Source organism: Streptomyces sp. NPDC059080 (genome assembly GCF_042739975.1).
Classification (GTDB): Bacteria; Actinomycetota; Actinomycetes; order Streptomycetales; family Streptomycetaceae; genus Streptomyces; species Streptomyces benahoarensis.
In genome coordinates, this window is record NZ_JBHYGX010000016.1 from 3,333 (window position 1) to 106,663 (window position 103,331).

The following is a 103,331-nucleotide window of genomic DNA, read 5'->3' on the forward strand; positions in this document are numbered from 1 at the left end:
ACGGGGGGGGGGGGCCGTGCGCCCGGGCCGGGCGCTCCTGGCCCCCGCCACCCCCCCCGGCCCGGGCATTGCCGCGGGGGCGGCGCATCCGTCCTTCCGGATGCGCCGCCCCCAGGGCCGACCGGTCGTCAGCGGGTGCCGACCGCCGCCCGTACCGCCCGCCGGGCCATCTGGGCGTCGTCGTGCAGCCGTCGCAGCAACAGCCGCTGTTCCTCGCCCGCGGACAGGGCGCCGGGCACTCCCCCGGCCGGAGTGCCCTCCGGCACCGGCTCCCGCATCGTGCGCTGCACCGCGCTCTCGTACCGCTGGATCTCCCGCGTCAGAACCAGCATCAGATTGACCAGGAACGCGTCCCGCGCCGCCGGGCCCGACGCCTGGGCCAGCTGACTGATCTGACGGCGCGCCGCCGGAGCCTCACCGAGCTGCGCCCACAGCGTCGCCAGGTCGTAGCCCGGCAGGTACCACCCGGCGCTGTCCCAGTCGAGCAGCACCGGGCCCATCGGCGACAGCAGGACATTGTTCAACAGCGCGTCGCCGTGCGAGAACTGGCCCCGGACGTGCGGGACACCGCGCAGCAGCTTCCGCAGATCGCCCATGTCCCGGTCGGTCAGCAGCCCCAGTTCGTGGTAGCGCGCGATCCGGCGGCCGTAGTCCAGCGGCGCGTCGAAGAGCCCGGGCGGCGGCCGCCAGAGATTGATCCGGCAGATCGCGCCGAGCGCCGCCCGCACGTCCCCGCGCGCCGGAGCCTCGGAGGGGTGGCGCTGGAGGGCGGCGACGCGGCCCGGCATGCGCTCCACCACCAGCGTGCAGTTGTCGGGGTCGGCGGCCACCAGCCGCGGCACCCGCACCGGGGGACGGTGCCGGACGAACGCCCGGTACGCCACTATTTCCTGCCGGAACCGCTCGACCCAGGCGGGGGAGTGGTCCAGTAAACACTTCGCGACCGCCGTGGTCCGTCCCGTCGTGCCCACCAGGAGGACGGACCGGCCGCCGCGCCGCAGCACCTGGACCGGATGGAACTCCGGACAGATGCGGTGCACGGAGGCGACGGCGGCGCGCAGCGGGGCGCCCTGGGGGCCGGACAGATCGAGCCGCCCGCTCAGCGGCTGGGCGGCCATGCCCGTCCGCCGGCCCCGGCCGTCCGCAAGCCCGGGCACCGTCCCCGCGCCGGCAGCCGGGTCGGGGTACGGTCGGCCGCCCGCGGGCTGGTGACGGTACGTCCGGGTGGGGGAGGTCACGGCGGACGATGCTGCGTACATGGGTGAGACAGATCCCTTCGTGCGCCGACGGGTGGTGCGCTCCCGGCCCGGTGGCGGGAGCCCGCCGGACGGGCCTCGTGCAGAAGGCCGGTTCGGCGTGCCCCTGGAGCAGGGCGCGCACCCTGGGGAATGCGGTCCCGCCACCGGGCTGGGGGCGGCACGTCTACACAACACACGGGCGCGGGTGGCAGACCATGTGGCGCACCCTGGCGAACCCCTGGCGAATGCTCGCGGCCCATGTCAACGACGGTTACTGTCAACGCAGTCGAGGAACCTGGGGGCTTGACGTGGGCAGGGAGCCGAACACCCGTCTCGCGGACCTTTTCGGACTGGCCGGATGGTCCAAGGGCGAACTGGCGAGACTGGTCAACCGGCAGGCGGCGGCCATGGGCCATCCGCAGTTGGCGACCGACACCTCGCGGGTGCGGCGCTGGATCGACATGGGGGAGACCCCCAGAGATCCGGTGCCGAAGGTGCTGGCCTCGCTGTTCACCGAGCGCCTCGGCCGTGTCGTAACCACCGAGGACCTCGGGTTCGCCCGGAGCGGCCGTACGGGGAGACGGCAGTCCGACGACGGCCTGCCGTGGGCTCCCGAGCGGACCGCCGCGGTCCTCACGGAATTCACGGGAATGGACCTCATGCTCAACCGACGCGGTCTGGTGGGCGCGGGCGCGGCGCTCGCCGCGGGCTCCGCGCTGACCGGCGCCATGGACAACTGGCTGCACACCGACCCGGCACCGCGCTCCGGTGCCGCGGCACACCCCGATCCGCTCACCGCCTCCGGCTTCGAATCGTCGCACCGCTACGACCAGATCGGCCTTGACCGCTACGAGGCGGCGCCCGTCGGCTCCCAGGAGATCGACGCGCTGGAACGCTCCGTGGAGGTCTTCCGCGCCTGGGACGCCGCCCGCGGCGGCGGGCTCCAGCGCAAGGCCGTGGTCGGCCAGCTCAACGAGGTCGGCGGCATGCTCGCCTACCGCCACCCCGACCACCTCCAGCGCAGGCTCTGGGGGGTGGCGGCCAACCTCGCCGTGCTGGCCGGGTGGATGTCCCACGACGTCGGGCTGGAGCCCACGGCGCAGAAGTACTTCGTCATCGCCGCACACGCCGCGCGGGAAGGCGGCGACCGGCCGCGCGCCGGTGAGGCACTGTCCCGCGCCGCCCGCCAGATGGTCCACCTGGGCCGCCCGGACGACGCGCTCGACCTGATGCAGCTGGCCTCCTCCGGCTCCGGCGAACAGGCGCTGCCCCGCACCCGCGCCATGCTGCGCACCATCGAGGCATGGGCCCACGCGGCCAAGGGCAACGGCAACGCCGTCCGCCGCACCCTGGGCGAGGCCGAGGAGCTGTTCGTCTCCGACAGGGGCGATGTGCCGCCGCCCGGTTGGATGCAGATGTTCGACGAGGCCGATCTGCACGGCATGGAGGCGCTGGCCTACCGCACCCTCGCCGAACACGACCCGTCGGCCGCCGGTCTCGCGCAGAGCCACGCCAAACAGGCCCTCCGGCTACGGGAGAGCAGCCGCCGCCGGTCGCAGATCTTCGACTACCTCTCGATGGCGTCGGCCTGCTTCATCGGCGACGACCCCGAACAGGCCGACCGCTACGCCCGGTTGGCGCTGGCCGCCATCGGAGAGAACTCCTCGCACCGCACCCGGGACCGGCTGCGCGAGATGTACCGCCTCACCGGGCAGTACTCCGGCAACGACCGGATCAAGGAGTTGCGCGCGGAGATCGACCAGGTGATGCCGAAGCCGCGCAGTAAGGCGAAGGTGCCCGCCCCGGCGACGGCGCTCGACACCCGGCTCGGCACCACCTTCCCGGTCTGAGCCGATGCCGTACGACGACGCCGGTGTCACCGGGCCGGAGCACCGGAGCAGACCGACGGCCGGGAGGGCGGCGTGACCGGGCCGCCGGATCCGGTCACCGTACGCCCGCCCTCCCGGCCGGTCGTTCACCGTCGTCTCAGCTGACCCGCGCGATCAGCAGACACGCATCGTCCTCGCGGACGGCGCCGTCGAACTCCTCGACGGCGAGCCGGACGCACTCCTGGGCGTCACGCGCCGCCGTGAAGCGCGGCGCCAGGCCGAGCAGCCGCTCGGCCGCCTCGTGGGCCGCGTCCGGGCCGTGCGTACGGCGCGACAGCAGACCGTCGGTGTGCAGCACCAGGAGATCGCCGGGGGTCAGCCGCTCGGTGCGCTGACCGTACGTGGCGTTCGGGGTCGCCCCGAGGAGGACGCCTTCCGGCGGGTCCAGCGCGCGCCCCGTGCCGCCGCGGAACAGCAGCGGCGCGGGGTGCCCGGCCTGGGCCCACTCCAGCTCCCGGGTGGCCGGGTCGAACCGGCAGCAGACGGCGCTGCCCAGCGCGGGCTGCGCGGCGGAGTCCAGCAGCTGGTTGAGGAAGCCCATCAGCGGCCCCGGGCGGTGACCGGCCACCGCCATCCCGCGCAGCGCGCCCAGCACCATCGCCATCCCGGACGTCGCGCTGGCGCCATGCCCCGTCAGGTCGCCGACGCTCAACAGCGTGGTGGTGTCGGGGAGGGGGAGGGCGTCGAACCAGTCGCCGCCGATCAGGGCGCTGGTGGCGGCGGGGAGGTAGTGCCCGGCCAGATCGAGGGCGACCGGGCCGCCCTGCGGGAAGCGGAGCGGACCGCGCCACGGCGGCAGCACCGCCTCCTGCAGCTCGACCGCGAGCCGGTGCTCCGTCCGTGCCGCATGCCGCCTGCGCTGTAGCGAATCGCGGCTCTCGCGCACCGCCCGCTCGCTGCGCCGCAGCTCGCTGACGTCCCGCAGCACCGTCCACATGCACGCCGTCGAGCCGTCCGCGTCGAGCACCGGCTCGCCGGTCATGTGCACCGTCCGCACCCGGGCGTCGGGGCGTACGACGCGGAACTCGCCGTCGATGGGGCGGCCGTCCACCAGGCAGTCGGTGACCATCGTGGCCAGATGCTGCTGGTCCTCGGCGAAGACCAGGGACGGCAGCTCGTCGAGGGTCAGCGGGCCGTCGGACGGCTCCCGGCCGAGGATGGTGAACAGCTCCCCGGACCAGCTGACCTCGTCGGTGAGGAGGTTCCACTCCGCGCTGCCCACCCGGCTCAGCAGCGAACCGCGCGGCGGCTCCTCCTCCGCGGGCGGCGCGAGCGGCCCGGCGTACGCGGCGCCGTCGGTCTCCTCCGGGGGCAGGCCCTCTCTGAGCTGGTCGAGATGGCCGCCGACGTCGTCGAGGTGGTGGACGGCGAGGTCGCACAGCGCGCGCTGCCAGCGCAGCTGCGGATCGATGGTCGCATCGTCGTTCGCCGACGACTCGCGTACGGCGTCGAGGCCGCCGCGCAGCCGACGGGCCTGGGTGATCAGGGCCTCGACCGTGTCGCGCGCGGGCGGCTGGGCGGACGGGTGGTCCGCGAAGAGGGGGGACGGCATCGATTCTCCGAGATATGGCGGCGCCGGCCACGGCGGTCCTGTCCTGGCCGACAGAGCGCGCCCGGGGGCTGGTATGAGGGCCGGGTGACGACTCTTGCACAGGCTGCGACGGTCTGTAAGGGATTTGGCATGACCCGACACGGCGTTGCGATCGGCATATGCCCCCGGCCTCCGTGGGGCGCCACCGGCCGAATCGGCGGAATGACAGATTCCAAGCTAGGCTGCGCCCGCCGTCGCGCTGCCGTGCCCACCGATCCATGCTGGGAACGACGCATACGGTCCGCGGTCACCGGCAAGAATGCCGGTCGGCGGAAATCCCGTTGCCAGCCAGTCCCCCGCACCGGATGCTGACCTCATGTTCGATCCAGACATAGCGCCCAGTGGCACCCTGCTCGGCCTCCTCCAGCGAGGCCGCGGCGACGGGACCCTGCACGCCCTCGCGGCGCCGCGGGCCGAGGCGCTCGCGGTGCTCGACGACTGCGTGCTGCGCGATGCCCGCCGCGACTGGCAGGTGGAGAACCGCTCCCTCTACTACGCGCGCCTCTACATGCAACTCGACGGCGGACTCGACGCGATCGAACGGCACCTCTTCCATCCGGACGACGGCGTCGACACCGCCGAGGAGCGCACCGGCCTCGCCCTTTCCGTCCTCGGCCACCTCGCCGCCTACGGCCGGGACGCCGCCCGCCTGCTGCTGCGCGGATACGCCGCGAGCGGCAGCAACTGGCGGTGGGCCCTGGACGAGCTGGCGCTGCGCGACGACGACGCGGGCCTGGCCGCCCTCGCCCCCGCCGTGCTCGCCCGCTTCCCCGCCACCGCCGAGGGCGACGCCGAGCTGGCCGCCGCCGTCCGCGACGCCTTCGAACCCCGCCCCTGGCGGCTGTGGGCCGAGGACCCGCGCTACGCGGAGCGCCTGGCCGCCGCCGGGGAGCAGGGCTCCTTCGACCGCTGGCAGCGGCAGCTGCGCCCGCGCGGGCCGCGGCCCGGCTGGAGCGTCGCCGATGTGCTGCGCTGGGCCGAGGAGGGCGCGCCGGGCGCGGGGGAGCAGCGGTATCTCGCCGCCGCCCGCTGCCTGGGCGCCGTCGCCGGGCCCGAGGACCGTCCCGCGCTGCTGAGCGCCGCCCGGGTCGGCCCGGACGCGGCCCGCGCCGCCGTCCTGCACCACCTCGCCGAACGCGGCGATCCGGACGCCCTCGACCTCATCGAGGCGACCGCCGGTGACCCCGCCGCGGGCGAGGTGCCCACCGCCGCCGCGCTCGCCGCCTTCGCCCGGATGCGGTCCACCGACGCCGTCCTCGGCCGCGCCCGCGGCTGGGCCCGCCGTGGCGACGAGCTGGGTGCCGCGGCCGCCGCCGTCCTCGCCCGCCGCGGCGACGCCCGCGACGCCGGGGTGGTGCTCGCCGCGCTGCGCCGTACGGTCCGCGTCGACGGCCCCGACGCCGGTGCGCTGTGGGAGCTGGTCGACGGCGTCGGGCGGCTCGGCGTCGGCTGCGCGGCGCCGGTGCTGCGCCACGTCTACCGCGAGACCGCCTCCTCCGAGCTGCGCGGACGGACCGCCGCCGCGCTCGCCGTGACCGATCCCGGGTTCGCCGCCGGGTTCGCCGTGGAATGCCTCTGGGACTGCGAGGAGAGCACCCGGGAGCTGGCCGCCCGGCACGCCGCGACCGGCGACGACCGGGTCGTCGAACAGCTCCGCAGACTCGCCGCCGATCCGGCCGAGGAGGCCGAGGTGCAGACCGCCGTCCGCAGCCGGTTCGGGCCGGACGCCTCCGCGGCCTGAGCGGACGGGCGGCCCGGGCGGGGGACCGGCGGAAGCCGCACCCTGAGGCCGGGCCGCACCCTGAGGCCGGGCCGCACCCTGAGGCCGGGGGCCGCACCCCGAGGCCGGGCCGGGCGGCTGTGCCCGGACCGGCAAACGGCCCCGGTGCATCCGGCCCCGGCACCCACCGGCCCCGGCACCCACCGGCCCCGGCACCCACCGGCCCCGTACTCGTGGCCGGGCCCCGCCGCCACGTCCACGACGCCCTCTGGCGCGCCCCGCGTCCGCTGCCACAATGGCCGGATGACCGGACGCTGGGAGTTCTGGATCGATCGCGGGGGCACCTTCACGGACGTCATCGGCCGGCGGCCGGACGGCCGTCTGGTCACCGCGAAACTGCTCTCGCACCACCCCGAGCGGTACCGCGACGCGGCCGTCGAGGGCATCCGGCGGATGCTGGGCCTCACGCCGGGGCAGCCGGTGCCCGCCGAGCGGGTCGCCGTCGTCAAGATGGGCACCACCGTCGCCACCAACGCCCTCCTGGAGCGCACCGGTGAGCCGGCCGTCCTCCTCGTCACGGAGGGGTTCCGCGATGCCCTGCGCATCGCCTACCAGAACCGCCCCCGGATCTTCGACCGGCACATCGTGCTGCCCGAGCCGCTGTACGACCGGGTGATCGAGGTGCCCGAGCGGCTGGACGCGCACGGCCGGGTGGTGCGGCCGCTGGACACCGCGGCGCTCCGCGGTGAGCTGGCCCGGGCCCGCGCCGACGGGCTGCGCGCCGCCGCCGTCGTCCTGCTGCACGGCTACCGCCACACCGCCCACGAGAAGGCCGTCGCCGCGCTCGCCGCCGACGCCGGGTTCGCGCAGATCAGCTGCTCGCACGAGGTCAGCCCGCTGATGAAGCTGGTGCCGCGCGGCGACACCACCGTCGTCGACGCGTATCTCTCGCCGGTGCTGCGCCGCTACGTCGACGAGGTGGCCGCGCAACTCCCGGGCGTCCGGCTGATGTTCATGCAGTCCAACGGCGGCCTGCGGCGGGCCGTGCACTTCCGGGGGAAGGACGCGGTGCTGTCCGGTCCGGCCGGTGGGGTCGTCGGCATGGTCCGCTCCGCCGCCGAGGCGGGGCCCGGCCACGACCGCGTCATCGGCTTCGACATGGGCGGCACCTCCACCGATGTGTCGCACTACGCGGGCGAGTTCGAGCGGGTCCTCGGCAGCGAGGTGGCCGGGGTGCGGATGCGTGCGCCGATGATGAACATCCACACCGTCGCCGCCGGTGGCGGCTCCGTCCTCCACTTCGACGGGCGCCGCTACCGCGTCGGCCCCGACTCCGCGGGCGCCGACCCCGGGCCCGCCTGCTACCGCCGCGGCGGCCCGCTCACCGTCACCGACGCCAACGTCATGCTCGGCCGGATCCAGCCCGGCCACTTCCCGGCGGTTTTCGGCCAGCACGGCGACCGGCCGCTCGACGCGGACGTGGTCCGCACCCGCTTCGCCGATCTGGCCGCGCGGGCCGCCCGGGAGACCGGCGACGACCGCGGGCCGGAGGAGGTTGCCGCCGGATTCCTCGACATCGCCGTCCTCAACATGGCCAACGCCGTCAAGAAGATCTCCGTCCAGCGCGGCCACGACCTCACCCGCTACGCCCTGACCAGCTTCGGTGGCGCCGGTGGCCAGCACGCCTGCGCCGTCGCCGACGCCCTCGGCATCGACATGGTGCTGATCCCGCCGCTCGCCGGGGTGCTCTCCGCGTACGGCATCGGCGTCGCGGACGCCACCGCGATGCGCGAACGCGCCGTCGAGACCGAGCTGGACGGCGAGGCGGCCGCCGACCGGGTACGGGCCGTCTGCGACGAACTGGCCGCGCACGCCCGGCGTGAACTCGTCGACGAGGGCGTGCCCGCCGGGAGCGTCACCACCCGCGCCCGGGTGCTGATCCGCTACGCCGGGACCGACACCACGCTCGGCGTCCCGCTCGCCACCACGGACGAGATGGCCGCCGCCTTCACCCGCCTGCATCGCGCCCGCTACGCCTTCACCATGGACAAACCGCTGGTCGCCGAGGCGGTGACGGTCGAGGCGACGGGCGCCGCGGGCGGGGCCGGCTCCGGCGCCGAGCCGCCCGGTCCCCGTGCGGGCGCGATGCCGCCCGCCGCCACCGTCCGGATGTACGCGGGCGGCGCCTGGCGGGACACCCCGCTCCATGCGCGCACCGGGCTGCGGCCCGGGGAGACCGTCACCGGGCCCGCGCTCGTCACCGAGGAGGATGCGACCACGGTCGTCGCCCCGGGCTGGCGGGCGACGGTCGGCGACGCCGGGCATCTGGTGCTGCGCCGGGCGGAGCCCCGTCCGGAGCGGGCGGCCGTCGGCACCGCGGCGGATCCGGTGATGCTGGAGGTGTTCAACAGCCTCTTCATGGCCATCGCCGAGCAGATGGGCGTCCGGCTGGAACACACCGCGCACTCCGTCAACATCAAGGAACGCCTCGACTTCTCCTGCGCGCTCTTCGACGCGGACGGCAACCTCATCGCCAACGCCCCGCACATCCCCGTACATCTGGGCTCGATGGGCGAGTCGATCAAGGAGGTGTTGCGGCGGCGCGGAGCCACCATGCGGCCGGGCGATGTCTACGCGGTCAACGACCCGTACCACGGCGGCACCCATCTGCCGGACGTCACCGTCGTCACGCCGGTCTTCGACGACGCCGGGGACGCACTGCTCTTCCTGGTGGCCTCACGCGGCCACCACGCGGAGATCGGCGGGATCACGCCCGGTTCGATGCCCGCGTTCAGCCGCACCGTCGACGAGGAGGGTGTCCTCTTCGACAACTGGCTGCTGGTCCGCGACGGGCGGCTGCGGGAGGACGAGACCCGCGCGCTGCTGACGTCCGGCCCGTACCCCTCGCGGGCGCCGGACGCCAACCTCGCCGATCTGCGCGCCCAGATCGCCGCCAACGAGAAGGGCATCACCGAACTCCGCCGGATGACCGAGCAGTTCGGCCTGGACGTGGTCCGCGCCTACATGGGGCATGTCCAGGACAATGCCGAGGAGTCGGTCCGCCGGATCATCCCCCGTCTCGCCGACGGCGACTGCGACTACGTCACCGACAGCGGTGCGCACATCAAGGTGGCGTTGACCGTCGACCGGGCCGCCCGTACCGCGGTGCTGGACTTCACCGGTACCTCACCGCAGCAGCCGGGCAACGACAACGCCCCGCGCTCGGTGGTGATGGCCGCGGTGCTCTACGTCTTCCGCACCCTGGTCGCCGACGACATCCCGCTCAACAGTGGCTGCCTGAAACCCGTCGAGGTGCGCGTACCGGACGGCTGCATGCTGGCGCCGTCCCACCCGGCGGCGACGGTCGCCGGGAACGTCGAGACCTCCCAGGCCGTCACGGGTGCTCTCTACGCCGCGCTGGGCGTCCAGGCGGAGGGCTCGGGCACGATGAACAACCTGACCTTCGGCAACGACCGGGTGCAGTACTACGAGACGGTCGCCTCCGGCTCCGGCGCGGGCCCGGACTTCGACGGCACCGACGCCGTCCAGACCCATATGACCAACTCCCGGCTCACCGACCCCGAGGTGCTGGAGTGGCGCTACCCGGTGCGCGTCGACGCCTTCGCGGTACGGTCCGGCAGCGGCGGCGCCGGGGCGCACCGCGGCGGCGACGGCGTTGAGCGGCGGCTGCGGTTCCTCGAACCGATGACCGTCGCCCTCCTCACCGGCCACCGCCGCGTCCCGCCGTACGGCATGGCGGGCGGCGCCCCGGGCGCACTCGGCGAGAACGTCCTGCTGCGCGCCGACGGCACCACCGAGGAGCTGCGCGGCCGCGACACCGCCGAGGTGGGACCGGACGACGTCCTGGTGGTGCGGACGCCGGGCGGGGGCGGGTACGGCGAGCCGGAGGGCCCGGACGGCCCGGACGACTCGGGTGGACCGGGTGGACCGGACGACCCGGGTGGACCGGACGACCCGGGTGGACCGGACGGCCCGGGTGGACCGGACGGCCCGGCCGGGGCGTGAGCGCCCGGGGCGCACGCCGGTCCGGCCGCCCGGGGAACGCCGGTCGGACCGCCCGCCCTCACGCCCCGCGCAGCGGCAGGAAGCGGATCGGGGTGCCCGGTACGGCCTGCGCGGCGGCCGCCAGATGGCGGGCGGGGACCACGCCGATCACCGGGTAACCGCCGGTCGTCGGATGGTCGTGGAGGAAGAGGACCGGCAGCCCGTCCGGCGGCACCTGGAGGGCGCCCAACGGCATGCCTTCACTGGGGAGTTCGCCGTTCTTCGCGCGTTCCAGGGGCGGGCCCTCGGTGCGCAGCCCGATGCGGTTGCTCGCCGCCGAGACGCGGAAGCGCCCGGTGGCCAGGGTGCGGTGGCCGTGCGCGGTGAACCAGTCGTCGCGGGGCCCGGGCCGGTAGGGCAGCAGCAGTTCGGCGGGCGGGCCCGGGTGCGGGACCGCGTCCGCCCAGGCCGGGGCCGGGGGCGCGGCGCCGAGCGGCAGTACCGCGCCGTCGGTGAGCGGGTCGCCGCCCAGACCGGAGAGCAGATCGGTGGCGCGGCTGCCGAGCACCGGCTCGGTCGCGACGCCGCCGCCGAACGCCACGTACGAGCGCAGCCCCCGGGCGGCGGGTCCGGCGTCGAGGACGGCACCGGCCGGGACGCGGACCGGGGCGCCCCAGGGCGCGGGCCGCCCGTCGACGGTCACCGGGCAGGGCGCGCCGGTCACCGCGACGGTGGTGGCGCGGCGCATCCGTACGGCGCACCCGGTGAGCGTGGTCTCCAGGGTGGCCGCCGGCTCCGGGTTGCCGACGAGGCGGTTGGCGAGGCGGTGCGCCGGGGCGTCGAGGGCGCCGGAGAGCGGTACGCCCAGGTGTGCGCGGCCGGGACGGCCGAGGTCCTGGACGGTGGTGAGGGCACCGGCCCGCACCACGAGGCAGGCGTGATCGGTCATCGGGCGGTCTCCGTGTCGCGGGCCCCGTCCCGGGGCACGAAGTGCACCCGGGTACCGGGTGTGAGCAGGGCGGCGTTCTCCCGCCGCGGGTCCCACAGCACCGCGTCGGTCCGGCCGATCAGCTGCCAGCCGCCGGGGGAGGAGCGCGGATAGACGCCGGTGTACGGCCCGGCGAGGGCGACCGCGCCGACCGGGACGCGGGTGCGCGGGGTGGCCCGGCGCGGCACGTGCCACTCCTCGGGCAGCCCGGTGAGATAGCCGAAGCCGGGGGCGAACCCGCAGAACGCCACATGGAAGGTGGTGGCGGCGTGGCGGCGCACCACCTCGTCGGGGGTGGTGCCCCACAGCGCGGCCACATCGGCGAGGTCCGGGCCGTCGTAGACCACCGGTATCTCCACGCCCGGCCGGTCGGCGGCGGTGAGCTGCGGGATGACCCAGGTCTCCAGGTCGGCGGCGAAGCAGCGGGGGGCGTCGAGGCCGTCGAGGAAGACGGTGCGGGCGGCGGGCACGATCTCGGTGACAGGCGGCAGGGTTCCGGCTGCGGCGCGCCGCAACAGCTCCGCGTGGAGCGCGCCGACCTCGTCGGCGGTGTCCAGTTCGAGGAGGAGTCCGTGCGCGCCGACGGGCAGCGCTCTCATACGAAGCTCCGCACCACCACACCGGCGGAGCCGAGTTCGGCCTTCACCCGGCGGGCGAGCGCGGCGGCGCCGGGGGTGTCGCCGTGCAGGCACAGCGACCGGGCGCGGACCGTGACCGGCTGTCCGTCGTGGGAGCGGACGGTGGCGTCGCGGGCGATGCCGAGCGCGCGCCGGACAACCTCCTCGGGGTCCTGGACGACCGCGCCCGGCTCACTCCGTGGGACGAGGGTGGCCCCGGCGGTGTAGGCGCGGTCGGCGAACGCCTCGTCGACGGTGGGGAGCCGGGCCTCGCGCGCCGCCTCGTGCAGCCGGGAGCCGGGCAGGCCCAGAACCGGCAGCGCCCCGCCCGCGGCGCGGATCCCGGCGACGACCGCGGCGGCCTGTTCGGCGTCGTGGACGCAGCGGTTGTAGAGCGCGCCGTGCGGTTTGACGTAGCCGACGCGGGCCCCGGCGGCGCGGGCGAAGACCTCCAACGCGCCTATCTGGTACGAGATTTCGTCGGCCAGCTCGTCCGCGGGGACATCCATGGCGCGGCGGCCGAAACCGGCCAGGTCACGATAGGAGACCTGGGCGCCGATGACGACGTCACCGGCGGCGGCGCGCTCGCAGACCCGGCGCATCGTGCCGGGGTCCCCGGCGTGGAAGCCGCAGGCGACGTTGGCGCTGGTCACGACGGACAGCAGGGCGTCGTCGTCGGTGAGCCGCCAGCGTCCGAACCCCTCGCCGAGGTCGGCGTTGAGATCGATGACGGCGGGCTGGACGGCGAGGTCGCTCATGGGTGTCCGCTCCAGGGCTCGGTGGCAGGGGGCGCGGCGGCTGCGGGGAGCGGGCGCCCGGGGCGGACCGGTGGGGCCCGGGGCCGGGGCGCACGGGCCGACCGGCGTCGGCGCCCAAGGTATCGATCGTTGAACGATCCGACAAGAGGTGTGTTGTTCCGATCCGGCTTCTGGGATTGACTTCCGACGAGAGAACGATCGAGACGGCGCCCGGCACGGGCCGGCGCCACGGCGGAAGCGGGGTGGGCCGATGGCCGGCGGGGTGGCGAAGGCGGAGCGGCGGCGGCCGGTCGACGTCGAGGGGCTGGCGGACGACCGGGCGCTGCTCGGCCGCGCCGGGACCGCCGAGCGGGTCGCGGACATCCTCCGCGACCGCATCACCGAGGGCTACTTCCCGCCCGGCGCCCGGCTCTCCGAGGAGAGCATCGGCGGCGCCCTCGGCGTCTCCCGCAACACCCTGCGCGAGGCGTTCCGGCTGCTCACCCACGAACGGCTGCTGGTCCACCGCCTCAACCGCGGCGTCTTCGTCCGCGTCGTCACCGTCGAGGACCTGGCCGACATCTACCGGGTCCGCCTGCTCGTCGAGTGCGCCGCCGTCCGCGGCCTGGGTCAGGGGCCGTACGACGAGGGGGCGCGGGCGGCGATCGGGGCGATCGAGGCGGCGGTGCGCTCCGGCGAGACGGCGGTGCGCGAGCGCGCCTGGCAGGAGCTGTCCACCGCCAACATCCGCTTCCACCAGGGCGTCGCGGCGCTGGCGGGCAGCCCCCGCACCGACGAGCTGATGCGCGGCGTGCTCGCCGAACTCCGCCTGGTCTTCCACGTCATGGACGACCCGCGCCGCTTCCACGCGCCGTACCTCACCCGCAACCGGCAGATCGTCGAGGCGCTGGAGGACGGCGACGCCGCCGCGGCCGAGCAGCTGCTCCGCTCGTATCTGGAGGACTCGCTCGCCCAGCTCTCCGGGGCGTACGCGCGGCTGATCGCCGAGGGGTAGCGGCGCGGGCGGCAGGTGGCGGCACTGGGGCGGGGCGCGTCCGGTGCCGGGCCGCGGCGGCGCGGGGCCGACGGTGCGCCGCCGGAAAGTTCCCGCCCGTAGACCCTTGTCGGATCGTTGAACAATCGCCTAACCTCCGCTGCAATCCATTCATCGATCCTCACGGTCCGCGTGGGGTCCTGTACGCGGAAGGCGGGCCCATGATCGTGCTCCTCGGCGTGCTCGTGGTCGTCATCGGCTTCGCCACGAAACGCCACCCCCTGCTGGTCGTCGGCGCCGCGGGCATCGTCGCCGGACTCCTCGGCGGACTTGCCCCCCAGGAGGTGCTGGCCGCCTTCGGCAAGGGCTTCGCCGACAGCAGGTCGGTGACGATCTTCGCCATCACCCTCCCGGTCATCGGCCTCCTGGAGCGCTACGGCCTCCAGGAACAGGCCCGCAACCTGATCGCCCGCTTCGCCAAGCTCACCACCGGGCGGTTCCTCGCCCTCTACCTGGGCATGCGGCAGATCGGCGCCGCCCTGGGCCTCACCGACGTCTTCGGCCACGCCCAGACCGTCCGCCCGCTGGCCGCCCCGATGGCCGAGGGCGCCGCCGAACGCCGCCACGGCACGCTCACCGACGCCGCCCGCGAACGCATCCGCTCCTGCGCCGCCGCCGCGGACAACGTCGGCCGGTTCTTCGGCGAGGACGTCTTCCTCGCCGTCGGCTCGATCCTGCTGATCACCGGCTTCGTCAACACCACCTACGGGACCCACCTCGAACCGCTCCACCTCGCGCTGTGGGCCATCCCCACCGCCGTGTGCGCCTTCGTCGTCCACGGCTGGCGGATGCTCCGCCTCGACCGCCACCTGGAGCGCGAACTGCGCGCCGCCAACGCCGGGGGCGCCCGCCCCGCCGAGCCCACCCATCCCACCGGCGACGCCGGGAACGCCACCGCAGCGGAGGCCACCGAATGATCAAGGCAGAGTGGTTCTACTGGCTGGTCGGCCTCAGCTTCCTGGTGATGGCCGGGCAGATGCTCACCGACCGCAGCAACGCCAAACGGCTGGGCACCGCTGCCTTCTGGGGTCTGATCGGCGCCGGATTCATCTACAGCAGCTGGGTCGTGAACGGCCGGGCGCCCGCCGAACCCCTGGGCGCCGCCGTCCTGGTCATGGTCGTCCTGGCCGGATGCGGTTTCACCGGACGCGGCACCCCGCGCACCACCACCCCCGCCGAACGCACCGCCCTCGCCGCCCGGTTCGGCAGCCGCCTCTTCGTCCCGGCGCTCACCATCCCCGTCGTCGCGCTGGTCTGCGCCGTCGGCGTCGCCCGCCTGCGCATCGGCGGACGGCCGGTCCTCCAGGAGGGCAGCGAGACCATCCTCGGCCTGGGCATCGGCGCCGTCGTCGCACTCGTCGTCGCCATGGTCATGCTGCGCGAGAAGCGGCTCTCGGTGCCCGTCGCCGCCGGCCGCTCGATGCTGGAGTCCATGGGCTGGGCGATGCTGCTGCCGCAGATGCTCGCCACGCTCGGCGCCATCTTCCAGGTCTCCGGCGTCGGCACCCAGGTCGGGAAGATCACCACCGCGGTCCTGCCCGACGACTCCCTCTCCATCGCCGTCGTCGTCTACTGCGTCGGCATGTTCCTGTTCACCCTGATCATGGGCAACGCCTTCGCCGCGTTCCCCGTCATGACCGCCGCCGTCGGCTGGCCCGTCCTCGTCGAGCACTTCCACGGCAACGCGCCCGCCGTCCTGGCCCTCGGCATGCTCGCCGGATTCTGCGGCACCCTGGTGACCCCGATGGCCGCCAACTTCAACATCGTCCCGGCCGCCCTCCTGGAGCTGAAGGACCAGTACGGGCCGATCAAGGCGCAGCTGCCCACCGCGGGCGTCCTGCTCGGCTGCAACATCGTGATCATGGCGCTCTTCGCCTTCTGACCGAGGCCGCCGCCGTACGGGCCGCCCGCCGCGCCGGGCAGCCGTCACCACCGAGGAGACCGCATGACCCGGGTACTGCTGACCGGCTTCGAACCGTTCGACGGCGAGAAGACCAACCCGTCGTGGCAGGCGGTCCGCGCCGCCGCCGCGCAGCCGCCCGCCGGACTCGACCTGCGCACCACCGAACTTCCCTGCGTCTTCGGCGAGGCCGCCCGCGCGCTGCGCGCCGCGGTCGCCGCGCACCGGCCCGACGTGGTGATCTGCGTCGGCCAGGCGGGCGGCCGCCCCGACATCACCGTCGAACGCGTCGCCGTCAACCTCGACGACGCCCGCATCCCCGACAACGCGGGCGCCGCCCCGATCGACGAACCCGTCGTCGAGGGCGGCCCCGCCGCCTACTTCGCCACCCTTCCGGTCAAGGCGTGCGTGGCCGCCGTCCGCGCCGCGGGCCTGCCCGCCTCGGTCTCGCACACCGCCGGGACCTTCGTCTGCAACCACGTCTTCTACGCCCTCGCCCACCTCATCGCCACCGAACTGCCCGCCCTGCGCGGCGGCTTCGTCCACGTCCCCTACGCGCCCGAGCAGGTCACCGGCCGTGCGCAGCCGTCCCTGCCGGTGGACACCGTCGCCCGTGCCCTGCGCGAGATCGCCGCGACCGCCGCCACCACCCGCGAGGACCTGCGGCTGCCGGGCGGCGCCACCCACTGACCCCGCCGCGGCCCCGGCGGGCCGGGCGTCCGCTCCGCCGAGGCCGACCGGGTACGCGCCGTCACCGCCCTCGGGCGGTCCGCGTACACTGGCTGACCGGCCGGAACGTGCCCCAGGAGCGGGCCGGGGCAGCGCCGTTTCGTCCGTTGTCAGTGCGAGCGCTTACTCTGTGCGACGTGACTTTTCCAGCTCCGGGGGCCGCCGCGCCCCAGCCGGCCGGGACCCACCGGCCCGCGCCGGGCCCCGCCGCCGACGAGGGCCTGGCCCGCCGCCTGCGCGCCCTCGCGTGCACCGCGCCGCTGCACGACCTCGACGCCCGCAAGGCCAACCTCGCGGGCGAGTACGGCGGGTACGCCATGGCGGAGGTGGCGCTCGCCGTCATCGACCTGGTCACGCTCCACATGGACTTCGACACCGGCGCCGACCACGAGGAGATAGTGGCCCGGGTACTGCCCCGCATCGCCGCCCAGGCCCCCGGGCGGCCCGCCGCCGAACACGAGCGCGTCGCCCGCTGGGTGCTGGAAAATCTCCTCAACGTCGGCAGCGTGGACCGCGGATTCCGCGCCGTCTACGGCACGTTCGACACCACCGGCGCCTACGTCCGCCGCGACTACGACTTCAAGCTCATCGAAGAGGTCCCCGGCACCGGCGGCGCGGTCTTCCTGCGCACCACCGACGAAGCGGTCAACGTCCTCGTCGGCGCCCTCGACACCGACGTCACCAGCGCCCAGATCGCCGCCGAGGTCAAGCTGGAGGTGCTGATCAGCCGCGGCCGCCTCGCCGACGCCCAGCTCGCCGCCGAGCAGGCCCGCTACCGCACCGTCCAGTACGCCGAGACGCTGCGCCGCACCCTCGACGCCACCCGGCGCAACGTCCGCGCCGTCGACTGGCTGCAGACCGTCCCCGACATGATCGCCGAAGCGCTCGACCACGTCGCCGACCGCTACCGCCACGAGAACGCGATCCTCACCAACATCCGCAAGGCCCGCGACGAGACCGAGGAGCCCGAGCACAAACGGCGCGCCGCCGAGCTGGTCGACATCGTCAAGGACTGCATCCGGCGCCACACCCAGCTCCAGTCCCGCCTGCTGGAGGCCGGACCGCTCTTCCGCGCCGAGCAGGACCGCCAGGCGTTCGCCGCCCCCACCGCCCGCTCCGGGCTCGACCTCTACGGTCAGCTCGTCGCGCCGCTGCTGCCGCTCCCCACCGAGCAGGCCCGCCGCGTCACGGATGCCTTCTTCGCCCACGGCACCGGCCTGCGCACCCCGGCCGCCGTCCGCGTCACCGACCTCGTCGACACCCTGCTCACCCCGCCCGCCGAGCGGGAGCACCTCGGCGCCGAGATGCCGGAGCCCGATCTCGTCGCCACCCCCGACGACAGCCGTTTCAGCGAGGCGCAGCTGGACGCCGCCATGGCCCTGCTGGACCTGCCGTCCGACGCGCCCCGCCGCCTCTCCGGACTGCTCGCCGACGCCCGCCGCACCGGCGACCCGGACCTCGCCTACCTCGTCGCCCTCCTCGCGGTGCACGCCGCCAGCCCCCCGGTCGGCACCGCCTACCGCCAGGGCGAGGCCCAGCTGCTCTTCGCCGTCGACGACGGCACCGAGCTGACCGACCCCGAGTTCGGCGGCGCCGACCTCATCGTCGGCACCGCCCTCCTGGACGCCGCGGGCATGGCCGCCGACCGCTCGGAGGCGTCCTGATGCCGATTCCCTGGTCCGCCTCGTGCGGCCCGGCCCGACCGGTGGCCCGGGGCCGCCGGATCCCGCCCGCCGCACCCCTGCCTCACCCGTCCGTCCCCCACAAGGAGCCCCGCCCGTGACCGAGTACGCCGCCGACGAGGTGCCGCAGCCGGAGCCGGTGCCCGCGCCCCCCGGGCGGGGGGCCACCGCCGGGGCCGAGCCCGCCGCGGCGCCGGTCACCCCCGCCGACGCCGCCGACGCGGCCCGGCTCGTCGCCTTCGGCCTCCAGCCCAAGCTGCTGCCCGCCCGCGACGCCGAATACGCCGAACTGCTGCGCCGCCACCGCGACGACCCCGCCTTCGCCCGGCTCGCCGACGCCGTCGCCGCCGGACTCGGCCTCGTCGTCCTGGAGGTCTCCACCCGCGCCGGAATGGCCGTCACCGCCGCCGAGGACTCCGTCTTCGCGGTCCGCATGGGCGACTACGCCCGCCGCGCCTCCGCCGACTCCGCCGACCGCTTCCTGCACGGTCTGGCCCACCTCGCCGTCGCCGCCCTCGCCTTCCCCCGCCCCGAGGACCTCGCCGACGACGGCTACATCGGCCGCCTCACCGTCAACGGCGTCGACGCCTTCGTCCGCCAGGCGTGCCGCCGCCTGGAGGAGCGCGCCGCCGAGGACGGCGAGAACACCGACCCGGCCACCGGCGCCCCCGGCCTGGAGGCCGCCTGGCGCGTCTACGCCCGCCGCAGCGCCACCGGCGCCACCAAGGACGCCCGGCGGCTGGCCGGTTCCACCACCGGCATCATCGCCAAGGCCGTCACCTTCCTCGTCGACTCCGGTTTCCTCCAGCGCACCGGCGACGACGCCGGAGGCACCTACCGCACCACCGCCCGCTACCAACTCCAGGTCCGCGACCTGGCCGGGGGCGCCGCGATGAGCGAACTGCTGGAGCTGGGCGTCGTCCCCGTCGCCGACGGCACCGCCTCCCTGCTGCCCGGCGAGGACACCGACGCCCTCGACCTGGTGGCCGACGCCGGACTCCCGTTCCACAGCCCCTGACCGCCCGCCGCCCGACGTCGCCTCCTGCCCACTCCTGCCCACCCCGACAACGAAAGTCCGCCATGTACGAGCTGTCCCGGGTCCGCCTCTACTCCATCGGACCGGCCGGCGCACGCTACGCCGACACCGTGCTGGACCTGCGCGGCGTCGGCGTCCCCGTACCGCAGCCCGCGCCGGCCCAGGCGGACTTCTTCGAGGACGAACCGACCGGCCCGCCGCGCCGCCCCGCCCCCGCGGGCGTCCTCTTCCTGGAGAACGGCGGCGGCAAGTCCGTCCTCCTCAAACTGATCTTCTCGGTGATGCTGCCGGGCCACCGCAACACCCTCGGCGGCGCCAGCTCCGGCGTGCTGCGCAAGTTCCTGCTCGCCGACGACTGCGGCCACGTCGCCCTGGAGTGGCAGCACACCGTCACCGGCGAGTCCGTCGTCGTCGGCAAGGTCAGCGAATGGCGCGGCCGTCAGGTCTCCAACGACCCGCGGAAGTTCGCCGAGGCGTGGTACAGCTTCCGCCCCGGACCCGGGATGAGCCTGGACGCGCTGCCCGTCGCCGAGGCCACCGTCGTCCGGCCGCGCACCGAGGACGGCGAAGGCGCCTCGGGCGCCCGAGGCCGCCGCCGCACCATGAAGGGCTTCCGCGACGTCCTGACCGAGGCGGGCAGGCACTACCCCCACCTCGACGTCGTCTGGGAGGAGATCCACGAACGCTGGAACGAACACCTCGGCGACCTCGGCCTGGACCCCGAACTCTTCCGCTACCAGCGGGAGATGAACGCCGACGAGGGTGAGGCCGCCGGTCTCTTCGCGGTGAAGAACGACTCCGACTTCACCGACCTGCTGCTCCGCGCCGTCACCGACACCCGCGACACCGACGGCCTCGCCGACCTCGTCCACGGCTTCGCCCACAAGCTCGGCCGCCGCGCCGAGCTGACCGCCGAGCGGGAGTTCACCGCCGGCTCCCTCGGCCTGCTCACCACCATCGCCGACGCCGCCGAACGCCGCGAGCAGGCCCGCCAGGTGCACCTCGGTGCCGAGCGCCGCACCCGCGCCCTCGCCCGGCAGCTGCACGCCCGCTCCACCGAGGAGCACGGCCGCGCCGCCGAGCTGGCCGAACAGGTCGCCGCCGCGGCCCACCGCGTCACCGACGCCGAACGCACCCGCGACCGCCGCGCCCTGGTCTCCGCCGAACTCGCCTACCGCCATGCCTCGCTGGCGCTGGCCGCCGCCGAGAAGGGCGCCGCCGCCCAGCGCCGCGAACTGAACGACGCCCGCACCCTGTACAGCGCCTGGCAGGCCGCCGAGACGGTGCTGCGCCACCGCGCCGCCGCCGACCGCTCCGCCCGCGTCGCCGCAGTCATCCGCGAGGCCGAACGCGACGCCGCACCGGCCCTGGCCGCCCGCGCCACCGCCGCCGCCGGCCTCGTCCGCGCCCTGCACACCGCCGCCGAGGCCGGGGAACGCCTCGCGGGCGAGGAGGAGGAGCGCTCCGCCGCCCTCCAGGAGGTGGGGGAGAACGCGCACCGCGACGCCACCGCCGCCGCCACCCACGCCCAGCGCGCCCGCAGTGAGGCCGACCACCTCGGGCAGCGGCTCGCCGAGGTCGCCGAGGAGACCGCCGAGGCGGTCCGCGCCGGCTGGCTCGACGACAGCTCCCCGGACGCCGACCCGGCCCGCGCGGCCCTCGCCGCCGCCGACGCCGAGAAGGACGCCGTCGCCGTCTGGGACAGCGCCCGCGAGGTCGCCCGCACCGCCACCGACCACGCCCGCCGCGCCACCACCCGGCACTCCGCCGCCGAACTGGCCGCCGCCCGCGCCGGGGACGCCGCCACCGCCGCCGCCCGCGCCTGGGAGGCCGAGCGCGCCACCGCCGCCGCCCTCGGCGCCGAACAGCGCCTCGCCGACCTCCTCGGCCTGCCGCAGACCCCCACCGTCACGGGCGTCCCGGCCGCCGACGGCGCCGCACCCGCGTCCGACCTGGCCGGTCCGCTGACCGCCGAGGAGCTGGACCGCAACGCCGACGCCCTGCGCGAGGTGCTGGACGACGGCGTCGCCTCCGCCGAGCGCCACCTCTTCGACCTGCGCACCGCCGCCGCCGACGACGCCCGCATCCTCGGCGCCCTCGGCGACGGCGGTCTGCTGCCCCCGGGCCCCGACGTCCTGGCCGCCGTCGAATACCTCGGCGAACACGGCGTCCCCGCGCTGCCCGGCTGGCGCTACCTCGCCCAGTCCGTCGACCCCGCCGACCACGCCCGGGTGCTCGCCGCCCGGCCCGAGCTGGTCGACGGCGTGATCATCACCGACCCGGACACCCACGCCCGGGCCCGGGAGATCCTCGCCGCCGCCGCGCTGCTGCCCCGCTCCGCCGTCGCCGTCGGCACCTCCGAGGCCCTGCTCGCGCCCGCCCCGGAAACCCCCGCCGCGGACTCCGGCGTTTTCCTCGTCCCGCCGAACCCGGCGATGCACGACGAATCCGCCGCCGACGAGGAGCGCCGGACCCTGCGCGCCCGCGCCGTCGAGCGGGACGACGCGATCCGCGCGCTCGCCGCCCGCCTCGCCGACGACCGCGCGCTCGCGGCCCGCCTCACCTCCTGGCGCGCCGGTTGCCCGGCCGGTCACCTCGCCGAGCTGGCCGAGGCCGTCGAGCGGACCCGTACGGCGGCGACGGAGGCGGCCGCCGAGCTGACCGAGGCCCGCGCCGCCCGCACCGAGGCCGACGAGACGGCCGCCGAGGCCACCGCCGTCCGCGACGAGCGGCAGGAGGCCGCCCAGCGTGCCCGCCGCTCCGCCGACCTGCTCGCGGGCCTCGCCCACCGGCTGCGCGAGCGCGCCGGCTGGCAGTCGCGGATGCGGGAACTCGCCGACGAGGCCGCCGAGTTCGAGGCCCGCGCCGAGGAGTGTGTGGACCGCGCCCGCGCCGCCGACGAGGACCGCCGGGCCGCCCAGCGCGCCGCCGACGACGCCCACCGCACCGCCCGCGCACTGCGCGCCGAACGCGCCGAGATCGCCGGTGTCCCCGACGACCTCGGCCCCGCCCCGGAGGGCACACCCACCTCGCTGCCCGCGCTGCGCGAGGCGTACCGCGCCGCCTCACAGCTGTACGAGAAGGTCGGCGTCGGCGCCGACCTCCGCGCCGAACAGGCCCGCGCCGAGGGCGACGAGTCCGCCGCGCTCGCCGAGCTGAACCGCCTGACCAACAAGGTCCGCACCCGCGCCGGGGCGCTGTTGGAGAGCCCGGACGCCGCCGACGGCCCGTCCCGGCAGGCCGCCGCCGGGCGCGCCGAGTCGCTGGTGACGATGTTGGAGACCCGCGCCTCGGCGGCCAGCGAGCAGCTGGGCCGGTTGCGTGGCGAGGCGGAGCGGCTGGCGCCCGAGGAGGGCACGGCCCACACCGACCTTCCCCAGGAGCAGGTGCCCGCCGACGCGGAGCGCGCCAAGGAGCTGCTGCGCACCGCCGCCGGGGAACTGGCCACCGCCACCGCGGCGTTGGAGTCCGCCCGCGCCCACCATGACGAGCTGCTGCGCGGCCACCGCGCCGCGGAGGAGGCGGCCGGGGGCTTCGAGGAGACCGCGGCGCTCCTGCGTGATCTGCTGCGGGAGGCGCAGCCCGCCGACGACAGCGTGGACGAGCCCGTCCAGCCGTACACCGGGCGCCTGGAGGAGGGCCGCCGTGCCGCGGCCGAGTCCCGCCGCTCGCTGCGCGGCTGCGCCCAGGACCTCTCCGCCGCCGACAGCACCGTCCGCGACGCCGGCGACGTCCTCGTCCGGCACGCCAACGCCACCCGCTTCGAGCAGGTCCGTACCCCGGCGCGGCAGCAGATCCGGGAGCTGCCCGCGGCGGCACTGCCGGAGCACGCGACGAAGTGGGCGGAGGCGTTCGCGCCCCGGCTGCGGGTGCTCACCGACGAGCTGGACCAGCTGGAGCGCAACCGCGACTCCATCGTCGACCGGCTCCGCGGTCTGGTGGACTCCTCGCTGACCACGCTCCGCTCCGCCCAGCGGCTCTCCCAGCTGCCGGAGGGGCTGGGGGAGTGGTCGGGCCAGGAGTTCCTGCGCATCCGCTTCGAGGACCCGGACCAGGCCACGCTCACCGAGCGGCTGGGCGAGGTCATCGACGAGGCGACCCGCGCCGCCGTACGCAAGAACAGCGATCTGCGGCGCGACGGCATGTCCCTGCTGCTGCGCGGGGTGGCCGCCGCGCTGGCGCCGCGCGGCGTGGCCGTGGAGATCCTCAAGCCGGACGCGGTGCTGCGCGCCGAGCGGGTGCCGGTCGGTCAGATGGGCGACGTCTTCTCCGGCGGCCAGCTGCTGACCGCGGCCATCGCGCTGTACTGCACGATGGCCGCGCTGCGCAGCAACGACCGCGGCCGCGACAAGCAGCCCCACGCGGGCACGCTCTTCCTCGACAACCCCATCGGCCGCGCCAACGCCACGTATCTGCTGGAGCTGCAGCGGGCCGTCGCGGACGCGCTCGGCGTCCAGCTGATCTACACCACCGGCCTCTTCGACACCACCGCGCTGGCGGAGTTCCCGCTGGTCATCCGGTTGCGCAACGATGCGGACCTGCGGGCGGGCCTGAAGTACATCAGCGTCGAGGAGCATCTGCGCCCCGGCCTGCCGCAGCCGGACCCGTCCGGCGAGGCGGTCCACGGCCAGATCACGGCGACCCGGATGTACAAGCGCCCGGAGGAGACCCCGGAACCGACGCCGGGCGGCTGAGCCCCGGGGCGGGAGGCCCGGCACCGGCGCCTCCCGCCCCGCCGTCCCGTACGGGCCCCGGCCTCCCTCACAACACCACGACCGACCGCAGCACCTCGCCGCGCCGCATCTTGGCGAAGGCGGGCTCGATGCCGGTCAGGCCGATCGTCTCGGTGACGAAGCGCTCCAGGTCGAGCTTGCCGCTGAGGTGGAGGTCGATCAGGACGGGGAAGTCGCGGCTGGGCAGACAGTCGCCGTACCACGACGCCTTCAGGGCGCCGCCGCGTCCGAAGAGGTCGGCCAGCGGCAGTTCGACGCGCATGTCCGGCTCCGGCACACCGACCTGGACCAGCGTCCCGGCCAGATCGCGCATGGCGAACGCCTGCAGGTAGGTCTCCGGGCGGCCGACCGCGTCGATGACGACGTCGGCGCCGAACCCGGAGGTGAGCGCGCGGACCGCCTCGACGGGGTCCGTACCGCGGGAGTTGACGGTGTCGGTGGCGCCGAAGCGTTCGGCGGCGTCCAGCTTCCGGTCGTCGATGTCGATGGCGATGACCCGGCGCGCCCCGGCCCGGGAGGCTCCGGCGATGGCGGCGTTGCCGACGCCGCCGCAGCCGATGACCGCGACGGTGTCGCCGCTGCCGACGCCCCCGGTGTGCACGGCCGCGCCGTACCCGGCCATCACCCCGCAGCCGATCAGCCCCGCCGCCTCCGGCCGGGCCGCCGGATCGACCTTCACCGCCTGCCCGGCGGCGACCAGGGTCTTCTCGGCGAACGCCCCGATGCCGAGGGCCGGGGCGAGCGGGGTGCCGTCGCGCAACGTCATGGGCTGGGTGGCGTGACGGGAGTCGAAGCAGTACCACGGGCGGCCACGGCGGCAGGAGCGGCAGCGGCCGCAGGGCGCCCGCCAGGCGAGGACGACGAAGTCGCCGGGGGCGAGGTCGGCGACGTCCGGTCCGGCCGCCTCGACGACCCCGGCCGCCTCGTGGCCGAGCAGGTAGGGGAAGGCGTCGCCGACCGCGCCCTCGCGGTGGTGCAGGTCGGTGTGGCAGACCCCGCATGCCTGGACGGCGACCAGGACCTCGCCGGGGCCGGGGTCGGGCACGAGGATCGGCAGCACCTCGACGGGTGCGCCCGGGGAGACGGCGACGGCGGCGCGGACTTCGTGCGGCATGGCTCACTCCTAAACAGCGCCTGCCGTGCGGGCAGGGGCGGGTGCACGCGAGAGTCGGCACGGATGCCTGTGAGGGGTGGGTGGTGCGCTGCGCAGGGGTGGGGGGAGCGGTGGACGGCGGACCGCCCACGCCCCGATGTTGCCTATCGCGCGCCGAGTTGCGCGATAGGAGACATGCTGAAAGTCCGTCCCCGATCCGTCAAGGGTCGTCTTCCGCCACCGGGAAGGGCCTCGCGGCGACTGCTCGGACCGGCTCCTCGGCGGCTGCCCGGACCCGCCCCGGAGCGCCCGCCCGGCGCGTCTCGGCCCCCCGTCTCCCCAGGGCGAACCGCATGCCTCGCATGGCCCCGCACCAGAGCGCCCGCCCCGTCGTCCGACGTCCCCTCAGCCCGCGTGCCCCATCCGCCGGGAGAGGTCCGCCGCCGCCTCGACCGCGCGCTGCGCCAGCTCCGGCAGGAGGGAACGGCGCATGCGGTACGCCGGTCCGGAGACGCCGATCGCGCCGATCACCGCGCCGTCGTGCGCCCGCACCGGAGCCGCCACCGCGTTCAGCCCGATCTCCAACTCCTCGGTGGAGCAGGCGAATCCGTCCTCGAACGCGCCGGTCAGCTGCGCGCGCAGATCACCGGCGGAGGTCAGCGTGTGCTCCGTGAACCGCGCCAGCTTCCGCCCCGCCAACCGCTCCCGGCGCTCGCCCGGCAGATGCGCCAGCAGCACCTTGCCGCTCGCGGTGGCGTGCAGCGGGGTGCGGCGGCCCAGCCAGTTGTAGGCGGTGACCGCGGCGGCGCCGCGCGCCTGCATGATGTTGACCGCCGCATCGCCGTCCAGCACCGCGATGTTGGCGGTCTCCCCGGTACCGTTCGCCAGCGCCCGGCACACCGGCTGGCCCTCCTGCGAGATGTCCAGCCGGATGGCGGCGGCGCCCGCCAGCCGCAACACCCCCGCGCCGAGGAAGTACTTGCCGCGCTCCTTCTCCTGCTCGACCAGCCCGCGGTTCTCCAGCACGCCCAGGATCCGGAACGCGGTGGACTTGTGGACGCCCAGCTCCTCGGACAGCTCGGTCACCCCCGCCTCGCCGAGGCGGGCGAGCAGCTCCAGCACGCTCACCGCGCGGTCCACGGACTGGACGGAACCCGCCCCGCCGCGCCGCTCGTCGGGCCGCTCCGCTGCGGTATCGCTCGTGTTCGACATGGGACTTCGTGTCACCGCCCGTTGGCCCCTGGGGGCGCGTCGGAGGGAGCCCGTGAGGCGCGTGGGGGCCCGGGGATCCCTGGCGAGCCGGGGCCGGGAGAAACGGCCCGAAGGCCCTTGACGGCCCGCCCCACGGCCTGGATTCTGTTGCGCATCGCGCTCTGCGATGCGTTATTCACAACGCCATGATACCGATCAGCGCGAGGGGGGCCAGATGATTCCCGTCTGCCGCATCGACGATCTTCCCGAGGGTGAAGCCGTCCGGATCACCGTCGACGACCACACACCCGCCATCGCCGTCTTCCACGCCGAGGACGGCGGCTTCTACGCCGTCGACGACCTCTGCAGCCACCAGGACGCCTCGCTCTCCGAGGGGTACGTCGAGGGCTGCCTCGTCGAGTGCCCGCTGCACGCCGCCCTGTTCGACCTGCGCACCGGCGCCGCGACCTGCCTGCCGGCCCGCCGCCCGGTCCGCACCCACGAGGTCGCCGTCATCGACGGCGTCCTCCACGTCCGGCCCGCGGTGCGGGAGGACGCGGTCGCCTGAACCGGCGGACGGACCCGGGGGCGTCGCCCGTTACGCGGCGGCGCCCCCGGCCCGTCGCTCCTCCCGCGCCGCGCGCCGCTCCTCCCGCCGCGCCCGCCGCCGCTCGCGCCGCAACTGCCGCGCCGTACTGCTCGGCTGCGACTGCACGCCGTACCGCTGCACCCAGACCTGACGCGTCACCCAGACGTCGAGCACCGCCCAGGTCGCCACCACCGTGCTGGCGACCGTGCTGATCACCGCCGGGAACGCCAGCCACGAGCCGGCCAGCGTCGCCAGGAACGCGGTCATGGCCTGGATCAGGGTGAGCGCCACGATGATCACGGCCCGTACGGCCGCCGTCCGCACCGGATCGGCCATCCGCCGCCGGGCCGCGGGCTCTTCCTGCCACAACGGGCGCCTGCCGGTGTCCCTCAACGCCTCACCCTCCCCGTACGTACCGCCGCCCGGGCTCCGCCCAGCGCACGCGGGGCGCCCTCCGGGGACGGCCGCATGCCGCCCGGATGCCCGGCGCCGCCGCCATCGTCACCCACACCGCCACGTGAGGGTGACCCGGGGTGGGGCAATTCCGGCCACTCCATGGGGTGATGGCCGGAGGCGCCTCCCGGTGCCCCGCCGACCCACGGGCACCTTGTCCGGGAATCGCCGGACAAGGCCGGGCGATCCCCGCCGGGACTTTCCCCAAGGCCCGGCCGGGTCTTCGGGTTGGCCGCCGGGCAGTAGTAGGCTCGCGCCGTTTGTTGACGGAACACCACCCCCGGCCGCCGGGGCTGACTGGGGGAGGCCATGCGCTTTCGCGGGAAGTCGATCCGCCGGAAGATCGTGGCGTTGCTGCTCGTACCGCTGGTGTCCCTGACGGCCATGTGGGCGTTCGCGACGTACGTCACCGGGCGTGCGGCAGATCAACTGCTCACGGTCGGCCGGGTCGTTCAGAAGCTCGGCCACCCCTCCCGGAACCTCGTCGAGGATCTCCAGCGGGAGCGGCGGCAGAGCCTGATGTACCTCGCCGACCGGAGGGACGCCGACGCCCTGCCCCAACTCCAGGGGCAGGCACGGGCCACCGATGAATCCCTCGCCCGGCTCCGCGCCGACGCCGAGGTCCCGGCCGTCCGCGACGACCTCGGCCGCTCCACTGCCGCCTCCCTGGACAGCGCGGTCAAGGCACTCACGCCTCTCCCGTCCCTGCGCCGCCAGGTCGAGGACAACACCATCTCGCGCGACGAGGCGTTCGAGGCGTACGCGGGGATGATCGACTCGCAGTACGACCTGATCGTCGCGTTGCACGTGCTGGACGACGTCGCCCTGGAGAAGCAGGGCCGCGCGCTGATCTCCTTCGACCGCGCCCGGGAGGCGTTCGCCCGCGAGGACGCGCTGCTCTCCGCCGCGCTCGCCTCCGGCCGGATGACCAAGATCGACCTGCGGACCGTCTCCGACGAGATCGCCGAACGCCGCGTCCTGATGCGCACCGGCCTGCCCCTCATGCCGGCCCGCGACCGCGCCGACTACGAGGACTACTGGCACTCCGCCAAGACCCGCGAACTGGAGGCCGTGGAGGACGCCGTGGTGGCCGCGGGCGCGGATGAGGCCCCCGACGCGGTCAACGCCGAGCGCTGGGACATCCTCGCCTCCACCGTCCTCGACGATCTCCAGCGGATGGGCCAGGAGTCCGGGGAGCACTACCGCGAGCGGGTGCGGCCGGTCGCCCTGGCCGTCGTCGCGAAGGCGGCCATCGCCGGTGTCCTCGGCTTCGTCGCCCTGCTGGTCTCCCTGATTGTCTCCGTCCGCATCGGCCGTCGGCACGTCAAGGACCTCACCGCACTGCGCCGGACCGCCCACGAGGTGTCCGGCGTCCGGCTGCCCGCCGTGATGCGGCGGCTCGCCGCGGGCGAGCAGGTCGACATCGAGGCCGAGGTGCCGCGGCAGGAGTTCGGCCAGGACGAGACCGGCCAGGTCGGCCAGGCCCTCCACACCCTCCAGCGGGCCGCCGTCGAGGCCGCCGTGAAACAGGCCGATATGCGCCGCGGCGTCTCCGAGGTCTTCGTCAACCTCGCCCGCCGCAGCCAGGTGCTGCTCCACCGTCAGCTCACCCTGCTGGACACCATGGAGCGCCGCACCGAGGACACCGACGAGCTCGCCGACCTCTTCCGCCTCGACCACCTCACCACCCGTATGCGGCGGCACGCCGAGGGCCTGGTGATCCTCTCCGGCGCGGCCCCCTCCCGGCAGTGGCGCAAGCCGATCCGGCTGATGGACGTGGTGCGCGCCGCCGTCGCCGAGGTCGAGGACTACGAACGCATCGAGGTGCGACGGCTGCCCCGGCTCGCCGTCGAGGGCCCCACCGTCTCCGACCTCACCCACCTCATCGCCGAACTCCTGGAGAACGCCACGGTGTTCTCCCCGCCGCACACCGCGGTCCAGGTCGTCGGCGAGCGGGTCGCCAACGGCTTCACCCTGGAGATCCACGACCGCGGCCTCGGCATGCCCGCCGATCAGCTCCTCGACGCCAATCTCCGGCTCGCCGAGACCGCCGAGTTCGCGCTCTCCGACACCGACCGGCTGGGCCTGTTCGTCGTCAGCCGCCTCGCCCAGCGCCAGGGCGTCCGCGTCTCCCTCCAGCCCTCGCCGTACGGCGGGACCACCGCGGTGGTCTTCCTCCCCGGCGCGCTGCTGACCGAGACCGAGGAGGGCGAGGACACCGGCGGCGTCTTCCTGACCGGCCCGGACCTGCCCCGGCTGGAGCCCGTCACCGGCGAACCGGCCGCGCTGGCCGAGGCCCGCGCCCACGGACCGCGCGCCCTGGGCCAGGGACGGCAGGAACTGGCCGCCAACGCCCCGCATCCGCTCGACGACGAGGACGGCGTCTTCCGCGCCCGGACCCGCGGCCGCCGCACCGCCACGCCCACCGGCCCCACCCCGTCGCCCGCCCTCGTCCCGCGGCCGCGGCTGGCCCCCGCCGAGCACCGCACGCCCGACGACGGCCCGGCCCCGCTGCCGCGCCGCCGCCCGCATCCGCCGGTGCTCGTCTCGGACCACGGCCGTACCGTCGACGACGGCGAGGCGCGCGCCCACACGGGCGGGCCCGGCGACTCCGGCCAGGAGCCGTCCGGCCACCCCCGCCCGGCCGACGGGAACACCCCGGCGGCACCGGGGGGCGACGGCCCGGCGGACCGCCCCGTGGCCCCCGGGAGCACGGTCGGCGGGCTGCCCCGCCGGGTGCGGCAGGCCAGCCTCGCCCCGCAGCTCAAGAACGACCCGGACCGCCGGGCCGGTGACGAGCGGCCCGGTGCGGCCGACGACGACCGGGACGCCGAGGAGGTCCGCAACCGGATGGCCGCGCTCCAGAGCGGCTGGCGGCGCGGTCGCCGCGACACGGGCGAGGACCCCGCGCCCGACGAGCCCGCGGCCCGGGAGGACACCGGCCGCGACGGGGACGACGGGGGCACGACAGCATCCAGAACCACTCCGGGAGGGGACGGTCCATGACCGCACCGCAGGCAGCAGCCACCACCGCATCGGCCATCGCGCAGGGCTCCGGCGAGCTGAACTGGCTCCTCGACGAACTCGTCGAGCGGGTCGGCAGCATCCGCAAGGCCCTCATCCTCTCCAGCGACGGCCTCGCCACCGGCGCCTCCAAGGACCTCACCCGCGAGGACGGCGAGCACCTCGCCGCCGTCGCCTCCGGCTTCCACAGCCTGGCCAAGGGCGTCGGCCGCCACTTCGACGCGGGCCGGGTCCGCCAGACCCTCGTCGAGCTGGACGACGCGTTCCTCTTCGTCAGCGCGGCGGGCGACGGCAGCTGCCTCGCCGTCCTCGCCGACGCCGAGTCCGATGTCGGCCTGATCGCCTACGAGATGACGCTCCTCGTCAAGCGGGTGGGTACGCACCTGGGCACCGCGGCGCGCAGTGGTGCGCCCACCGGCGGGTGACAGCGGTGAGGACATGACCGAACAGTCCGATCCGGCCGCCCGCCACGACGGAGCGGCGCGCTGGTACGACGACGAGGCGGGCCCCGTCGTGCGCCCGTACGCGATGACGCGCGGGCGGACCCGCACGGGGGCCGAGGGCCGGCTCGACCTGATCGCCCTGGTGATCGCGGAGAGCCGGTACGACGCGGCGGACGGCGACCACACGCTCTCGCCCGAGCAGCTCGACATCGTCGAGTGGTGCCGCGCGGCGCCCCAGTCGGTCGCCGAACTCGCCGCCGACCTCGATCTGCCGGTCGGCGTGGTGCGGGTGCTCATCGGCGATCTGCTGGACGCCGGGCTGGTCCACCTCACCCGCCCGGTGCCGCCCGCCGAGCTGCCCGACGAACAGGTGCTGCGCGAGGTCATCGACGGCCTGCGTGCCCTGTGAGCGACCGCGGCCCGGCGCCCTCCCGCGCCGGGCCACGGCCCGGCTCCGTCCCGTCAACGTGCCGTTGTTAATGTCTTTTTGAGGCACCATCACCCCGGTCGGGGTCCTACGAGAAGAGAGCCGACATGACCGCGGACACGTCGCCGTACCCCCTCGAACACCTGGAGATCCAGGTCGGCCCGCACACCCACGGCGCCCTCGCCGCCGGTCCGGCCGACGGCGACCTCGTGCTGCTGCTGCACGGCTGGCCCGAGTTCGCCGACTCCTGGTCCGAGGTGCTCCCCGGCCTCGCCGCCGCCGGTTACCGTGCCCTCGCCGTCGACCAGCGCGGCTACGCCCCCGGCGCCCGCCCCGGCGGCGTCGCCTCCTACGCGGTCACCGAACTCGTCGCCGACGCCCTGGCGTTCGCCGACTCCCAGGGCGCGGACCGCTTCCACGTCGTCGGCCACGACTGGGGCGGTCTGCTCGCCTGGGTGCTGGCCGGTGCCCACCCCGGCCGCCTGCGTTCGGTGACCTCGCTGGCCACGCCGCACCCCGGTGCGCTGCGGCGTGCGGTGACCGAGGACGCCGACCAGCAGGCCCGGTCCGAGTACGTGGGCCTCTTCCGCACCCCGGGCACGGCCGAGGAGAGCCTGCTCGCCGACGGCGCCGCCCTGATGCGGCAGGCGTTCGGCGGCCATGTGCCGGACGCCCTCGTCGACGCCAACATCCGGCGGCTCTCCGAGCCGGGCGCGCTGACCGCCTCCCTCAACTGGTACCGCGCGCCCGCGGAGACCTTCGCGCTGCCCGCCGCCCGTATCACCGTGCCCGCCCTCTACGTCTGGGGCACCGAGGACATCGCCCTCGGCCGCACCGCCGCCGAGCTGACCGCCGAGTGGGTGGACGGGCCCTACCGCTTCGAGGCCCTGGACGGCGCCAGCCACTGGCTGCCCGAGGAGGTGCCCGACCGGGTCACCACGCTCCTCGTCGAGCACCTGGGCCGTCATTCCTGACCCCTGGGGCGGCGGGCGCCGGTTTCCGGCCGTCCGCCGCCCGGCGCCTCGCGCGCCTTTCGGGACACTTACGGACGTCCCGCCCGCCCGGTCCGGACGGGCCCGCCGCACAAGTGGGCGAGGCCGGGCGTACGTTGTACCGTTCCTCAGCATCCGCAGGCCGCTCGCCGGCCCCCACGGCACGGCGCCGTGGGTCTCTGCGGCACCATCGGCACATTCGGGAGAAACAACCCATGGTCCTCGGGCGTTCTGAGCGTCGCCGCCGGTCGTCAGCCGTCGATCCGACGACCCTGAAGATCCTCGTCGCGGGCGGTTTCGGCGTGGGCAAGACGACGCTGGTCGGCGCGGTCAGCGAGATCAAACCGCTGCGCACCGAGGAACGGCTCACGGAGGCGGGGCGCCCGGTCGACGACCTCGACGGCGTGGAGGGCAAGACCACCACCACCGTCGCGATGGACTTCGGCCGCATCACCGTCAACGACGCCCTGGTCCTCTACCTCTTCGGCACGCCCGGGCAGGACCGTTTCTGGTTCCTCTGGGACGAGCTGGCGCTCGGTGCGCTCGGCGCGGTGGTGCTCGCCGACACCCGGCGGCTCGCCGACTCCTTCGCCGCCGTCGACTACTTCGAACGCCGCGGGCTGCCGTTCACCGTCGCCGTCAACTGCTTCGACGACGCGGAGCAGTTCCCCCCGGAGACGGTCCGCGAGGCGCTGGACCTCGACGACGCGGTGCCGGTGCTGCTCTGCGACGCGCGGAGCAAGGAGTCCGTCCGGGACGTGCTGATCACCGTCGTCCAGCACGCCATGCGGATCAGCACCGAGCAGCGGGAACCCGCCCTGTCCTGAGCCTGCGGGCGCGTCGGCCTCCGGCTCGCCCCTGGCTCGTACCCCGCCGTCCGGTGGTCCCGGCCCGGCCCGGCCTCAGCCGCCGGGGACGGGAGCCGGACGCCCGCGCCGCGCCCCGGTGGCCTCCGGGTCCGGGCGGTCCACCCCTTCCGCCCGGTGGTTCAGCGCCGCCCGGTGACCGAACGCCACGACACCGGGAAGTCGAAAGAGGTGTCCGGGAACGTCTCCGGGGTGAGCGTGTAGTGCCACCACTCGGAGGGATAGTGGGTGAAACCGGCCTGCTCCATGCCCTGCTTCAGCAGCAGCCGGTTCGCCCGCTGCTTGCCCTTGACGCGCGGGTCGAGGGTGTGCGCCAGCGTGTCGAAGCAGTCGAAGCCGGTGCCCATGTCCAGGGAGTTGTCGGGGAACCGCGACTCCTTGGGGCCGTAGCACGGCGACAGCGGCTCACCGGGCACATACGGCCGGGTGGGCAGCGCGGGCAGCTTCACCAGCGTCAGATCGACCGTGCTGCCCCGGCTGTGCCCCGACTTCTCCGCGATGTACCCGTCCCGGAAGAGCGTCGACTTGTCGATACGGGGGTAGAACTCGCCCTTCATCCGCTGGTCGTCGAGGTCCTTGGCCCAGGCCACGAAGTGGTTCACGGCGCGCTGCGGCCGGTAGCAGTCGTACACCTTCAGGGAGTAGCCGCGCCGCAGGAACGCCTGCTGCGCCCGGTGCAGCCCGTCGGCGGTGTCCTGGGTCACCAGACAGGCCGGCTCGCGGTATCCGGTGACCCGTACGCCCATGAAGTCGTGCGGCGTGAAGTACCGCATCTCCTGGATGATCGTCGGGTCCGCCGTCCGCAGCGCGACGAACTCCTCGGGGGCGTGCGGCTCCCCACCGCGCGCCCCGCCCTCCGGGGGAGAGGCCACCGCACCCGCCGGGACCACGGTCACCGTCAACGCGGCGGCCAGCCCCACGGTGAGCCCCCGGACCAGCCGCCGCAGCCGCCTTCCCGCCCCGGACGCCCCGCCCCGTGCCTCGGCTCTTCCGGACACCTCTGCATCACGCACCTCTCGCATTCCCGGCATGGGCACCGTCTGCCAGTGCAGGGGTGACGAGGGGAACCCCTTACCGTGATCGACACCGGCGGACCGGGAGCATCGGCCCTGGTGACCGGCCGTTTCCCGGACACGGCGGCCACCCGGGGCACAAGGCGGACGCCGTACCTCCGGGGCCCCGCGCCGTCCCCGGCCCGTCTCACCCCTCCGCCGCCCCCGCCCCCCGCACCCGTACGCAGTACCCCACCGCGCCGCCGTCCTGACGCTCCACCACCACCCGGCCCCGCTCCAGCCAGGTCACGAACCGGGCCACCTCCGGGTGCTCGCCCCCGGCATCCGGTACGACCAGCCCGCCGCCCCTGCGCCCCGCGACCGGCGCCCAGACCTCCAACTCCGTGGCGCCGCCCGCGCCCGTCACCGGGAGCACCGCCCCGGCCCGTGCCAGCACCGGTATCCGCGACAGCGGCGCCGCCAGCCGCACCGGCCCGGGCCCGTCGTACGCCCGCCCCGTCGCCGTGTCGTACCACCGCCCGCGCGGCAGGCGCACCACCCGAGTCCGCGCGCCCGGCTCCAGCACCGGCGCCACCAACAGCGCGTCACCCAGCAGAAACGCGTCCTCGCAGTCCCGCAGCGCCCGGTCGTGCGGCGTACGCCACCACACCGGCCGCACGTAGGGCGCGCCGGTCAGCCGCGCCAGCTGCCCCAGGGTCGCGAAGTACGGCACCAGCCGCTCCCGCTCCGCCAGCGCCGCCCGCACATGCGCCAGCACCTCCGCCCCGAACCCCCACGGCCCCGCGTCGCCCCTGGTGCGGAACAGCGGCAGATACGCGGCCAGCTGACACCACCGCAGATACAGCTCCGCCTCCGCCGCGCCCCTGCCCCCCACCTCCGGCCCGCTGTACGGCACCCCGCACAGCCCCAGGCCCAGCACCAGCGCCAGCGACGCCCGCAGCCCCGGCCAGTCCGCCACCGCGTCCGCCGACCACACCCCGCCGTACCGCTGGAGCCCCGCCCACCCCGAACGGGAGAAGGCGAACCGCCGCTCCCCGAAGCCCGCCGCCCCCACGCCCTGCCCGGCGCGCGCCATCTGGAGCGCGTACACGTTGTGCGCCTCCCGGTGGTCGCCGCCGCGCCCCTCCAGCGCATGGCGCGCCGACCGCTCCAGCGCCACCTCCCCGCACGCGGCGAACGGCACCGGAGCCGCCAGATCGTGCCCCGCCCCGGCGAACCCCTGCGCCCACCGCTCCGCGGACCGCCCGCCCCACCAGGCGCGCGCCGCCGGATCCGTGAAGTCCGGGAACACCGACTCGCCCGGCCCCGCCACCCCGCGTACCTCCCGGCCCCGCGCATCGCGCACGAACACTCCGGAGGTCACCCCGCCGTCGTACTCCCGCGCCCCCGTGCGCACCCGGACCGCCGGGCCCTCGACCGCCACGGCCCGCACCCCCTCGCCCCGCAACTCATGCGTCAGATCCGCAAGTTCCGCACTCTCCGGCAGCTCACCGCCGCGTTCCCGCCGCGCCCCGGGCCCCAGCTCCAGATGGACGGCGGCCAGCGGCAGCCCGTGCTCCCTATGGGCGGCCACCGCCCGCCGCACCCGAGGGGCGCCACCCCGTAGCGCGTGCTGCGGGCCGAACGCCCAGCGCGGCGGCGGCAGCGGCGCGCCGGTCAGCGCCGTCCACCCCATCAGCACCCGGGCCGGTGTCCCCACCAGCACCCAGTACCGCAGTGGCCCGCCGTCCATCCGCAGCGCGCACGCCCCCCGGCGGTCGTGCCCCGACCCCGCGCCCTCCAGGCCCTCCCGCAACGTCACCCAGCCGTCCCAGGAGTTGTCGTGGAACACCAGATGCGTCCCGGCGTCCGCCACCACCAGCTGCACCGGCATCGTCAGCCGGTCCTCCGCGGCGCCGCCCGGCCCCCCGGGCGCGGTGTTCCACAGTCGGTACGCCCCGTCCCGCAGCCGCGGCCCCGCCGCCCGGCCCCCCAGCCCGAAGAACCGCGCGTCCGCCGCCACCTCCGACCGCTGCACCCACCGCGAACGGCCCTCCGTACCGGCTCCGCCGTCCCCGGGGCCCGCCGGCTCCGTGTCCGCCCCGCCGCCTTCCGGACCGGCCGCATCCGCACCCGGTGCCGCCCCGCCGCCCGGATCCGTACGGTCCCACCACCGCGGTGGCAGCTCCCGCCGCAGCAGCACCCCGCCCGGCGTCCGCACCTCCACCGCGCCGTGCCGCGACACCACCACCGTCACCCGCTCCGACACCACCCGCCAGCCGCCCTCGGTGTCCGGCTCCAGCACCGCCCGCGCATCCGCCTGCGGGCACCCGGCCAGCGCGTACGACGGCTCCGGCGCCGCCCCGTCCCAGCCGCAGAACACCGCACCGCCCGTCGCCACCCGCACCCGCAGCGACGACCGCGCGAACCGGATCACCCCACCGCCCGGCTGCGGCTCGGCCCCCTCGGCCTCCCCGGGGACCCGCGCCCGCTCCCGCCCGCCCCGGGGCAGCGTCACCGCGTCCGCCCTCCGCCGTCGCCACGCGGCCCGCACCGACCGCAGCCCCTGCGCCGCACCGACGGTCCGCACCGACCGCACCAGATCACGCCCGTTCATGCTGCTCAGACTGTCATTCCCGGCAATCAACCCGAGGGACGTTCAACTTCCGTTCACCTGAGCGTCCACCGGGCGCCGCCCGACGGCCGAACCCCCCACACCCCGGGGCCACCGGACGCGCCCGCGACCGGACCGCACCCCAGGTCACGCCTGTACCACGAACCCGCCCCGCACCCTCGGGTGACCACTGCCCCACAGGTCAACCCTGGTGCACAGGACGATCACATGGCATCGTCCAGGAAGGCCGCGCCACCCCCGCACCCGCGCCGGGCGCGGCCGACGCCCACCACGCGTACCGTCCGGGAGCTTCGACATGACCACCGCACCGCCCCCCGCCCAGCAGCCGGCGCCCCTCTGGCAGCCCGGCCAGGACCGCATCGACGGCGCACAGGTCACCCGCTTCCAGGCATGGGCGGCGACCCACCACGGCGCGCCCGCCGCCACCCCCGGCGACCCGCAGCGCAGCTACGCCGACCTGCACCGCTGGTCCACCGACGACCTCCCCGCCTTCTGGCAGGCGGTCGCCACCTGGTTCGACGTCCGCTTCGCCGCCCCGTACGACACCGTGCTCGCCGACCGGAGCATGCCCGGCGCCCGCTGGTTCCCCGGCGCCACCCTCAACTACGCCGAGCACGCCCTGCGCACCGCCGACGACCCGGACCGCGCCGCCACCCCCGCCCTGCTGTACACCGACGAGCGCCAGGAAGTCACCCCCGTCAGCTGGGCCGACCTCCGCGACCAGGTCGCCTCGCTCGCCGCCGCCCTGCGCGACCTCGGCGTCCGTCCCGGCGACCGGATCAGTGGCTACCTCCCCAACATCCCGCAGGCCGTCGCCGCCCTCCTCGCCACCGCCGCCGTCGGCGCCGTCTGGACCTCCTGCGCCCCCGACTTCGGCGCTCGCAGCGTCCTCGACCGCTTCCAGCAGGTCGAACCCGTCGTCCTGTTCACCGTCGACGGCTACCGCTACGGCGGCAAGGAGCACGACCGCCGCGCCACCGTCGCCGAACTCCGCGCCGAACTCCCCACCCTCCGCGCCGTCGTCCACATCCCGCTGCTCGGCACCGACGCCCCCGAGGGCGCCCTCACCTGGTCGGACCTGACCACCAACGAAGCCGAACCGGCCTACGAACAGGTCCCTTTCGATCACCCGCTCTGGGTCCTTTACTCCTCCGGCACCACCGGCCTGCCCAAGGCCATCGTCCAGTCCCAGGGCGGCATCCTCCTCGAACACCTCAAGCAGCTCGGCCTCCACTGCGACCTCGGCCCCGGCGACCGCTTCTTCTGGTACACCTCCACCGGCTGGATGATGTGGAACTTCCTCGTCGGCGGCCTCCTGACCGGCACCACGATCGTGCTCTACGACGGCAGCCCCGGTCACCCCGACATCGCCGCCCAATGGCGGATCGCCGAAGCCACCCGCGCCACCCTCTTCGGCACCTCCGCCGCCTACGTCATGGCCTGCCGCAAGGCCGGCATCCACCCCGCCCGCGACCTCGACCTCTCCGCCATCGGCTGCGTCGCCACCACCGGCTCCCCGCTGCCCCCCGACGGCTTCCGCTGGCTCCATGACACCTTCCGGGAGAGCGACGGCGACCTCTGGATCGCCTCCGTCAGCGGCGGCACCGACGTCTGCAGCTGCTTCGCCGGGGCCGTCCCCACCCTCCCCGTCCACATCGGCGAACTCCAGGCCCCCAGCCTCGGCACCGACCTCCAGGCATGGGACCCCCAGGGCCGCCCGGTCATCGACGAGGTCGGCGAGCTCGTCGTCACCAACCCGATGCCCTCCATGCCGGTCCGCTTCTGGAACGACCCCGACGGCAGCCGGTACCACGACAGTTACTTCGACACCTACCCCGGCGTCTGGCGCCACGGCGACTGGATCACCCGTACCTCCCGGGGCGGCGTCATCATCCATGGCCGCTCCGACTCCACCCTCAACCGCCAGGGCGTCCGCATGGGCTCCTCCGACATCTACGAAGTCGTCGAACGCCTCCCCGAGATCCGCGAATCCCTCGTCATCGGCCTCGAACTCCCCGACGGCGGCTACTGGATGCCCCTCTTCGTCCACCTCGCCCCGGGCGCCACCCTCGACGACGCCCTCCGCGACCGGATCAAGCGGACCCTGCGCACCGAACTCTCCCCCCGCCACGTCCCCGACGACATCATCGAGGCCCCCGGCATCCCCCACACCCTCACCGGCAAGCGCATCGAGGTCCCCGTCAAACGCCTCCTCCAGGGCACCCCCCTCGACAAGGCCGTCAACCCCGGCTCCGTCGACAACCTGGAACTCCTCGGATTCTACGAACGCGTCGCCGCCGGCCGCCGCACCCGGAACGACGACCGCGCACAGTAACGGCCGGACCCGCTCCACCCGCCGTTGTCAGACCCCACGATTACTCTCGGTGACAAGTGAAGTCCCCCGCGGCCCCCCCCCCCCCCTCCCCTCCGACCTGGCCGACGCCTGCCTCTACCTGGCGGGCACGGCGGCCGGATACATCAACGGCGCGGATCTGGCCGTCCACGGCGGCGGCGAACCGCCCGCCCGCCATCTGGCCGGACGGCCGGGGCCCGCGGCCTGACGGCCGTTCACGCCCCGTACACCGGCAGCGGCGGCCGGGCCGCGGCGAGCAGGCGGCGGGCCGTGGCACCGGCCTCGGCGGGGGTGCGGCGGGCGCCGGTGTCGTCGCCCGGGCCGGGGTGCCAGCCCTCCATGACCGTGATGCGTCCGGCCTCGGCCTCGAAGACCCGGCCGGTCACGCCCGCCGAGTCGGCGGAGCCGAGCCAGACCACGAGCGGGGAGACGTTCTCCGGGGCCATCGCGTCGAACTCCCCCGCCGCCGGCGCCGCCATCGTCTCAGCGAAGGCGTGCTCCGTCATCCGGGTGCGGGCGGCCGGGGCGAGGGCGTTGACCTGGACGCCGTAGCGGGCGAGTTCGGCGGCGGCGACGAGCGTCAGCCCGACGATCCCGGCCTTGGCGGCCGCGTAGTTGCCCTGCCCGACGCTGCCCAACAGCCCCGCTCCGGAGCTGGTGTTGACGATCCGGGCGTGCGGGGTGCGGCCCGCCTTGGCCTCCGCCCGCCAGTACGCGGCGGCGTGCCGGAGCATCAGGAAGTGGCCCTTGAGGTGGACTCGTACGACGGCGTCCCAGTCGTCCTCCCTGAGGTTGACGAGCATCCGGTCGCGCAGGAATCCGGCGTTGTTGACGAGGGTGTCGAGGCGGCCGAAGGAATCCAGCGCGGCGGCGACGAGGGAGGCGGCGCCCTCGGGTGTGGCGATGTCGCCGCCGTGCGCCACCGCCTCGCCGCCGAGGGCCCGGATCTCCTCGGCGACCTGCCGGGCGGGCCCGGTGACCGCGCCGGTCCCGTCGAGCCCGACGCCGAGGTCGTTGACGACGACCCGGGCCCCCTCGGCGGCGAAGGCGAGCGCATGGGCGCGGCCCAGTCCGCGTCCGGCTCCGGTGATCGCGACGACGCGCTGCGCGCACAGTCCGGCCATGGCGTTCCCTTCCGTCCGCTGGTGGCGGCGCTCAATCCGGGACCTGACCCCTCCGCCGCCCTCCGTCGAGCTGCTAGCGTACCTAACAAACGTTAGATGGAAAGGTGGTCGAACGCCTCATGGGTGTCTCCGTCTCCCGTCCCGAAGAGGGCGTCCGCGTCGTCACCGTCGATGTCCCGCCGGTCAACGCCCTTCCCGTACAGGGCTGGTACGACCTCGCCGACGCGGTGCGCACCGCGGGCGCCGACCCCGGGGCGCGCTGCGTGGTGCTGGCCGCCGAGGGGCGCGGCTTCAACGCGGGCGTCGACCTCAAGGAGATGCAGCGCACGCCCGGCCACACCGCGCTGCTCGGCGCCAACCGCGGCTGCTACGCGGCGTTCGCCGCGGTCTACGACTGCGAGGTGCCGGTCGTCGCCGCGATCCAGGGGTTCTGTCTGGGCGGCGGGGTCGGGCTGGCCGGGAACGCCGATGCGATCGTGGCGAGCGACGACGCGGTGTTCGGCCTGCCGGAGCTGGACCGCGGGGCGCTCGGCGCCGCGACCCATCTGGCCAGGCTGGTCCCGGCGCATCTGATGCGGACGCTGTACTACACGTCCCGGACCGTCACCGCCGAGGAGCTGCGGGCGCACGGCTCGGTGTGGCGGGTGGTGCCCCGGGCGGAGCTGCGGGCGGCGGCGCTGGAGCTGGCGCGGGAGATCGCCGCGAAGGACGGTGCGCTGCTGCGGCTGGCGAAGGCGGCGCTCAACGGCATCGACCCGGTCGACGTCCGCCGCAGCTACCGCTTCGAACAGGGCTTCACCTTCGAGGCCAACCTCAGCGGCATCGCGGACCGGCATCGGGAGGCGTTCGTGGCGTCGCGGGAGACGCGGGAGACGCGGGAGACGCGGGAGACGCGGGACTGAGCGTCGCGGAAACGGTACGCCCGCCCCGGACAACCCCCGCCCCTCACAGCCGTTCGATGATCGTCACGTTGGCCTGGCCGCCGCCCTCGCACATGGTCTGGAGGCCGAACCGGCCGCCGGTGCGCTCCAGTTCGTGCAGGAGCGTGGTCATCAGCTTCGCGCCGGTGGCGCCGAGGGGGTGGCCCAGGGCGATGGCGCCGCCGTTGACGTTGACCTTCGCCGGGTCGGCGCCGGTCTCCCGCAGCCAGGCGAGGACCACGGAGGCGAACGCCTCGTTGATCTCCACCAGATCGATGTCGTCCATCGTCAGCCCGGCCCTGCGCAGCGCGTACGCGGTGGCCGGGATCGGCGCGGAGAGCATCCGGATCGGGTCCTCGCCGCGCACCGACAGGTGGTGGACGCGGGCGCGCGGCGTCAGCCCGTGGTCGCGGACGGCGCGTGCGGAGGCGATGAGGAGGGCGGCGGCACCGTCGGAGATCTGGGAGGCGAGGGCGGCGGTGAGCCGGCCGCCCTCGGTCAGCGGGGCCAGCGCCGCCATCTTCGCGAGGCTGGTGTCGCGGCGCGGGCCCTCGTCGGTGGTGACGGCGCCGTACGGCACGGTTTCGCGGTCGAAGCGGCCCTCGTCGAGGGCGCGGGCGGCCCGCCGGTGCGAGCGGAGCGCGAACTCCTCCATCTCCTCGCGGCCGATGTCCCACTGCGCGGCGATGAGTTCGGCGCCGTGGAACTGGTCGACGGGCCGGTTCCCGTACCGCTCGCGCCAGCCCGTCGATCCGGCGTAGGGACCCTCCGTGAATCCCAGCGGTTCGGCCGCCCGGCGGCTGGCGAAGGCGATCGGGATCTGCGACATGCTCTGGACGCCGCCCGCGACGACCAGGTCCTGGGTGCCGGAGAGCACGCCCTGCGCGGCGAAGTGGACGGCCTGCTGGGAGGAGCCGCACTGCCGGTCGACGGTCACGCCCGGCACCTCCTCGGGCAGTCCGGCCGCCAGCCAGCAGGTGCGGGCGATGTCCGCCGCCTGCGGTCCGACGGTGTCCACGCAGCCGAACACGACGTCCTCCACGGCGGCCGGGTCCACGCCCGAGCGCGCCATCAGGGCCGTCAGCACCTGCGCCCCGAGGTCCGCCGGGTGGACGGCGGACAGCCCGCCGCCGCGTCGGCCGACGGGGGTGCGGACCGCTTCGACGAGATACGCCTCGGGCATCGGGGGCTCCTCAGGGAAGGTGCGTCAGGGGGTGCGCTCCCCGAGGGCGATGCCGTCGAGCACCATCGAGAGGTACTGCCGGGCGATCTCGTCGGGGCTGTGCAGTCCGCCCGGCCGGTACCACGACGCGGCGACCCAGACGGTGTCGCGGACGAAGCGGTAGGTGAGGCGGATGTCCAGGTCGGCGCGGAAGACGCCGTCGGCGACGCCGCGCTCCAGGGTGCCCAGCCACGCCTTCTCGAACTTCCGCTGCGAGTCGGCGAGATAGGTGAACCGGGGCTGGACGGAGAGGTGGCGGGACTCCTTCTGATAGATGGCGACCGCCGCGTGGTGCCGGTCGATCTCCCGGAACGACTCGGTGACCAGCGCCTCGATGGTCTCCCGGGGGCCGAGCCCGGCGGCCAGGACGGCGCCGTAGCCCGCCCACAGCTCGTCGAGGAAGGTGGAGAGGATCTCGTCGAGCATCGACTCCTTGGAGTCGAAGTGGTAGTAGAGGCTCCCCGCCAGCATCCCGGCCGCGTCGGCGATCTTGCGGACGGTGGTGGCGTTGTACCCCTGCGCGGCGAACACGTCGGCGGCCACGCCGAGCAGTTCCCGGCGCCGCGCGGGCGAGGGGGTCATCGTCTTCTTCTTGCCGCTGTCGGGCGCATTGCTTTTCGGCACACCGCCATTGTCGTCCCCCGCCCGCGCGGCGACGGGACCGGGCCGGGCCGGGAGGCGTACGGAGCGGGGCGGACGGTCCGGCGTGGGGCGGCCCGCGGGCCGGTGAGCGGATCCGGGCGCCGTGCGGCACCCGTCACGGCCGGGCCTCCCGGGGCAGTCCCAGCACCCGCTCGGCGATGATGTTCCGCTGGATCTCGTTGGAGCCGCCGTAGAGCGTGTCGGCGCGGGAGAAGAGGAACAGCCGCTGCCACTCGTCGAGGTCGTACGGCGCCCCGGCGGCCAGCGTCCCGTCCGCGCCGCGGATCTCCATGGCGAGTTCGCCCAGGTCACGGTGGAAGGTCGCCCAGTAGATCTTGCCGAGGGACGCCTCCGGGCCCGGCGCCCCGGCGGCGGCGCCCTCCAGCATCCGCAGGGCGTTGCCGCGGATGGTCTCCAGGCCGATCCAGGAGCGGGTGAGCCGGTCGCGGATCAACGGGTCGCGGGCCGCGCCGGTGCGGACCGCGAGGGCGGCCAGCGCCTCCCATTCGCGGCGGAAGCCGACCTGCTGCCCCAGGGTGGAGACGCCGCGTTCGAAGCCGAGGGTGGCCATCGCCACCGCCCAGCCGCCGCCCTCCTCGCCGACGAGGTTCCCGGCGTCGGTGCGGGCGCCGTCGAACAGCACCTCATTGAACTCCGCGGTGCCGGTGAGCTGGGTGATCGGCCGGATCTCGACGCCGTCCCGATCCAGCGGCACCAGGAGGTAGGACAGGCCCCGGTGGCGGGTGGACCCCGGCTCCGTACGGGCCAGGACGAAGCACCACCGGGACTCGTGGGCCAGCGAGGTCCAGATCTTGCGGCCGGTGAGCACCCATGCGTCGCCGTCCCGCTCGGCGCGGGTGCGGACCGCGGCCAGGTCGGATCCGGCGTCGGGTTCGCTGTAGCCCTGGCACCACAGTTCGTCGACGGCGGCGATGGCCGGAAGGAAGCGGGCGCGCTGTTCCGGTGTGCCGAACGCCATCAGGGTCGGGCCGACCAGCTGTTCGCCGATGTGGTTGACCCGGGCGGGCGCGCCGGACTCCGCGTACTCCTCGTGGAAGGCGACCTGCTCCTCCAGGGTGGCGCCGCGGCCGCCGTACTCCTCGGGCCAGCCGACGCAGGTCCACCCGGCGGCGGCCATATGGCGCTCCCAGGCGAGCCGTTCGGCGAACGCCTCGTGCTCCCGGCCCGGCCCGCCGAGGCCGCGCAGCTCCGCGAACGCGCCGCTGAGCTGCGCGTCCAGCCAGGTCCGCGCCCGTGTCCGGAACTCCTCCACCGCGCTCATCTGCCGGCTCCCCCACGGATCTCGACGGCCACCGGCCGGTACGTTAACCTACCAAACACTTGTTAGGGAAGGAGGGCGGATGTCCACTGCCCCGACGGAGCCGGTCCGCTACGAAACCAGGGGCCCGGTGGCCCTGATCACCATGGACCGCCCCGCCTACCGCAACGCCCAGAACTCCGCGATGACCTACGCGCTGGACCGGGCCTTCTACCGTGCCACCGACGACGACGCGGTCGGCACGGTCGTCCTCGCCGGGGCGGGCGCGCACTTCTCGGCCGGTCACGACATCGGCACCCCGGAACGCGACGCCCACCTCCCGTTCGACCGCGCGGCCGGACTGTGGTGGGACCACTCGGACAAAAAGGGCGCCGAGAGTCGCTACGCCCGCGAGTCCGAGGTCTACCTCGGCATGTGCCGACGGTGGCGGGAGCTGCCCAAACCGGTGCTCGCCTGCGTCCAGGGCGCCTGTGTGGCGGGCGGGCTGATGCTGGCCTGGATCTGCGACCTGATCATCGCCGCCGAGGACGCGTTCTTCGCCGACCCGGTGGTCCGGATGGGCATCCCCGGCGTCGAATACTTCGCCCATCCCTGGGTGATGCCGCCGCGTATCGCCAAGGAATTCCTCTACACCGGCGACCGGATGAGCGCCGCCCGCGCCTACGAGCTGGGCATGGTCAACCGCGTCGTCCCCCGCGACCAACTCCTCGACCACACCGTGGAGTTGGCGACCCGGATCGCCGGTCAGCCGCGGATGGGACTGGCGCTGACCAAGCGGGCGGTCAACCAGGCCGAGGACCTCCAGGGCCTGCACACCGGCCTCGACTCCGTCTTCGGACTGCACCACCTCGCGCACGCGCACAACGCCGAGACCTCCCGGGACGCGCTCGGCGGCATGGACATCCGCGCCATGAAGGAGGCCGGATCCTGATGGATCTCGATCTCACCGCGGCGCAGCGCGCGTTCCGCGACGAGGCACGCGCCTGGCTCGCGGATCACGTCCCCCCATCGCCGCTGCCGTCCCTGGAGACGGCCGAGGGGTTCGCCGCCCACCGCGCCTGGGAGCGGACGCTGGGCGCCGGACGCTGGTCGGCGGTGTCCTGGCCCGAGCGGTACGGCGGCCGGGGCGCGGGCATCGCCGCATGGCTGCTCTTCGAGGAGGAGTACCACGCGGCGGGCGCCCCCGGCCGGGTCGCGCAGAACGGCGTCAACCTCCTCGCCCCCACCCTGCTGGAACACGGCACCGACGCCCAGCGCGCGCGGATCCTGCCGCCGATGGCGCGCGGCGAGGTGATCTGGGCGCAGGCGTGGTCGGAGCCGGAGGCCGGATCGGACCTGGCCGCGCTGCGCTCGACGGCGACCCGTACCGACGGCGGCTGGCTGCTCGACGGGCAGAAGACCTGGTCGTCCCGGGCCGCCTTCGCCGACCGCGCCTTCGGCCTCTTCCGCAGCGACCGCGGCGACCGCCCGCACCACGGCCTGACGTATCTGATGTTCCCGCTGGACGCGCCCGGCGTGACGGTCCGGCCGATCGGCCGCCTCGACGGCAAGCCCGCCTTCGCCGAACTCTTCCTGGACGGCGTCTTCGTCCCCGACGAGGACGTCATCGGTGCGCCCGGCGACGGCTGGCGCGTCGCGATGTCCACCGCCGGGAACGAACGCGGGCTGACGCTGCGCAGCCCCGGCCGGTTCACCGCCGCCGCACACCGGCTGACCGCCCTGTGGCGCGAGCGCGGCGCCCCGGACGACACGGCGCTGCGCGACCGGGTCGCCGACGCGGTCATCGGCGCCGAGGCGTACCGCCTGTTCACCCATGCGGCCGCCGCCCGGCTCGCCGCCGGGGAGCCGATCGGCGCGGAGTCCAGCCTGAACAAGGTCTTCTGGTCGGAGCTGGATCTCGCGCTGCACGAGACCGCACTCGATCTGCTCGGCCCGTACGGCGCACTCGCCGACGACGCCGACGAGGCGCCCGGGCACGGCCGTTGGGCGGAGGGATACGTCTTCGCGCTCGCCGGTCCGCTCTACGCGGGCACCAACGAGATCCAGCGCGACATCATCGCCGAGCGGCTGCTCGGCCTGCCGAAGGGACGACGCTGATGCGGTTCCTCCTCGACCGCGAGCAGCGGGAGTTCGCCCGGACGCTGGACACCATGCTCGGCGCGGCGGACACCCCCGCGGCGGTACGGGCCTGGGCGGCCGGCGATCCGGGGCCCGGCCGCGCCCTCTGGGGGAAGCTCGCCGCCGCTGGGGTGTTCGCTCTCGTTGTCCCCGAACGCGACGGCGGCCTGGGCCCGCACCCCGTTGAACTGGCCGCTGCCTTTGTGGAGTTGGGGCGCCATGCGGTGCCGGGCCCGCTCGTCGAGACGGTCGCGGCGGCGACGCTGCTGGCCGCCTTGGACGCCCCCGCGGGCGGTCCGGGCCGGGCCGTTTCCCGCCCCGGCGGCGACCCGGCCGGCCTCCTCCCCCGTATCGCGGCCGGGCACTCCCTCGTCTCCCTCTGTCTCCTCTCCCCGGCCCAGCCGTACGCACTGGACGCCGACGCGGCCGACGCGGTGCTGGTCGTCGAGGGGGACGCGCTGCGACGGGCGGAGTCCGCGGGCCCCGTGCAGCGCTCCGCCGATCCGGCGCGGCGGCTGGCCCGGCCGGGCCCGGGGCCCGTCCTCGCGCGCGGGCCGCGGGTGCGGGCGGCGGCGGACCGGGCGGCCGATGTGGCGGCGCTGGCGACCGCCGCCCAGGCACTGGGGCTGGGCCGCGCGCTGCTCGACGCGACCGTCGGGTACGTCCGCGACCGGAGGCAGTTCGGCGTGCCCGTCGGCTCGTTCCAGGCGGTCAAGCACCGGCTGGCCGACACGCTGCTGGGCCTGGAGTTCGCCGAGCCGCTGGTGTACGCGGCGGCGCTCGCCCTGGCGCGGGGCGCGGCGGACGACCGCAGCGTCCCGGCGGCGAAGGTCGCGGCCGGTGAGGCGGCGTACGCGGCGGCCCGCACCGCGCTCCAGCTGCACGGCGCCCTCGGCTACACCGAGGAACCCGACCTGTCCCTGTGGATCCGCAAGGCCCGCGCGCTGCGCGACGCCTGGGGCACCCCCGCGGCGCACCGCGCCCGCGTCCTGGCCCCATGACGACCGGTCCGGTACGGGAACCGGCACGGGAACCGGCACGGGAACCGGCACGGCGGTATCAGCGAAGGAGTGGACGGTGCGACTGACGGCGGAGCAACGGGAGTTGGGCTCCGCGGTACGCGCGGTGCTCGCCCGGTACGACGGCGCGGACGCCTGGCGGCCGCTGACCGAACAGATCGGCGTCGCGGGGCTCGGCGTCCCCGAGTCGTACGGCGGCACCGGCGGCGGCGCCCGCGAACTCCATGCGGTGCTGACGGAGCTGGGCCGGACGCTGAGCCCCCTGCCGTTCCTCGGCTCGGCGGTCCTGACCACGCAGGCCGTCCTCGCCACCGGGGACGAAAGGGCCCACGCCCGCCTGCTGCCCGGCCTGGCGTCCGGAGCGGTGGTGGGCGCCCTGGCCTGGGCGGAGGACGGATCGTGGGACCCGGCGCGGATCCGGACCGAGGCGGTCGCCGGGCCGGACGGGCGCTGGCGGCTCACCGGCGTCAAGGAACATGTCCTGGACGGCGCCGATGCCGGGCTGCTGCTAGTGGCGGCACGGACGGCGCACGGCGTCGCGCTCTTCGAGATCCCCGCCGACACCCCGCGGGCCCGGCGCGAGGCCCTGGTCCCGCTCGACTCCACACGGGCCCAGGCCCGGGTCGTCCTCGACGGGGCCGAGGGGCGGCTGTTCGGCGCCGACGGCGACGGCACCCGGGTGCTGGCCCACGTTCTGGACCTGGCCGCCACCGCCCTCGCCGCCGAACAGACCGGCGCCGCCGCACACTGCCTGGAACGCACCGTCGCCTACGCCGGGACCCGGCACCAGTTCGGCCGCCCGATCGGCTCCTTCCAGGCGATCAAACACCGGCTGGCCGACGCCTACGTCCAGGTCGAGGCGGCCCGCACCGCCGCCCTGGCCGCCGCCTGCGCCGTGGACGACCGCTCCCCCGCCCTGCCCCGCCTGGCCGCCGCCGCCAAGTCCGCCTGCTCGGAAGCGTTCACGGCAGTGGCCGGCGAAATGCTCCAGCTCCACGGCGGCATCGCCCTCACCTGGGAACACGAAGCCCACCACTACTTCAAACGCGCCTACACCTCCGCCCAGCTCCTGGGCCCCGCCCGCTGGCACCGTGCCCGCCTTGCCGGGGAGCTGGGGTTGACGGGATGACAGGATGACGGGTTCCGCAAGCGGGCGCCGGACTTGTCCTCCGCACACAAATGCCACGTCAAACGCCTTACCACGCAGCTGCGTTGGGCTTCCGCACTCAGACGCACCTTCACCCGTCCCCCCGCGCCTTCGGCGTCCATCACGCCGATAGCCTCCCCCCGAGGGGCCCACCCTCAGACACACCACCAACGGAAGGTGCATTCCATGCGTAAGTTCAGGCGTGTTCTCGTCTCCGCAGCCGTCGTCACGGTGGCGGCGACGGGACCGGTCGCCCTCGGCGCGTCCGCGGCGAGCGCGGCCCAGCCCACCACGGCCTCTGCCACCGCCACCGCCTCCTGCAACGCGCAGGAGCTGCGGGACAAGGGGAACCAGTACAGGCGCCTGGCCCAGGAGGCCGGGGACCGTGCACAGGAAGCGGCCGCCCGCGGCGACATGCAGCAGGCCCACGAATACCAGAATCAGGCACTGAGCTACGACCAGAAGGCACAGGAGTACTTCGACCAGGCCGCACGCTGCCAGGGCTGACGGGCGAACGCCCCGCGGGTCCGCCACCACCGGCGGGCCCGCAGCGGCGGTCCGGGGATCTCCCCGGGCCGCCGTTTTCCGTGTGCGGGCAGGGCGGGTGCGCCGGGTGGCCCCGGACCGCACCACGGCCGCCACCCGTCCGGCCCAGCACGAAGGGGCCACCCGGCGGGCACTGCGCGACGGCGGGCGCCAACGGTCACACGCTCTTCCCGAACGGGGGCTGCACGACCCGCTGCGCCCCGCGGGACGGGCCGTCGCCGCCGCCTCCGGATCTTCCGGACCGTCCGGGCGGCGGAATCCCCGCGTCGCCCCACCGATCGGGCCCGGCTCTTCGATACTGGACGGTGTCGTCCGCCGTCCGGCCGGACCTCGTACGGGGCCGCCGGGACTCACCGCAGGAGGAACCGTTGAAGATGCTCATCAACGTCGCCGAGACCGTCGTGGCGGACGCGCTGCGCGGTATGGCGGCGGCCCATCCCGAGCTGGTCGTGGACGTCGAGAACCGGGTGGTGGTGCGGCGGGACGCGCCGGTGGCCGGGAAGGTCGCGCTGATCTCCGGCGGCGGCAGCGGGCACGAACCGCTGCACGGCGGGTTCGTCGGGCCGGGCATGCTGGACGCGGCGTGTCCCGGGGAGGTGTTCACCTCGCCGGTGCCCGACCAGATGGTGCGGGCGGCGGCCGCCGTGGACAGCGGCGCGGGCGTGCTGTTCCTCGTGAAGAACTACACCGGCGATGTGCTGAACTTCCGGATGGCGGCGGAGCTGGCCGAGGACGAGGGCATCACGGTCGCCAGTGTGCTGGTCGACGACGACGTGGCGGTGACCGACTCGACGTTCACCGCGGGCCGCCGCGGCACCGGCGCCACCCTCTTCGTGGAGAAGATCGCCGGGGCGGCGGCCGAGGAGGGCGCGCCGCTGGAGCGGGTCGAGGCGATCGCCCGGCGGGTCGTCGGGGCGTCCCGCAGCTTCGGGGTGGCGCTCGCCGCCTGCACCACCCCGGCCAAGGGCAGCCCGACCTTCGATCTGCCGCCCGGACAGCTGGAGTTGGGGGTCGGCATCCACGGCGAGCCGGGGCGGGAACGGTGCGCGATGATGACGTCCCGGGAGATCGCCGAGGTCGCGGTGGACGCCGTCCTGGACGATCTGCAACCGGAGTTGCCGGTGCTGGTGCTGGTCAACGGCGCGGGGGCGACGCCGCTGCTGGAGCTGTACGGCTTCGCGGCCGAGGTGCACCGGCGGCTCGCCGACCGTGAGGTGGCGGTGGCCCGTACCCTCGTCGGCGACTATGTGACCTCGCTGGACATGGCGGGCGCTTCGGTGACGCTCTGCCAGGTGGACGGGGAGCTGTTGCGGCTGTGGGACGCGCCGGTGCAGACCGCGGGGCTGCGGTGGGGCCGCTGAGCCGCGTCACCGCCCCGCGCCCGGGCGCCGCCCGGGTGCCCGCATCGCCCGCACCGACCGCACCGACCGCACCGACCGCACCGACCGCACCGCTACGAGCAGAGGAGAGTCACGTGCCCGAAACGGCCCTGGATGCCGCGTTCTTCGTCCGGTGGATGACGGAGGTCGCCGCCGCCGTCGACCGGGAGGCCGGTCACCTCACCGACCTGGACTCCGCGATCGGCGACGCCGACCACGGCAGCAACCTCCGGCGCGGTTTCACCGCCGTGCGCACCCTCGTGGAGAAGGAGCCCCCGGCGACGCCCGGCGCCGTCCTCATGGCCGCGGGGCGGACGCTGGTCTCCACGGTCGGCGGTGCGTCCGGTCCGCTGTACGGCACGCTGCTGCGACGGACGGGCAAAACGCTCGGCGACGCGGAACGGGTCGGCCTGGAGCAGCTGCGGGACGGGCTGCGCGCCGGAGTGGACGCGGTCGGGCAGCTCGGCGGATCGGCGCCGGGCGACAAGACGATGCTGGACGCGCTGGACCCGGCGGTCACGGCGCTGGCGGACGGCTTCGCGGCGGCGGCCGAGGCGGCCGGGCAGGGCGCGCGGGCGACCGTACCGCTCCAGGCCCGTAAGGGGCGCGCCAGCTATCTCGGGGAGCGCAGCATCGGGCACGAGGATCCCGGGGCGGCGTCGTCGGCGCTGCTGTTCGCGGCGCTCGCGGAGGTGGCGCGATGACGGGGCGGGCGGCGGTGGCCGGGACAGTCGGCATCGTGCTGGTGTCGCACAGCGGAACGGTGGCGGAGTCGGTGGCGGCGCTCGCCACCGGGCTGGCGGGCGCCGGGGCGGACGCGCCTGTGGCCCCGGCGGGCGGCACACCGGACGGCGGTCTGGGCACCAGCGCGGAGCTGATCGCCGAGGCGGCGCGTTCGGTGGACGGCGGGGCGGGCGTCGCGCTCCTCGTCGATCTGGGCAGCGCGGTGCTGACCGTGAAGGCGATGCTGGCGGAGGGCGATGAACTGCCCGACGGGGCACGGCTGGTGGACGCGCCTTTCCTGGAGGGCGCGGTGGCCGCCGTGGTCACCGCGTCGACCGGCGCCGGCCTGGCGGCGGTGGCGGCCGCGGCCGGGGAGGCGTACGGGTACCGGAAGGAGTGAGGGGCGCCACCGGCGGAGGTCCGGGGCTTCGAGGAGTGGGGGCGCCGCCATGATGCCGCCCGGGTCGTGGGCGTCGGCCTGGAGTGGGTCTTCCCGCCGAGGAAGTAGTCGTAGATACGGGCCGAGTGGGCCCGGTCCAACCGCAGGTCCACCCCTGATGGGGTGTGGTCGCTCATCGTGTGCAGCCTCCCCTGTCCGGCGGGCCGCCGCACCGGCGACCATGATCGATTGTGGCACCGGGGCGCGCCCCCGCCACGGCCCGCACGGGCCGCGCCGCGGCACCCGGACGGCCGGGGCGCACGCCGGGGCGGACGGCGTGCGCGGGGCGCGCGCGGATGCCTGGCGCCCGCGCCCCGGTCGCGTGCGGTCATATGAATACCTGGTGGCGGATTTCTTGGCCCCCATGCCACAAATGGGTGCACTTTCCTGTTGGTTGGAAGGGAGGGCAACCGTCCTCCCGCCGCTCCCCCGCCGTCTGACGCGCCGGGGACGGCGGTGCACGGCGAACGGAACGAGGACGGCTCGTGAGCGCATACCGGAACCGGCTCCCGCCCGTATCCGCGGGGGCGCACGCCCATCCGGCGGCGGCGCGGCGGAAGGCCACCAGGGCCCGGCGGCCCCCGGTCGCCGCCCGCACCGCACCACCCGCGCGCTCCCCTTTCCCCACCGGCGTACGCGGGGCGTGCCACCGCGCCCGGCAGCGACATACCCGGCGCGCAGGCGAGGGGCATACATGAGCCGGTACGCCGACTCGCGCGTCTTCGTGGCCACGGACACGGATGAGGACACCGAGACGGACCGTCAGCTGTCCTTCTCCTTCGAGGCGTTCCACGCCACCCACGCGCGGAAGTGGCTCACGTACGCCTATCTGCACACCGGGGGATGCGACGCCGCCGTCGAGGTGACCCGCGGCGCCTTCCGCCGGCTGGCCGCCGTGTGGCCGCACGCGCTGCGGCAGGCGTCGGTGGAGGCGTTCGCCTGGGCGCTCCTCAAGGAGTGCGTCGTGGAGTGGCTCTACGACCACCGGCAGCCCACCGCGCTCACCGAGACCGCGGCCTTCGCGGTGGTCACCAAGGCGCTGCTGCGGGAATTCCAGGCGCAGTTCGCGTTACTGGAGAGCCAGTTGGGGCTGTACGCGGCCATCGCCCGGCTGCCGGAGCGGCAGTGCGACGTGATCGTGCTGCGGCATGTCATCGGATACGGCGACGCGCAGATCGCGGCGCTGCTGGGCGTCGACGAGGCCACCGTCCGCTCGCACGCCAGCCGGGGCAGGCGCAGGCTCGCCGCGGCGCTCGGAATGGATCAGGGAAACGCAAGGGGGAACCGGCCATGACCTTCCCGCACGGGACCGGTCGGCGCGACACCGTCGAGGCGCTGCTCGACGCCGCCGCGGCGGTCGCCGACATCGATGGCCTGGAGAGTTTCGGGGAGTTGGACGACCGCGGCGTCCTCGACGGCTTCGGTCTGCTGGACGGCGACGGCCCGGAGGCGGGTGCCACGCCCGGCGTGCCCCCGTCGGTCCTGCCCGAGCGGGGTGCGCCCAGTGCGTATCCCAGTGCGCGGGACGAGGCGACGCACGAGCTGGAGCTGGCGTGTGCGCTGGTGGTGAACGCGGCAGCGGCGGCGGCCAGTCTGGAGCGGCTGGTCGATGAGCACTGCATCGACCCGGAGGGCGCGCTGGTCTTCGCGTGTCTGCTGCACCTCACGGGGCGGAGCGAGGCGGCGTACTTCTGGTGGCACTTCGGTGCCGGAGCGGGCAGCCGGACCGCGGCGTACTGCCTCTATCTGGCGCACCGCCGCAACGGCGACTTCCGGGACGCGGCGTACTGGCGGGAGCAGGCGGCGCACTCCCCCGACGAGGAGCGGCGGCAGATCCCGGCGTTCGACACCCGTCAGCTGCTGCCGGACGCCGCCCGCCACAACCTTCTCGTGCAGTGGCACAGCGGGCTCGCGCCGATGCTGCCGCCCGCGCTGGAGGGCGTGATCAACCGGCTGACGGTGGACGGCGACGACGAGGACTTCGGGGAGATCCCGCGGCCCTCGCCGACGCTGGTACGGGACCTGGGCGGACCCCGCTGACCGGCCGCTCCCGGTTCCGGGCGGGGCCCGGGGGCGGTGCCGTCACAGGAAGGTGACGCCCTGGGCGAGCGGGAGCGCGTCGGAGTAGTTGACGGTGTTGGTGGCGCGGCGCATGTAGCCGCGCCAGGCGTCGGAGCCCGATTCGCGGCCGCCGCCGGTCTCCTTCTCCCCGCCGAACGCGCCGCCGACCTCGGCGCCCGAGGTGCCGATGTTGACGTTGGTGATGCCGCAGTCGGAGCCGTCGGCGGCGAGGAAGCGTTCGGCCTCCCGCTGGTCGCGGGTGAAGATGCTCGCCGAAAGGCCCTGCGGGACCGCGTTGTTGAGGGCGATGGCCTCGTCCAGGGTGCGGTAGGTCAGCGCGTAGAGAACCGGGGCGAAGGTCTCGGTGCGGACGACGGCGGTCTGCCGGTCCATGCGGACCAGCGCCGGGCGGACGTACGCGGCGTCCGGTGCCTCGCCGGTCAGACACGCCTCGCCCCCGGCGAGGACGGTGCCACCGTCGCGGCGGGCGGCGGCCAGCGCCTCGTCCATGGCGTCGCGAGCGGCGCGGTGGACGAGCGGTCCGACGAGGGTGGTGCCGGCGAACGGGTCGCCGACGGTGAGGCCGCGGTACGCGTCGGCGAGGCGCGGCAGCAGGCGGTCGGCGACGTCCTCGTGGACGAGGAGGCGGCGCAGGCTGGTGCAGCGCTGGCCCGCGGTGCCGGCGGCGGCGAAGACGATGCCGCGGAGGGCGAGGTCGAGGTCGGCGGAGGGGGCGACGACGGCGGCGTTGTTGCCGCCCAGTTCCAGCAGGGTCCGGCCGAAGCGGGCGGCGACGCGGGGCGCGACGGCGCGGCCCATCCGCACCGAGCCGGTCGCGCTGACCAGCGCCACCCGGGCGTCGTCGGCGAGGAGCGCGCCGAGGCCGGGGCCGCCGAGCAGCAGGTGGTGCAGGCCGTCCGGCGCACCGGTGTCGGCGGCCGCCCGCGCGAGCAGGGCAGTGCAGGCGAGGGCGGTGAGCGGGGTGAGTTCGGACGGTTTCCAGACGACGGGGTCGCCGCAGACGAGGGCGAGCGCGACGTTCCAGGACCATACGGCGACGGGGAAGTTGAAGGCGGTGATGACGCCGGTGACGCCGAGCGGGTGCCAGGTCTCGCTGAGGCGGTGGCCGGGACGTTCACCGGCGATGGTGCGGCCGTACAGCTGGCGGGAGAGGCCCACGGCGAAGTCACAGATGTCGGTCATCTCGCGGACCTCGCCCAGCGCCTCCGAGCGGATCTTGCCCGCCTCGATGGTCACCAGATCGGCGAGGTCGCTCTGGTGGGCGTCGATCAGCGCGCCGAGCCGTTTGACGAGCGCGCCACGGCGGGGCGCGGGGACGGTCCGCCAGGCGTGGAAGGCGCGGTGGGCGTCGGCGAGCGCGGCGTCCGCCTCGTCGGCTCCGGTGACCGGCAGCGTCCCGAGGATGCCGCCGGTCAGCGGCGTACGGGCGGTGAGCGCGGCGCCGGGCGAGGTGGCGGCGGGATCGAGGGCGGCGGTCGCGCCGCAGCGGGCGAGGGCGGCGGCGGCCCGGTCGCGGAGGGCGTCGGTGGTGGGCAGCGTCCCGGTGGACGGGGCGGTGGGGCGGCTCATGCGGACTCCTCGGAGGTGGTGCCCAGGTCGAGCCCGAGGGCGCGGCGGGCCCGGCGCAGCGTGGTGAAGCTGCGGTCGGCGTAGCGGGCGAACGGGTCGTGGACGGGGCGGTCGAGGGCGGCGGCGAGGCGGTCGGCGTCGTAGGGGGCGGCGGTGCGGTCGGCGTCGCGGGTGGTGTCGCGGGTGGTGTCGCGGGTGGTGTCGCGGGTGAGGTTGGAGCGGAAGATCCCGGCGGCGGAGCGCGGGAGGAAGTCCTCGTAGACGATCGGGTGGGCGGTCAGCCAGCCGTGGTCGAGCAGTCCGGCGAGGTCGTCGGGCGGGCGGCGGCCGTCGCGGGGGCGGGTGAGGGCGGGGGCGTAGGTGAAGAACGCGAGTCCGTCGGCGGCGAGTTGGCGTTCGGTACGGGGGAAGCCGGCCTCCCAGACGGCGCGGGCGGTGGCGGCGTGGTCCGCGGCGCTCCCGCCGGGGTCGGCGGTGCGGTGGTCGGTCTCGGCGGTGAGGGCGTCGTAGCGGGCGCGGCCGGTCCGGGTGAGGGCGATGCCGCGCGCCTCGACCTCGCCGAACCGGACGCGCAGGGTGCCGTCGGTGACGCGGCCGTCCACCTCGCGGAAGGCGCGGGGTTCGGCGAGCGCCCGGAACGACGTCTGGCGCAGCAGGACGTCGGGGCCGTCCCAGCAGGGCGGGCCCTGGATGCGGTCGATCATGGTGATGCCGTGGTCGGTCATCCGCCGGTAGAGGGCGTCGATGTCCAGGACGCGCGGGGTGAGGTGGTTGAGGTGGGTGGTGGTGACCCCGCCGATATCCGCCGCGACGGCGCTGACCTGGGACAACTCCTCGTACCAGGCGCGGTCCACGGGCTCGGCGGAGAGGGCGAACGCCTCGGTGGCGAGGGCGAGGAAGCGGTCGGCGTCCGCGTCGGGCAGGCCGCCGCCGTCCTCGGCGCGGGCGGCCAGGGTGAGGAGTTCGGGCGGGAAGAGGGTCCGGCGGCCGAGGAAGGTGCCGAGGCGGCGCGCCAGATCGGCGTCGAAGAAGCGGCGGTCGTCGGGGGTGAGCAGGGAGGTGAAGACGCGGAACGGGTTGCGTTCCAGCTCCTCGGCGTCGAGGGGGCGGAAGGCGGTGGAGACGACGGGGACGGCGCCGGGGCCGTCGCGCAGATCGTAGAAGCCGACGGGGTGCATGCCGAGGGCGGCGAAGACCGTGGCCGCCTGGTGGAGTTCGTGTGGGGTGCCGACGCGGATGGCGCCGTGCCGTTCGGCGGTGACGCGGTCGAGTCCGCCGAGGTGTCCGGGGTGTCCGTCGCGGCGCACGGTCTCCTCGTTGATCCGCGCGGTCACCTCCAGGAGCGTGGTGTACGCGGGGACCTCCGCGCCGTACACGGCGGACAAGCGGCGGGCGAAGGCGGCGCGCAGCCGCCAGGTGGGGACCATACGAGGGCCTCCGGAGGTGGTGTGGGGCGGTCGGAGAGGTGGTGTGGGGCGGTCAGATGACGTGGGCCTCGGGGCGGGTGGGCGTGGAGCCGTCGAAGCGGGCGGCGGAGAGCGGGGTGACGTCGAGGAACGGGAGGCGGCGCAGGCACAGATCGCGGACGATCTCGCCGACGGCGGGCGCCTGGAGGAAGCCGTGGCCGGAGAAGCCCGTCGCGTACAGGAACCGTCCCTGATGATTCGGGTCGCGGTCCGCCTCGCCGATGAGGGCGTTGCGGTCCGGGGTCATCTCGTAGAGCCCGGCCCAGCCGTCGCGGACCGGGAGGCGGGCGAGGGCGGGGGCGCGGCGGGCCGCGGCGGCGCGGAAGGGGGTGAGCCATTCGCGGGTGAACCTCCGGTCGAAGCCCGGGGGTTGGGCGGGATCGGAGAGGCCGAGGAGGAGGCCGTCGGCGGTGTCGTTGTGGAAGTAGAGGGTGGAGCCGAAGTCGAGGGTGAAGGGGATACGGGGCGGCGCGGGGCGCAGTGGGCCGGTGAGGGCGATCTGACGGCGCAGCGGGGTGACGGGCAGCCGCGCCCCCGCCATCGCGCCGACGGTCGCGGACCAGGCACCGGCGCAGCAGATCAGGACGGGCGTGTGCACCGTGCCGTGCGGGGTGCGGACCGCTTGGCGGCCGGGGGCGGCGGCGGTGTCGACGGCGGTGACCGGGCAGTGGGTGTGGACCTGGGCGCCGAGGCGGCGGGCGGCGCGCAGATAGCCGGTGACGGCGGCTTCCGGGCGGGCGTAGCCGTCGGCGGGTGAGTAGGCGGCGGCGACGAGGGCGTCCGGGTCGGCGTACGGGCACAGGTCGTGGGCCTCACGCGGGGTGATCAGGCGGCTGGGGACGCCGAGGGAGTTCTGCAGCGCGATCCCGGCGGCGAAGAGGTCGCGTTCGGCGGCGTCGCCGAGGAGGAAGAGGTATCCGGCGTGTTCCAGGCCGATGTCGGCGCCGGGGCGGCGGGCGAAGTCGCGCCAGGCATCGAGACTGCGTTGGCCGAGGCGGATGTTGAGCGGATCGGAGAACTGCGCACGGACGCCGCCGAGGGGTTTGCCGGACGAGCCGGATGCGGGGTGGTCACGTTCGAGGAGCACCACGTCTCCGGCGCCCGCCTCGGCGAGGTGGAAGGCGATGCTGGCGCCGATGACGCCGCCGCCGACGATGACGACATCGGCGCGGTCGGGAAGATCGGGCGGTGCGGCTGCGGGGCCCGGGCGGGGCGCCTGGTCCGGGGGCTGGCCTTCGGTCTGGTCTGCGGTGGAAGCCATCGGTTCGCCTTCCCGTCGTCCGGTACCTGGGTGGGTGCGGTGGTGCGGGAGCGGTGCGCCGCCGGGTGGCGCCGCCCGGCGGGCCCGGGCGCGGCGCCGCGGCGCGCTTCCGGGTGTCCCGATGGTGGGGCCCCGGGCGGCCTTACGTCCATGGAGAGTTGCTCCATGTGATCTTTCAGGGGTCCTGCGTGATCGGGCGGACGGCGCGCGCCGGTGGCCGCCTCGGCCCCCTCCCCCGGCGGACGGCGCGCCCGTAGATTGACGCCATGGAACTTCCGGGCCCGCAGCTCAGAACGCTCCTGGAGCTGGCCCGCGGCGCCACGATGACCGCGGCGGCCGCGGCGCTGGGGTACACGCCCGGCGCGGTGTCGCAGCACATCGCCGCGCTGGAGCGGGCCACCGGCGCGGAGCTGGTGCGGCGGACGGGCCGCCGGGTGGAGCTGACCGACGCCGGACGGACCCTCGCGGTGCACGCCGAACGGATCCTCGCGGCGCAGGCGGAGGCGCTGGCGGCGGTGGAGCGCGGGCGGGGCGAGGTCGGCGGGCGGCTGGTGCTGGGGGTGTTCGGCAGCGCGGCGGCGGTGTTGCTGGCACCGGCGCTGCACCGGCTGCGGTCGCGCCATCCGGCGGTACGGGTGGTGAGCCGCGAGGTGGACGTGGACCAGGCGTACGCGGAGGTGTGCGCGGGGCGGGTCGATCTGGCGCTGGGGCTTGACTATCCGGACGCGCCGCTGCCGCGCGACGGCAAGGTGGAGCTGGTGCGGCTGCGGACCGAGCGGTTCGCGCTGGCGCTACCGGCCGGGTGCCCGCCCCGGGAGGCGGCGCGCGGCGCGCTGCGGCTGGCCCGGGCGGCGGAACTGGCATGGATCCTTCCCGCGCCCGCGTCGCACTACGGGCGGGCGGTGCGCACCGCGTGCCGCCGCGCCGGGTTCGAGCCGCGGGTGGCGCACGAGGTCACCGACACGGCGACCTCACTGGCGATGGTCGCGGCGGGGCTGGGCGTGGCGCCGGTGACGGATCTGATGCTGCGGCTGCGGTCGGAGGGCGTCACCGTGGTGCCGCTGACGGACGCGCTGGAACGGCATCTCGTGGTGGCGGTGGACGCGGTGGCCCGGCGGCGTCCGCCGGTCGCGGCGCTGATCAGGGCGTTGGGCGAGGGGGCGGTGCCGGAGGGCGTGGTGGGGTTCCGGGCGGCGGACGGGCCGGGTGGCGCGGTGGCGTTCCCGGACTCGGGCGGGGCGAACGGCGCGCCCCGGGCCTCTGGCGCGGGCTCCACGGACGGCGCGCCGCCTTCCCCGGCCCCGGGAGTACCGGAGGAGATCCCAGGGCGCGGTGCCGACGGTCGTACGGACAGGCCGGCCGGTACCGCGGCCGGCGACGGCTACGAACGCGCCGCAGCCCCCTGAGCCGCCGTCATCCGCCCCCGTACCGGGGCGTTATGCGTCCCGATCGCCGCCGCGAAGGCGCTCGCATCGCCGGAGCGGGCCGCGTCGACGATCGCGCGGTCCGGCGGACGCGGAGCGGGGCCCGCGGTCAGGCGGGGGCCGGGCCGCCGGTGTGCGGTTCCCGGTCCGTGGCGTCGGGTGTCTGCGGGTCGTCCGGCTCCGGGGGCCAGACGGGGCGGCTGGCGTGCGGGACGGCCGTCAGGGCGTGGCCGACGGTCGGGAAGCAGGAGAAGACGCCGAGCGACTGGGTGCCCACCAGCAGGCGCAGCATCCGCACGCCCAGGGAGGCGAGGAGGAGGCGGCCCTCCAGGCGGCGGCAGAGCCATTCCAGGGCGAGCAGGCAGCTCAGGCCGCGGGAGTCGCAGAACCGCAGCGCGGTCAGATCGAGCACGAGGAAGCGGTGTCCGGCCGAGACGACGGACCGGGCCTCGGCGAGAAATGCCTGCTCGGTGCGGAGGTCCAGCTCCCCCGTGACACGCAGCACCGCGCACTCGTCCGCCTGGACGAGTGCCGTGACCGCCAGCGACCGCATATCCGCACTCATGCCGTCCAGCGTAAGCGGCCCAGCGGTGGGCCTCGCCGCCGCGGCCGGGAGCGCGCCCGGGGCGTGGCCCGGCGGGCGGGCCGGTGTGCAGCGGTGCGGGCGGGTACTCCGCCGCCGCTCAGGGCCGTTGCGGGGGCGTACCGAACCCCTCGCACGAGTGATCATCCGGGACCCTGGATGATCTTTTGCGGTCATTCGGGAGCGATTCGGTCAGCCGGTCCGGCCGGAATTCGCCGGGGTCCGCGCGCCCGCAGATGTCTGCGGACCGCCCGGAGCGGTCAAACGGGCAGCCATCGGATCGCAAGGCTGTCACGGAGCGGAAAAGTGCGGGCGGAAGCGGGCAACTTTTCTCTCCCTGCGGGCAACGAGACGCCCCTGATCGGTTGCTATAAACCTCAGGCGGGCAGAAACGGGCAGGTCTATGACCGAACGGATCGGCGCGCGCCCCCTGATCCGTGCCCGAGCGGGCCGACCGTACAGCGCAGGAGAGAGCTATGAGGGCCGAGGAACGCCAGCACCGGATCCTCGTGCTCGCCCGGCAGACCGGCCGGGTGGAGGTCGCCGACGCCGCCGAGGAGTTCGCCGTCGCCCGGGAGACCGTACGGCGGGACCTGAGCGAGCTGGAGCGGCGCGGCCTGGTGCGGCGCACCCACGGCGCCGCCTACCCGGTCGAGAGCGCGGGCTTCGAGACGACGCTGGCGCGCCGGGAGACCCAGCAGGTTCCCGAGAAACGCCGGATCGCAGCGGCCGCGGCACAGCTGCTCGGCGAGGCGGAGACGGTCTTCGTCGACGAGGGGTACACCCCGGAGCTGGTCGCCGGGCTGCTCCCGGCCGACCGGCCGCTGACCGTGATCACCCCGTCGCTGCGCACCGCGTCCCTGGTGTCGGCCAACGAGTCCACGACCGTGCTGCTGGCCGGTGGCCGGGTCCGTGGCGGGACGCAGGCGACCGTCGGCTCCTGGGCGCGGGACATGCTCGCCCGGTTCGTCATCGATCTGGCGTTCCTCGGCGCCAACGGCATCTCCCGCGAACGCGGACTGACCACGCCCGATCCGGCGGTCGCCGAGGTCAAGGAGCAGGCCGTGCGGTCCTCGCGGCGACGGGTGCTGGTGGGGGTGCACAGCAAGTTCGGGGCGAGCAGCTTCTGCCGGTTCGCGGAGATCGGGGACGTGCACACCGTCATCACCGACGCCGGGCTGTCCGCGCCGGAGGCCCACCGCTACTCCCTCCTGGGGCCGCAGGTGCTCCGGGTCTGACCCGGGCGGGCCGCGCCCGGCACCGCCGCCTCCGTCCGCCGCCTCCGTCCGCCGCCGCGGCCCGCCGGCCGCCCCTCGCCCCGTGCGGGCCGTCACGTCCCTGGGCGCGGCGGCCCGGACACGTCCAGAAAGGTACGAGCCGTGAGAGCACGCTCCCCCGGAAACCGCCGGGCCCGCACGGCGGCACCGGCCGCCCTCGCCCTGGCCCTGGCGCTGACCACCGCCGGCTGCTACCGCGGCGCCGGTGACACCGGCAACGACGGCAGCGACACGATCAACGTCCTGATGGTCAACAACCCGCAGATGGTCGACCTCCAGCGGCTGACCGCCCGGCACTTCACCGCCGAGACCGGCATCAAGGTGCACTTCACGCTGCTGCCGGAGGACGATCTGCGCGACAAGATGAGCCAGGACTTCTCCAGCCAGGCCGGACAGTACGACGTCGCCAGCCTCAGCAACTACGAGACGCCGATCTACGCCCGCAACGGCTGGCTGACCCCGCTGGGCGAACGCGCCGCAAAGGACCCGGAGTTCGACCAGCAGGACATCCTGGCACCGGTCCGCTCCTCGCTGACCGCGGCGGACGGGAAGATCTACGCCGAGCCGTTCTACGGCGAGTCGTCGTTCCTGATGTACCGCAAGGACGTCCTCGCCGACGCGGGCCTGACCATGCCCGGCCGTCCGACATGGCGCCAGGTCGCCGCACTGGCCGCGAAGCTGGACGGCTCCCGTAAGGGCATGAAGGGCATCTGCCTGCGCGGCCAGCCCGGTTGGGGGCAGCTGGCCGCGCCGCTGACCACCGTCGTCAACACCTTCGGCGGCACCTGGTTCGACAAGGACTGGAAACCGCGCGTCGACTCCCCCGAGTTCACCCGGGCCACGCAGTTCTACGTCGACCTGGTCCGTGAGCACGGCGAGGCGGGCGCCCCGCAGGCGGGCTACACCGAGTGCCTCAACGACATGCAGCAGGGCAAGGTCGCCATGTGGTACGACGCGACGGCGGGCGCCGGGTCGCTGGAGAGCGACGGCTCCAAGGTCGCCGGGAAGATCGGCTACGTACCGGCGCCGGTCGAGAAGACGAAGAGCGCGGGCTGGCTCTACACCTGGGCCTGGGGCGTGCAGAAGGCGAGCCGTCATCAGGACGCCGCCTGGAAGTTCGTCTCCTGGGCGTCCGGCAAGGGCTACGAGCGGCTGGCGGGCAAGGAGTTGGGCTGGTCGCGGGCGCCGGGCGGCAAACGCGCCTCGCTCTACCGCGACCCCGAGTACCGCAGGGAGTCGGGCGCGTTCGCCGCCGCGACGGAGGAGGCGATCCGCACCGCGCGGCCCGATGATCCAGGGGTGCAGCCGCGTCCGGCGCCCGGTATCCAGTTCGTCGGCATACCCGAGTTCTCCGACCTGGGCACCAAGGTGTCCCAGGAGATCAGCTCCGCTGTCGCGGGCAAGCAGAGCGTGGCCGCGGCCCTCGCCGAGAGCCGGCGGCTCGCCCAGGAGGTGTCCGATGCCTACACCGACCGCTGAGACCCTGCGGAGCGGCGCCGCGTCCGGTGGCGCGGCGCCCGTACGGGGCGCGGCCGCCCGGCGGGCGAAGGAGTGGGCGCGGCGCGCGCCGTTGCTGCCCGCGCTGGTGTTCCTGATCATCGTGACCCAATTGCCGTTCGTGGCCACGGTGGTGCTCTCCTTCACCCGCTGGAACGCGCTCGCCCCGGACCGCCGCGGCTTCGCCGCCCTCGACAACTACGCCGCGGTCGTCACCGACCCGGCGCTGCGCGCCTCGGTCGCCACGACGGTGCTGCTGACGGTGACGGTGGTCCTGGTCAGCCTGGTGCTGGGGCTGGGGCTGGCGCTGCTGCTGGACCGGAAGTTCTTCGGCCGGGGCCTCGTGCGCACGCTGCTGATCACGCCGTTCCTCGTCGTCCCGGTGGCCGCCGCGCTGCTGTGGAAGCACGCGCTGTACAACGCGTCGTACGGGCTGTTCAACGGCGTATTGACCGCGGTGTGGCGGCTGTTCGGCAGTGACGGCGCACCGCAGCCGGACTGGATGACGTCGTCGCCGCTGGCCGCCGTCGAGACGGCGCTGATCTGGCAGTGGACGCCGTTCATGATGCTGATCCTGCTGGCCGGGCTCCAGTCCCGTCCGGCCGACGCGATCGAGGCGGCGCGGATGGACGGCGCCGGGGCGTTCGCGATCTTCCGGTATCTGACGTTGCCGCATCTGCGCCGCTACCTGGAACTGGCGGCGCTGCTGGGCACGGTGTACGTGGTGCAGAACTTCGACGCGGTGTTCACGATCACCTCGGGCGGCCTGGGCACCGCCAATCTGCCGTACACCCTCTACCAGACCTTCTACCAGGCCCATGACTACGGCCGGGCGTCCGCGCAGGGGGTGGTGGTCGTGCTGTGCTCGCTGCTGGTGGCGACCTTCGCGCTGCGCACCGTGTCGTCCCTGCTCCACGAGGAGATCACCCGATGACCCCGACCACCGTGCCCGCCTCCCTGCGGCGGCGGCGCCGCGCCAACGGTCTGCTGGGGCTGGCGGCCTGGCTCTCGGGGATCGCGTTCTTCCTGCCGGTCGCCTGGATGGTGCTGACGTCGCTCCACAGCGAGCAGGACGCGGCGGCCAATCCGCCGTCGCTCACCGCCCCGCTGACGCTCCACGGCTACCGCGAGTTCTTCGGCGCGGGCGGCGGGCTCGGCCCCTGGCCGCCGCTGGTCAACTCGCTCACCGCGTCGGTCCTCTCCACCCTGCTGGTGCTGCTGCTCGCCGTCCCGGCGGCGTACGCGCTGTCGATCCGGCCGGTGCGCAAGTGGAGCGACGTCCTGTTCTTCTTCCTGTCGACGAAGATGCTGCCACTGGTGGCCGGGCTGCTGCCGGTCTACCTCGTCGCGCAGAACACCGGGCTGCTGGACGACATCTGGCTGCTGGTCGTCCTCTACACCTCGATGAACCTGCCGATCGCGGTGTGGATGATGCGGTCGTTCCTCGCGGAGGTGCCGGTCGAGATGCTGGAGGCGGCGTCACTGGACGGCGCGGGGCTGGCCACCACGCTGCTGCGGATCGTCGGCCCGGTCGCGCTGCCCGGTATCGCCGCCACCGCGCTGATCTCCTTCATCTTCAGCTGGAACGAACTGCTCTTCGCGCGGGTGCTGACCGGTGTGGTGGCGGGCACCTCGCCGGTGTTCCTGACCGGCTTCGTCACCAGCCAGGGCCTCTTCCTGGCCAAGGTCTGCGCGGCGGCCACGGTGATCTCGCTGCCGGTGCTGGCCGCCGGTTTCGCCGCCCAGGACAAGCTGGTGCAGGGGCTGTCCCTGGGGGCGGTGAAGTAACGGCCACGTCCCCCGCGCCGGGCGGTCAGGTGCGCGGGGTCAGGCCCGTGGCGTGGGCGATGAGCAGGGCGACGTCGTCGTGGTCGTGCGGATGGCGCAGCGCGGCCAGCAGGTGGTCGCACAGCTCCTCCAAGTCGTCGTGCGGGACGGCGAGCAGGTCGACGAGGTGGCCCAGGCGGCGGTCGATCGGGGTGTCGCGGGTCTCCACCAGCCCGTCGGTGTAGAGCACCAGACGGTCGCCGGGGTGCAGCGGGACGGCGGTCTGCTCGAAGGGGACGCCGCCGACGCCGAGCGGTGCGCCGGTCGGCAGGTGGGCGAGGGCGGGGCGCGGCCCGGGGCGGACGACGACGGGCGGCAGATGCCCGGCGCTCGCCATCCGGCACTCCCCGGCGTGCGGGTCGTAGACGGCGTAGATGCAGGTGGCGAAGGCGGGATCGAGTCCGGCGGCGGCGTGGTCGAGGTGGCGCAGCACCTCGGCGGGCTCCAGGTCGAGGTCGGCGAGGGCGCGGGTGGTGGTGCGCAACTGCCCCATGGTGGCCGCCGCGTTGATGCCGCTGCCCATGACGTCGCCGATGACGAGCGCGGTCTTGTCACCGGCGACCGCGAGGGCGTCGAACCAGTCGCCGCCGATCTCCACGGCGGCGCGGGCCGGCTGGTAGCGGTGGGCGATGGCCATCCCGGCGGGCTGCGCGGGCGCCTCGCTCATCAGATGGCGCTGGAGGGTCAGCGCGGTGCGGCGCTCGCTCTGGTACGAGCGGGCGTTGTCGATGCAGACGGCGGCGCGGGCAGCGAGTTCGACGGCGAGCACCACATCGTCCTCGTCGAACGGCGCGTCGTTGCGGACGCGGTAGAGCGACACCGCGCCGAGGACGTCGCCGCGGGCGATCAGCGGGACGCCGAGGTAGGAGCGGAGCCCGGCGCGCGCCAGGGCCGCGGCGCCGTCCTCGTCGGCGGCGATCCGCGGCAGGTCGGCGGGGCGTACGCGGGCGAGGAGCACCGGGCGGCCGGTGGTCACACATTGGGTGATGACGCGCTCGGTGTCGTAGGCGGCGAGCTGTCCGGTCGGGTCGAGCGCCTGCTCGGCGTCGGTGGGCCGGGCGCTGGCGACGGCGAGCGCCCGGAAGCGTACGGGGCCGTCCGGGACGGGCGGGAGGGGGCGGCGGCCCTCCAGGACGCTGTCGAGGACGTCGACGGCGGCGAGGTCGGCCAGCTCCGGTACGACGACGTCGGCGAGTTCGCGGGCGGTGCGGTCCACGTCGAGGGTGGTGCCGACGGTGGCGGAGGCGTCGGCGATGACGGCGAGGCGGCGGCGGGCGCGGGCCGCCTCGGTGGCGGCGCGGTGGTGGTCGGTGACGTCCAGCACCGAGGAGGCCACGCCCAGCACCTGGCCGCCGGGGTCCTCCAGGCGGTAGTGGGAGACCGACCAGGCGTGCTCCGTGCTGGGGTCGTCGGGCGGGCAGCCGACGGTGACCTGGTCGAGGCGCGGGGTGCCGGTGGCGAGGACCTTGCGCATGCTGGTCATCAGCATGCCGGTGTCCAGGAAGCTGAGGCAGGCGTCGGGGCGCAGCCCGAGCTGGGTGCCCGCGGGCTGGCCGTTGAGGCGTTCCAGCGCCGGGTTGACCATGACGTACCGCAGGTCGGTGTCGAGGACGGCGAGGCCGATCGGGGACTGGGCGACGAGCCGGACGGACAGCGCCAGGTCGCGTTCGACGCGGTGTAGCAGTTGGCGGTCGCAGGCCATGCCGAGGGCGTAGACGCGGCCCTCGGTGTCGGTGAGCCGCATGTTGCGGAATTCGACGGGGCGGGTGGTGCCGTCCTTGTGCCGGACCGGGAAGGAGCCGGCCCAGGTGGTGCCGTCGGCCATGACCTGGGAGAACAGCTGGAGGACCAGTTCGGTGTGCTCGGGCGCTACCAGCAGCTGGGCGGCCGGGCGGCCCAGCGCCTCCGCGGCGCTCCAGCCGAACAGGGCCTCGGCCTGGGGGCTCCACAGCGCGATCCGGCCGCGCGCGTCGAGCATCACCGCGGCCACGCCCAGCGCGTCGAGAAGGCCGCCCGCTTCCCCCGGTGCCGCCCCGGCGGGGCCCATGTCGCCGGGGAACGCGTCGGTCGCCCCCATCCAGGCACTCCTTCCGCCGGGCGCGGGCGGCGCCCGGGGGCACCGTCCGTTTTCCGCCGTGCTGCGCTGCGCACCATCATCCCTCGCGAACGCCGAGTCGGCCATGGCCGGGCGGTGGGGCGGCGGCACGACGGGGGTCCGGGGCACCGCGCGGGTCGTCCGGCGGGCGCTTCGGGGCCGGTGCGGGGGCGGTGCGGGGGCGGTACGGGGCCGGTGCCGCAAATGTCCGAATCTCGACCCTCCGATTGGAGGTGGGATTCAGGAGCCGCTAAACTCCTTTAGTTGCCTTTAGCAACTGATTCACGTCGCCCGTCCGCGCGCCCCGTCGCCGGTCCCAGGAGGGTCCCCATGCCCGCAGCCGCCCCGCCGTTCCGTACGCACGTGGACGAGAACCTCGACGTCCTCGCCGCCCACTCGGACCGCGAGATACTGATCCACCAGGGCCGCCGAATCACCGGCGGCGAGCTGCGCGACCTCGTCCACCGCCTCGCCCGCGCCCTGCGCGCCCGGGGCGTTTCCCGCGGCGACACCGTCACCCTGCTCAGCGGCAACATCCCCGAGGTCATCGCCGCCCGCTACGCCGCGGGCCTCCTCGGTTGCCGCATCAACCACCTCTACAACAAGCTCTCCGTCGCCGCGCAGGCCGCGATCGTGCGCGATGTGGAGACCCGGGCGCTGATCGTCGACCCGCGGCAGGCCGAACGCGCCGCCGAGCTGGCGGAGTTGGCGCCGGGTCCGGATGTGCTGATGCTCGGCCCCGCCAAGACCGGCAGCGATCTGCTGGAGCTGGCCGCCGCGCAGAGTGCCGAGCCGGTGGCGAGCGACGCCCGCCCCGACGACATCTGCCTCATCCGCCACACCGGCGGCACCACGGGCCACCCGAAGGGCATCTGCAGCACCTTCGCCCAGGGGCCGTGGAGCCGCGGCAAGATGTTCGGCGACGCCGCGCCCCGCCAGCTCGTCTGCACCACCCTCGCGCACGCCGCGGGCCTGCTGGCCGACGGCGTCCTGCACACCGGCGGCACCGTCGTCCTGCACGACGACTTCGACCCGGGCGAGGTCCTCGCCACCATCGAGCGCGAGCGGATCACCCACCTCTTCATCCTGCCGCCGCTGCTGTACGAGCTGATCGACCACCCCGCCGCGGCGACCACCGACACCGGCAGCCTGCGGTATCTGACGTACGGCGGCTGCCAGGCGTCGCCCGCCCGCCTCGCGGACGCCGTCGAGCGGTTCGGCCCGGTGCTGATGCAGGTCTACGGCCAGAACGAGGCCGGCGGCATCAGCATCCTCACCCCCGAGGACCACGACCCGGCGCGCCCCGAGCGGCTCCGCTCGGCCGGAAAGGTCATCCCCGGCGTCGAGGTCGCCGTCCGCGACGAGGCCGGAAACGACCTCCCGGCGGGCGAGACCGGCGAACTGTGCGCGCGGTCCGACATGACCATACAGGGCTACTGGAAGCAGCCGGAGCTGACCGCCGAGGTCATGCGGGACGGCTGGGTGCGCACCGGCGACATCGGCTTCATCGACGCCGACGGCTACGTCACCATCGTCGACCGCATCAAGGACATGATCGTCGTGGCCGGCGGCCATGTGTACACCACCGAGCTGGAGGACCTGCTCAACACCCACCCGCAGGTCCGCCAGAGCGCGGTCTTCGGCGTCCGCGACAGCGACCGGATGGAGCGGGTGCACGCCGCCGTCGTCCGGGCGCCCGGCGGCGACGTCGACGAGGCGCAGCTGCGCGCCCTGGTCCGCGACACCCGCGGCGCGATGTACGAACCGGCCCGCATCACCTTCCTGGACGCGCTGCCGCTGACCGACGCGGGCAAGCCCGACAAGAAGCTGCTACGGGCGGCAGCCAAGGAGGAGGCGGGGCGCTGACCTCGCCGGGGGAATCGGTCACGCGATCGGCTGAGCGCGGGGCGCGTCCACGTTTCGCGTGCGGTGGGCCGGGGTGATCTGTGAATCGATCGCATCCACCGCACTCTCGCGAGGAGTATTCATGCGCATGCGCGCCGTCCTCTCAGCCACCGCTCTCGCCGCCACCCTCATCCTGGGCGGCGCCGGTTCCGCCATGGCCGGTGGCGGGAAGGACCACCACTCCGCCCACTCCAGCGGCGACGCCAGGTTCGGCGCCTGCGGCCTCCGCGCCGCCATCATCGAGGGCAACCCGATCTTCGACGAGGGCTGCTTCGGCGGCAGCCTGAGGTGGAAGGACGAGTGGAAGTAACCCGGCCTCCCGCCCCCTGAGCGGGACCGGCACGACACCGGCCGCCACCCCCGTGGGTGGCGGCCGGTTCCCGTGTGCGGCGGCGGGCGCCACCCCGGTGGGCGACACGCTGGGCCGAAGGGGCCACCTCCGCATAGGACATTGCGGGCAATAATCCGTCGTCATGATCCTCTCGACATCGTCATGGACGGGGTGACATGGCCCCTGGACGCCGTACACCGCAGCTGCGACGGGGCCGGAGCGCCGCCCGCGGCAACGCCGTCAACGACCGTCTGCTCCGCATCCTGCTGCGCCGCCGCAAGCACGCCCTGAGCGCCGCGGACGTCACCGTCACCGACCGCCCCCAGGTCCGCCGCGCGGTCTCCGCCGCCGCGCTCGGCAACACGATGGAATGGTTCGACTTCGGCGTCTACGCCTATCTCGCCGGGACGCTGGGCAAGGTGTTCTTCCCCGCCAGCTCCCCCGGTGCGCAGGTGGTCTCCACGTTCGCCACGTTCGCCGCCGCCTTCCTCGTCCGGCCGCTGGGCGGGCTGGTCTTCGGGCCGCTCGGCGACCGCATCGGCCGTAAACGCGTCCTCGCCGCGACCATGATCATGATGGCGATCAGCACCTTCGCGGTGGGTTTCCTGCCCACCTACGCGGCCATCGGCTTCGCCGCGCCGCTCCTGCTGCTGGTCTGCCGCCTCGTCCAGGGGTTCTCCACGGGCGGCGAGTACGCGGGCGCCACGACCTACATCGCCGAGTACGCGCCCGACAGGCGGCGCGGCTTCCTCGGCAGCTGGCTCGACTTCGGCACCTTCGTCGGCTACTCGCTCGGCTCCGGGCTGGTCACCGTGCTCACCGCGGTCCTCGGCGACGACGGGATGACCGGCTGGGGCTGGCGGCTGCCGTTCCTGGTGGCCGGGCCGCTCGGGCTGATCGGCCTGTACATGCGGCTGCACCTGGAGGAGACGCCCGCGTTCGAGCGGGAGGCGGCGGCGGCGCGCGAGGAGGCCGAGAAGATCCGCAGCGCGGGCGGCGACGACCCCGTCGAGGTGGCCCGGCAGTCCGGCCACGGCCGTCTGAAGGAGATCTTCACCCGCCACTGGCAGGCGGTCCTCATCTGCATGGGGCTGGTGCTGCTCTACAACGTCACCAACTACATGGTCACGTCGTATCTGCCGACCTTCATGAGCGAGACGCTGCATCAGGACGCCCTCACCGCGCAGCTGCTGGTGCTCGGCACGATGATCGTGGTGGTGCTGACGATCACCACCGTCGGCCGCACCTCGGACCGCTGGGGCCGGCGGCCCGTCTTCATGGCGGGCAGCATCGCCCTGATCCTGCTGGCGGCGCCCGCAGTGCTGCTGATCCGCGCCGGGGGCATCGCGCTGCCCGCCTTCGGCTGTCTGATCCTGGGCCTGCTGCTGGTCTGCTTCGCCGGGACCTCGGCCGCCACGCTGCCCGCGCTGTTCCCGACCCGGCTGCGGTACGGCGCCTTGTCGATCGCCTTCAACATCTCCGTGTCGCTCTTCGGCGGGACGACCCCGCTGTTCGCCTCCGCCCTGGTCCAGGCGACCGGCGACACGATGGTCCCGGCGTACTACCTGATGGTGGCCGGCCTCATCGGCCTGGTGGCGACGTTCTTCCTGCGCGAGACGGCGGGCAAGCCGCTGCGCGGCTCCGGCCCGATGGTCGAAACGAAGGAACAGGCCCGGCAGCTCGTCGCCCGCAGCCGCACCCAGGCCGGGCGCCGCGCCCGCGACCTCTGGATCCGGCTGCGGCACCCCTGGGCGCGCTGACGCACGGCGGTGCCCCGCCCTCCGTCACGGGGGTGGCGGGGCACGGATGCGGGGCGCGGGTCAGGAACCGTCGCGTCTCAGGAGTCATCGCGATTCTTCAGGGAGTCCTTCATCCCCTTCGCCTTCTCCTTGGCTCCGCCCATCGCCTTCTTGACGTCCCCCTTGGCCTGGTCGGTTCGGCCCTCGGCGGCCATCCGGTCGTCGCCCGTGGCCTTCCCTGCGGCCTCCTTGGCCTTGCCCTTCACCTTGTCCGCCGCACCTTTGTCACGCATGGCGCACTCCTTGTCCCGATAGCGGGGTCACGACATCACCACCGTCCCGCAGGTGCGGACGCGTCGCACCCGGAGACCGCCGCGCCTCGCTCAGTGCGCCGTCCAGCCCCCGTCCAGCGACAGCGACGCGCCCGTGAGAACGCCGCCCCGGCGAGCAGAGGTACGCCACCATCTCGGCGACCTCCGCCGGTTCCACCAGCCGTTTCCTCGCGGACCGCACCAGCAGCACCTCCTTGAGCACCCGCTCCGCGGGGATGCCGTGCGCCTCGGCCTGGTCGGCGATCTGCCCCCTCGACGAGCGGGGTGCGGACATAGCCGGGATTGATGCAGTGGGAGGTGACGCCGTGCGGGGCGGGCCCACGGGCCCCGTAGGGCTCGCGCCGCCCCTGCCGTCCCCGGTGGCGCTCACCCGGACGGCCGCCCCGGATCGCCGTACCGCGCCGGGGCTCCTACCGTCCGAAGGTGCAGTACGCCACCGACACCAGGGGGTACGACCATGCGCCGACTGCTCGCCGTGCCGACCGTGCTGCTCGCCCTCGCCGCCGCGGCGTGCTCCGGCGGCGAGCGGTCCGCGGACACCGCGGCCGCATCCCCCACCCGAGCGCCGGGCCGGACGCCGGCGCCGTCCGGCAGCGCGCCGACCTTCCCGGGGCAGCCGGTGGAGTGCGGCGAGATCCGCGACGCGCTCGGCACCGCGCACGACGTGGCCCTCTACGCGGACCCGGGCGCCGACGGCACGGTGGGCTGCGGCGAGGCCCATGACGTGATGGCCGTGTTCTTCCGTCACGCCCCGGACGGCGGGGGCACCGCCGGTTCCCTCACCGTCCGCGGCTGGCTCTGCCGCTACGAGGGCGGTCCGACCGGCACCTGGGTCAGCAGCTGCCGCAAGGACCGCCTGGAGATGCACACCGAGGAGCCCGACGGCCCGCCGTCCGACGAACCCGGCTCGTCCCCGCCCGACTCGTCCGACTCCCCCGACGAGTCCCATCTCCCGCCACTGCCGGACGAGTCGAGCACGCCGGTGGACAACCCGTCCGCCGAGGAGCTGTGAGCCGGGGGCGCCCTGCCCGTTCGCCCCCGCACGGCGTTCCCGAAGGGCATCCGGCAAAACATCACCGCTGCCCTCGTCCCCACCCTTCCGTACCTGGCCCCGGGGGCCGCGGCCACGTAAGGTCCGGTCCGCCTTGTGCCACCTCACCGGATCGGAGTCTTCGTGCACGCCTGGGAACAGCATCGGCCCGCTGCCGCACGGGCACAGGCCCCTGCGCAGCAGCGAGCGGTGCGACGGCCTGCGGGCGGCAGGGCGCCGGACGTCGCCTTTCTGCAACGGACGGCGGGGAACGCCGCGGTGGCACGCATGCTCGGGCAGCGCACGACGGTGCAGCGGGCCGCGGGGGCGAAGGACGGCGGAGCCCAGGGGTTCGAGAAGGTCTCCGCGGGCGGGCACCTCGCGCTCCGCGGCCGCCAGGAGGCGTATGCGTCGGCGGAGATGTTCGCCGAGGCCAACGCCCGGCTGGCGGGGCTGGACCGGGTGGCGATCACGCTGCGGCGTGGAACGCCCGTGGAAGTCGCCGGGCAGCAGCTCTACCGCGTGCTGCCCGTGTACAAGACCGCGGCCCACGCGGACGCCGTCGGGTCGGCGGAGCACGAACCGGTGCACGGGGACGACGACGCGCAGCGCGACCGGAAACGCGCCGCGTACCAGCGGTCCCTGGGGCGGCGGCCACCGGAGTTCGAACAGCTCAACGCCCTCGCGCTACGCGTCAACAAGCTGCTCGACAGCCGGAAGGAGCCCGACAACAGGTCCGTCAACGGCGCGCGCGAGGAGGCCATGACGCTGGCCCTCAAGACGGTGGGCGGCGGCTGGATGGGCGAAAACCTCCCGTACCCGGAGCGGTTCGGACGCGAGGGGCTGGAGGACGTGAAGACCTTTCTGCCGAAGCTGGCGGCCGCGTACGCCGAGCGCATCGCCGCCGCAACGGACCAGGAGACGCGGGCCGACGAGTTGCTGATCACGCTGCCCAACGACTGCCAGGCCGCGGCCCAGCGCCTCATCGGCCGCCCCGAGAACGGCCTCGGCCACCGCCGCGAGCGGCCGGAGGTGGGCGAGAACCACTACATCGACCTCAACGGCGCGGCGCCGGACGGATGGCAGAACCACTTCGCCGCCGTCATCATGCGCGACGGCCCCCACTCCCTCACCTACGAGGCCGCCGCCAACCGCGCTGCCGTGCTCCAACAGGGCAAATCCCTTGGCTCTTTCGCCCTGTACGGCGCCGCACACGCCGAGGACTCCTTCGACACGGTCATCGGCGCCCAGAACCAGGAGTACGCGGCAGGGTCCGCCGGCCGCGCCTGACCGCCTACGGAACGCATCCCGACGCCCGCCGGTTCGGCGCCGTGCTGGCGGCCGGGGCCCTCTCCGCCACCGGGGCGTTCGCCGGATACACGTACCTCGTGACGTTCCTGGGCGAGGTGAGCGGGTTCTCCCCGAGCACGGTCAGCGCCCTGCTCGCGGCCTTCGGCGTGGCGTGTCCGGTCGGGGTGAGCGTCACCGGAGCACTGTTGGACCCCGACGCCTCCTACGACAACACCGACACCCCGCCCTTCCCCTCGAACCACGCCTCCCCGTCCTCCGCCGCCCGGCGAATGCGGGTCAGCGCGAACCCCTCCAGATCCGGGAGCGCGTCCAGGGCGAACCACGCCACATCCAGCGACTCGTCATCGTTGACGCGTGCCTCGCCGCCGACCGCCCGGCAGCGCAGCGTGATGTCCATGAACTGGCAGACATCGCCGTTCGGATAGGTCAGCGGCGCCAGTGCCTCGACGAGGACGACGCGTTCGGGGACGACGCGGACCGCCGTCTCCTCGAAGACCTCGCGGACCGCGACCTCGGCCGGCTGCTCGCCGGGCTCGGCGATGCCGCCGATCACCGACCAGCCGCCGGTGTCCGCACGGCGGCCCAGCAGCACCCGGCCGTCGTCGTCGAAGACCACGGCGGTCACCCCGGGCAGCCACAGCAGCTGATGGCCGAGGGTGGAGCGCAGGTCACGGATGAAGTCAGGGGTTGCCATGTCTGCACTGTAGAGGAACGGGCGAGATGCCCAGGGGGCGTCTTTTCGATCTCCGTGGATCAGCCACGGTCCCACGAAGATCGGAAAGACACCCCCTAAGGACCCTTAGGGAACCCTAAGGGTCCCTAAGGACCCCTAAGGGGTGGCCGTACGGGCCGGGATACGGCTTCGGATGCAGCGGGCGGCGCCCTCGGCGTCATCGACGGTGACCGTGAACGTCCGGCCGTCACGGAGGGTGAGGACCACCGCCTCGCCACGGCGCACCACGATGGCCATGCCCTGCTCGGGACGCCAGCGGTAGCCCCAGCCGCCCCAGTGGCGCGGCGTGACCCAGGGGGCCGTCTCGACGTCGACGACGCCGGAGAGCGGGATACGGCGGCGCGGCACCCCGATGTGTCCGCAGCGCACCTCCATGGACTCGCGGTCCACCCGGACCTCGACATGGACGAAGGCGAGCGTGCCGAAGAGGACCAGCAGACCGGCCGCGACGCAGCCGACCACGGCCATCACCAGCGGCACCACCGAGGACGTCCACCGGCTGGCGACGGCCAGCTGGACGCCCAGCGCCAGGCAGGCCACGCCGATCGCGGCCAGCAGCCACTGGATGCGGTTGGTGGCACTGCCGTGCCACACCTCGGGGATCTGCGCGTGCGCACCGGAGAGGTGGGCGTCGTCGCCGGATCCGGAGGGGTGGGGGTGCGCGTCGGGGGCGGCTGCCCCGTCGTGGGGGTGGTCCCTCATGCCACGCAGCGTACGCGCCTTCCCGCCCGGGAGCAGCGTGTCACCCGCCACGTCAGCGGGTCCCGACGGCGGCTCCCCGGAGCGGTGCGGTCAGCCGCGCCCGGCCGCCGCAGCGGCGCCGGGGGCCAGCAGCCGGCCCTCGGCGTACGCCAGGGCGAGGAGAGGCAGCGCGCCGGGGCGGCCGCTCTCGATCATGTACAGGCCGCCGGTCGGCGCGGCGTCCGGCGCGGGCTCGGCGCCGATCCGCCGCAGCGCCTGGGCGGCGACCGCGTCGGCCGAGCCGTACAGCGCGAGGGCGGGCGCGGCGGGCTGCTGGAGGGCGTCGCGGATGGCGTCGGCGACCAGCTCGTAGTGGGTGCAGCCGAGGACGACGGCACGGATGTCACGCGGGGTGCGGGCGGCGGCCGCCGCGACCGCGTCGGCAATGGCACGCTCGTCGGCCGCCTCGACGGCGTCGGCGAGACCAGGGCAGGGCACGCCGGTGACGTCCACGCCCGCGGCGAACCGCTCGATCAGCCCGCGCTGGTACGGACTGCCGGTGGTGGCCGGGGTCGCCCAGATGGCGACCGGGCCGCCGGAAGCCGCGGCAGGCTTGACCGCCGGGACGGTGCCGATGACCGGGATACCGGGCTCCAGCTCGGCGCGGAGCGCCGGGAGGGCGTGCACGGAGGCGGTGTTGCAGGCGACGATCAGCGCGTCCGGACGGTGCGCCGCGGCGGCGCGGGCGCAGGCCAGCGCGTGCGCGGTGACATCGTCGGGGGTACGCGGCCCCCAGGGCATGCCGTCGGGGTCGGTGGAGAGGACGAGATCGGCGTCCGGCCGGAGCCGGCGTACCGCGGCGGCGGCGGGAAGCAGGCCGGTACCGGAGTCCATCAGCGCGATCTTCACCCGGGCACCCTACTCGGCGGGTGCCCGACTTGTCATACCGGACCGGGCGCTCCGGGCGGGCGCGCCGCCGCCCCGCCGGGCGTCGGAACATCCCGCCACCGCACCCGCCGTACGGCAGACTGCGGCCGTGGGAGCGGTGGAGTGGATCGGTGCCGGGTCGCTGGCGGCCTGGGTGTGGCTGCTGCTGGGGCAGGGCTTCTTCTGGCGGACGGACGTCCGGATGCCCGCGCGCACGGAGCCGGAGCGGTGGCCTTCGGTGGCCGTGGTGGTACCGGCCCGCGACGAGGCGGCGGTGCTGCCGGTCAGCCTGCCGTCGTTGCTGGCGCAGAAGTACCCGGGCCGGGCCGAGATCTTCCTCGTCGACGACGGCAGCACGGACGGCACCGGCGCGCTGGCCCGCGCGCTCGCCGCCGAGCGAGGCGGACTGCCCCTGACCGTCGCCTCCCCGGGTGCGATGGAGCCCGGGTGGACCGGCAAGCTCTGGGCCGTACGCCAGGGGATCGCGCTGGCGCGGGGGCGGACGGACGCGGAGTATCTGCTGCTGACGGACGCCGACATCGCCCATGAGCCGGACAGTCTGCGGGAGTTGGTGGCGGCGGCGCGGTCGGCGCGGCTGGATCTGGTGTCGCAGATGGCGCGGCTGCGGGTGGCCACGTTCTGGGAGCGGCTGATCGTCCCGGCGTTCGTGTACTTCTTCGCGCAGCTCTACCCGTTCCGGTGGGTGAACCGGCCGGGCGCCCGGACCGCGGCGGCGGCCGGTGGCTGCGTCCTGCTGCGCGCGGACGCGGCCGAACGGGCGGGTGTCCCGGAGTCCATCCGGCACGCGCTGATCGACGATGTGACGCTGGCCCGGGCGGTCAAGGCGTCCGGCGGGCGGATCTGGCTGGGGCTGGCGGAGCGGGTGGACAGCGTGCGGCCGTACCCGCGGCTGGCCGAGCTGTGGCAGATGGTCGCCCGCAGCGCCTACGCCCAGCTGCGCCACCAGCCACTGCTGCTGCTCGGGACGGTGCTGGGGCTCGCGCTGGTGTACCTGGCGCCGCCCGCGACGCTGCTGGCGGGCGCGGCGGCGGGCAGCGCCGTGGCGGCGGGGTGCGGGGGCGCGGCGTGGGCGGTGATGTGCGGGACGTTCCTGCCGATGGTGCGGTACTACCGGCAGCCGTGGTGGACGGCGCCGCTGCTCCCGTTCACCGCGCTGCTGTACCTGCTGATGACGGTGGACTCGGCGCTACGGCACCACCGGGGCCGCGGGGCGGCGTGGAAGGGCCGGACGTACGGCGCGCCGTGAGGGCCACGCCGCCGGTCATTTCCTGGCGGGCGACCAGGTCAGGCCCCAGCCGTAGGCGTGGTCGACGGTGCGCTGCGGGCTGACGCCGGGTTCCGGGACGAGGTAGCGGGCCTCGCGGTGGACGACGAGTTCGCTGCCGGTGTGGGTGATCAGGGCGAGGGCGCAGACCGTCGCGGGCACGGTGCAGGCGTCGAGGGTGAACTCCACGGGCGCGCCGTGCTGCGGCTGGAGGGTGACGGACGCGTGCAGCCCCTCGAAGCTGCGGGCACCGGCGTAGACGGTGACGAAGAGCAGGATGCGGCGGATGTGGCTCTGGTGGTCGAGGTTGATGGTGAGGTTCTCGCCGGTCGCCACGGCGCCGGTGCGGTCGTCGCCGTCGAGCTGGAGGTAGGGCGGGGCGTGCAGCGCGCCGAAGCTGTTGCCCAGCGGGTGGATCACTCCGGCACTGCCGTCGGTGAGTTCGTAGAGGGCGCACAGATCGAGATCGAGGTCGCCGCCCGGCGGCAGCAGCGCGCCGCGCGCCCCGAGCGCCTCCATGGCCTTGCGGCCGAGCTTCTTGCCGAACCGCTTGGCCGCCCCGGCGCCGGTCCAGTTGAGGTTGACCCGCATCGCGCCGCCGGTGCCGCCCTGCTTGGTGAGCGATACGGACGGTGCCTCCTTCGTCAGGGTGACCTTGGTGAGACTGACGGGAGCGGCGGGGGCTGGAGGCGCCGTCGGCGGGGGCGGGCCGACCGGAGCGGCAGGCGCGGGCGCCGCACCCGGGTACGGACCCCCCGGCGCGGGGCCCGCGGGCGCCGGGGCCGCGGGGGTTGCCATCGGGGCCGTCGCCTCCGGCTCCGGCTCCGGCTCGACGCTGATGCCGAAGTCGGCGGCGAGGCCCGCGAGCCCGGTGGCGTACCCCTGGCCCACGGCGCGGAACTTCCACCCGCCCTGGCGGCGGTACAGCTCACCGAGGACGTAGGCGGTCTCGGCGGTGGCGTCCTCGCTGTCGAAGCGGGCCAGTTCGGCGCCGCCCGCCGCGTCCAGCACCCGGATGTGCAGGCCGGGTACCTGCCCGAAGGTGCCGCCGTCGGCGGAGGCCGCGAGCACCACCGTGTCCACCGCGTCGTCGACGGCCTTGAGGTCGACGGCGAGGGTGTCGGTCCGCGCGTCTCCGGAGCTGTTCCTGCCCTCGTACCGGACGGCGCCGGACGCGTGGACCGGCTGGTTGTAGAAGAGGAAATCGCCGTCGTCGCGCACCCGTCCGGAGACCAGGAGGAGGGCGGAGGCGTCCACGTCCGGCGCCCCGGGGGCGGCCCGCCAGCCCAGTTCGACCCGCACAGCCCCCGCCGCCACCGGAACGTTCCCGCCCTTGAGCATCGCCATCTCGGCACCCTTCTCGCGCTTCCCGCATCCCGCAGACCCCACAGGACGCTCCCACCCCGCCGAACGCCCCGTCAGCCACAGCCGTTCCCCACCTACTTGGCCGGAACGCGGTGTGAACGTCCCCTGTTCACTTGCGAGAAGCGCGGTCTTTACGCATTTTCTACGGGTGATCTCGACCGGTTTTCGCCATTTCATCCCCATTACGGGCGGGAGGTCGCCACCGCCCCATGAAACAACCCGCTTTCCAGGCTCCCCAATCGGCACATCGTGGGCTTAACTTAAGAGGTATGACCTCCCCCCGCTCTACCTACGGCGGCGGCTACTACGCTTCGCCGTCCTTCCCGGACACCCCCATCTACGACAGTCTCGTCGCCGAGCGCGGGACGCCGCAGATCGCCCCGATCCGGGTCAACCCGGCGCCGTACGACACCGGCTCGTCGTACCTTCCGGCGCTCCCGGCGGCGCTCCCCGCCGCCCCTTCGCATCCGTCGCCCGGGCAGGGCCACCCCGGTGTCGCGGCCCCGGTCGCCCCGCTCCAGTACACGCCCGCGCCGTACATCCCGCAGCAGGCGGTCACCCGCGGCCACCCGGCCGCCCCGCAGCCGCCGCGCCCGCCCATGGGCACCGGCTACGAGGCGATGCGCCCGGCCGCCCCCGTGGCCCCCGCCCCGCAGCGCGGCCCGGCGCCGTACGACGACCCGTACGGCCGCTCGTACCAGCCCCGGGGCTACTGACCGGGAGCGGGGGGCACGGGACCGGCCTCCCGGGTCGACTGTCGGTGGTGGCTGGCAGGATGGGGACATGCCCGAGCCAGCACTGCGTGACATTCATCTGTACCCGGTCAAGTCCCTTGCGGGGGCCGGTCCCGCCGAAGCGGTCGTGGAACCCTGGGGGCTCGCCGGGGACCGGCGCTGGATGCTGGTCGATGCCGAGCGCCGGTTGGTGACCCAGCGGCCGCACCCGAAACTGGCGCTGGCCGCCGCCGACGGCCTGCCGGGCGGCGGGGTCCGACTCACCGCGCCCGGGATGGAGCCGCTGACCGTCGAGGTGCCCGAGCCCGGCAGGACGGTCACGGTCGGGATCTGGCGGGACGAGGTCGAAGCGGTACCGGCCGGCTCCGCCGCGTCCGCATGGTTCAGCCGGTATCTGGGGACGCCGGTGGAGCTGGCGCACCTCGACACACCGGCCGAGCGGCGGCCCGTCGATCCGCGGTACTCCCGGCCGGGCGACACCGTCTCCTTCGCCGACGGCTATCCGCTGCTGCTCACCACCATCGCGTCCCTGGACGCCCTCAACTCCCTCATCGCCCAGGGCGATCACGCCGACGAGGGCCCGCTGCCGATGGACCGCTTCCGTCCCAACGCGGTCGTCGACGGCACCACCCCGTGGGCCGAGGACACCTGGCGCACGGTGCGGATCGGCACCGTGGTCTTCGACGTCGCGAAGCCCAGCAGCCGGTGCGTCGTCACCACCACCGACCAGCGCACCGCCGAGCGGGGCAAAGAGCCGCTGCGCACCCTGGCGCGCCACCACCGCATCTCCGAACGCCCGGTCTTCGGCCAGAACCTCATCCCGCGGAACACCGGCACGATCTGTGTCGGCGACCCCTTCGAGATACTCGGCTGACGCCCCGGGCCGGGCGGCGCGCGGACGTCTCGCCGTACGGGCGCCCACCGGGGCGTACGGCCGGCGGTCTCGCGGCGCTCCGGGGCGGAGGTCAGGAGGCGGTGCGCGCCCGCGCATACCACGGCCCCCGGCGCCCGGGCGGGCCTCGGGGATGAGCCGGGACGCCGGTCAGAGTGGGCGGAAGTCGCGCACAAACGGTGCCGGATGGGGTATTCAAGGAGTCGGAGAGGGGGCCCGGTGAAGCGAGTGAAGCCCAGTCTGTGTGCGCGGTGGCGCAATCCGCTGCGCCGCCGTACCGACCGCGTCGAGTCCCTGCTGACCGTGCTCACCGTGCTGCTGATCGGCCTGGGAGCACCGGTGGCGGGGGCGAAGGCGGGCGGCGCGGTGCACGACGCGTTGCTGGCGACGGTGCGCGCCCAGGCCGCCCACCGCCATCTGGTGTGGGCCACCGTCGACCGTCTGGCCACCCGCACTCCGATGGACCCAGACCCGGAGACGTCCTCGCGGCACGACTCCCATCTACGGGTCATCGCCCGGTGGACGGCGTGGGACGGCAGCCCGCGCACGGGACGGATAGGCGCGCCCCGGCCCGTCGAGCCGGGCGACCGCTTCCGGGTCTGGACCGACGACCGTGGTCTGGTCATCCCCCGCCCCATGGACGAGTCCACCGCCGCCACCCACGCGACGCTGGCGGGCCTCGGGGTCGCCGCCTGCGCCGGGGGGCTGGTCGAGGGCGCCCGTCGGCTGGCCGTACGGCAGCTGATGGTGCGCCGTTACCGCCGCTGGGACGAGGCATGGGCGCGCGCGGGTCAGACCTGGGGCCGCGCGGACGCCGGAAACTGACCGCGTTCCGGGCCCCGCGGCGCACGGCTCGGACGCCTGCGCCGGGCCTGTGCGTCCGTGCGTCCCCACGTCCGGCCCACGCTGTCCGACCACGTCAACTACCGCCCGCCGGGCGCGCTACGGTGGTGCAGCCAGCCACTCGGCTGGGGCCCGGGCACCCGTATGCGGACATCAGCGGACGGAACCTGCCGGGCCGTCAACAGCCGCACGAGGTGGGGGCACGACAGCGCCATGGCACAGGGCTCGGTCCAGGTGACGCACTCCGGAACATCCCGCTGGCGACGCCGCACGGGCGAGTACAGCTCGCTCTCCGCAGCGCTGGAGGCCGCGGGGGACGGTGACGTGCTGACCGTGCCGGCGGGGACGTACCGCGAGAATCTGGTGTTGCAGCGCGCGGTGACGCTGCGCGGTCCGGACGGGGCACGCGGCTCGGTGCGGATCGTCCCGGCCGACGGCGTCGCGCTGACGATACGGGCATCCGCGATCATTCACGATCTGCACCTGGAGGCGACGGATTCGGCGTCGCCCGCCGTACTGGTGGAGGACTGTGCGCCGGAGCTGGTGGGGCTGCGGGTGGTGACCCGTTCCGCCGCCGGTGTCGAGGTGCGCGGTGGGGCCCGGCCGACGGTGCGGCGCTGCACGGTCGACAACTCCGGGGGCGTCGGCATCAGCGTGCTGGACGGCGCGGGCGGTGTCTTCGAGGAGTGCGAGGTGGTGGCCGCGGGGCAGGCCGGGGTCGCGGTGCGCGGCGGCGCGCACCCGCGGCTGGAGAACTGCCGGATACACCACGCCTCCGGCGCCGGTCTGTCGCTGCACGGCGAGGGCAGCGGCGTGGAGGCGGTGGGCACCGAGATCTACGAGATCAAGGGCACCGGTGTGCAGGTGGCGTCGCGCGCGACCGGGCATCTGACGGACTGCACTGTGCACCGCACCTCGGCCGACGGCGTCACCCTCGACACCGACGCGGTGCTCACCCTCGCCGACTGCGACATCCATGACATACCGGAGAACGCCATCGATCTGCGCTCCCGGTCGGTCCTCACCCTGACCCGCTCCACGGTGCGGCACTTCGGGCGCAACGGCCTGTCGGTGTGGGACCCGGGAACCCGCGTGGACGCCAACCAGTGCGAGATCCACGACAGTACGGGCGACTACCCCGCGGTGTGGGTGAGCGACGGCGCGACGGCCGTGCTGGACGCCACGCGGGTGCACGATGTGCCCGACGCGCTGTTCGTCCTCGACCGCGGCTCGCGCGCCGATGTCGTCGACTGCGATCTGTCGCAGGTGCGCAACACCGCGGTGTCGGTCAGCGACGGCGCGACGGTGCAGCTGGACGACTGCCGGATCCGGGAGGCTGCGACGGGCGCGTGGTTCCGGGACCACGGCAGCGGCGGCACCCTCGCCAACTGCGTCATCGAGGGTGCGCAGACCGGCGTCATCGTCACCAAGGGCGCCGACCCCACCGTCGAGGGCTGCACGGTCGGTTCGCCCACCGAGGCCGGTTTCTACGTCTCGGCCGAGGGGCGCGGTACCTTCCAGGGCTGCCGGGTCACCGGCAGCTCCGGCTTCGGCTTCCACATCATCGACGGCTGCCGGACGACGCTGACCCGCTGCCGTACGGAGCGGTGCGCTCGCGGTGGCTACGAGTTCGCCGACGGGGCGTCCGGGGACGGCACCGGCGGGCCGACCGTCACGGACTGCACCAGCGACGAGAGCCGGACCGCGGCGCCCGCGCCGTCCACAGGGGCGGCACCGGCGGTGCAGCAGACGACGCAGACCACCGGTCTGCTGAGCGGCGTTCCGGCGCAGGCCGCCACGCGCCCGGAGGCGACGCCCGCGGAGAGCGAGCCCGAGGCGGCGCGGCGCCCGTCGGAGGAGGTGCTCGGCGAACTCGACACCCTGGTGGGTCTGGAGAGCGTCAAGCATGAGGTCCGCAGTCTGATCAACATGATCGAGGTGGGGCGCAGGCGGCAGCGGGCGGGCCTGAAGGCCGCCTCCGCCCGCCGCCACCTGGTGTTCACCGGCTCCCCCGGTACGGGCAAGACGACCGTCGCCCGGCTGTACGGCGAGATCCTTGCCTCCCTGGGGGTGCTGGAGCGCGGGCATCTGGTCGAGGTGTCGCGGGTGGATCTGGTGGGCGAGCACATCGGCTCGACCGCGATCCGCACCCAGGAGGCGTTCGACCGGGCGCGCGGCGGGGTGCTGTTCATCGACGAGGCGTACGCCCTCTCCCCCGAGGACTCGGGTCGTGACTTCGGGCGGGAGGCCATCGACACGCTGGTGAAGCTGATGGAGGACCACCGGGAAGCCGTCGTGGTGATCGTCGCCGGTTACACCGCCGAGATGGAACGCTTCCTGGCCGTCAACCCCGGTGTGGCATCCCGCTTCTCACGGACCATCACCTTCGGCGACTACGGGGCGGAGGAGTTGCTGCGGATCGTCGGGCAGCAGGGCGAGGAGCACGAGTACCAGCTCGGCGAGGGGGCCGACGAGGCGCTGCTGAAGTACTTCACGGAGCTGCCGAAGGGCCCGTCGTTCGGCAACGGCCGTACGGCGCGGCAGACGTTCGAGGCGATGGTCGAGCGGCACGCGGGCCGGGTCGCGCGACTCACCGACCCGAGCACCGACGACCTCACCCTGCTCTACCCCGAGGATCTTCCCGAACTGCCCTGAGACGTACGGGGGGTGTCGCCCGCCTCCGGGGTGCCGGACCGCTCCGGCGCTCCCGAGGCGGGCGTCGTGGCACGCTGTTCCGGCAGGGCCGTGCCGAGGCGGGCGAGGAGTTCGCCGCGGACCCGCTCGAAGACGGGGTCGGCCTGGTAATCGCCGTGGCCGAGGATCTGGGCGGGCAGCGGATGCTGGAGGGTACGGCCCAGGGTCAGCGGGTCGCGCAGCGGTCCCTCGTCGATCCGTCTGCCTTCCTCGGTGGTCAGGCGGATCGGGCCGCCGATGGGGTCGGTGAAGCGCCAGAGGTTGCGCCAGTCGTCCATCTCTCGGTGCAGCCCGGTCAGGAACGGCGGGCCGAAGAACGCGGGGAACCAGCGGCCGTAAAGGCGCTCCAGCGGGGATCCGTAGGTGAGCAGGGCGACGCGGCTGCGGGTGACGAGGTCGAGCTGCCAGACGGCCGCCGCGGCGAGCACGCTGCCCTGCGAGTGGCCCGAGATCACCAGCCGTCCGTCGTACCGCTCGGTCCAGGTGGCCATCCGCCAGGTGAGGTCGGGGACGGCGCGCTCGGCGTAGCAGGGGGGCGCGAAGGGGTGGGCGGCGCGCGGCCAGAAGGTGCCGACGTCCCAGAGGATGCCGATGGTGCGCCGGGCGGAGCGGTCACGGTAGGCGCGTCGTCCGGTGGCGAGCAGGAGTATCACCCCGGCGCCCATCAGCCAGGAGCCGAGGGCGGACGCGGTCTCGGCGGCGGCGTGCACGGCAGGCGGGGCGCCTTCGGTGGCGGGGCCGGGCGCACGGCCGGTGCACCAGGCGCCGAGGACCGCACCGGCGCCCAGGAGGAGGGTGACGGCGGCGGTGGCGGCGGCCAGGACGGGCGCGGAGTCGGTGAGTCCGGCGCGGGCGATGGTCCCAGCGATCTTCCCGGTGAGCCAGGCGTCGGGCTTCTGCCGGTCGTCGTAGAGACCGGGGACATCGGCGGCGACGCGGCGGCTGACGGTGCGCACCCGCAGCGCGGCGAGCAGGGCGACGGCGACCACGACGAGCAGCAGGACGGGGATGACCGACGCCTGCCAGGAGAGCAGCACCGGCGGCCCGGCCATGGCTGCTCCGCTGTCGCCCGGGGTGGCGTCGCCGTCGATCCAGTCGGCGAACCGCTGGGCCACTCCCCCGGACAGGACGCCGCCGACCGCGCAGGCCAGCAGGGCGACGGCGGGGCCGCCCATGCCGTTCAGCGCGGCGCGGGCGTCGTCGCGGGAGATGCGGTGCAGGACCCGGGCGGTGAGCACCAGGGCGAGTACCAGGACGCCCTGGAGAACGGTGAGGGCACCGAAGGCAGCGACGCCGGGCAGCGCGCCCGAGGTGACGGCCATGGGGCGCTGCCAGGCGGCGTGCACGGCGGTCAGGGCGAAGGCGCCGAGGGCGGCGTAAGGCAGGGCCCGGACCACGGCGCGGTCCCGGGTGTCGTCGGGCACCGCCTCACTGCGGGCGGTGCGTCCGAGGACGACGAGGGTGGTCGCGGCGAGCAGGGCGAGCAGGACGGCGAGGGCGTCGCCGGTGGCGGTGAGCGCGGCTCCGGCGCCGCCTCGGGCGTCGGTGGTGCGGACGGCGCAGAGCACGGCGGCGGCGACGGTCAGCACGCCCGCGGTGGTGTGGACGGTGCGCAGCCGGGCCACGACGCGGCGGCCGTACCAGAAGCCGTCGAGGCTGAGAGCGGTGCGTTCGTCGGGCGGGGTGTTGCGGGAGGTGCCGGGGCGACGGGGCGGCGGGGACGCCGATTCGTAGGCGCTCCAGGTGCGGTGCGAGAGCCAGGTCAGGAAGGCGATGACGAGGAGCGGCAGGGTGGCGGCGAGGACCAGGCGGCGGCCGGGGAGGCTCCACCAGCCGCCTCGGGCCGGGCTGACGAAGCCCATCCAGGACTTGCCCGCGACGCAGGAGGCCGTCCCGGCGCACTGCCAGGCGGTGAGGTCGAGGGCGACCTCACAGGCGGCGGCTGCCAGCAGGACGGTCAGGCTGAGTGCGAGGAGGCGGACGAGGATGTCGTAGGCGCGCTGGGCGGGATGGCCGGGCGGGCCCGCGGGGCGCATCCAGTGGGCGAGGTTGGCGACCATGAAAGGCAGCAGGATGAGCCAGAGGGCGCGGGCGCCGTTGCCGGAGGTGAGGTTGGACCAGCAGTACGCCTCGCGGACCGGGGCGTCACGGTAGTCCTCGGGGCGCTCCTCCGCGTCGGCGTCCTCGCTGCGGCGGTAGCAGGCCGCGGTGTCGTCGCCGGTGATCAGCGTGGTGCGTGGCTCGCCGAGCATGTCCTGCGGTGTGGTGCCACCGACGCCGTGCACCAGTAGCTCCAGGGCGAGCTGTGGTGGCCGGTCGCCGGTGGTCTCCTTGGCGGTGTGTGCGCGTGGCGGATGCGCGTGTGGTGTCGTGTCCGCGGTCTCCACTGTGTCCCCCGTAATCCGAGCGGCGCCGACGGCGCCGGGTCCTCACACAAGGATCACCTTTCCCCGCCGCGGAGTTGCACTCCCCTCCTGAAAGAGTGCTCTTCGTCCGATAAATACCCCCGTGGCCCCAGGGAGGCCCGATTCGGGCGTCCCGATCGCCTGCCGCGTACACCTGAAACGCTGAGCAGGGCGCCTCCACGACCACTTCGCGGAGCGACCGGTTCACCCGTCCGCCGCAGGCACCGCGACACGGGGCACCCCTAAGCTCGGCCCATGCTTCTGTGGCTCAACGGCCCTTTCGGGGGCGGCAAAACGCAAACGGCGTTCGAGATCAGGCGGCGGCTGCCCGGCAGTGTGGTCTGCGATCCGGAGGAGGTGGGGTTCGGCCTGCACCGGATGACCCCGCCGGGCGTACGCGGCGACTTCCAGGACCTCCGTGCCTGGCGACAGGGGGTGTACGAAGTCCTCGACCTGGCGCTCTCCCGCCATCCGGGCCCGGTGATCGCCCCGATGACGATCGTCGAACCGGCGTACTTCGAGGAGACGGTGGGCCGGTTGCGGGAACGCGGCCACGACGTACGGCACTTCGCGCTGCTGGCGGAGCGCGAGACGGTGCTGCGGCGCCTGCGGGAGCGGGGCGCGGGGCAGGTCCTGCGCTTCGTCACCGGCAAGGAGAGGCAGCTGCTGCGGGAGAGCTTCGCGGTGCGGAAGCTCGATCTGTGCCTGGAGCGGCTGCAGGGCCCGGAGTTCGCCGAGCATGTATGGACCGACCGGATCGCGGTCCCGGAGGTCGCCGACCGCGTGGCCGCGTCGGCGGGCCTGTCCCTCACCCCGAACACCGACGGCCCGGTACGGGGCGGGCTCCGCCGGGTGTGGACGGGGCTGCGGCACATCCGGCTGTACTGACGGGGTACGGGCCGGTCGGACGGGGAGGGCAGGCCCCGCGGTCCTCGTCCGTCCCGCCGCTCGGGGCGTCGGCAAGCGCGTCCGACGGCGTTGTCAGTGGCTCGTGCGAGGATGAGGAAAACGATCGGAACGGGCGGCGGAGCGCAGGTGACGCGCCGGTGAGCTGAGCGGAAAGGACGGGCCGGGGTGAGTGACAACCAGAATCTGCTGGCCGAGCAGCGGCGGGCCCTGATCCTCGAAGAGGTCAGGCGGCGCGGCGGCGCGCGGGTCAACGAACTCACCCGCAGACTCAGCGTCTCGGACATGACCGTCCGCCGCGATCTGGACGCGCTGGCCCGGCAGGGCATGCTGGAGAAGGTGCACGGCGGCGCGGTTCCAGTCGGTGAGCCGAGTGCGCACGAGCCGGGTTTCGAGGCGAAGTCGGCGCTGGAGCTGAGCGCCAAGGAGGACATCGCGGTGGCGGCGGCGCAGATGGCCGCCCCGGGCAGCGCCATCGCCCTGGCGGGCGGCACCACCGCCTATGCGCTGGCCCAGCAGTTGGTGGACGTACCGGATCTGACGGTGGTCACCAACTCCGTACGGGTCGCCGATGTCTTCTACACCGCGCAGCGGGCGACGGCGAGCGGCGGCGCGGGGCCACGGGCCGGTGCGGCGACGGTGGTACTGACGGGCGGGGTGCGCACCCCGTCGGACACGCTGGTCGGGCCGGTCGCCGATGCCGCGATCCGCTCCCTCCACTTCGATGTGCTCTTCCTCGGGGTGCACGGCATATCGGTGGAGGCGGGGCTGTCCACCCCGAATCTCGCGGAGGCGGAGACCAACCGGCACTTCATGCGCTCGGCGCGGCGGGTCGTGGTGGTCGCCGACCACACCAAGTGGGGCACGGTGGCGCTGAGTTCGTTCGCGATGCTGGAAGAGGTCGACGTACTGGTGACCGACGGCGGCCTGTCCCCCGAGGCGCGGGAACGCTTCGCCGAGCTGCCGCCGGAGCTGGTGGTGGCGGGCGAGCCGTGGCAGGACTCCGAGGCGTAAGGGGCACGACGTCCGGTTGGCGTCCGGCCGGACGCTGACAGGGGCCACGCGTCCTGCGTCGGCAGGAGTTCGGGTATCCGGGCACGCCGCGCCGCAGACATCTGCGGGCGGGCCCTCTAGGATCCGCGGCGCCGGTCCACCCGAAGACCGGGGCTTCGCGGGCGTCCGTGGTGTCCGCGCGGCCGTACCGCTCTACCCGTTGGGGGTTGCTCCATGCGTCGGCTCCGCCCCGTAGAACTGGACTTCGCCCGGTCCGCGCCGCTGCGGCTGACCTTCTCCGCCCGGCTCGGTGCGCCGCCCGCGACGGTGTACGCGGCGCTGGCGCAGGACATCGAAGGCTGGGCGCGCTGGTTCACCGGGGTCGCGCGGGCCGTGCCGACGGATGGGGGCACGGGCCGGGACGTACGGCTGACGGGCGGCACCCGTTTCCTCGAAACCGTGCTGACCGCACAGCCCGAGGCGCTCTACGCCTACCGCGTGGACCGCACCAACGCCCCAGGGATCCGGGCCCTGTTGGAGGAGTGGCGGCTCACCCCGGACGACGGCGGCACCCGGCTGCGGTGGACGTTCGCGGCCGACGGTCCGGGGCCGCTGCGCCTCGCCCTGCTGCTGGCACGGCCGGGCCTGGGCCGGGCCTTCCGGGTGTCGGCGCGGGCGCTCGACCGCCGACTGGCCGTGGCGACCAACGGCAACTGACCCCGGCCGGACCGGAACCGGCTGCGGTGCTCACTCGGACCAGGTGCCGGTGCTCAGGAAAGCGTCGAGGGCGCGGGCGTACGGCGCGATGTCCAGGCCCTGGGCGGCCAGCCAGTCGTCCGAGTAATACTTGTCGAGGTAGCGGTCGCCCGGGTCGCACAGCAGGGTGACGACGGAGCCGGTCCGCCCGGCAGCGTGCATCTCGCCGACGATCCTCAGGGCGCTCCACAGCCCGGTACCGGTCGAGCCGCCCGCCTTGCGGCCGATGGCCGATTCCAGGGCGCGTACGGCGGCCATGCTGGCGGCGTCGGGGACCTTCATCATCCGGTCGATCGCGCCGGGCACGAAGCTCGGTTCCATCCGGGGGCGGCCGATGCCCTCGATCCGGGAAGGGGTCGCGCAGCGCGTTCCGGCGTCGCCGGTGAGCCAGCCGTCGAAGAAGCAGGAGTTCTCCGGATCGGGGACGCAGATGCGGGTGTCGTACTGCATGTAGTGGACGTAGCGGGCGATGGTCGCGGAGGTGCCGCCGGTGCCCGCGGTCGCGACGATCCAGGCCGGTTCCGGATAGCGTTCCAGGCGCAGCTGCTCGTAGATCGACTCGGCGATGTTGTTGTTGCCGCGCCAGTCCGTCGCCCGTTCGGCGTAGGTGAACTGGTCCATGTAGTGGCCGCCGGACTCCGTCGCGAGCTGCGCGGAGATCTCGTAGACGGTGCGCGGGTCCTGGACGAGGTGGCAGGTGCCGCCGTGGAATTCGATCAGCCGGGTCTTCTCGCGGCTGGTGGTCGCGGGCATCACCGCGATGAACGGCACCCCGATCAGCGACGCGAAGTACGCCTCGGAGACGGCGGTGGAGCCGCTGGAGGCTTCGATGACGGGCTTGCCCGGCCGGATCCAGCCGTTGCACAGCCCGTAGAGGAAGAGGGAGCGGGCGAGGCGGTGCTTGAGGCTGCCGGTGGGGTGGGTCGACTCGTCCTTGAGGTAGAGATCGATGCCCCACTCCTCGGGGAGCGGGAAGCGCAGCAGATGGGTGTCGGCGGTGCGGTTGGCGTCCGCCTGGACCTTGCGGACGGATTCCTTCAGCCAGCTGCGGTAGTCCTGATCGGTGCGGTCGACGTCGGCGGTCGGCATCGGGGCGTGGACGGCCGCCTGCGGTGCGCCGTCGGCGCCGGCGCGGTGCGGGGTGTGCGGCTGCTGTGCGGTGCTCACCGGAGCGCTCCTCAAGGGTTGTGAGCCCGTACGAAGAGGCGGGCCGAATTCGACTATAGCCACCTCACGTACGCTTCTCACCTGCATAAACGTGCCTTTGGGAGGCCCCAAGGAGAGCCTGGGCGACAGGCGTCCGCACGGACCGGCTCCGGGGGCACTGGTGCACGACGCGAAGGCCGTGCACACTGCCCCCATACGGGGCGGTGAGGGGCACCTGCCCTTGGCGAGGAGGTGGCCGGCATGGCCGAGCCCGAGTTCAACGCGACCGGCGTGCACATCGAACGATCGCTGCGGTCCCTGACCCGGGCCGGGCAGGTCGTGATCCGGGACGGCAGGCTCGCGCTGCTGACGAGCTACGGCAAGGAGATCGACAGCGCGCCGCTCGGTGCGGTCCAGGTGCACAAGCCACTGTTCGCCGCCCGCGACCGGGCCCTGGCCCGCCTGAACGGCAACCGCTATTCGCTGACCCTGGGCGCACCCGATCGCTTCCTTGACGCGGTACAGGCGGCCCACGCACCGCGGACCTGAACACCGCGAGCAACCGGCTCGCCCGTTACGGCTCCGCTCCCGGCCGGGCCGTTCACCTGGTCTGTCTTGGGTGAGCTTGAACCTGCAGGTGACCGCTGCGCCGTTCGGGGCACGGTCGCCGTCGGCATGGGCGGGACGGCGGGCACCGGTTCGTGAGGGGCGCGCGGGGGTTTCCGTACGCCGGGGGCGGGTGCGGACGGCGGCCGCCCGGCAGGGCTGCGGTTGCGGGCGCGCCGCTCCGGACCGACCCTGGACCTGTATCACTGAGGGTTCACCGGCGATGACGCTGCGGTGTTCGTCGCCGGGTTCGGTCTTCGCCCCGCCCCGCGGGACGCCCGGCCTCATCAGGGAGTCGCGTCGTGATCAGGCAGCCCAGCAGACACTGCACGGTGGAGCTCCAGGCCCTCCCGGCCCGTATCGGGCAGGTGCGCCACGTCATCTCGGCCCAACTGCGGTACTGGCACCTCGATCCGCTCGTGGATCCGGCCGCGCTCGGCCTCACCGAACTCCTCGCGAATGTGCACCGGCACGCCCGCCCCAGCAAGCAGTGCACCGTCCAACTCTGCGTACTCATCGACCAGTTGACTGTCGCCGTGCACGATCACGATCCGCGGCTGCCCCAGCTGCGGGCCGCCGACACCTGGGAGACCTGCGGCCGCGGCCTGGCCCTGATCGCCGCGCTCAGCGAGAGCTGGGGCGTACGCCCGGACGGCGCCGGGAAGGTCGTGTGGTTCACGCTGCCCGCCCTCCCCCTCGCGCCGCAGGAGCCGGTACCGGGTCCACCGCACCGGACCGGCACCCTTCTGGAACACACCTGGACGGCAGCCGGCCCACGCACCCGGATACGGGGTGCGGGGGTCGGCTGAACGGTTTCCGGCCTGGAAGCGGGCCTACAGGCCCCCGGGGTCGGGCAGGGCAGCAGGTACCACCACTTCGACGGCAAGTCCGCCCTGGCGGGGCAGGAGCTGTCGAACCCGTAGGCCGCGGCGGCCGAACTCGCCGCCTTGCGGGCGGCGGGCGGTGCAGCGCTGATCCAGTGGACGCCTCACGGGATGGGGCACGGTGCCGCCGAACTGCTTCGTCCGGCCATCGGAGGATGGCGGGCACCGGACCGCCGAGGGCTGAGTACGGCCGGGAGGGGGCGCGGAACGCGCTCGGCGGTCGGGCGTGCCGGGGGCTCAGCGGGGGAAGGTGACGGCGATGCCCACGTGCGGCCGCTTGCCCCGGCGGAGCAGGGCGCCTCCGGTGTCGAGGATGCGGAAGCGCAGTCCGTACTTGCCGGCCATCGCGCGTCGCACCCGGGCCAGGCCCTCGGGCTCCTCCATGAGGCGGGCGGTCCCTTCGAGGGTGTCCGCGCCCTCGGTGAGGTTGCCCCGCACATCGCACGGGGTGACCGTCACCCGGGTGTCGCGGCGCAGCCGTTTGACCTTTCCGCTGTCGCTCCGCGTCCACACCAGCAGCTCGTCTCCTTGGGCGACGGCCCACACCGGGGTCGCCACCGGGGCGCCACTGCGCCGGTACGTGACGAGGCTGACGTAAGGGCTGCGGGCCAGGGCTTCGGCAATCATGACGGCAGCCTACGGGCGGGCAACAGCGAAGTGGCGCCGGGCACCCGGGCGGCGGCCAGGCCGTGACGGGCGACGTGACGGGCGGCGTGGCGGGCACACGTCCGCCCTGGCATGTCCCCGCGCGGTCCGGAGCATCGCCCCGCGGGATCGGCGAGCCCGCGCCCGCGGGGCGGCTCCTGCCGTCCGACCGGCCCGCTTCGCCCGACGGGTGCGGGTGGTCCGGCCGGCCCGCTTCGTTCGGCCGGTGCGAGTGGTCCGTCCGGCCCGGCTGGTTCACCTGGTTCCCTCGCCCGTTCTCCATGTCACACAACGTAACCGGGACCACTGACAACGCCGCGGGCCGGTCGCCGCCAACCGCCCTTCCGGAGAGGGCGGTTGGCATGCATGCGGGCCCTCCCACCTGCTCACACGGCAGATGCGGCGGCCCCGAACGGCGCTGTGCCGCCCTCCTGCCGCGCCGGTCCGGCAGGAGTGGCCGGAACCGCCTACGCCCTCCGCTCCCCCTGCACGACCAGCGGGTCGTCCAGCACCGGCTGCCAGGCGAGTTCCGCCGCGCCGACGAGGCTGTTGTGGTCGAGGCCGCAGGGCAGGATCGGTACGCCGCCGCTGCGGCCCCAGAGGCTGCGTTCGGCGACGACGGCACGGAGCCGTTCCGGGTCGGCCTCCAGAAGGGTGCGGTGCAGACCGCCGAGGATGATGCGGTCCGGGTTGAGGATGTTCACCAGCCCGGCCAGGCCCAGGCCGAGACGGTCGATGAGCAGGTCGGCTGCGGCGCGTACGGCGGGGTCGTCGTACGCAGTGCGCAGCAGGTCGGCGGCCTGATGGAGCAGAGAGCCCTCGGGGCCCGGGGTGCGTCCGGCCGCGTTCAGGAAGGCCAGGGGGTCGGCCTCGACGTCCAGGCAGCCGCGGCTGCCGCAGTGGCAGGGGGCGCCCTCGGGGTGCACCGTGAGGTGGCCCACCTCCAGGGCGAGCCCCGAACTGCCGCTGTGCAGGCGCCCGTCGAGGACCAGCGCGCCGCCCACGCCCCGGTGCCCGGAGGCGACGCACAGCAGGTCACGGGCGCCTCGTCCGGCGCCGTGCCGGTGTTCGGCGAGGGCCATGAGGTTGACGTCGTTGCCGCTGAAACCGATCGCCTCGGTGACGCCCGGGATCGCAGCGTCGGCGAGCGCCCGCTGGAAGAGCTCCCGTACGGGGGCACCGGCGGGCCAGGCGAGGTGGAGCGGGTTCAACGCCTCGCCGTCCGGTTCGGCGACGGCCGACGGGACGGCGAGGCCCGCCCCCAGGCAGCGGCGGCCGGTCTCCCGCAGCAGCCCGGCGCCCGCGCCGACCGCCTCGGCGAGGACATGGGCCGGGTCGGCGGGGATGGTGCCGCTGCCGGTGGTGGTGGCCACGATGCGCCCGCCGAGCCCCACCAGGGCGACACGGAAGCCGTCGGCGTGGATCTGTGCGGCGAGCACCACCGGGCCGCGTTCGTTGACGAACAGGCGGTGGGACGGCCTCCCTTGGGAGCCGGCGGAGGCGGTCGGCCGGGAGTCGACGGTGATCAGGCCGAGGGCTTCCAGCTCCGCCGCGACGGCTCCGGCGGTCGCGCGGGTCACGCCGAGTTCCGAGGTGAGGACCGCGCGGGTGGGGGCGCGTCCGGTGTGTACGAGCTCCAGTGCGGGTCCGAGGGAGGCACGGCCCCGCTCCAGCCTGGTTGTCCGAGTCTGGGTCACGTTCCCATTCTGGCTTTGTATCGTACCGGAACAAAACACGGTGGGGATTCCTGCGGCGCATCCCTCGGCGATCTCTCATCGCACGTGCTCGCCTCCCGGGGGCCGCACCGTCGAAGACGCCGGTGGAGTCGGTCATGCTGCCGGGGTCGACCGGACGGACCCGTCAACGCTCGTCAGGTCTCGTCAAGGACCTGTAAGACTCGGCAACACACCGCCTCCGGAGGGCCGGTGACGCCTGCGAACAAGGACATCACACGGACGGATACGGGTGTTGACGCGGACGGGGTGAGCGGAGGCGGGCGCCGGGACCAGCCGTGGGCGAGGGGCCGCGGGCGGGTGAGCACGGGCGTCGGGCTCCGTTGTCAGTGGTGGCTGGCAGACTCGGAGGCATGGAGATCACCGAATTCGTCGAAGCACTGCGGCTGGACGGAGCGCTGCTGGCCGCCGCCGCGGAGGAGGCCGGGCCCGACGCCCGGATTCCGGCGTGTCCGGAGTGGCGGATGCGCGATCTGGTCGCCCACGTGGGCCGGGTGCACCACTGGGCCGCGCGGTATGTGACCGAGGGACTGGAGCAGCCCTCGACGCCGGACGCCGCTCCCGATCTTGCCGATCAGGAGCTGGTGCCGTGGCTGCGGGAGGGCCATCACCGCCTGGTGGTGGCGCTGCACGAGGCACCGCCTTCCCTCGCCGCATGGGCCTTCCTGCCCGCCCCGTCGCCGCTCGCCTTCTGGGCCCGGCGGCAGGCGCACGAGACGGCCATCCACCGCGCCGACGCCCAACAGGCCCTCGGCGCCACGCTCACACCGCTGCCGCCCGCCTTCGCCGCCGACGGCATCGACGAGATACTGACCGGGATCCACAGCCAGAAGCGCAGCCGGGTACGCACCGCGCAGCCGAAGACCCTGCGGGTGCGGGCTACGGATGCGGCCGACGCGGAGTGGACGGTCCACCTGTCCGAGGCACCGGCGCGCACCCTGCGGACCTCCGGGAAGCGCGGCGGCGCGGGGACGGACGAGCCCGCCGACCTGAGCGTCGAGGGGCCCGCCGAAGCGCTCTACCTCACCCTGTGGAACCGCGCCCCGTGGGACGGCCTGACAGTGAACGGCGACGAGGCGCTTGTGCGGCTCTGGGAGGAGCATGGCGGCATCTGACGGAGGGGTGGCGGGGCGAGGGGCGGCGTTCGTCGGCCGCGGTGACGTGTGGGCCCAGCGCCGGGCTGTCGCCCCCGCCCCCGCTGGCGGCGGCACCCGAGGGGCCACCGGCCCTCGCACGCACCGCCGTTGGGTGAGAGTCAGCAGCCGCCGTCGCCCAGCCCACCCTCTGGGAGGAACCGGCCACGCCCCACGCCCCACGCCCCCACGTGCCGCGCGCGAGGCGCAGCGCCGCCCGGGGCACACCCGTAGCCGCACACCTCGTACCACGTACGAACCGTCGGGCCAGCCACATCACAGTCGGGCCGGAAGGCCCGAGCCCCCAGATCAAGCAGAGCCGGCCGGATCAGCACTGAGCCCCACACCTCCCGCAAGTCGCCGGACCGTATGCGCGAAAAAGGCATCGCGGTCCTCGACAACCCGGTTGAACTGGCCGAACAGCTCGAAGCTGATCAGACCGAAGAGTTGGGCCCAGGTCGCGACCAGGGCTGCCACGACGGGGGCGGGCAGGTCGATGTCCAGCTCCGTCATGAGGGCGCGCGCCTCGTCCGCGAGCGTGTCGGGCAGCGGACCGGGGGGCTCGCGGAGCGCGCCGGCGGCGTGGGCGTCGCAGACCACGGCGATCAGTGCGCGGGCGACCCGCCCGGCGGGCGCCGCCGTCGCCTGCGGGGCGCGGTAGCCGGGGACGGGCGTGCCGTAGATCAGGGCGTACTCGTGCGGATGGGCCAGCGCCCAGGCGCGGACCCCGCCGCAGACGGCGGCCCAACGCTCGACGCATACGGCCGCATCCGGCCCACCCACCACGACCGGCCCACCGGGCTCAGCCGATCCACTCGGCCCCGATCCGCTCGGCCCCGATCCGCCCGCCCCGGGATCCGCCGCCTCCGCCGCCGCGCCGATCGCGTGGTACGCGTCGAGGATCAGGGCGGTAAGCAGGTCATCGCGGCTGGGGAAGTAGCGGTAGAGCGCGGAGGAGGCCATTCCCAGGGCGCGGGCCACGGCGCGCAGGGAGAGCTTGGTGGCGCCCTCGGCCGCGAGTTGCGTGCGGGCCTCGTCCTTGATGGCCGCGGTGATTTCGCTGCGGGCCCGCTCCCTGGCCCCTCGGATCGCCGTCATGGCAGGGAGTCTGCCATCCATCGGATCACCGCACCACAAGGCGGTCGGCGAAACAAAACGAGAGCAGCGCTCTTGCCTGCCCGCACCTCGTTCGTGCACACTGATCTCAAGCGAGAGCAGTGCTCACACTTTGGTGCCCGAGCCCGTTCTTCGCACCACCGCAGTGCCGAAATCAGTCCTGAGCGCCCCGGAGGGCCAGATGTCCCGCTACCTCAAGCCCGGCCGTACGACCGCCCGCTTCAACGCCGCCGTCGGCTGGCTGGCCCGCCGCGGTATCAGCCTCGCCGGTGCGGCGGACCTCTCCGTCCGGGGCCGCAAGAGCGGCACCTGGCGGCGGGTCCCCGTCAACCCGATGACGTACGACGGCGCACGCTATCTCGTCTCCGCGCGCGGGGAGTCCGACTGGGTGCGCAACATGCGCGCGGCCGGTGGCGGACAGTTGCAGGTCGGGCGCCGCACCCGTGCGTTCACCGCCGTGGAGCTGCCGCCGAGCGAGACCCCGGAGCTGCTGCGGGCCTATCTGCGGCGCTGGGGCTGGGAGGTCAAGTCGTACTTCGGCGAGGTCACCGCCGACTCCCCCGACGAGGCGCTGCACGCCGCGGCCCCGCGTCACCCCGTCTTCCGCATCACGGAGGCGTGAACCGGCCCGTCGACCGGCAGGGGCGAGGCGCTGTCACGCCGGTACGGAAACGGTACGGCAACGGGCCGATATGACGGCGGGCCCGTATGACAGCGGGCCGATATGACGGCGGGACGGGCCGAGGCCGAGAAGTACCCGCACGCCCCCCGAAGCCCGTAGCCACCCCCCAGCCCCTCTCCGCTTCTTCAGTCAACACGCCGCCGGAAGAGCCCCTACTCTTCTCGCTCGTGACCGAAACTTCCTCGTACCTCGAAACAACGGCGGGCGCCTACGACGCCATTGCCGCTCTCTACGCCGACCTCACCCGCGATTCGCTGGACGGGCTTCCGCTGGACCGTGCCGTACTCGCCGCGTTCGCCGAGCTCGCCCCCGGTGGCGGGCCCGTCGCCGAGCTGGGGTGCGGCCCCGGGTACCTGACCGCGCACCTGCGGGGCCTGGGGCTGGACGCCTTCGGCATCGATCTGTCGCCGGTGATGATCGGTCTGGCCCGCGAGGCATACCCGGACCTGCGGTTCGAGGTCGGCTCCATGGACGCCCTGGACCTCGCTGACGGCACCCTGCACGGCATCGTGTCCTGGTACTCGGTCATTCACACCCCGCCCCGGCATCTGCCCTCGTACTTCTCCGAGTTCCAGCGGGTGCTCGCGCCCGACGGCCACCTCCTGCTCGGCTTCTTCGAGTCGGAAGGCGGGCCGGTCACGACGTTCGACCACAAGGTGACGACCGCCTACCGGTGGCCGATCGACGACCTCGCGGAGCTGACCGGGAAAGCCGGGTTCACCGAAGTGGGACGAATGCTGCGTGAGCCGGGCGAAGGGGAACGGTTCCGCCGGGGCCATCTGCTGCTGCGCAAGGGCTGACCGGCTGTCGGTCAGCCCTCGACGCGGGCCCCGGGCTCACCCCTCCTTGGCCTGCCGCCGGTCCATGACGTCCAGCGCGCGGCGGGCCAGCGGATGGCTGCGGACCAGTTCGCCGAGAGTGGTCGTGCCACGGGTGATGTCGGCGAAGGCGTTCCAGGCGGGGCGGAAGCCGGTGAGGACGGCGTGCAGCAGGCCGGGGCGGCGCGCGAAGACGGCGTACATCCGGCGGCCGACGCTCATCTCGACGCCGAGACCCGCCTTGATGGCGAAGGCGTAGTTGAGGGCCTGGCGGCGGGCGTCCACGGCGTCGTGTGCCTCGGCGACGCGGGCCGCCCACTCACCCGCCAGCCGCCCCGAGCGCAGCGCGAAGGAGATGCCCTCCCGCGTCCACGGCTCCAACAGCCCGGCGGCGTCCCCGGCGACGAGGACGCGGCCGCGGGAGAGCGGCGAGTCCTCGGTGCGGCAGCGCGTCAGATGGCCGGAGGAGACGGCCGGTTCGAAGCCCGCGAGGCCGAGCCGGGCGATGAAGTCCTCCAGGTACCGCTTGGTCGCGGCGCCCTCGCCGCGGGCGGAGATCACGCCGACGGTGAGGGTGTCGCCCTTGGGAAAGACCCAGCCGTAACTGCCGGGCAGCGGGCCCCAGTCGATCAGGACGCGGCCCTTCCAGTCCTCGGCGACGGTCGGCGGCACCGGGATCTCGGCCTCCAGACCGAGGTCGACCTGGTCGAGCTTGACGCCGACATGCGCGCCTATCCGGCCCGCGCTGCCGTCCGCGCCGACCACCGCGCGGGCGAGGATGACCTCGCCGCCGCTGAGCACCACGGCGACCGTCCGTCGGTCGGGCACCATCGCGCCGTGCTGCTCGACCCGGGAGACCGCCACGCCGGTACGGATCTCGGCGCCCGCGTCCTTGGCCGCCTTGACCAGGCCCTCGTCGAACTCGGGGCGGTTGATGAGCCCGAACAGCATGCTCTTGGAGCGGCGGGTGCGGGTCAGCTTGCCGTTGAGCGAGAAGGTGACGGCGTGCACCCGGTCGCGCAACGGCAGCGTGAAACCGGGCGGCAGGGAGTCGCGGGAGGGGCCGATGATGCCGCCGCCGCAGGTCTTGTAGCGGGGCAGTTCCGCCTTCTCCAGGATCAGCACCCGGCGCCCCGCGCACGCCGCCGCGTGCGCCGCCGAGGCGCCCGCGGGACCGGCGCCCACCACCACGACGTCCCACACCTGCTCGTTGTCCTGGGCTGCCTGCTCGCTGCTCACCGGCGTTTCTGCTCCCGTTCGAATCCGTGCTGCGCCTACCGTCCGCATCCTACGGGCCGCGCTCGGCTCGAACGTCTGTGGGAAGATCGGGGGGATTCGCACCCGTATCTCCGGGCCGCCCGCGGCACCCCGCCGGACGGACCGCGGGTCCGGAGGCACACCCGCGCCCACAAGGAGCGTCCATGTCTGACAGCCCGCTGGCCCGTACCGTCGCCGCGTTGCAGCCCCGCGCCCGTACCGAACTGGCCGAGCTGGTGGCCTTCCGGTCGGTCGCGGATCCCGAGCAGTTCCCGAAGAGCGAGTGCGAGGCGGCGGCCGGCTGGATCGTCGACGCGCTGCGGGCCGACGGCTTCCAGGACGTGGCGCTGCTCGACACCCCGGACGGTACGCAGTCGGTCTACGGCTTCCTGCCCGGCCCTCAGGGCGCGCCGACGGTGCTGCTGTACGCGCACTACGACGTGCAGCCGCCGCTGGACGAGGCCGCCTGGGACTCCCCGCCGTTCACCCTGACCGAGCGGGACGGCCGCTGGTACGGCCGGGGCGCGGCGGACTGCAAGGGCGGCGTGATCCTGCATCTGACGGCGCTGCGGGCGCTGCGGGAGCACGGCGGCGTGCCGGTGAACGTCAAGGTGATCGTGGAGGGTTCGGAGGAGCAGGGCACCGGTGGCCTGGAGCGGTACGCCGAGGCGCACCCGGAGCTGCTGACCGCGGACGCCATCGTCATCGGGGACGCCGGGAACTTCCGCGTCGGGCTGCCGACGGCGACCGCGACGCTGCGCGGGATGACGCTGGTGCGGGTCTCCGTCGACACCCTGGCGGGAAATCTGCACTCCGGTCAGTTCGGCGGCGCCGCGCCCGACGCGCTGGCGGCGCTGGTCCGCGTCCTGGACTCGCTGCGCGCCGAGGACGGTTCCACAACGGTGGACGGCCTCGCCGCGGATGCCACCTGGGAGGGACTCCAGTACCCGGAGGAGGAGTTCCGCAAGGACGCGAAGGTGCTGGACGGCGTCGGGCTGATCGGCAGCGGCACGATCGCCGACCGGATCTGGGCACGGCCCGCCGTGACCGTCCTCGGCATCGACTGCCCGCCGGTCGTCGGCGCCACCCCGTCCGTCCAGGCGGGCGCCCGGGCGCTGATCAGCCTGCGGGTGCCGCCGGGCACCGACGCCGCCAGGGCGACGCGGCTGCTCACCGCCCATCTGGAGAACGCCGCGCCCTGGGGCGCGCGGGTCGCCGTCGAACAGGTCGGCCAGGGCCAGGCGTTCCGCGCCGACACCGACAGCCCGGCGTACGCGTCGATGGCGTCGGCGCTCCGGGAGGCGTACGACGGCCAGGAGATGCAGATCGCCGGAATGGGCGGCTCCATCCCGCTGTGCAACACCCTGGCGTCGCTCTACCCCGAGACGGAGATCCTGCTGATCGGCCTGAGCGAGCCCGACGCGCAGATCCACGCCGTGAACGAGAGCGTCTCCCCGCAGGAGCTGGAGCGACTGTCGCTCGCCGAGGCGCTGTTCCTCCAGCGGTACGCGGCCGAGCGCGGCTGACCGGCCGGATCGACGGCGTACGTCACCGGACGTCCGCGAGCGGCGCGGGCGCCCGGGGTGGCGCGATCGGCCGACGGCCCGGGGAAGCGTGGCGGCGTGTCCGAGCGGGGGCGCCCGTCCCGGGCACGCACCGTCCAACGGCTCCCGGACCGGCGCACGCCGCCCCGTCGCGCGCCGGTCACCTCACGCCTGGCGCGCCCCCGCCGCCGGCCCCGCACCCCCGCCCTCCGGGCGAACGACGGGACTTTACGGACACCCCTAGCCGCCCGCCGGAACGCCCCGCTCCAGCAGCATCGGGCAGCCGCGTTCGCGGGCCCGTAGCGCCCAGCGCAACCGGCGGAAGCGGACCGGCGGCAGCAGGTGTTCCGCCTCGGACTCGGTGACGAAGCGCCATTCGCGCAGCTCCGCGCCGGGGAGCCGTACTCCGCGGGTCTGCTCGTCGGTGAGGCGGCCGCCGTCGAAGAGCAGCCGCAGACCGCCGAACCCCGGCGGTTCGGGCGCCTCCCAGTCCAGGACGAGGAGGCGCGGGGTGCGCGGCAGCCGGAGCGCCAACTCCTCCACGACTTCACGGAGTCCGGCCTGGGTGGGCGGTTCGCCGTGCTCGACGATGCCGCCGGGGAACTCCCAGCCCGGTTTGTAGGTGGGGTCGACGAGGAGGAAGCGGTCGGCGTCGTCGAAGAGCAGGACGCCGGCGGCGAGGGTTTCGGCGGTGGGCTCCGGTGTCTGCACGATGCCGCAGTCGGCCGTGCCGGAGCGCACCGCCTCGGCTATCTCCTCCGCGGCCCGCCGGGGCGTCAGCCGCCCGGTGTCCACCACGTACGCGTCGCCCTTGAGCCAGCTCATCGCCTCGGCGTACAAGGTGAGGGCGTCCAGCCCCCAGCGGCGGACCTGCGCCGCGCTCGCCCGGTCGGCGGCGGTCTCCTCGCGGTGCGCGATCCGCTCCCGCAGGATCGTTTCCTCCGCATCCAGCAGAAAATGCCGGACCTGAATGCGGCGGGCGGCGAGCGCGCCGAAGATTTCGTCGCGGTATTCCTGACGCAACAACGTCATCGGGGTCACCAAGGGGCCGGGGACCTCGGTCAGCAGCGCCGCCGCGGTGTCCACGACCAACCGGCGCCAGGCGGGCAGGTCCTGGAGGTCGTCGATTTCCTCCAGGCGCTTGGCGGGCAGCATCATCCGCAGGCCCTGACCGAGGAGTTCGGGGTCGTAGAGCGTGCTCCCGGGAAGCAGGTCGAGCAATTCCTGCGCCGCTGTGGTCTTGCCCGCACCGAACGTGCCGTTCAGCCAGACGATCACGGTGTCCCCTCTTCTCTGGAACCAGGTGAGTTGCCCGCACCAGCCTGCCACGGAATACGCGCGAATCCACGGGCCGCGCGCACAGCCGGGGACGGTGCGCAGCGCGCGGCGGCGCCGTGGACGCGGGGCGCTGCGCGGCCCCCGTGCACGCGCCGGTCGCGAACTGCGCCGCGGTGGGGACACCACCTCGTATCCCGCCCCGCGAAGCCCTCGGCAACCAAGCGCTCCCCAGTGCCTCCCGGACCGAAACCCCCGCCCGCGCACGGGCGCGGGGAACGCCGACATCCGCATATGACGGCGGCGCATCGCCTGGGAATCGCGCGCATCGGCGTCACCGAGCGGCCCCTTCCCGCCATAACGGCGAGGCCCGTAAGCCCGGTAAGGGAAGTCGCCGCCCATGAATGCCGTGCCGCCGGCCCCGGCTCGACGTCACCACAACCCGCCCCGCACCTCGCACACGAACGCACTCATTCGCGCAGACGCGAGGGGATACGACCCGCTTCCGGAACCAAACGGCGGCAGTATCAAGGCCGTTCAGAGCCAGTCCGCCGCACGACGCGCCTCTTCCAACAGAGTTCAACGCGTTCTACCGTCACCTCTCACGAGCGACCGCCCCATCCCCACCCATCCCCCGAGGACGGAGACCTGATCATGCGTCAGCTCCTACGCTCCCCCGCCACCCGCCGACGGCGTACCGCGGCCCTCGGCGCGCTGTCCGCCGCGCTGCTCTGCGTCGCCGCGACAGCCGCCCCGCCGTCCGCCGCCCGGACCCCCGCCACCAGCAAGGCCGCGGACGGACTCGCCGCCACTCCCCCGATGGGATTCAACAACTGGAATTCCACGCACTGCGGCCTGGGATTCAACGAGAAAATGGTCAAGGAGATCGCCGATCTCTTCATCGACAAAGGACTCAAGGACGCCGGATACACCTACGTCAATCTCGACGACTGCTGGGCGATGCCCACCCGCGATCCGAAGGGACAACTCGTCCCCGATCCGATCCGTTTTCCGCACGGCATCAAAGCGGTCGCCGACTACGTCCACGCCAAGGGGCTGAAGTTCGGCATCTACACCAGTGCGGGCACCAGGACCTGCAGCGACATCGGTTTTCCCGGGGCGCTGGGCCATGAGGAATCCGACGCCCGGCAGTTCGCCGACTGGGGCGTGGACTATCTCAAGTACGACAACTGCAACAACCAAGGCGCGGACGCCCGGCAGCGCTACACCGCCATGCGCGACGCGCTGCGCGCCACCGGCCGCCCGATCACGTACAGCATCTGCGAATGGGGTGAGAACAAACCCTGGGAATGGGCCGCGGACCTCGGGCAGTCGTGGCGTACCACCGGTGACATCAGCGACAGCTGGTCGAGCATGCTGGACATTCTGAAAAAGAATCTGCCGCTCGCCCCGTACGCCGGTCCCGGTCACTGGAACGACCCGGACATGCTGGAGGTCGGCAACGGCGGCATGACGGACATCGAGTACCGCAGCCACTTCACCCTCTGGGCGATGATGGCCGCGCCGCTGCTCATCGGTACCGATCTGCGCACCGCGTCCCCGCAGACGTACGACATCCTCCGCAACGACGACGTCATCGCGCTCGATCAGGATCCGCTGGGCCACCAGGCGACCGTGCTGGACAGCGCCGACGGGCGGTGGACGCTGGTCAAGGAGCTGGCCGGCGGGGACCGGGCGGTCGCGCTGTTCAACGAGAGCGACGGCGAGCAGCGGATCACCACCAGCGCGACCGCCGCCGGACTGCCCGAGGCGCCCGGCTACCGACTGCGGGACCTGTGGCAGCACACCGACCGGCACACCAGCGGCGAGATCACGGTGACGGTGCCCGCGCACGCCACCGTCGTCTACCGGGTGACCCCCGAGAAGGGCGCCTGAGTCCGGACCCCTTCGTGGGGGGGGGGGGGGGGCCCCCGCCCCCCCGGGGGGGGGGGGCCGGGCCCCCCCCGCCACGCCGGGCCGTTGGGCGGGGCGGTGGTGGGTGGAGAGGGTGTGA

Annotated in this window: 84 protein-coding genes and 2 pseudogenes; 54 read left to right on the forward strand and 32 right to left on the reverse strand. The window is 74.4% G+C overall.

Annotated features, from left to right (window positions below):
- Positions 1 to 128: 128 nt before the first annotated feature.
- Positions 129 to 1,259 carry an aminoglycoside phosphotransferase family protein gene (locus ACFWWQ_RS15320; RefSeq protein WP_384595939.1) on the reverse strand — a complete coding sequence of 377 codons (1,131 nt, stop codon included), beginning with the start codon at positions 1,257 to 1,259 and terminating at the stop codon, positions 129 to 131.
- A 287-nt stretch (positions 1,260 to 1,546) separates the two neighbouring features.
- On the opposite strand from ACFWWQ_RS15320, the gene ACFWWQ_RS15325 reads away from it, so the two are divergent.
- Positions 1,547 to 3,088, forward strand: coding sequence for a hypothetical protein (locus ACFWWQ_RS15325; RefSeq protein WP_384595942.1), 1,542 nt, complete (start codon positions 1,547 to 1,549; stop codon positions 3,086 to 3,088).
- Positions 3,089 to 3,224: 136 nt separating this feature from the next.
- Here ACFWWQ_RS15325 and ACFWWQ_RS15330 read toward each other — a convergent pair whose 3' ends face one another.
- Complete coding sequence (locus ACFWWQ_RS15330) at positions 3,225 to 4,679, reverse strand: PP2C family protein-serine/threonine phosphatase (RefSeq protein ID WP_384595945.1); 1,455 nt, start codon at positions 4,677 to 4,679, stop codon at positions 3,225 to 3,227.
- Between the two features lie 355 nt (positions 4,680 to 5,034).
- On the opposite strand from ACFWWQ_RS15330, the gene ACFWWQ_RS15335 reads away from it, so the two are divergent.
- Positions 5,035 to 6,459 carry a HEAT repeat domain-containing protein gene (locus ACFWWQ_RS15335; RefSeq protein WP_384595948.1) on the forward strand — a complete coding sequence of 475 codons (1,425 nt, stop codon included), beginning with the start codon at positions 5,035 to 5,037 and terminating at the stop codon, positions 6,457 to 6,459.
- A gap of 282 nt (positions 6,460 to 6,741) precedes the next feature.
- Positions 6,742 to 10,464: a hydantoinase B/oxoprolinase family protein gene (locus ACFWWQ_RS15340; RefSeq protein ID WP_384595951.1), complete on the forward strand. Its 3,723-nt coding sequence runs from the start codon at positions 6,742 to 6,744 to the stop codon at positions 10,462 to 10,464.
- Positions 10,465 to 10,522: 58 nt separating this feature from the next.
- Here the strand turns inward: ACFWWQ_RS15340 and ACFWWQ_RS15345 are convergent, their stop codons facing one another.
- Genes ACFWWQ_RS15345 through ACFWWQ_RS15355 form a run of 3 tightly spaced genes read right to left on the reverse strand, consistent with a single transcriptional unit; the run spans position 10,523 to position 12,806 of the window.
- Positions 10,523 to 11,392: a biotin-dependent carboxyltransferase family protein gene (locus ACFWWQ_RS15345; protein WP_384595954.1), complete on the reverse strand. Its 870-nt coding sequence runs from the start codon at positions 11,390 to 11,392 to the stop codon at positions 10,523 to 10,525.
- Positions 11,389 to 12,030 carry a 5-oxoprolinase subunit PxpB gene (pxpB, locus tag ACFWWQ_RS15350; RefSeq protein WP_384595957.1) on the reverse strand — a complete coding sequence of 214 codons (642 nt, stop codon included), beginning with the start codon at positions 12,028 to 12,030 and terminating at the stop codon, positions 11,389 to 11,391. The genes ACFWWQ_RS15345 and pxpB overlap by 4 nt, the downstream gene beginning before the upstream one ends.
- Positions 12,027 to 12,806: a LamB/YcsF family protein gene (locus ACFWWQ_RS15355; protein ID WP_384595960.1), complete on the reverse strand. Its 780-nt coding sequence runs from the start codon at positions 12,804 to 12,806 to the stop codon at positions 12,027 to 12,029. The genes pxpB and ACFWWQ_RS15355 overlap by 4 nt, the downstream gene beginning before the upstream one ends.
- Before the next feature lie 250 nt (positions 12,807 to 13,056).
- Between ACFWWQ_RS15355 and ACFWWQ_RS15360 the strand changes: the two genes are divergently transcribed.
- From ACFWWQ_RS15360 to ACFWWQ_RS15390, 7 genes are all read left to right on the forward strand, one after another.
- Complete coding sequence (locus ACFWWQ_RS15360; RefSeq protein ID WP_384595963.1) at positions 13,057 to 13,800, forward strand: GntR family transcriptional regulator; 744 nt, start codon at positions 13,057 to 13,059, stop codon at positions 13,798 to 13,800.
- Between the two features lie 200 nt (positions 13,801 to 14,000).
- Complete coding sequence (locus ACFWWQ_RS15365) at positions 14,001 to 14,756, forward strand: DUF969 domain-containing protein (protein WP_384595966.1); 756 nt, start codon at positions 14,001 to 14,003, stop codon at positions 14,754 to 14,756.
- Complete coding sequence (locus ACFWWQ_RS15370) at positions 14,753 to 15,721, forward strand: DUF979 domain-containing protein (protein WP_384595968.1); 969 nt, start codon at positions 14,753 to 14,755, stop codon at positions 15,719 to 15,721. The genes ACFWWQ_RS15365 and ACFWWQ_RS15370 overlap by 4 nt, the downstream gene beginning before the upstream one ends.
- A 63-nt stretch (positions 15,722 to 15,784) precedes the next feature.
- A complete protein-coding gene (gene pcp / locus ACFWWQ_RS15375; RefSeq protein ID WP_384595971.1) occupies positions 15,785 to 16,429 on the forward strand; it encodes a pyroglutamyl-peptidase I in 645 nt (214 codons plus the stop codon).
- Between the two features lie 176 nt (positions 16,430 to 16,605).
- Complete coding sequence (locus ACFWWQ_RS15380) at positions 16,606 to 18,132, forward strand: hypothetical protein (protein ID WP_384595974.1); 1,527 nt, start codon at positions 16,606 to 16,608, stop codon at positions 18,130 to 18,132.
- Positions 18,133 to 18,247: 115 nt separating this feature from the next.
- The gene (locus ACFWWQ_RS15385; RefSeq protein WP_384595977.1) at positions 18,248 to 19,168 is read left to right on the forward strand and encodes a hypothetical protein; all 921 of its coding nucleotides are present in this window, start codon (positions 18,248 to 18,250) and stop codon (positions 19,166 to 19,168) included.
- A 62-nt stretch (positions 19,169 to 19,230) separates the two neighbouring features.
- Complete coding sequence (locus ACFWWQ_RS15390) at positions 19,231 to 23,880, forward strand: hypothetical protein (RefSeq protein WP_384595981.1); 4,650 nt, start codon at positions 19,231 to 19,233, stop codon at positions 23,878 to 23,880.
- A 67-nt stretch (positions 23,881 to 23,947) separates the two neighbouring features.
- Here the strand turns inward: ACFWWQ_RS15390 and ACFWWQ_RS15395 are convergent, their stop codons facing one another.
- Both ACFWWQ_RS15395 and ACFWWQ_RS15400 read right to left on the reverse strand, forming a co-directional pair.
- On the reverse strand, positions 23,948 to 25,033 hold the full coding sequence (locus tag ACFWWQ_RS15395; RefSeq protein WP_384595984.1) for an S-(hydroxymethyl)mycothiol dehydrogenase: 1,086 nt from the start codon (positions 25,031 to 25,033) through the stop codon (positions 23,948 to 23,950).
- A 384-nt stretch (positions 25,034 to 25,417) separates the two neighbouring features.
- A complete protein-coding gene (locus ACFWWQ_RS15400) occupies positions 25,418 to 26,224 on the reverse strand; it encodes an IclR family transcriptional regulator (RefSeq protein ID WP_384595987.1) in 807 nt (268 codons plus the stop codon).
- Positions 26,225 to 26,438: 214 nt separating this feature from the next.
- On the opposite strand from ACFWWQ_RS15400, the gene ACFWWQ_RS15405 reads away from it, so the two are divergent.
- Positions 26,439 to 26,771 carry a bifunctional 3-phenylpropionate/cinnamic acid dioxygenase ferredoxin subunit gene (locus tag ACFWWQ_RS15405; RefSeq protein WP_143942998.1) on the forward strand — a complete coding sequence of 111 codons (333 nt, stop codon included), beginning with the start codon at positions 26,439 to 26,441 and terminating at the stop codon, positions 26,769 to 26,771.
- 30 nt (positions 26,772 to 26,801) lie between these two features.
- Here ACFWWQ_RS15405 and ACFWWQ_RS15410 read toward each other — a convergent pair whose 3' ends face one another.
- Positions 26,802 to 27,185 (reverse strand): hypothetical protein, encoded by a 384-nt coding sequence (locus ACFWWQ_RS15410; protein ID WP_384595990.1) that lies wholly within the window; start codon positions 27,183 to 27,185, stop codon positions 26,802 to 26,804.
- 369 nt (positions 27,186 to 27,554) lie between these two features.
- Between ACFWWQ_RS15410 and ACFWWQ_RS15415 the strand changes: the two genes are divergently transcribed.
- From ACFWWQ_RS15415 to ACFWWQ_RS15435, 5 genes are all read left to right on the forward strand, one after another.
- The gene (locus tag ACFWWQ_RS15415; protein ID WP_384595993.1) at positions 27,555 to 30,251 is read left to right on the forward strand and encodes a nitrate- and nitrite sensing domain-containing protein; all 2,697 of its coding nucleotides are present in this window, start codon (positions 27,555 to 27,557) and stop codon (positions 30,249 to 30,251) included.
- On the forward strand, positions 30,248 to 30,694 hold the full coding sequence (locus ACFWWQ_RS15420; RefSeq protein ID WP_384595996.1) for a roadblock/LC7 domain-containing protein: 447 nt from the start codon (positions 30,248 to 30,250) through the stop codon (positions 30,692 to 30,694). Before ACFWWQ_RS15415 ends, ACFWWQ_RS15420 begins: the two co-directional genes overlap by 4 nt.
- Positions 30,695 to 30,707: 13 nt before the next feature.
- The gene (locus ACFWWQ_RS15425; RefSeq protein WP_384595999.1) at positions 30,708 to 31,121 is read left to right on the forward strand and encodes a DUF742 domain-containing protein; all 414 of its coding nucleotides are present in this window, start codon (positions 30,708 to 30,710) and stop codon (positions 31,119 to 31,121) included.
- 125 nt (positions 31,122 to 31,246) lie between these two features.
- Positions 31,247 to 32,113: an alpha/beta fold hydrolase gene (locus ACFWWQ_RS15430; protein WP_384596002.1), complete on the forward strand. Its 867-nt coding sequence runs from the start codon at positions 31,247 to 31,249 to the stop codon at positions 32,111 to 32,113.
- 233 nt (positions 32,114 to 32,346) lie between these two features.
- Positions 32,347 to 32,958, forward strand: a complete 612-nt coding sequence (locus tag ACFWWQ_RS15435; protein ID WP_384596005.1) for an ATP/GTP-binding protein — start codon at positions 32,347 to 32,349, stop codon at positions 32,956 to 32,958.
- Positions 32,959 to 33,119: 161 nt separating this feature from the next.
- On the opposite strand, the gene ACFWWQ_RS15440 is transcribed toward ACFWWQ_RS15435, so the two are convergent.
- Positions 33,120 to 33,944: a M15 family metallopeptidase gene (locus ACFWWQ_RS15440; protein WP_384596258.1), complete on the reverse strand. Its 825-nt coding sequence runs from the start codon at positions 33,942 to 33,944 to the stop codon at positions 33,120 to 33,122.
- Positions 33,945 to 34,197: 253 nt separating this feature from the next.
- Positions 34,198 to 36,606 carry a glycoside hydrolase family 31 protein gene (locus ACFWWQ_RS15445; protein WP_384596008.1) on the reverse strand — a complete coding sequence of 803 codons (2,409 nt, stop codon included), beginning with the start codon at positions 36,604 to 36,606 and terminating at the stop codon, positions 34,198 to 34,200.
- Positions 36,607 to 36,919: 313 nt separating this feature from the next.
- Here ACFWWQ_RS15445 and ACFWWQ_RS15450 point away from each other — a divergent pair, with 313 nt between their 5' ends.
- On the forward strand, positions 36,920 to 38,959 hold the full coding sequence (locus ACFWWQ_RS15450; protein WP_384596011.1) for an acetoacetate--CoA ligase: 2,040 nt from the start codon (positions 36,920 to 36,922) through the stop codon (positions 38,957 to 38,959).
- A gap of 49 nt (positions 38,960 to 39,008) precedes the next feature.
- Entirely contained in the window at positions 39,009 to 39,185 is a 177-nt protein-coding gene (locus ACFWWQ_RS15455; RefSeq protein ID WP_384596014.1) for a hypothetical protein, read from the forward strand.
- A gap of 7 nt (positions 39,186 to 39,192) precedes the next feature.
- Here the strand turns inward: ACFWWQ_RS15455 and ACFWWQ_RS15460 are convergent, their stop codons facing one another.
- Complete coding sequence (locus tag ACFWWQ_RS15460) at positions 39,193 to 40,101, reverse strand: SDR family oxidoreductase (RefSeq protein WP_384596017.1); 909 nt, start codon at positions 40,099 to 40,101, stop codon at positions 39,193 to 39,195.
- Between the two features lie 119 nt (positions 40,102 to 40,220).
- Between ACFWWQ_RS15460 and ACFWWQ_RS15465 the strand changes: the two genes are divergently transcribed.
- Entirely contained in the window at positions 40,221 to 41,003 is a 783-nt protein-coding gene (locus ACFWWQ_RS15465; protein ID WP_384596261.1) for an enoyl-CoA hydratase family protein, read from the forward strand.
- Positions 41,004 to 41,046: 43 nt separating this feature from the next.
- On the opposite strand, the gene ACFWWQ_RS15470 is transcribed toward ACFWWQ_RS15465, so the two are convergent.
- The 3 genes from ACFWWQ_RS15470 to ACFWWQ_RS15480 all read right to left on the reverse strand — a co-directional run bounded on the left by ACFWWQ_RS15470 (position 41,047) and on the right by ACFWWQ_RS15480 (position 44,167).
- The gene (locus tag ACFWWQ_RS15470) at positions 41,047 to 42,204 is read right to left on the reverse strand and encodes an acetyl-CoA C-acetyltransferase (RefSeq protein ID WP_384596020.1); all 1,158 of its coding nucleotides are present in this window, start codon (positions 42,202 to 42,204) and stop codon (positions 41,047 to 41,049) included.
- A gap of 24 nt (positions 42,205 to 42,228) precedes the next feature.
- Positions 42,229 to 42,825 (reverse strand): TetR/AcrR family transcriptional regulator, encoded by a 597-nt coding sequence (locus ACFWWQ_RS15475; RefSeq protein ID WP_384596264.1) that lies wholly within the window; start codon positions 42,823 to 42,825, stop codon positions 42,229 to 42,231.
- Between the two features lie 175 nt (positions 42,826 to 43,000).
- Positions 43,001 to 44,167 carry an acyl-CoA dehydrogenase family protein gene (locus ACFWWQ_RS15480; RefSeq protein ID WP_384596023.1) on the reverse strand — a complete coding sequence of 389 codons (1,167 nt, stop codon included), beginning with the start codon at positions 44,165 to 44,167 and terminating at the stop codon, positions 43,001 to 43,003.
- A gap of 79 nt (positions 44,168 to 44,246) precedes the next feature.
- Here ACFWWQ_RS15480 and ACFWWQ_RS15485 point away from each other — a divergent pair, with 79 nt between their 5' ends.
- The 10 genes from ACFWWQ_RS15485 (at position 44,247) to ACFWWQ_RS15530 (ending at position 53,575) form a co-directional block, all read left to right on the forward strand.
- Positions 44,247 to 45,095 carry an enoyl-CoA hydratase gene (locus ACFWWQ_RS15485; RefSeq protein ID WP_384596026.1) on the forward strand — a complete coding sequence of 283 codons (849 nt, stop codon included), beginning with the start codon at positions 44,247 to 44,249 and terminating at the stop codon, positions 45,093 to 45,095.
- Complete coding sequence (locus ACFWWQ_RS15490) at positions 45,095 to 46,261, forward strand: acyl-CoA dehydrogenase family protein (RefSeq protein ID WP_384596029.1); 1,167 nt, start codon at positions 45,095 to 45,097, stop codon at positions 46,259 to 46,261. Before ACFWWQ_RS15485 ends, ACFWWQ_RS15490 begins: the two co-directional genes overlap by 1 nt.
- Entirely contained in the window at positions 46,261 to 47,283 is a 1,023-nt protein-coding gene (locus ACFWWQ_RS15495) for an acyl-CoA dehydrogenase family protein (RefSeq protein ID WP_384596032.1), read from the forward strand. Before ACFWWQ_RS15490 ends, ACFWWQ_RS15495 begins: the two co-directional genes overlap by 1 nt.
- 76 nt (positions 47,284 to 47,359) lie before the next feature.
- A complete protein-coding gene (locus ACFWWQ_RS15500; protein WP_384596035.1) occupies positions 47,360 to 48,430 on the forward strand; it encodes an acyl-CoA dehydrogenase family protein in 1,071 nt (356 codons plus the stop codon).
- 204 nt (positions 48,431 to 48,634) lie between these two features.
- Positions 48,635 to 48,955 (forward strand): hypothetical protein, encoded by a 321-nt coding sequence (locus tag ACFWWQ_RS15505; RefSeq protein WP_384596038.1) that lies wholly within the window; start codon positions 48,635 to 48,637, stop codon positions 48,953 to 48,955.
- Between the two features lie 407 nt (positions 48,956 to 49,362).
- Positions 49,363 to 50,355, forward strand: a complete 993-nt coding sequence (gene dhaK, locus ACFWWQ_RS15510) for a dihydroxyacetone kinase subunit DhaK (protein WP_384596041.1) — start codon at positions 49,363 to 49,365, stop codon at positions 50,353 to 50,355.
- Between the two features lie 113 nt (positions 50,356 to 50,468).
- On the forward strand, positions 50,469 to 51,077 hold the full coding sequence (dhaL, locus tag ACFWWQ_RS15515) for a dihydroxyacetone kinase subunit DhaL (protein WP_384596044.1): 609 nt from the start codon (positions 50,469 to 50,471) through the stop codon (positions 51,075 to 51,077).
- Entirely contained in the window at positions 51,074 to 51,496 is a 423-nt protein-coding gene (locus ACFWWQ_RS15520; RefSeq protein ID WP_384596047.1) for a PTS-dependent dihydroxyacetone kinase phosphotransferase subunit DhaM, read from the forward strand. Before dhaL ends, ACFWWQ_RS15520 begins: the two co-directional genes overlap by 4 nt.
- Positions 51,497 to 52,229: 733 nt before the next feature.
- On the forward strand, positions 52,230 to 52,829 hold the full coding sequence (locus ACFWWQ_RS15525) for an RNA polymerase sigma factor (RefSeq protein ID WP_384596050.1): 600 nt from the start codon (positions 52,230 to 52,232) through the stop codon (positions 52,827 to 52,829).
- A complete protein-coding gene (locus ACFWWQ_RS15530) occupies positions 52,826 to 53,575 on the forward strand; it encodes a hypothetical protein (RefSeq protein WP_384596054.1) in 750 nt (249 codons plus the stop codon). Before ACFWWQ_RS15525 ends, ACFWWQ_RS15530 begins: the two co-directional genes overlap by 4 nt.
- A gap of 42 nt (positions 53,576 to 53,617) precedes the next feature.
- On the opposite strand, the gene ACFWWQ_RS15535 is transcribed toward ACFWWQ_RS15530, so the two are convergent.
- Genes ACFWWQ_RS15535 through ACFWWQ_RS15545 form a run of 3 tightly spaced genes read right to left on the reverse strand, consistent with a single transcriptional unit; the run spans position 53,618 to position 57,913 of the window.
- Complete coding sequence (locus tag ACFWWQ_RS15535) at positions 53,618 to 55,186, reverse strand: aldehyde dehydrogenase family protein (RefSeq protein ID WP_384596057.1); 1,569 nt, start codon at positions 55,184 to 55,186, stop codon at positions 53,618 to 53,620.
- Entirely contained in the window at positions 55,183 to 56,613 is a 1,431-nt protein-coding gene (locus ACFWWQ_RS15540; protein ID WP_384596060.1) for a 2-oxoadipate dioxygenase/decarboxylase family protein, read from the reverse strand. Before ACFWWQ_RS15540 ends, ACFWWQ_RS15535 begins: the two co-directional genes overlap by 4 nt.
- Positions 56,614 to 56,665: 52 nt before the next feature.
- Positions 56,666 to 57,913 (reverse strand): NAD(P)/FAD-dependent oxidoreductase, encoded by a 1,248-nt coding sequence (locus ACFWWQ_RS15545; RefSeq protein WP_384596063.1) that lies wholly within the window; start codon positions 57,911 to 57,913, stop codon positions 56,666 to 56,668.
- 266 nt (positions 57,914 to 58,179) lie between these two features.
- Here ACFWWQ_RS15545 and ACFWWQ_RS15550 point away from each other — a divergent pair, with 266 nt between their 5' ends.
- A complete protein-coding gene (locus tag ACFWWQ_RS15550) occupies positions 58,180 to 59,319 on the forward strand; it encodes a LysR family transcriptional regulator (protein WP_384596067.1) in 1,140 nt (379 codons plus the stop codon).
- A 127-nt stretch (positions 59,320 to 59,446) separates the two neighbouring features.
- Here the strand turns inward: ACFWWQ_RS15550 and ACFWWQ_RS15555 are convergent, their stop codons facing one another.
- A complete protein-coding gene (locus tag ACFWWQ_RS15555; protein ID WP_384596070.1) occupies positions 59,447 to 59,902 on the reverse strand; it encodes an STAS domain-containing protein in 456 nt (151 codons plus the stop codon).
- Positions 59,903 to 60,396: 494 nt separating this feature from the next.
- Here ACFWWQ_RS15555 and ACFWWQ_RS15560 point away from each other — a divergent pair, with 494 nt between their 5' ends.
- From ACFWWQ_RS15560 to ACFWWQ_RS15575, 4 genes are all read left to right on the forward strand, one after another.
- Positions 60,397 to 61,158, forward strand: coding sequence for a DeoR/GlpR family DNA-binding transcription regulator (locus tag ACFWWQ_RS15560; protein ID WP_384596073.1), 762 nt, complete (start codon positions 60,397 to 60,399; stop codon positions 61,156 to 61,158).
- Positions 61,159 to 61,299: 141 nt separating this feature from the next.
- A complete protein-coding gene (locus tag ACFWWQ_RS15565; RefSeq protein WP_384596076.1) occupies positions 61,300 to 62,676 on the forward strand; it encodes an ABC transporter substrate-binding protein in 1,377 nt (458 codons plus the stop codon).
- Positions 62,657 to 63,628, forward strand: a complete 972-nt coding sequence (locus tag ACFWWQ_RS15570) for a carbohydrate ABC transporter permease (RefSeq protein ID WP_384596079.1) — start codon at positions 62,657 to 62,659, stop codon at positions 63,626 to 63,628. Before ACFWWQ_RS15565 ends, ACFWWQ_RS15570 begins: the two co-directional genes overlap by 20 nt.
- The gene (locus tag ACFWWQ_RS15575; protein WP_384596083.1) at positions 63,625 to 64,482 is read left to right on the forward strand and encodes a carbohydrate ABC transporter permease; all 858 of its coding nucleotides are present in this window, start codon (positions 63,625 to 63,627) and stop codon (positions 64,480 to 64,482) included. Before ACFWWQ_RS15570 ends, ACFWWQ_RS15575 begins: the two co-directional genes overlap by 4 nt.
- Before the next feature lie 25 nt (positions 64,483 to 64,507).
- On the opposite strand, the gene ACFWWQ_RS15580 is transcribed toward ACFWWQ_RS15575, so the two are convergent.
- Positions 64,508 to 66,598, reverse strand: a complete 2,091-nt coding sequence (locus tag ACFWWQ_RS15580) for a SpoIIE family protein phosphatase (RefSeq protein ID WP_384596086.1) — start codon at positions 66,596 to 66,598, stop codon at positions 64,508 to 64,510.
- A 348-nt stretch (positions 66,599 to 66,946) separates the two neighbouring features.
- On the opposite strand from ACFWWQ_RS15580, the gene ACFWWQ_RS15585 reads away from it, so the two are divergent.
- From ACFWWQ_RS15585 to proP, 3 genes are all read left to right on the forward strand, one after another.
- A complete protein-coding gene (locus ACFWWQ_RS15585; protein ID WP_384596089.1) occupies positions 66,947 to 68,482 on the forward strand; it encodes an AMP-binding protein in 1,536 nt (511 codons plus the stop codon).
- Between the two features lie 121 nt (positions 68,483 to 68,603).
- Entirely contained in the window at positions 68,604 to 68,831 is a 228-nt protein-coding gene (locus tag ACFWWQ_RS15590; RefSeq protein ID WP_384596092.1) for a hypothetical protein, read from the forward strand.
- Positions 68,832 to 69,028: 197 nt separating this feature from the next.
- A complete protein-coding gene (gene proP, locus ACFWWQ_RS15595) occupies positions 69,029 to 70,612 on the forward strand; it encodes a glycine betaine/L-proline transporter ProP (protein ID WP_384596095.1) in 1,584 nt (527 codons plus the stop codon).
- Between the two features lie 77 nt (positions 70,613 to 70,689).
- Here proP and ACFWWQ_RS15600 read toward each other — a convergent pair whose 3' ends face one another.
- Positions 70,690 to 70,884, reverse strand: a complete 195-nt coding sequence (locus ACFWWQ_RS15600) for a CsbD family protein (RefSeq protein ID WP_384596098.1) — start codon at positions 70,882 to 70,884, stop codon at positions 70,690 to 70,692.
- 90 nt (positions 70,885 to 70,974) lie between these two features.
- Positions 70,975 to 71,237 (reverse strand): annotated as a pseudogene (locus ACFWWQ_RS15605) (SDR family oxidoreductase); the annotation flags it as partial.
- Between the two features lie 143 nt (positions 71,238 to 71,380).
- On the opposite strand from ACFWWQ_RS15605, the gene ACFWWQ_RS15610 reads away from it, so the two are divergent.
- Together ACFWWQ_RS15610 and ACFWWQ_RS15615 are read left to right on the forward strand one after the other, a co-directional pair.
- Positions 71,381 to 71,935, forward strand: a complete 555-nt coding sequence (locus tag ACFWWQ_RS15610; protein WP_384596101.1) for a hypothetical protein — start codon at positions 71,381 to 71,383, stop codon at positions 71,933 to 71,935.
- Positions 71,936 to 72,232: 297 nt separating this feature from the next.
- Positions 72,233 to 73,243: a hypothetical protein gene (locus ACFWWQ_RS15615; RefSeq protein WP_384596104.1), complete on the forward strand. Its 1,011-nt coding sequence runs from the start codon at positions 72,233 to 72,235 to the stop codon at positions 73,241 to 73,243.
- A 223-nt stretch (positions 73,244 to 73,466) separates the two neighbouring features.
- Here ACFWWQ_RS15615 and ACFWWQ_RS15620 read toward each other — a convergent pair whose 3' ends face one another.
- The 3 genes from ACFWWQ_RS15620 to ACFWWQ_RS15630 all read right to left on the reverse strand — a co-directional run bounded on the left by ACFWWQ_RS15620 (position 73,467) and on the right by ACFWWQ_RS15630 (position 75,587).
- Positions 73,467 to 73,958, reverse strand: coding sequence for an NUDIX domain-containing protein (locus tag ACFWWQ_RS15620; protein WP_384596107.1), 492 nt, complete (start codon positions 73,956 to 73,958; stop codon positions 73,467 to 73,469).
- A 135-nt stretch (positions 73,959 to 74,093) separates the two neighbouring features.
- Complete coding sequence (locus ACFWWQ_RS15625; protein ID WP_384596110.1) at positions 74,094 to 74,699, reverse strand: hypothetical protein; 606 nt, start codon at positions 74,697 to 74,699, stop codon at positions 74,094 to 74,096.
- A gap of 90 nt (positions 74,700 to 74,789) precedes the next feature.
- On the reverse strand, positions 74,790 to 75,587 hold the full coding sequence (locus ACFWWQ_RS15630; protein WP_384596113.1) for a glutamate racemase: 798 nt from the start codon (positions 75,585 to 75,587) through the stop codon (positions 74,790 to 74,792).
- Between the two features lie 136 nt (positions 75,588 to 75,723).
- Between ACFWWQ_RS15630 and ACFWWQ_RS15635 the strand changes: the two genes are divergently transcribed.
- The gene (locus ACFWWQ_RS15635; RefSeq protein ID WP_384596267.1) at positions 75,724 to 76,872 is read left to right on the forward strand and encodes a glycosyltransferase; all 1,149 of its coding nucleotides are present in this window, start codon (positions 75,724 to 75,726) and stop codon (positions 76,870 to 76,872) included.
- A 15-nt stretch (positions 76,873 to 76,887) separates the two neighbouring features.
- Here the strand turns inward: ACFWWQ_RS15635 and ACFWWQ_RS15640 are convergent, their stop codons facing one another.
- Positions 76,888 to 78,237, reverse strand: coding sequence for a TerD family protein (locus tag ACFWWQ_RS15640; protein WP_384596116.1), 1,350 nt, complete (start codon positions 78,235 to 78,237; stop codon positions 76,888 to 76,890).
- Positions 78,238 to 78,524: 287 nt separating this feature from the next.
- Between ACFWWQ_RS15640 and ACFWWQ_RS15645 the strand changes: the two genes are divergently transcribed.
- From ACFWWQ_RS15645 to ACFWWQ_RS15660, 4 genes are all read left to right on the forward strand, one after another.
- Positions 78,525 to 78,971, forward strand: coding sequence for a DUF6643 family protein (locus tag ACFWWQ_RS15645; protein ID WP_384596119.1), 447 nt, complete (start codon positions 78,525 to 78,527; stop codon positions 78,969 to 78,971).
- Between the two features lie 67 nt (positions 78,972 to 79,038).
- The gene (locus ACFWWQ_RS15650; RefSeq protein WP_384596122.1) at positions 79,039 to 79,863 is read left to right on the forward strand and encodes an MOSC domain-containing protein; all 825 of its coding nucleotides are present in this window, start codon (positions 79,039 to 79,041) and stop codon (positions 79,861 to 79,863) included.
- A 246-nt stretch (positions 79,864 to 80,109) separates the two neighbouring features.
- A complete protein-coding gene (locus ACFWWQ_RS15655; protein ID WP_384596125.1) occupies positions 80,110 to 80,706 on the forward strand; it encodes a hypothetical protein in 597 nt (198 codons plus the stop codon).
- A gap of 231 nt (positions 80,707 to 80,937) precedes the next feature.
- Complete coding sequence (locus tag ACFWWQ_RS15660) at positions 80,938 to 83,379, forward strand: right-handed parallel beta-helix repeat-containing protein (RefSeq protein WP_384596128.1); 2,442 nt, start codon at positions 80,938 to 80,940, stop codon at positions 83,377 to 83,379.
- Here ACFWWQ_RS15660 and ACFWWQ_RS15665 read toward each other — a convergent pair.
- Complete coding sequence (locus ACFWWQ_RS15665; protein WP_384596131.1) at positions 83,349 to 85,805, reverse strand: hypothetical protein; 2,457 nt, start codon at positions 85,803 to 85,805, stop codon at positions 83,349 to 83,351. The two genes, ACFWWQ_RS15660 and ACFWWQ_RS15665, sit on opposite strands and share 31 nt — an antisense overlap.
- Positions 85,806 to 86,078: 273 nt before the next feature.
- Here ACFWWQ_RS15665 and ACFWWQ_RS15670 point away from each other — a divergent pair, with 273 nt between their 5' ends.
- From ACFWWQ_RS15670 to ACFWWQ_RS15680, 3 genes are all read left to right on the forward strand, one after another.
- Positions 86,079 to 86,711: an AAA family ATPase gene (locus ACFWWQ_RS15670; RefSeq protein ID WP_384596134.1), complete on the forward strand. Its 633-nt coding sequence runs from the start codon at positions 86,079 to 86,081 to the stop codon at positions 86,709 to 86,711.
- Between the two features lie 186 nt (positions 86,712 to 86,897).
- Positions 86,898 to 87,743, forward strand: coding sequence for a DeoR/GlpR family DNA-binding transcription regulator (locus ACFWWQ_RS15675; protein WP_384596137.1), 846 nt, complete (start codon positions 86,898 to 86,900; stop codon positions 87,741 to 87,743).
- A 213-nt stretch (positions 87,744 to 87,956) separates the two neighbouring features.
- Complete coding sequence (locus ACFWWQ_RS15680) at positions 87,957 to 88,439, forward strand: SRPBCC family protein (RefSeq protein ID WP_384596141.1); 483 nt, start codon at positions 87,957 to 87,959, stop codon at positions 88,437 to 88,439.
- A 30-nt stretch (positions 88,440 to 88,469) separates the two neighbouring features.
- Here ACFWWQ_RS15680 and ACFWWQ_RS15685 read toward each other — a convergent pair whose 3' ends face one another.
- Positions 88,470 to 89,567 carry a PLP-dependent cysteine synthase family protein gene (locus tag ACFWWQ_RS15685; RefSeq protein ID WP_384596270.1) on the reverse strand — a complete coding sequence of 366 codons (1,098 nt, stop codon included), beginning with the start codon at positions 89,565 to 89,567 and terminating at the stop codon, positions 88,470 to 88,472.
- A gap of 318 nt (positions 89,568 to 89,885) precedes the next feature.
- Here ACFWWQ_RS15685 and ACFWWQ_RS15690 point away from each other — a divergent pair, with 318 nt between their 5' ends.
- Together ACFWWQ_RS15690 and ACFWWQ_RS15695 are read left to right on the forward strand one after the other, a co-directional pair.
- A complete protein-coding gene (locus ACFWWQ_RS15690) occupies positions 89,886 to 90,173 on the forward strand; it encodes a hypothetical protein (protein ID WP_384596144.1) in 288 nt (95 codons plus the stop codon).
- Positions 90,174 to 90,532: 359 nt separating this feature from the next.
- Positions 90,533 to 91,039 carry an ATP-binding protein gene (locus tag ACFWWQ_RS15695; protein WP_384596147.1) on the forward strand — a complete coding sequence of 169 codons (507 nt, stop codon included), beginning with the start codon at positions 90,533 to 90,535 and terminating at the stop codon, positions 91,037 to 91,039.
- A gap of 312 nt (positions 91,040 to 91,351) precedes the next feature.
- On the opposite strand, the gene ACFWWQ_RS15700 is transcribed toward ACFWWQ_RS15695, so the two are convergent.
- Positions 91,352 to 91,741 (reverse strand): PPOX class F420-dependent oxidoreductase, encoded by a 390-nt coding sequence (locus ACFWWQ_RS15700; RefSeq protein ID WP_384596150.1) that lies wholly within the window; start codon positions 91,739 to 91,741, stop codon positions 91,352 to 91,354.
- A gap of 485 nt (positions 91,742 to 92,226) precedes the next feature.
- Complete coding sequence (locus ACFWWQ_RS15705) at positions 92,227 to 93,456, reverse strand: ROK family protein (RefSeq protein ID WP_384596153.1); 1,230 nt, start codon at positions 93,454 to 93,456, stop codon at positions 92,227 to 92,229.
- 389 nt (positions 93,457 to 93,845) lie between these two features.
- Between ACFWWQ_RS15705 and ACFWWQ_RS15710 the strand changes: the two genes are divergently transcribed.
- Positions 93,846 to 94,607: a maleylpyruvate isomerase family mycothiol-dependent enzyme gene (locus tag ACFWWQ_RS15710; protein WP_384596157.1), complete on the forward strand. Its 762-nt coding sequence runs from the start codon at positions 93,846 to 93,848 to the stop codon at positions 94,605 to 94,607.
- A 327-nt stretch (positions 94,608 to 94,934) separates the two neighbouring features.
- Here ACFWWQ_RS15710 and ACFWWQ_RS15715 read toward each other — a convergent pair whose 3' ends face one another.
- The gene (locus ACFWWQ_RS15715; protein WP_384596160.1) at positions 94,935 to 95,723 is read right to left on the reverse strand and encodes a TetR/AcrR family transcriptional regulator; all 789 of its coding nucleotides are present in this window, start codon (positions 95,721 to 95,723) and stop codon (positions 94,935 to 94,937) included.
- 199 nt (positions 95,724 to 95,922) lie between these two features.
- Between ACFWWQ_RS15715 and ACFWWQ_RS15720 the strand changes: the two genes are divergently transcribed.
- The gene (locus ACFWWQ_RS15720) at positions 95,923 to 96,363 is read left to right on the forward strand and encodes a nitroreductase family deazaflavin-dependent oxidoreductase (protein ID WP_384596273.1); all 441 of its coding nucleotides are present in this window, start codon (positions 95,923 to 95,925) and stop codon (positions 96,361 to 96,363) included.
- Positions 96,364 to 96,590: 227 nt separating this feature from the next.
- Complete coding sequence (locus ACFWWQ_RS15725) at positions 96,591 to 97,223, forward strand: class I SAM-dependent methyltransferase (RefSeq protein WP_384596163.1); 633 nt, start codon at positions 96,591 to 96,593, stop codon at positions 97,221 to 97,223.
- A 36-nt stretch (positions 97,224 to 97,259) separates the two neighbouring features.
- Here ACFWWQ_RS15725 and ACFWWQ_RS15730 read toward each other — a convergent pair whose 3' ends face one another.
- Complete coding sequence (locus tag ACFWWQ_RS15730) at positions 97,260 to 98,480, reverse strand: geranylgeranyl reductase family protein (protein ID WP_384596166.1); 1,221 nt, start codon at positions 98,478 to 98,480, stop codon at positions 97,260 to 97,262.
- 182 nt (positions 98,481 to 98,662) lie between these two features.
- On the opposite strand from ACFWWQ_RS15730, the gene ACFWWQ_RS15735 reads away from it, so the two are divergent.
- Positions 98,663 to 100,024, forward strand: a complete 1,362-nt coding sequence (locus ACFWWQ_RS15735; RefSeq protein WP_384596169.1) for a dipeptidase — start codon at positions 98,663 to 98,665, stop codon at positions 100,022 to 100,024.
- Between the two features lie 258 nt (positions 100,025 to 100,282).
- On the opposite strand, the gene ACFWWQ_RS15740 is transcribed toward ACFWWQ_RS15735, so the two are convergent.
- Positions 100,283 to 101,320 (reverse strand): NUDIX domain-containing protein, encoded by a 1,038-nt coding sequence (locus tag ACFWWQ_RS15740; RefSeq protein ID WP_384596173.1) that lies wholly within the window; start codon positions 101,318 to 101,320, stop codon positions 100,283 to 100,285.
- A 651-nt stretch (positions 101,321 to 101,971) separates the two neighbouring features.
- On the opposite strand from ACFWWQ_RS15740, the pseudogene ACFWWQ_RS15745 reads away from it, so the two are divergent.
- A pseudogene (locus tag ACFWWQ_RS15745) lies at positions 101,972 to 103,204 on the forward strand (glycoside hydrolase family 27 protein); the annotation flags it as partial.
- Positions 103,205 to 103,331 lie beyond the last annotated feature (127 nt).

Coding starts and splice junctions, on each gene's coding strand:
- ACFWWQ_RS15320 (WP_384595939.1), bottom strand. CDS start 1,259: ATGTACGCAGCATCGTCCGCCGTGACCTCCCCCACCCGGACGTACCGT.
- ACFWWQ_RS15330 (WP_384595945.1), bottom strand. CDS start 4,679: ATGCCGTCCCCCCTCTTCGCGGACCACCCGTCCGCCCAGCCGCCCGCG.
- ACFWWQ_RS15335 (WP_384595948.1), top strand. CDS start 5,035: ATGTTCGATCCAGACATAGCGCCCAGTGGCACCCTGCTCGGCCTCCTC.
- ACFWWQ_RS15340 (WP_384595951.1), top strand. CDS start 6,742: ATGACCGGACGCTGGGAGTTCTGGATCGATCGCGGGGGCACCTTCACG.
- ACFWWQ_RS15345 (WP_384595954.1), bottom strand. CDS start 11,392: ATGACCGATCACGCCTGCCTCGTGGTGCGGGCCGGTGCCCTCACCACC.
- pxpB (WP_384595957.1), bottom strand. CDS start 12,030: ATGAGAGCGCTGCCCGTCGGCGCGCACGGACTCCTCCTCGAACTGGAC.
- ACFWWQ_RS15355 (WP_384595960.1), bottom strand. CDS start 12,806: ATGAGCGACCTCGCCGTCCAGCCCGCCGTCATCGATCTCAACGCCGAC.
- ACFWWQ_RS15360 (WP_384595963.1), top strand. CDS start 13,057: ATGGCCGGCGGGGTGGCGAAGGCGGAGCGGCGGCGGCCGGTCGACGTC.
- ACFWWQ_RS15365 (WP_384595966.1), top strand. CDS start 14,001: ATGATCGTGCTCCTCGGCGTGCTCGTGGTCGTCATCGGCTTCGCCACG.
- ACFWWQ_RS15370 (WP_384595968.1), top strand. CDS start 14,753: ATGATCAAGGCAGAGTGGTTCTACTGGCTGGTCGGCCTCAGCTTCCTG.
- pcp (WP_384595971.1), top strand. CDS start 15,785: ATGACCCGGGTACTGCTGACCGGCTTCGAACCGTTCGACGGCGAGAAG.
- ACFWWQ_RS15390 (WP_384595981.1), top strand. CDS start 19,231: ATGTACGAGCTGTCCCGGGTCCGCCTCTACTCCATCGGACCGGCCGGC.
- ACFWWQ_RS15395 (WP_384595984.1), bottom strand. CDS start 25,033: ATGCCGCACGAAGTCCGCGCCGCCGTCGCCGTCTCCCCGGGCGCACCC.
- ACFWWQ_RS15400 (WP_384595987.1), bottom strand. CDS start 26,224: ATGTCGAACACGAGCGATACCGCAGCGGAGCGGCCCGACGAGCGGCGC.
- ACFWWQ_RS15405 (WP_143942998.1), top strand. CDS start 26,439: ATGATTCCCGTCTGCCGCATCGACGATCTTCCCGAGGGTGAAGCCGTC.
- ACFWWQ_RS15415 (WP_384595993.1), top strand. CDS start 27,555: ATGCGCTTTCGCGGGAAGTCGATCCGCCGGAAGATCGTGGCGTTGCTG.
- ACFWWQ_RS15420 (WP_384595996.1), top strand. CDS start 30,248: ATGACCGCACCGCAGGCAGCAGCCACCACCGCATCGGCCATCGCGCAG.
- ACFWWQ_RS15425 (WP_384595999.1), top strand. CDS start 30,708: ATGACCGAACAGTCCGATCCGGCCGCCCGCCACGACGGAGCGGCGCGC.
- ACFWWQ_RS15430 (WP_384596002.1), top strand. CDS start 31,247: ATGACCGCGGACACGTCGCCGTACCCCCTCGAACACCTGGAGATCCAG.
- ACFWWQ_RS15435 (WP_384596005.1), top strand. CDS start 32,347: ATGGTCCTCGGGCGTTCTGAGCGTCGCCGCCGGTCGTCAGCCGTCGAT.
- ACFWWQ_RS15445 (WP_384596008.1), bottom strand. CDS start 36,606: ATGAACGGGCGTGATCTGGTGCGGTCGGTGCGGACCGTCGGTGCGGCG.
- ACFWWQ_RS15450 (WP_384596011.1), top strand. CDS start 36,920: ATGACCACCGCACCGCCCCCCGCCCAGCAGCCGGCGCCCCTCTGGCAG.
- ACFWWQ_RS15460 (WP_384596017.1), bottom strand. CDS start 40,101: ATGGCCGGACTGTGCGCGCAGCGCGTCGTCGCGATCACCGGAGCCGGA.
- ACFWWQ_RS15465 (WP_384596261.1), top strand. CDS start 40,221: ATGGGTGTCTCCGTCTCCCGTCCCGAAGAGGGCGTCCGCGTCGTCACC.
- ACFWWQ_RS15470 (WP_384596020.1), bottom strand. CDS start 42,204: ATGCCCGAGGCGTATCTCGTCGAAGCGGTCCGCACCCCCGTCGGCCGA.
- ACFWWQ_RS15475 (WP_384596264.1), bottom strand. CDS start 42,825: ATGACCCCCTCGCCCGCGCGGCGCCGGGAACTGCTCGGCGTGGCCGCC.
- ACFWWQ_RS15480 (WP_384596023.1), bottom strand. CDS start 44,167: ATGAGCGCGGTGGAGGAGTTCCGGACACGGGCGCGGACCTGGCTGGAC.
- ACFWWQ_RS15485 (WP_384596026.1), top strand. CDS start 44,247: ATGTCCACTGCCCCGACGGAGCCGGTCCGCTACGAAACCAGGGGCCCG.
- ACFWWQ_RS15490 (WP_384596029.1), top strand. CDS start 45,095: ATGGATCTCGATCTCACCGCGGCGCAGCGCGCGTTCCGCGACGAGGCA.
- ACFWWQ_RS15495 (WP_384596032.1), top strand. CDS start 46,261: ATGCGGTTCCTCCTCGACCGCGAGCAGCGGGAGTTCGCCCGGACGCTG.
- ACFWWQ_RS15505 (WP_384596038.1), top strand. CDS start 48,635: ATGCGTAAGTTCAGGCGTGTTCTCGTCTCCGCAGCCGTCGTCACGGTG.
- ACFWWQ_RS15520 (WP_384596047.1), top strand. CDS start 51,074: ATGACGGGGCGGGCGGCGGTGGCCGGGACAGTCGGCATCGTGCTGGTG.
- ACFWWQ_RS15525 (WP_384596050.1), top strand. CDS start 52,230: ATGAGCCGGTACGCCGACTCGCGCGTCTTCGTGGCCACGGACACGGAT.
- ACFWWQ_RS15530 (WP_384596054.1), top strand. CDS start 52,826: ATGACCTTCCCGCACGGGACCGGTCGGCGCGACACCGTCGAGGCGCTG.
- ACFWWQ_RS15535 (WP_384596057.1), bottom strand. CDS start 55,186: ATGAGCCGCCCCACCGCCCCGTCCACCGGGACGCTGCCCACCACCGAC.
- ACFWWQ_RS15540 (WP_384596060.1), bottom strand. CDS start 56,613: ATGGTCCCCACCTGGCGGCTGCGCGCCGCCTTCGCCCGCCGCTTGTCC.
- ACFWWQ_RS15545 (WP_384596063.1), bottom strand. CDS start 57,913: ATGGCTTCCACCGCAGACCAGACCGAAGGCCAGCCCCCGGACCAGGCG.
- ACFWWQ_RS15550 (WP_384596067.1), top strand. CDS start 58,180: ATGGAACTTCCGGGCCCGCAGCTCAGAACGCTCCTGGAGCTGGCCCGC.
- ACFWWQ_RS15555 (WP_384596070.1), bottom strand. CDS start 59,902: ATGAGTGCGGATATGCGGTCGCTGGCGGTCACGGCACTCGTCCAGGCG.
- ACFWWQ_RS15560 (WP_384596073.1), top strand. CDS start 60,397: ATGAGGGCCGAGGAACGCCAGCACCGGATCCTCGTGCTCGCCCGGCAG.
- ACFWWQ_RS15570 (WP_384596079.1), top strand. CDS start 62,657: ATGCCTACACCGACCGCTGAGACCCTGCGGAGCGGCGCCGCGTCCGGT.
- ACFWWQ_RS15575 (WP_384596083.1), top strand. CDS start 63,625: ATGACCCCGACCACCGTGCCCGCCTCCCTGCGGCGGCGGCGCCGCGCC.
- ACFWWQ_RS15580 (WP_384596086.1), bottom strand. CDS start 66,598: ATGGGGGCGACCGACGCGTTCCCCGGCGACATGGGCCCCGCCGGGGCG.
- ACFWWQ_RS15585 (WP_384596089.1), top strand. CDS start 66,947: ATGCCCGCAGCCGCCCCGCCGTTCCGTACGCACGTGGACGAGAACCTC.
- ACFWWQ_RS15590 (WP_384596092.1), top strand. CDS start 68,604: ATGCGCATGCGCGCCGTCCTCTCAGCCACCGCTCTCGCCGCCACCCTC.
- proP (WP_384596095.1), top strand. CDS start 69,029: ATGGCCCCTGGACGCCGTACACCGCAGCTGCGACGGGGCCGGAGCGCC.
- ACFWWQ_RS15600 (WP_384596098.1), bottom strand. CDS start 70,884: ATGCGTGACAAAGGTGCGGCGGACAAGGTGAAGGGCAAGGCCAAGGAG.
- ACFWWQ_RS15610 (WP_384596101.1), top strand. CDS start 71,381: ATGCGCCGACTGCTCGCCGTGCCGACCGTGCTGCTCGCCCTCGCCGCC.
- ACFWWQ_RS15620 (WP_384596107.1), bottom strand. CDS start 73,958: ATGGCAACCCCTGACTTCATCCGTGACCTGCGCTCCACCCTCGGCCAT.
- ACFWWQ_RS15625 (WP_384596110.1), bottom strand. CDS start 74,699: ATGAGGGACCACCCCCACGACGGGGCAGCCGCCCCCGACGCGCACCCC.
- ACFWWQ_RS15640 (WP_384596116.1), bottom strand. CDS start 78,237: ATGGCGATGCTCAAGGGCGGGAACGTTCCGGTGGCGGCGGGGGCTGTG.
- ACFWWQ_RS15645 (WP_384596119.1), top strand. CDS start 78,525: ATGACCTCCCCCCGCTCTACCTACGGCGGCGGCTACTACGCTTCGCCG.
- ACFWWQ_RS15650 (WP_384596122.1), top strand. CDS start 79,039: ATGCCCGAGCCAGCACTGCGTGACATTCATCTGTACCCGGTCAAGTCC.
- ACFWWQ_RS15660 (WP_384596128.1), top strand. CDS start 80,938: ATGGCACAGGGCTCGGTCCAGGTGACGCACTCCGGAACATCCCGCTGG.
- ACFWWQ_RS15670 (WP_384596134.1), top strand. CDS start 86,079: ATGCTTCTGTGGCTCAACGGCCCTTTCGGGGGCGGCAAAACGCAAACG.
- ACFWWQ_RS15680 (WP_384596141.1), top strand. CDS start 87,957: ATGCGTCGGCTCCGCCCCGTAGAACTGGACTTCGCCCGGTCCGCGCCG.
- ACFWWQ_RS15685 (WP_384596270.1), bottom strand. CDS start 89,567: ATGCCGACCGCCGACGTCGACCGCACCGATCAGGACTACCGCAGCTGG.
- ACFWWQ_RS15690 (WP_384596144.1), top strand. CDS start 89,886: ATGGCCGAGCCCGAGTTCAACGCGACCGGCGTGCACATCGAACGATCG.
- ACFWWQ_RS15700 (WP_384596150.1), bottom strand. CDS start 91,741: ATGATTGCCGAAGCCCTGGCCCGCAGCCCTTACGTCAGCCTCGTCACG.
- ACFWWQ_RS15710 (WP_384596157.1), top strand. CDS start 93,846: ATGGAGATCACCGAATTCGTCGAAGCACTGCGGCTGGACGGAGCGCTG.
- ACFWWQ_RS15715 (WP_384596160.1), bottom strand. CDS start 95,723: ATGACGGCGATCCGAGGGGCCAGGGAGCGGGCCCGCAGCGAAATCACC.
- ACFWWQ_RS15720 (WP_384596273.1), top strand. CDS start 95,923: ATGTCCCGCTACCTCAAGCCCGGCCGTACGACCGCCCGCTTCAACGCC.
- ACFWWQ_RS15735 (WP_384596169.1), top strand. CDS start 98,663: ATGTCTGACAGCCCGCTGGCCCGTACCGTCGCCGCGTTGCAGCCCCGC.